General features: G+C 60.8%; 115 protein-coding genes (2 of these 115 cut by a window edge). 50 read left to right on the top strand and 65 right to left on the bottom strand.

What is annotated here, in order from left to right; genetic code table 11:
* Positions 1–1,405 carry the 3' portion of a murein biosynthesis integral membrane protein MurJ gene (gene murJ / locus ACXADQ_RS08975; protein ID WP_475319176.1) on the top strand. It extends 137 nt beyond the left edge of the window, so 1,405 of the gene's 1,542 nt are visible here — the last part of the coding sequence; its start codon lies beyond the left edge, outside the window; its stop codon occupies positions 1,403–1,405.
* Between the two features lies 1 nt (position 1,406).
* On the opposite strand, the gene ACXADQ_RS08970 is transcribed toward murJ, so the two are convergent.
* On the bottom strand, positions 1,407–2,090 hold the full coding sequence (locus ACXADQ_RS08970) for a rhomboid family intramembrane serine protease (protein ID WP_475319173.1): 684 nt from the start codon (positions 2,088–2,090) through the stop codon (positions 1,407–1,409).
* 73 nt (positions 2,091–2,163) lie between these two features.
* Here ACXADQ_RS08970 and trpS point away from each other — a divergent pair, with 73 nt between their 5' ends.
* Positions 2,164–3,210, top strand: a complete 1,047-nt coding sequence (gene trpS / locus ACXADQ_RS08965; RefSeq protein WP_475319170.1) for a tryptophan--tRNA ligase — start codon at positions 2,164–2,166, stop codon at positions 3,208–3,210.
* A 45-nt stretch (positions 3,211–3,255) separates the two neighbouring features.
* Here the strand turns inward: trpS and ACXADQ_RS08960 are convergent, their stop codons facing one another.
* A complete protein-coding gene (locus tag ACXADQ_RS08960) occupies positions 3,256–3,678 on the bottom strand; it encodes a hypothetical protein (protein WP_475319169.1) in 423 nt (140 codons plus the stop codon).
* A gap of 131 nt (positions 3,679–3,809) precedes the next feature.
* Here ACXADQ_RS08960 and ACXADQ_RS08955 point away from each other — a divergent pair, with 131 nt between their 5' ends.
* A complete protein-coding gene (locus ACXADQ_RS08955; protein ID WP_475319167.1) occupies positions 3,810–4,673 on the top strand; it encodes a branched-chain amino acid aminotransferase in 864 nt (287 codons plus the stop codon).
* A gap of 9 nt (positions 4,674–4,682) precedes the next feature.
* Here ACXADQ_RS08955 and ACXADQ_RS08950 read toward each other — a convergent pair whose 3' ends face one another.
* Positions 4,683–5,120, bottom strand: a complete 438-nt coding sequence (locus ACXADQ_RS08950) for a low molecular weight protein-tyrosine-phosphatase (RefSeq protein ID WP_475319165.1) — start codon at positions 5,118–5,120, stop codon at positions 4,683–4,685.
* A 42-nt stretch (positions 5,121–5,162) separates the two neighbouring features.
* Between ACXADQ_RS08950 and ACXADQ_RS08945 the strand changes: the two genes are divergently transcribed.
* Positions 5,163–5,855, top strand: a complete 693-nt coding sequence (locus ACXADQ_RS08945) for an NAD-dependent deacylase (RefSeq protein ID WP_475319163.1) — start codon at positions 5,163–5,165, stop codon at positions 5,853–5,855.
* Between the two features lie 88 nt (positions 5,856–5,943).
* On the opposite strand, the gene ACXADQ_RS08940 is transcribed toward ACXADQ_RS08945, so the two are convergent.
* From ACXADQ_RS08940 to meaB, 4 genes are all read right to left on the bottom strand, one after another.
* Positions 5,944–6,483, bottom strand: a complete 540-nt coding sequence (locus ACXADQ_RS08940) for a copper chaperone PCu(A)C (protein ID WP_475319161.1) — start codon at positions 6,481–6,483, stop codon at positions 5,944–5,946.
* Between the two features lie 43 nt (positions 6,484–6,526).
* A complete protein-coding gene (locus ACXADQ_RS08935) occupies positions 6,527–6,865 on the bottom strand; it encodes a hypothetical protein (protein WP_475319158.1) in 339 nt (112 codons plus the stop codon).
* Between the two features lie 143 nt (positions 6,866–7,008).
* A complete protein-coding gene (gene rpmB, locus ACXADQ_RS08930; protein WP_475319156.1) occupies positions 7,009–7,296 on the bottom strand; it encodes a 50S ribosomal protein L28 in 288 nt (95 codons plus the stop codon).
* 141 nt (positions 7,297–7,437) lie between these two features.
* Positions 7,438–8,418: a methylmalonyl Co-A mutase-associated GTPase MeaB gene (meaB, locus tag ACXADQ_RS08925; protein ID WP_475319155.1), complete on the bottom strand. Its 981-nt coding sequence runs from the start codon at positions 8,416–8,418 to the stop codon at positions 7,438–7,440.
* 111 nt (positions 8,419–8,529) lie between these two features.
* Here meaB and hrpB point away from each other — a divergent pair, with 111 nt between their 5' ends.
* Both hrpB and ACXADQ_RS08915 read left to right on the top strand, forming a co-directional pair.
* Positions 8,530–10,980: an ATP-dependent helicase HrpB gene (gene hrpB / locus ACXADQ_RS08920; protein ID WP_475319151.1), complete on the top strand. Its 2,451-nt coding sequence runs from the start codon at positions 8,530–8,532 to the stop codon at positions 10,978–10,980.
* Positions 10,981–11,089: 109 nt separating this feature from the next.
* Positions 11,090–11,545 carry an NUDIX hydrolase gene (locus ACXADQ_RS08915; RefSeq protein WP_475319147.1) on the top strand — a complete coding sequence of 152 codons (456 nt, stop codon included), beginning with the start codon at positions 11,090–11,092 and terminating at the stop codon, positions 11,543–11,545.
* Between the two features lie 104 nt (positions 11,546–11,649).
* Here the strand turns inward: ACXADQ_RS08915 and ACXADQ_RS08910 are convergent, their stop codons facing one another.
* Positions 11,650–12,246, bottom strand: a complete 597-nt coding sequence (locus tag ACXADQ_RS08910; RefSeq protein ID WP_475319146.1) for a GcrA family cell cycle regulator — start codon at positions 12,244–12,246, stop codon at positions 11,650–11,652.
* Between the two features lie 154 nt (positions 12,247–12,400).
* Here ACXADQ_RS08910 and ACXADQ_RS08905 point away from each other — a divergent pair, with 154 nt between their 5' ends.
* The 4 genes from ACXADQ_RS08905 to ACXADQ_RS08890 all read left to right on the top strand — a co-directional run bounded on the left by ACXADQ_RS08905 (position 12,401) and on the right by ACXADQ_RS08890 (position 16,175).
* A complete protein-coding gene (locus tag ACXADQ_RS08905; protein ID WP_475319144.1) occupies positions 12,401–13,204 on the top strand; it encodes an ABC transporter permease in 804 nt (267 codons plus the stop codon).
* A gap of 246 nt (positions 13,205–13,450) precedes the next feature.
* Positions 13,451–14,668, top strand: coding sequence for an acetylornithine transaminase (locus tag ACXADQ_RS08900; RefSeq protein WP_475319142.1), 1,218 nt, complete (start codon positions 13,451–13,453; stop codon positions 14,666–14,668).
* Between the two features lie 19 nt (positions 14,669–14,687).
* Positions 14,688–15,614, top strand: coding sequence for an ornithine carbamoyltransferase (gene argF / locus ACXADQ_RS08895; RefSeq protein WP_475319139.1), 927 nt, complete (start codon positions 14,688–14,690; stop codon positions 15,612–15,614).
* 93 nt (positions 15,615–15,707) lie between these two features.
* The gene (locus ACXADQ_RS08890; RefSeq protein ID WP_475319135.1) at positions 15,708–16,175 is read left to right on the top strand and encodes a transglycosylase SLT domain-containing protein; all 468 of its coding nucleotides are present in this window, start codon (positions 15,708–15,710) and stop codon (positions 16,173–16,175) included.
* Here ACXADQ_RS08890 and ACXADQ_RS08885 read toward each other — a convergent pair whose 3' ends face one another.
* Both ACXADQ_RS08885 and ACXADQ_RS08880 read right to left on the bottom strand, forming a co-directional pair.
* The gene (locus ACXADQ_RS08885; protein ID WP_475319131.1) at positions 16,176–18,092 is read right to left on the bottom strand and encodes an AsmA family protein; all 1,917 of its coding nucleotides are present in this window, start codon (positions 18,090–18,092) and stop codon (positions 16,176–16,178) included.
* 102 nt (positions 18,093–18,194) lie between these two features.
* Complete coding sequence (locus ACXADQ_RS08880) at positions 18,195–19,817, bottom strand: hypothetical protein (RefSeq protein WP_475319124.1); 1,623 nt, start codon at positions 19,815–19,817, stop codon at positions 18,195–18,197.
* Positions 19,818–19,904: 87 nt separating this feature from the next.
* On the opposite strand from ACXADQ_RS08880, the gene rimO reads away from it, so the two are divergent.
* The 6 genes from rimO (at position 19,905) to ACXADQ_RS08850 (ending at position 25,366) form a co-directional block, all read left to right on the top strand.
* Positions 19,905–21,272, top strand: coding sequence for a 30S ribosomal protein S12 methylthiotransferase RimO (rimO, locus tag ACXADQ_RS08875; RefSeq protein ID WP_475319119.1), 1,368 nt, complete (start codon positions 19,905–19,907; stop codon positions 21,270–21,272).
* Between the two features lie 150 nt (positions 21,273–21,422).
* Entirely contained in the window at positions 21,423–22,298 is an 876-nt protein-coding gene (locus ACXADQ_RS08870) for a TIGR01459 family HAD-type hydrolase (RefSeq protein WP_475319114.1), read from the top strand.
* Between the two features lie 101 nt (positions 22,299–22,399).
* Positions 22,400–22,843: a MaoC family dehydratase gene (locus ACXADQ_RS08865; protein WP_475319109.1), complete on the top strand. Its 444-nt coding sequence runs from the start codon at positions 22,400–22,402 to the stop codon at positions 22,841–22,843.
* A 92-nt stretch (positions 22,844–22,935) separates the two neighbouring features.
* Entirely contained in the window at positions 22,936–23,874 is a 939-nt protein-coding gene (locus ACXADQ_RS08860; RefSeq protein WP_475326060.1) for a bifunctional riboflavin kinase/FAD synthetase, read from the top strand.
* A complete protein-coding gene (locus ACXADQ_RS08855; protein WP_475319103.1) occupies positions 23,871–24,323 on the top strand; it encodes a YcgN family cysteine cluster protein in 453 nt (150 codons plus the stop codon). Before ACXADQ_RS08860 ends, ACXADQ_RS08855 begins: the two co-directional genes overlap by 4 nt.
* Positions 24,323–25,366, top strand: a complete 1,044-nt coding sequence (locus tag ACXADQ_RS08850) for a threonine aldolase family protein (protein ID WP_475319097.1) — start codon at positions 24,323–24,325, stop codon at positions 25,364–25,366. The genes ACXADQ_RS08855 and ACXADQ_RS08850 overlap by 1 nt, the downstream gene beginning before the upstream one ends.
* Here the strand turns inward: ACXADQ_RS08850 and ACXADQ_RS08845 are convergent, their stop codons facing one another.
* A complete protein-coding gene (locus ACXADQ_RS08845) occupies positions 25,367–25,966 on the bottom strand; it encodes a DsbA family protein (protein ID WP_475319094.1) in 600 nt (199 codons plus the stop codon).
* A gap of 105 nt (positions 25,967–26,071) precedes the next feature.
* Between ACXADQ_RS08845 and ACXADQ_RS08840 the strand changes: the two genes are divergently transcribed.
* A complete protein-coding gene (locus tag ACXADQ_RS08840; RefSeq protein WP_475319089.1) occupies positions 26,072–27,088 on the top strand; it encodes a ribose-phosphate pyrophosphokinase in 1,017 nt (338 codons plus the stop codon).
* A 30-nt stretch (positions 27,089–27,118) separates the two neighbouring features.
* On the opposite strand, the gene ACXADQ_RS08835 is transcribed toward ACXADQ_RS08840, so the two are convergent.
* The 7 genes from ACXADQ_RS08835 to ACXADQ_RS08805 form a co-directional block, all read right to left on the bottom strand.
* A complete protein-coding gene (locus tag ACXADQ_RS08835) occupies positions 27,119–27,466 on the bottom strand; it encodes an H-type lectin domain-containing protein (protein ID WP_475319084.1) in 348 nt (115 codons plus the stop codon).
* A 121-nt stretch (positions 27,467–27,587) separates the two neighbouring features.
* Positions 27,588–28,025 (bottom strand): F0F1 ATP synthase subunit epsilon, encoded by a 438-nt coding sequence (locus tag ACXADQ_RS08830; RefSeq protein ID WP_475319079.1) that lies wholly within the window; start codon positions 28,023–28,025, stop codon positions 27,588–27,590.
* 11 nt (positions 28,026–28,036) lie between these two features.
* Positions 28,037–29,461 (bottom strand): F0F1 ATP synthase subunit beta, encoded by a 1,425-nt coding sequence (atpD, locus tag ACXADQ_RS08825; RefSeq protein WP_475319074.1) that lies wholly within the window; start codon positions 29,459–29,461, stop codon positions 28,037–28,039.
* 16 nt (positions 29,462–29,477) lie between these two features.
* On the bottom strand, positions 29,478–30,353 hold the full coding sequence (locus tag ACXADQ_RS08820; protein WP_475319072.1) for a F0F1 ATP synthase subunit gamma: 876 nt from the start codon (positions 30,351–30,353) through the stop codon (positions 29,478–29,480).
* 14 nt (positions 30,354–30,367) lie between these two features.
* Positions 30,368–31,906, bottom strand: a complete 1,539-nt coding sequence (gene atpA, locus ACXADQ_RS08815) for a F0F1 ATP synthase subunit alpha (protein WP_475319070.1) — start codon at positions 31,904–31,906, stop codon at positions 30,368–30,370.
* Positions 31,907–32,467 carry a F0F1 ATP synthase subunit delta gene (locus ACXADQ_RS08810; RefSeq protein WP_475326059.1) on the bottom strand — a complete coding sequence of 187 codons (561 nt, stop codon included), beginning with the start codon at positions 32,465–32,467 and terminating at the stop codon, positions 31,907–31,909. It abuts the gene before it with no gap.
* Positions 32,468–32,879: 412 nt separating this feature from the next.
* The gene (locus ACXADQ_RS08805) at positions 32,880–33,620 is read right to left on the bottom strand and encodes a class I SAM-dependent methyltransferase (RefSeq protein ID WP_475319068.1); all 741 of its coding nucleotides are present in this window, start codon (positions 33,618–33,620) and stop codon (positions 32,880–32,882) included.
* Between the two features lie 60 nt (positions 33,621–33,680).
* Between ACXADQ_RS08805 and gloB the strand changes: the two genes are divergently transcribed.
* The 3 genes from gloB to ACXADQ_RS08790 all read left to right on the top strand — a co-directional run bounded on the left by gloB (position 33,681) and on the right by ACXADQ_RS08790 (position 37,904).
* Positions 33,681–34,448 (top strand): hydroxyacylglutathione hydrolase, encoded by a 768-nt coding sequence (gloB, locus tag ACXADQ_RS08800; RefSeq protein WP_475319065.1) that lies wholly within the window; start codon positions 33,681–33,683, stop codon positions 34,446–34,448.
* A gap of 160 nt (positions 34,449–34,608) precedes the next feature.
* A complete protein-coding gene (gene clpA / locus ACXADQ_RS08795; RefSeq protein WP_475319062.1) occupies positions 34,609–36,942 on the top strand; it encodes an ATP-dependent Clp protease ATP-binding subunit ClpA in 2,334 nt (777 codons plus the stop codon).
* 68 nt (positions 36,943–37,010) lie between these two features.
* Complete coding sequence (locus ACXADQ_RS08790; protein WP_475319059.1) at positions 37,011–37,904, top strand: M23 family metallopeptidase; 894 nt, start codon at positions 37,011–37,013, stop codon at positions 37,902–37,904.
* Here the strand turns inward: ACXADQ_RS08790 and ACXADQ_RS08785 are convergent, their stop codons facing one another.
* The 3 genes from ACXADQ_RS08785 to ACXADQ_RS08775 form a co-directional block, all read right to left on the bottom strand.
* Entirely contained in the window at positions 37,905–39,938 is a 2,034-nt protein-coding gene (locus ACXADQ_RS08785; RefSeq protein ID WP_475319056.1) for a peptidoglycan -binding protein, read from the bottom strand. It abuts the gene before it with no gap.
* 2 nt (positions 39,939–39,940) lie between these two features.
* The gene (locus ACXADQ_RS08780; RefSeq protein WP_475319053.1) at positions 39,941–41,125 is read right to left on the bottom strand and encodes a biopolymer transporter ExbB; all 1,185 of its coding nucleotides are present in this window, start codon (positions 41,123–41,125) and stop codon (positions 39,941–39,943) included.
* A 68-nt stretch (positions 41,126–41,193) separates the two neighbouring features.
* Positions 41,194–41,724, bottom strand: coding sequence for a gamma-glutamylcyclotransferase (locus ACXADQ_RS08775; protein WP_475319049.1), 531 nt, complete (start codon positions 41,722–41,724; stop codon positions 41,194–41,196).
* Positions 41,725–41,791: 67 nt separating this feature from the next.
* Here ACXADQ_RS08775 and ACXADQ_RS08770 point away from each other — a divergent pair, with 67 nt between their 5' ends.
* Positions 41,792–42,793 carry a DUF2125 domain-containing protein gene (locus ACXADQ_RS08770; RefSeq protein WP_475319046.1) on the top strand — a complete coding sequence of 334 codons (1,002 nt, stop codon included), beginning with the start codon at positions 41,792–41,794 and terminating at the stop codon, positions 42,791–42,793.
* Here the strand turns inward: ACXADQ_RS08770 and ACXADQ_RS08765 are convergent, their stop codons facing one another.
* From ACXADQ_RS08765 to ACXADQ_RS08750, 4 genes are all read right to left on the bottom strand, one after another.
* Positions 42,794–43,588, bottom strand: coding sequence for an extensin-like domain-containing protein (locus ACXADQ_RS08765; RefSeq protein ID WP_475319041.1), 795 nt, complete (start codon positions 43,586–43,588; stop codon positions 42,794–42,796).
* A complete protein-coding gene (locus tag ACXADQ_RS08760) occupies positions 43,585–44,445 on the bottom strand; it encodes a prephenate/arogenate dehydrogenase family protein (RefSeq protein WP_475326058.1) in 861 nt (286 codons plus the stop codon). The genes ACXADQ_RS08765 and ACXADQ_RS08760 overlap by 4 nt, the downstream gene beginning before the upstream one ends.
* A gap of 53 nt (positions 44,446–44,498) precedes the next feature.
* Positions 44,499–45,584 carry a histidinol-phosphate transaminase gene (gene hisC, locus ACXADQ_RS08755; protein WP_475319036.1) on the bottom strand — a complete coding sequence of 362 codons (1,086 nt, stop codon included), beginning with the start codon at positions 45,582–45,584 and terminating at the stop codon, positions 44,499–44,501.
* Between the two features lie 101 nt (positions 45,585–45,685).
* Positions 45,686–46,216, bottom strand: a complete 531-nt coding sequence (locus ACXADQ_RS08750; RefSeq protein WP_475319030.1) for a TIGR00645 family protein — start codon at positions 46,214–46,216, stop codon at positions 45,686–45,688.
* A 165-nt stretch (positions 46,217–46,381) separates the two neighbouring features.
* Between ACXADQ_RS08750 and ACXADQ_RS08745 the strand changes: the two genes are divergently transcribed.
* On the top strand, positions 46,382–46,936 hold the full coding sequence (locus ACXADQ_RS08745; RefSeq protein ID WP_475319027.1) for a tetratricopeptide repeat protein: 555 nt from the start codon (positions 46,382–46,384) through the stop codon (positions 46,934–46,936).
* Positions 46,937–47,036: 100 nt separating this feature from the next.
* Here the strand turns inward: ACXADQ_RS08745 and ACXADQ_RS08740 are convergent, their stop codons facing one another.
* From ACXADQ_RS08740 to ACXADQ_RS08720, 5 genes are all read right to left on the bottom strand, one after another.
* Positions 47,037–48,047: a YeiH family protein gene (locus ACXADQ_RS08740; protein ID WP_475319021.1), complete on the bottom strand. Its 1,011-nt coding sequence runs from the start codon at positions 48,045–48,047 to the stop codon at positions 47,037–47,039.
* Positions 48,044–48,298 carry a hypothetical protein gene (locus ACXADQ_RS08735; protein WP_475319014.1) on the bottom strand — a complete coding sequence of 85 codons (255 nt, stop codon included), beginning with the start codon at positions 48,296–48,298 and terminating at the stop codon, positions 48,044–48,046. The genes ACXADQ_RS08740 and ACXADQ_RS08735 overlap by 4 nt, the downstream gene beginning before the upstream one ends.
* A 1,108-nt stretch (positions 48,299–49,406) precedes the next feature.
* Positions 49,407–50,027: a 30S ribosomal protein S4 gene (gene rpsD, locus ACXADQ_RS08730; protein WP_475319007.1), complete on the bottom strand. Its 621-nt coding sequence runs from the start codon at positions 50,025–50,027 to the stop codon at positions 49,407–49,409.
* Between the two features lie 195 nt (positions 50,028–50,222).
* Positions 50,223–51,287 carry a Hint domain-containing protein gene (locus tag ACXADQ_RS08725; protein ID WP_475319001.1) on the bottom strand — a complete coding sequence of 355 codons (1,065 nt, stop codon included), beginning with the start codon at positions 51,285–51,287 and terminating at the stop codon, positions 50,223–50,225.
* Between the two features lie 111 nt (positions 51,288–51,398).
* Entirely contained in the window at positions 51,399–52,634 is a 1,236-nt protein-coding gene (locus ACXADQ_RS08720; protein ID WP_475318998.1) for a diaminopropionate ammonia-lyase, read from the bottom strand.
* 394 nt (positions 52,635–53,028) lie between these two features.
* On the opposite strand from ACXADQ_RS08720, the gene nirB reads away from it, so the two are divergent.
* Complete coding sequence (gene nirB, locus ACXADQ_RS08715; RefSeq protein ID WP_475318995.1) at positions 53,029–55,476, top strand: nitrite reductase large subunit NirB; 2,448 nt, start codon at positions 53,029–53,031, stop codon at positions 55,474–55,476.
* Entirely contained in the window at positions 55,473–55,793 is a 321-nt protein-coding gene (gene nirD, locus ACXADQ_RS08710) for a nitrite reductase small subunit NirD (protein ID WP_475318991.1), read from the top strand. Before nirB ends, nirD begins: the two co-directional genes overlap by 4 nt.
* A 27-nt stretch (positions 55,794–55,820) precedes the next feature.
* Here the strand turns inward: nirD and hpaR are convergent, their stop codons facing one another.
* A complete protein-coding gene (gene hpaR, locus ACXADQ_RS08705; protein WP_475318986.1) occupies positions 55,821–56,276 on the bottom strand; it encodes a homoprotocatechuate degradation operon regulator HpaR in 456 nt (151 codons plus the stop codon).
* A 100-nt stretch (positions 56,277–56,376) separates the two neighbouring features.
* Between hpaR and ACXADQ_RS08700 the strand changes: the two genes are divergently transcribed.
* The 8 genes from ACXADQ_RS08700 (at position 56,377) to ACXADQ_RS08665 (ending at position 64,677) form a co-directional block, all read left to right on the top strand.
* On the top strand, positions 56,377–56,760 hold the full coding sequence (locus tag ACXADQ_RS08700) for a 5-carboxymethyl-2-hydroxymuconate Delta-isomerase (RefSeq protein WP_475318980.1): 384 nt from the start codon (positions 56,377–56,379) through the stop codon (positions 56,758–56,760).
* A 3-nt stretch (positions 56,761–56,763) separates the two neighbouring features.
* The gene (gene hpaE / locus ACXADQ_RS08695) at positions 56,764–58,275 is read left to right on the top strand and encodes a 5-carboxymethyl-2-hydroxymuconate semialdehyde dehydrogenase (protein ID WP_475318972.1); all 1,512 of its coding nucleotides are present in this window, start codon (positions 56,764–56,766) and stop codon (positions 58,273–58,275) included.
* A gap of 44 nt (positions 58,276–58,319) precedes the next feature.
* A complete protein-coding gene (gene hpaD / locus ACXADQ_RS08690) occupies positions 58,320–59,174 on the top strand; it encodes a 3,4-dihydroxyphenylacetate 2,3-dioxygenase (RefSeq protein ID WP_475318968.1) in 855 nt (284 codons plus the stop codon).
* Between the two features lie 27 nt (positions 59,175–59,201).
* Positions 59,202–60,182, top strand: coding sequence for a 3,4-dihydroxyphenylacetate 2,3-dioxygenase (gene hpaD / locus ACXADQ_RS08685; RefSeq protein ID WP_475318960.1), 981 nt, complete (start codon positions 59,202–59,204; stop codon positions 60,180–60,182).
* A gap of 23 nt (positions 60,183–60,205) precedes the next feature.
* Positions 60,206–61,063 (top strand): fumarylacetoacetate hydrolase family protein, encoded by an 858-nt coding sequence (locus tag ACXADQ_RS08680; RefSeq protein WP_475318954.1) that lies wholly within the window; start codon positions 60,206–60,208, stop codon positions 61,061–61,063.
* Complete coding sequence (gene hpaH / locus ACXADQ_RS08675) at positions 61,060–61,860, top strand: 2-oxo-hept-4-ene-1,7-dioate hydratase (RefSeq protein WP_475318949.1); 801 nt, start codon at positions 61,060–61,062, stop codon at positions 61,858–61,860. The genes ACXADQ_RS08680 and hpaH overlap by 4 nt, the downstream gene beginning before the upstream one ends.
* Positions 61,861–61,917: 57 nt before the next feature.
* Positions 61,918–63,318 (top strand): FAD-binding oxidoreductase, encoded by a 1,401-nt coding sequence (locus ACXADQ_RS08670; RefSeq protein ID WP_475318944.1) that lies wholly within the window; start codon positions 61,918–61,920, stop codon positions 63,316–63,318.
* Between the two features lie 75 nt (positions 63,319–63,393).
* Positions 63,394–64,677, top strand: coding sequence for a flavin-dependent oxidoreductase (locus tag ACXADQ_RS08665; RefSeq protein WP_475318937.1), 1,284 nt, complete (start codon positions 63,394–63,396; stop codon positions 64,675–64,677).
* A 3-nt stretch (positions 64,678–64,680) separates the two neighbouring features.
* Here ACXADQ_RS08665 and hemC read toward each other — a convergent pair whose 3' ends face one another.
* Entirely contained in the window at positions 64,681–65,637 is a 957-nt protein-coding gene (gene hemC, locus ACXADQ_RS08660; protein ID WP_475318932.1) for a hydroxymethylbilane synthase, read from the bottom strand.
* Positions 65,638–65,736: 99 nt separating this feature from the next.
* On the opposite strand from hemC, the gene hemE reads away from it, so the two are divergent.
* The gene (gene hemE, locus ACXADQ_RS08655; protein WP_475318925.1) at positions 65,737–66,771 is read left to right on the top strand and encodes a uroporphyrinogen decarboxylase; all 1,035 of its coding nucleotides are present in this window, start codon (positions 65,737–65,739) and stop codon (positions 66,769–66,771) included.
* A gap of 193 nt (positions 66,772–66,964) precedes the next feature.
* On the opposite strand, the gene hemF is transcribed toward hemE, so the two are convergent.
* The 4 genes from hemF to clpS form a co-directional block, all read right to left on the bottom strand.
* A complete protein-coding gene (gene hemF / locus ACXADQ_RS08650; protein WP_475318920.1) occupies positions 66,965–67,858 on the bottom strand; it encodes an oxygen-dependent coproporphyrinogen oxidase in 894 nt (297 codons plus the stop codon).
* Between the two features lie 74 nt (positions 67,859–67,932).
* Complete coding sequence (locus ACXADQ_RS08645; protein ID WP_475318917.1) at positions 67,933–68,733, bottom strand: SDR family NAD(P)-dependent oxidoreductase; 801 nt, start codon at positions 68,731–68,733, stop codon at positions 67,933–67,935.
* 38 nt (positions 68,734–68,771) lie between these two features.
* Positions 68,772–69,746: a class I SAM-dependent methyltransferase gene (locus ACXADQ_RS08640; protein ID WP_475318913.1), complete on the bottom strand. Its 975-nt coding sequence runs from the start codon at positions 69,744–69,746 to the stop codon at positions 68,772–68,774.
* A 29-nt stretch (positions 69,747–69,775) separates the two neighbouring features.
* Positions 69,776–70,093, bottom strand: coding sequence for an ATP-dependent Clp protease adapter ClpS (clpS, locus tag ACXADQ_RS08635; protein ID WP_475318910.1), 318 nt, complete (start codon positions 70,091–70,093; stop codon positions 69,776–69,778).
* Positions 70,094–70,223: 130 nt separating this feature from the next.
* Between clpS and ACXADQ_RS08630 the strand changes: the two genes are divergently transcribed.
* Both ACXADQ_RS08630 and ACXADQ_RS08625 read left to right on the top strand, forming a co-directional pair.
* Entirely contained in the window at positions 70,224–70,922 is a 699-nt protein-coding gene (locus tag ACXADQ_RS08630; RefSeq protein WP_475326057.1) for an HAD family hydrolase, read from the top strand.
* A 280-nt stretch (positions 70,923–71,202) separates the two neighbouring features.
* Positions 71,203–72,582, top strand: coding sequence for a D-alanyl-D-alanine carboxypeptidase family protein (locus ACXADQ_RS08625; RefSeq protein ID WP_475318907.1), 1,380 nt, complete (start codon positions 71,203–71,205; stop codon positions 72,580–72,582).
* Between the two features lie 62 nt (positions 72,583–72,644).
* Here ACXADQ_RS08625 and ccoS read toward each other — a convergent pair whose 3' ends face one another.
* From ccoS to ACXADQ_RS08600, 5 genes are all read right to left on the bottom strand, one after another.
* Positions 72,645–72,803: a cbb3-type cytochrome oxidase assembly protein CcoS gene (gene ccoS / locus ACXADQ_RS08620; protein WP_475318902.1), complete on the bottom strand. Its 159-nt coding sequence runs from the start codon at positions 72,801–72,803 to the stop codon at positions 72,645–72,647.
* Between the two features lie 6 nt (positions 72,804–72,809).
* A complete protein-coding gene (locus tag ACXADQ_RS08615) occupies positions 72,810–74,996 on the bottom strand; it encodes a heavy metal translocating P-type ATPase (RefSeq protein ID WP_475318898.1) in 2,187 nt (728 codons plus the stop codon).
* 10 nt (positions 74,997–75,006) lie between these two features.
* On the bottom strand, positions 75,007–75,462 hold the full coding sequence (locus ACXADQ_RS08610) for a FixH family protein (RefSeq protein WP_475318893.1): 456 nt from the start codon (positions 75,460–75,462) through the stop codon (positions 75,007–75,009).
* The gene (gene ccoG, locus ACXADQ_RS08605) at positions 75,462–76,898 is read right to left on the bottom strand and encodes a cytochrome c oxidase accessory protein CcoG (protein WP_475318891.1); all 1,437 of its coding nucleotides are present in this window, start codon (positions 76,896–76,898) and stop codon (positions 75,462–75,464) included. The genes ACXADQ_RS08610 and ccoG overlap by 1 nt, the downstream gene beginning before the upstream one ends.
* 87 nt (positions 76,899–76,985) lie before the next feature.
* Positions 76,986–77,864 carry a LysR family transcriptional regulator gene (locus ACXADQ_RS08600; RefSeq protein WP_475318888.1) on the bottom strand — a complete coding sequence of 293 codons (879 nt, stop codon included), beginning with the start codon at positions 77,862–77,864 and terminating at the stop codon, positions 76,986–76,988.
* A 411-nt stretch (positions 77,865–78,275) separates the two neighbouring features.
* Between ACXADQ_RS08600 and ACXADQ_RS08595 the strand changes: the two genes are divergently transcribed.
* Positions 78,276–78,905: a DUF2270 domain-containing protein gene (locus ACXADQ_RS08595; RefSeq protein WP_475326056.1), complete on the top strand. Its 630-nt coding sequence runs from the start codon at positions 78,276–78,278 to the stop codon at positions 78,903–78,905.
* Between the two features lie 122 nt (positions 78,906–79,027).
* Here the strand turns inward: ACXADQ_RS08595 and ccoP are convergent, their stop codons facing one another.
* From ccoP to ccoN, 4 genes are read right to left on the bottom strand one after another with little or no spacing between them, the layout of a single operon-like run.
* Positions 79,028–79,900: a cytochrome-c oxidase, cbb3-type subunit III gene (gene ccoP / locus ACXADQ_RS08590; protein ID WP_475318884.1), complete on the bottom strand. Its 873-nt coding sequence runs from the start codon at positions 79,898–79,900 to the stop codon at positions 79,028–79,030.
* 3 nt (positions 79,901–79,903) lie between these two features.
* On the bottom strand, positions 79,904–80,095 hold the full coding sequence (locus ACXADQ_RS08585; RefSeq protein WP_475318878.1) for a cbb3-type cytochrome c oxidase subunit 3: 192 nt from the start codon (positions 80,093–80,095) through the stop codon (positions 79,904–79,906).
* A gap of 14 nt (positions 80,096–80,109) precedes the next feature.
* A complete protein-coding gene (ccoO, locus tag ACXADQ_RS08580; protein WP_475318873.1) occupies positions 80,110–80,838 on the bottom strand; it encodes a cytochrome-c oxidase, cbb3-type subunit II in 729 nt (242 codons plus the stop codon).
* 16 nt (positions 80,839–80,854) lie between these two features.
* Positions 80,855–82,456 (bottom strand): cytochrome-c oxidase, cbb3-type subunit I, encoded by a 1,602-nt coding sequence (gene ccoN, locus ACXADQ_RS08575; RefSeq protein ID WP_475318870.1) that lies wholly within the window; start codon positions 82,454–82,456, stop codon positions 80,855–80,857.
* A gap of 201 nt (positions 82,457–82,657) precedes the next feature.
* Between ccoN and ACXADQ_RS08570 the strand changes: the two genes are divergently transcribed.
* Positions 82,658–83,497, top strand: coding sequence for a universal stress protein (locus ACXADQ_RS08570; RefSeq protein WP_475318865.1), 840 nt, complete (start codon positions 82,658–82,660; stop codon positions 83,495–83,497).
* Between the two features lie 54 nt (positions 83,498–83,551).
* Here the strand turns inward: ACXADQ_RS08570 and fnrL are convergent, their stop codons facing one another.
* Positions 83,552–84,298, bottom strand: a complete 747-nt coding sequence (gene fnrL / locus ACXADQ_RS08565) for a transcriptional regulator FnrL (RefSeq protein ID WP_475326055.1) — start codon at positions 84,296–84,298, stop codon at positions 83,552–83,554.
* A 69-nt stretch (positions 84,299–84,367) separates the two neighbouring features.
* On the opposite strand from fnrL, the gene hemN reads away from it, so the two are divergent.
* Positions 84,368–85,723: an oxygen-independent coproporphyrinogen III oxidase gene (hemN, locus tag ACXADQ_RS08560; protein WP_475318859.1), complete on the top strand. Its 1,356-nt coding sequence runs from the start codon at positions 84,368–84,370 to the stop codon at positions 85,721–85,723.
* A gap of 75 nt (positions 85,724–85,798) precedes the next feature.
* Here hemN and era read toward each other — a convergent pair whose 3' ends face one another.
* From era to folK, 11 genes are all read right to left on the bottom strand, one after another.
* A complete protein-coding gene (gene era / locus ACXADQ_RS08555; RefSeq protein ID WP_475318853.1) occupies positions 85,799–86,704 on the bottom strand; it encodes a GTPase Era in 906 nt (301 codons plus the stop codon).
* A gap of 54 nt (positions 86,705–86,758) precedes the next feature.
* Positions 86,759–87,625: a DMT family transporter gene (locus tag ACXADQ_RS08550; RefSeq protein WP_475318848.1), complete on the bottom strand. Its 867-nt coding sequence runs from the start codon at positions 87,623–87,625 to the stop codon at positions 86,759–86,761.
* A gap of 3 nt (positions 87,626–87,628) precedes the next feature.
* The gene (gene rnc / locus ACXADQ_RS08545; protein ID WP_475318845.1) at positions 87,629–88,318 is read right to left on the bottom strand and encodes a ribonuclease III; all 690 of its coding nucleotides are present in this window, start codon (positions 88,316–88,318) and stop codon (positions 87,629–87,631) included.
* Entirely contained in the window at positions 88,315–89,145 is an 831-nt protein-coding gene (gene lepB / locus ACXADQ_RS08540; RefSeq protein ID WP_475318842.1) for a signal peptidase I, read from the bottom strand. Before lepB ends, rnc begins: the two co-directional genes overlap by 4 nt.
* A 70-nt stretch (positions 89,146–89,215) precedes the next feature.
* Positions 89,216–89,617 (bottom strand): holo-ACP synthase, encoded by a 402-nt coding sequence (gene acpS / locus ACXADQ_RS08535; RefSeq protein ID WP_475318836.1) that lies wholly within the window; start codon positions 89,615–89,617, stop codon positions 89,216–89,218.
* Between the two features lie 2 nt (positions 89,618–89,619).
* Positions 89,620–90,036, bottom strand: a complete 417-nt coding sequence (locus ACXADQ_RS08530) for an ABZJ_00895 family protein (protein WP_475318830.1) — start codon at positions 90,034–90,036, stop codon at positions 89,620–89,622.
* Positions 90,033–90,794, bottom strand: a complete 762-nt coding sequence (locus ACXADQ_RS08525) for a pyridoxine 5'-phosphate synthase (RefSeq protein ID WP_475318827.1) — start codon at positions 90,792–90,794, stop codon at positions 90,033–90,035. Before ACXADQ_RS08525 ends, ACXADQ_RS08530 begins: the two co-directional genes overlap by 4 nt.
* 44 nt (positions 90,795–90,838) lie before the next feature.
* A complete protein-coding gene (locus ACXADQ_RS08520; RefSeq protein WP_475318822.1) occupies positions 90,839–91,501 on the bottom strand; it encodes a DUF2062 domain-containing protein in 663 nt (220 codons plus the stop codon).
* Positions 91,502–91,516: 15 nt separating this feature from the next.
* Positions 91,517–93,649: a RelA/SpoT family protein gene (locus ACXADQ_RS08515; RefSeq protein ID WP_475318816.1), complete on the bottom strand. Its 2,133-nt coding sequence runs from the start codon at positions 93,647–93,649 to the stop codon at positions 91,517–91,519.
* 30 nt (positions 93,650–93,679) lie between these two features.
* Positions 93,680–94,039 carry a DNA-directed RNA polymerase subunit omega gene (gene rpoZ / locus ACXADQ_RS08510; protein ID WP_420568549.1) on the bottom strand — a complete coding sequence of 120 codons (360 nt, stop codon included), beginning with the start codon at positions 94,037–94,039 and terminating at the stop codon, positions 93,680–93,682.
* Between the two features lie 77 nt (positions 94,040–94,116).
* Complete coding sequence (gene folK, locus ACXADQ_RS08505) at positions 94,117–94,686, bottom strand: 2-amino-4-hydroxy-6-hydroxymethyldihydropteridine diphosphokinase (RefSeq protein ID WP_475318809.1); 570 nt, start codon at positions 94,684–94,686, stop codon at positions 94,117–94,119.
* Between the two features lie 137 nt (positions 94,687–94,823).
* Here folK and ACXADQ_RS08500 point away from each other — a divergent pair, with 137 nt between their 5' ends.
* Positions 94,824–95,390, top strand: coding sequence for a LabA-like NYN domain-containing protein (locus ACXADQ_RS08500; protein WP_475318802.1), 567 nt, complete (start codon positions 94,824–94,826; stop codon positions 95,388–95,390).
* Between the two features lie 59 nt (positions 95,391–95,449).
* Here ACXADQ_RS08500 and ACXADQ_RS08495 read toward each other — a convergent pair whose 3' ends face one another.
* Positions 95,450–95,878: a c-type cytochrome gene (locus ACXADQ_RS08495; RefSeq protein WP_475318798.1), complete on the bottom strand. Its 429-nt coding sequence runs from the start codon at positions 95,876–95,878 to the stop codon at positions 95,450–95,452.
* Positions 95,879–96,027: 149 nt separating this feature from the next.
* Between ACXADQ_RS08495 and ispH the strand changes: the two genes are divergently transcribed.
* From ispH to ACXADQ_RS08470, 5 genes are read left to right on the top strand one after another with little or no spacing between them, the layout of a single operon-like run.
* Positions 96,028–96,978 (top strand): 4-hydroxy-3-methylbut-2-enyl diphosphate reductase, encoded by a 951-nt coding sequence (gene ispH / locus ACXADQ_RS08490; protein ID WP_475318791.1) that lies wholly within the window; start codon positions 96,028–96,030, stop codon positions 96,976–96,978.
* A gap of 7 nt (positions 96,979–96,985) precedes the next feature.
* The gene (locus ACXADQ_RS08485) at positions 96,986–97,600 is read left to right on the top strand and encodes a LysE family translocator (RefSeq protein WP_475318785.1); all 615 of its coding nucleotides are present in this window, start codon (positions 96,986–96,988) and stop codon (positions 97,598–97,600) included.
* Positions 97,597–98,190: a class I SAM-dependent DNA methyltransferase gene (locus ACXADQ_RS08480; RefSeq protein WP_475318780.1), complete on the top strand. Its 594-nt coding sequence runs from the start codon at positions 97,597–97,599 to the stop codon at positions 98,188–98,190. The genes ACXADQ_RS08485 and ACXADQ_RS08480 overlap by 4 nt, the downstream gene beginning before the upstream one ends.
* On the top strand, positions 98,183–98,647 hold the full coding sequence (gene rnhA, locus ACXADQ_RS08475) for a ribonuclease HI (RefSeq protein WP_475318772.1): 465 nt from the start codon (positions 98,183–98,185) through the stop codon (positions 98,645–98,647). The genes ACXADQ_RS08480 and rnhA overlap by 8 nt, the downstream gene beginning before the upstream one ends.
* Entirely contained in the window at positions 98,647–99,270 is a 624-nt protein-coding gene (locus ACXADQ_RS08470; protein ID WP_475318766.1) for a trimeric intracellular cation channel family protein, read from the top strand. The genes rnhA and ACXADQ_RS08470 overlap by 1 nt, the downstream gene beginning before the upstream one ends.
* Before the next feature lies 1 nt (position 99,271).
* On the opposite strand, the gene ACXADQ_RS08465 is transcribed toward ACXADQ_RS08470, so the two are convergent.
* Genes ACXADQ_RS08465 through def (ACXADQ_RS08445) form a run of 5 tightly spaced genes read right to left on the bottom strand, consistent with a single transcriptional unit; the run spans position 99,272 to position 101,740 of the window.
* Entirely contained in the window at positions 99,272–99,508 is a 237-nt protein-coding gene (locus ACXADQ_RS08465; protein WP_475318761.1) for a GlsB/YeaQ/YmgE family stress response membrane protein, read from the bottom strand.
* A 9-nt stretch (positions 99,509–99,517) separates the two neighbouring features.
* A complete protein-coding gene (locus ACXADQ_RS08460; RefSeq protein ID WP_475318755.1) occupies positions 99,518–99,754 on the bottom strand; it encodes a hypothetical protein in 237 nt (78 codons plus the stop codon).
* Positions 99,755–99,767: 13 nt separating this feature from the next.
* Complete coding sequence (fmt, locus tag ACXADQ_RS08455; protein WP_475318752.1) at positions 99,768–100,673, bottom strand: methionyl-tRNA formyltransferase; 906 nt, start codon at positions 100,671–100,673, stop codon at positions 99,768–99,770.
* A gap of 57 nt (positions 100,674–100,730) precedes the next feature.
* Entirely contained in the window at positions 100,731–101,225 is a 495-nt protein-coding gene (def, locus tag ACXADQ_RS08450) for a peptide deformylase (protein ID WP_475318745.1), read from the bottom strand.
* Entirely contained in the window at positions 101,222–101,740 is a 519-nt protein-coding gene (gene def, locus ACXADQ_RS08445; protein WP_475326054.1) for a peptide deformylase, read from the bottom strand. Before def (ACXADQ_RS08445) ends, def (ACXADQ_RS08450) begins: the two co-directional genes overlap by 4 nt.
* A 256-nt stretch (positions 101,741–101,996) precedes the next feature.
* Between def (ACXADQ_RS08445) and ACXADQ_RS08440 the strand changes: the two genes are divergently transcribed.
* Complete coding sequence (locus tag ACXADQ_RS08440) at positions 101,997–103,166, top strand: MalY/PatB family protein (RefSeq protein WP_475318741.1); 1,170 nt, start codon at positions 101,997–101,999, stop codon at positions 103,164–103,166.
* Positions 103,167–103,189: 23 nt separating this feature from the next.
* Here ACXADQ_RS08440 and ACXADQ_RS08435 read toward each other — a convergent pair whose 3' ends face one another.
* Positions 103,190–103,555, bottom strand: a complete 366-nt coding sequence (locus tag ACXADQ_RS08435) for a hypothetical protein (RefSeq protein ID WP_475318735.1) — start codon at positions 103,553–103,555, stop codon at positions 103,190–103,192.
* A 255-nt stretch (positions 103,556–103,810) separates the two neighbouring features.
* On the opposite strand from ACXADQ_RS08435, the gene ACXADQ_RS08430 reads away from it, so the two are divergent.
* The 5 genes from ACXADQ_RS08430 (at position 103,811) to ACXADQ_RS08410 (ending at position 108,485) form a co-directional block, all read left to right on the top strand.
* A complete protein-coding gene (locus ACXADQ_RS08430) occupies positions 103,811–104,788 on the top strand; it encodes a glutathione S-transferase family protein (RefSeq protein ID WP_475318729.1) in 978 nt (325 codons plus the stop codon).
* Between the two features lie 67 nt (positions 104,789–104,855).
* Complete coding sequence (locus ACXADQ_RS08425) at positions 104,856–105,794, top strand: threonine-phosphate decarboxylase (protein WP_475318727.1); 939 nt, start codon at positions 104,856–104,858, stop codon at positions 105,792–105,794.
* The gene (gene cbiB / locus ACXADQ_RS08420; protein WP_475318724.1) at positions 105,791–106,699 is read left to right on the top strand and encodes an adenosylcobinamide-phosphate synthase CbiB; all 909 of its coding nucleotides are present in this window, start codon (positions 105,791–105,793) and stop codon (positions 106,697–106,699) included. The genes ACXADQ_RS08425 and cbiB overlap by 4 nt, the downstream gene beginning before the upstream one ends.
* Positions 106,700–106,758: 59 nt before the next feature.
* A complete protein-coding gene (locus ACXADQ_RS08415) occupies positions 106,759–107,940 on the top strand; it encodes a lytic murein transglycosylase (protein ID WP_475318720.1) in 1,182 nt (393 codons plus the stop codon).
* Entirely contained in the window at positions 107,940–108,485 is a 546-nt protein-coding gene (locus ACXADQ_RS08410; RefSeq protein ID WP_475318714.1) for a hypothetical protein, read from the top strand. Before ACXADQ_RS08415 ends, ACXADQ_RS08410 begins: the two co-directional genes overlap by 1 nt.
* 63 nt (positions 108,486–108,548) lie before the next feature.
* Here the strand turns inward: ACXADQ_RS08410 and smc are convergent, their stop codons facing one another.
* Positions 108,549–111,947, bottom strand: the 3' portion of a protein-coding gene (smc, locus tag ACXADQ_RS08405) for a chromosome segregation protein SMC (RefSeq protein WP_475318711.1). It continues 57 nt past the right edge of the window; the window shows 3,399 of its 3,456 coding nt (coding positions 58–3,456); its start codon lies beyond the right edge, outside the window; its stop codon occupies positions 108,549–108,551.

The raw sequence follows: 111,947 nt of genomic DNA, 5'->3' as shown, positions 1-111,947 counted from the left end.
CGCCTTTCGCCTGCCCAACATGTTCCGCCGCTTCTTTGCCGAAGGGGCGTTCAACATGGCGTTCATCCCGATATTTTCGAAGAAGCTGGAGGGCAAGGAGGATGCCGAGGGTTTCGCCGCGCAGGCCTTTGCCGGGTTGGCCTCGATCCTGATAGGGCTGACGCTGGCCGCCCAATTGGCGATGCCGTGGCTGATATACGGGCTGGCCTCGGGGTTTGCAGGGCAGGAACAGTTTGATCTGTCGGTTGAATTCGGGCGGATCGCCTTTCCCTATATCCTGTTCATTTCACTGGCCGCGCTGCTGTCGGGCATTCTGAACTCACTGGGCCGGTTCGCCGCCGCCGCCGCCGCGCCGGTGCTGCTAAACGTGTTGCTGGTCAGTGTGATGGTGATCGCGGCCCTGACGGGCGGAGATATCGCCCGCGCGCTGATCTGGACCATCCCCGTGGCCGGTGTGGCACAACTGGCGCTGGTCTGGATCGCGGCCCGTCGGGCTGGTTTCAAAATGCGGCTGGAACGCCCGCGCCTGACCCCCGATATGCGCCGCCTGATCAAGGTCGCCATCCCCGCCGCCCTGGCCGGGGGCGTGGTGCAAGTCAACTTGCTGGTCGGCCAACAGGTCGCCAGCTATTTCGACCGCGCTGTGGGCTGGCTTTATGCGGCGGACCGGCTGTACCAGCTGCCGCTGGGCGTGGTTGGGATCGCCATTGGTGTGGTGCTGCTGCCGGACCTGTCGCGCCGTTTGAAGGCCGAGGATCACGACGGCGCCCGAAACGCCCTGTCCCGCGCGGCCGAGGTTTCCCTGGCTCTGACCATCCCCGCCGCAGTCGCATTGATCGTGATCCCGTTGCCGCTGGTCTCGGTCCTGTTTGAACGCGGCGCGACGACGGCTGATGACAGCGCCGCCATTGCAATGGCCGTGGCCGTCTACGGGTTGGGCCTGCCCGCCTTTGTGATCCAGAAAATCCTGCAACCGCTGTTTTTCGCCCGCGAGGACACCCGCCGCCCGTTCCACTATGCGGTGGTTGCCATGGTGATCAATGCGGGTGTCGCGATCGGGCTGGCCCCGGTGCTGGGCTGGATCGCTGCGGCCATCGCGACCACAATCGCGGGCTGGGGCATGGTCGCGCTGCTGGCCTTCGGCTCTCGTCCCTTTGGCGAGGTCGCCCGGTTCGACGACCGGTTCCGCGCGCGCATCTGGCGGATCGTGATCGCTGCGCTGGCCATGGGGGCGTGCCTGTGGGGCGCGATGGCGCTGCTGATGCCGTTCCTGGGGATGGCAGGCGTGCGCTATGCGGCATTGGCCGCCCTGATCGCCGTGGGGATCGTCAGCTATTTCGGCATCGGCCAGCTGATCGGCGCCTTCCGCCTGTCCGAGTTCAAATCAGCCCTGAAACGCGGCTGACCTAGCGGTGGCGCATCTTGTCGCGCAACCGTTGCCAGCCACCAGGGCTAAGCACAAAGGACGCCACGAACCCGATCACGAACCCCGTCCCATCCGCAATCCAATCGGGCGGGCCATCGAACACGGCACCAAAAAACAGCTGCAGGGCCATGAGGACCCCGATCAGACGGAACGCCTGCAACTGACTGGCGCCCGTGTGTCCCGCATGGACCCAAAGAATAAAGCTATAGGCTCCGATCAGCGCATAAACGCCCGGAAACGCTCCAACCAGTGGCACCTGGCTGTCCACCACTAGCCCATAAATCAACGCCCCGCCGATCACGCCCAACAGGAACACCAGCAACGTGTTCACCTGGCTAAAGATCCGCCCCACCATGTTGCCCAAGGCCAGCAGCATCACTCCGGCAAACAGCGCGTGCATGAATGTCCCGTGTACAAAGGCATAGCTGACAAAGCGCAGCATATGTTCAGTCGGCCATTGCCCGTTTTGCAGCATCCACTGGAAAATCGGAGCCGAAAAGGCATAGGTCTGCACAGCCTCTAACCGCCAGCCCACGGCCTCGGGTCCGCCCACCAGGCCGCGCGCGCCCAGGGAAAATACCAGCTCGATCCCCATCATCACCAGGAATAGGGCCACGATCACGGGCGGTAGCGTGTTGAAAGGCGAGTTATTGGGGCTGCTCATCGGCGCTCTCCTTGACGGGGCTTTGGGGCATGGGTAAGCCACCCGCACGAATAAATCCAGACGGAGATACACCATGTCGGATGCGGTCCAAACGCAATCCACCCCGAACGCCGGTTTCAAACCGCGCGTCTTTTCGGGAATCCAGCCCTCGGGTGGGCTGACCCTTGGCAACTATTTGGGCGCCCTGAAGCGCTTTGTCGACAAGCAGGCAGACGGGATTGAAACCGTGTACTGCGTGGTCGATATGCACGCCATCACCGTCTGGCAAGACCCCCAAGCGCTGCGCAATCAGACCCGCGAATTGGCCGCTGGCTTTATTGCCTCGGGGATCGATCCGGAACAATCCATCCTGTTCAACCAGTCTCAGGTGGTCGAGCACGCTCAGCTGGCGTGGATCTTCAACACCGTGGCACGCATGGGCTGGATGCAGCGCATGACCCAGTGGAAGGACAAGGCGGGCAAGAACGCGCAGAACGCCTCGCTTGGCCTGTTTGCGTATCCGGCGCTGATGGCGGCCGACATTCTGCTGTATCACGCCACCGAGGTCCCGGTGGGCGAAGATCAGAAACAGCACGTGGAGCTGACCCGCGATATCGCGACCAAGTTCAACCACGACTATAAGACCGATTTCTTCCCCATCCCCGAACCGGTGATCGAAGGCGCGGCCACGCGGGTGATGTCGCTGCGGGATGGCACCAAGAAGATGTCGAAATCCGATCCCTCGGACGCCAGCCGGATCAACATGACTGATGACGCCGATGCCATCGCGAAAAAGATCCGCAAGGCCAAGACCGACCCCGAGGCGTTGCCCTCGGAAGCCAAGGGTCTTGAGGATCGTCCCGATGCCCGCAACCTGGTGAACATCTTTGCCGCCCTGTCTGATCAGAGCGTCGATCAGGTGCTGGCCGATGTGGGCGGCAAGCAGTTCTCGGAATTCAAACCGATGCTGTCCGAACTGGCCGTTGAAAAACTGGCCCCGATCTCGGGCGAGATGCAGCGCCTGATGCAGGACCCGGCCGAGATAGACCGCATCCTGGGCCGTGGGGCCGAGCGCGCCCGCGCTATCGCCGCACCGATCCTCGCGCAGACCTACGACATCGTCGGCATGATCCGCAGCTAAACATCTGCGCCCCGCGTCTTCATGATGCGGGGCGCCCCTTGGGCCCTAGTCCGCATAGGTCCCGTGCCATTCCCGGTTTCCGAAAATATCGAACATCTCTTTGCGGGGCACAAAGTGAATGCGCGTGCCCTTGTCGGACGTGCGCACGGTGTAGCACCGCAGATCCTCGGGCGGCTCGCCCTCGCCAAACCACGAACAATAGCGGTTCCCTTTGATCCACCAGCGGCCCTTTTTGGGATAGGTCTTGTAATCCACCAACAGCGGGCGCGAATGATACACCGTGGTCCCGTCCGCCGCCCAGGTCTGGTGTTCGGGCACCATGCTGTCGGGGCGCGTCCAGTCCTCGGTGCTGGCTGGCAGGTCATAGACCACCTTGCGCCCCTCCAGCATCACCTGGATCGGGTGGCGATCATCACTGGACATGCACGCGCTTGCCAAAAGGGGGATCAAGAGGATCAAAAAACGCATTGGCAATCCTTTCGTTCTGAATAGGCTCAGCATTCACTGCGCAGCTATCGCCGGTCAAGCCAAACCCCGTCAAACTACGGTATCGACCCTACCGTGCCGGGACCGTAGCCTGCGCCCAAAGGAGCACGTCAATGGCACTCAGCAACAACATCCGCACCTATTTCAAAGGCACCTGGCATCAGGGCGATTTGCCGGTGATGAATGCTGCGGATCATGGATCGTGGCTGGGCAGCAACGTGTTTGATGGCGCGCGTTTTTTTGACGGGCTGACCCCGGATCTGGAGGCCCACTGCGCGCGTGTGAACCGTTCCGCCGAGGCATTGATGATCACCCCGACGGTTTCAACCCAGGACATGGTCGAGATCGTGCATGACGGCCTGCGCGGATTTACCAAGGGCGAGGCCGTCTATATCCGTCCGATGTATTGGGCGATCGAGGGCGATTCCTCGGCCATTGCGCCCAAACCTGATCTGACGGGCTTTGCCATCTCGCTGGAAGCGATCCCCATGGCCCCGCCCGAAACCGCGACCACGCTGACCCGCACCCGGTTTCGCCGCCCGGTGATGGAGGACGCGGTGTGCAACGCCAAGGCCGGATGTCTATACCCCAACAATGCCCGGATGGTCGCCGAGGCCCGCGCCAAGGGCTTTGGCAATGCGCTGGTCGCCGACGCGATGGGCAATGTCGCCGAAAGCGCCACCGCGAACGTGTTCATGGTCAAGGACGGCGAGGTTTTCACCCCCATCGCCAATGGCACCTTCCTGGCGGGGATCACCCGTGCGCGCCATATCAAGAACCTGCGCGCCGATGGCTATTCCGTGCACGAAACCGTCCTGAGCTTTGAGGATTTTAACAGCGCGGACGAGGTCTTTTTGTCGGGCAATATGAATAAGGTCACACCCGTAACGGCCTTTGATGACACGCAATACGAGATCGGCCCGATCACCCGCCGCACGCGCGAACTGTACTGGGACTGGGCCCATTCAGACGCCTGAAGCCAGGGATCAAAGCTGCGCGATCATCCCACGCGCAGCATCCTCGATCAGATCAAGCACACCATCGAAATCCCGGGTGTAATAGGGGTCCGGCACCTCGGACGCCCCCCAGCCCTCGGCATATTCGGCGAACAGTGTCACCGGCGTGTCGTTGCCCTTGGGTCGCAAGGCTTCGATCCGGTCCTGGTTCGAATGATCCATCGCCACGATCAGGTCGAACTCGGCAAAGTCCTGGCTGCGAAACTGACGCGCGCGCAAGGGTGACAGATCAAACCCACGGGCTTTGGCCGCTGTTTGCATGGGGCCATAGGGGGCCTCGCCGACATGCCAATCTGACGTGCCCGCACTGTCCAGCTCCAGATCGGGGGAAAACTGGCGCACAACGCCCTCGGCCGCAGGCGAACGGCAGATATTTCCAAGACATACGAACAGGATGCGGGTGGTCATGGGGCTCTCCTTCGGTGCAGGATACTAGGCGAAGGAGCAAGCATGGAAAAGATCGTTATCCTGACCGGCGCAGGGATTTCCGCCGAAAGCGGACTGGGCACATTTCGCGACGAAGACGGCCTGTGGGCCCGGCACCGGATCGAGGACGTCGCCACCCCGGAAGGCTTTGCGCGCAACCCCGCGCTGGTACACGATTTCTATAACGCGCGACGCGAGCAGGCCGCCAAGGCCCAGCCGAACGCAGCCCATACGGCGCTGGCGCGGCTGGAACGGGATCACAGGGCAGAGGTCCTGATCATCACGCAAAACGTTGATGGCCTGCACGAAGCCGCTGGCTCAAACAACGTCCTTCACATGCATGGTACCCTGGCCGGAGCACTCTGCGCAGCCTGCGGCCACCGATGGGACGCGCCCCTGCGGATGGAACCGGGCCATCCCTGCCCCGCCTGCACCGCACCCGCCGCACGGCCCGACGTGGTCTGGTTCGGTGAAATGCCCTACTTCATGGATGAAATCTGGGATCACCTGCGCCAGGCCGATATCTTCGCCGCCATCGGCACCTCGGGCAATGTCTACCCGGCCGCAGCCTTCGGACAAGACGCAAACCGCGCCGGAGCCCATACTGTCGAACTGAACCTGGAACCTTCAGCGACCGTGTCAGACTTCGCAGAAACCCACTTCGGACAAGCCACGCAGATCGTCCCAGCCTGGGTCGAAACCATACTCAACGGCTGAAACAGGCCCCAAAGCCGGCCCATCGGGACCGGCTTTGACGCTTCGACGACGGCGGGGCACAGCCCCGCACAAGGAGAAGCGTTCCCCCTTAATTCGACATTTTCTTTTCGCCATGTTTCATATGGCCCATGTTGCCATGGTCCATTTTGCCATGCTCCATCTTCCCATGACCCATTTTACCGTGCATCGGCTTGCGGTTCAGGTCGACAGGCACGTCAATCTCGACAGCCCCAGCCTTTTCAAACTGCAAGGTCACGTGGACGATGTCGCCGTCCTTCAGCGGCTCTTTCAGCCCCAGGAACATCACGTGATGGCCACCACGTTTCATCTCGATCGTGCCGGATTCGGGCAGCATAAACCCCTCTTCAACGTGAAGCATGCGCATCACGCCATTGCTGTCTTCCTTGTGGGTATGCAATTCGACCTTTTCGGCAATATCCGAGGCCGCGCCAACCAGATGGTCGGCCTGACCCGAGTGATTCTCGATGATCATAAAGGCCGCCCCCGAGCTGGACATCATCGCGGACACGCGGGCGTAGGGGTCTTTGACCATGATGCCCTCGGCGAAGGCAGGCATAGCAACGGCAACAGCGGCGGCTGCCGCGAACAGGGTGGTTTTGAACGACATGTCTCGTCCTCTCGTCTTTGTCTGAAATATTGGAAATTAGAGTTCAGACGTAGACAGGCGGCCCCCGGGCCACGGCAGGGACAGTCTGCCCAGGATCTGCGAAACCACCTTGATCAAGGCGCAGCGCAACAGCGCGGCCCACGGGACGCAAAACTTGGGGCGACGCATCGCCAAGCGCATCGAAAAAGGAAAACGCGCAGTCGGGGCAGATGTGAGGTTGACCAACCGGCTGGCCATTTTCATCCACCAGTACCGAAATTGGACCGGTTCCGGTACACAGGACAATCTGGCCAGAGGCAGATGGCGTACCGCGCGCGATCGCCATGGACTGGCCGGTAAAGGCCAGCATGACAGCAAGCAAAATGCCGATATATGCGCGCACGGGAGTCGTCATCCTATGGGCAGATATAGGCGCAGGACCCGGGCGATGAAAAGCGACAAAAACGCCCATACCCACCGGGCACAAAGCCAAACAGCCCCGCCGCGATTGCGACAGGGCCGTTCAAACTTGTCCGAGAGGAAGGCTTAGGCCGAGGCCTGGGCTTTCGCGATCTCTTTTTTGACTTTCAGCGCGTTGGCCGACAGTTCGTCGTCTTTGGCTTTTGCCAGGAACGCGTCCAGACCACCACGGTGATCAACCGAGCGCAGGGCAGCGGCCGAGATGCGCAGCTTTACGCCACGACCCAGAGCTTCCGATTGCAGGGTGACGTCGTTCAGGTTCGGCAGAAACCGGCGACGGGTTCTGTTTTTGGCGTGGCTGACATTGTTGCCAGACATCGGGCCTTTACCGGTCAGTTCGCAGCGGCGCGACATGGCTGTATCCTCGTCTCATCAACGGGGCATTCGGCGCCCCTACAACATAAACGGACGCCGCAAAGGCAGCGCCCTAAATTCCGTTCGGGGTGATTAGGCGGAATCACCCGGCGCGTCAAGGGGGGTATCGGTGGAAACCTTCTATCCCTGCTGCATCAAGCCCAACAGTTCGGCCGCAGCGGCAGAGGGCGTGGTATTCCCCGTGGCCACCTGGTGCCCCAACTGATCCATCATGCCCTTGATCGGCTCGCGTTCCAGACGCGCCAGCAGGCCTTGGCGGACTTCCTCTCCGAACCAGTATTCGGCCTGTGCAGCCCGGCGGCCAGCGAAATGTCCTGCCTCGCGGCGCCAATCCGTCAGGGTGGTCATTTCCTGCCAGGCCTTCGCCAGGCCGTCCTCTTCCAGCGCCGAAACGGTCATCGCCTTGGGGAAATCCTGGGGGTCCTGAGGCCGTTTGCGCAACAGGCGCAAGGCCCCGGCATAATCGGCGCAGGTCCGCATCGCGGCGGGCTTCAGATCGCCATCGGCCTTGTTGACCAGAATGATGTCGGCCATTTCCATGATGCCCCGTTTGACGCCCTGCAATTCATCGCCCCCCGCCGGGGCCAGCAGCAGGATGAACAGGTCCGACATTTCTGCGACAACGGTTTCGGATTGGCCAACCCCCACGGTTTCGATCAACACCACGTCAAAGCCTGCCGCCTCGCACAGGGCCACAGCCTCGCGGGTGCGCCGAGCCACGCCGCCCAGATGCGACTGGCTGGGTGAAGGGCGGATAAAGGCGTTTCGTTCGCGGCTTAGGCGCTCCATCCGGGTTTTATCGCCCAAGATGGACCCACCCGAACGGGTCGAGGACGGATCAACCGCCAAAACGGCCACTTTCAGCCCCTGCCCCGTCAGCATCATCCCGAAGCTTTCGATAAAGGTGGACTTGCCAACACCCGGCGTGCCCGACAGGCCGACACGAATGGCCTGTTTGTCGGTCTTTCGGCTTAGCACCTCGATCAACTGCGCGGCCTGGTCCCGGTGATCGGGACGGCTGCTTTCGACCAGGGTGATGGCCCGCGCCAGCGAACGGCGGTCCCCTGCGATGATCTTGTCACTCAGCTGTTCAATATCCATGGCGCCGTCCCGATCATACCGTCCCGATTATTCGGGCGTCTTCATGCCTTGCCCGGCCACGTGTTGTCCAGCCCTCTTGCCGTCGCAGTCCCCATCCCGGATAAGCGAGGCATGGAGACCCAACTACCCATCCGCGAGGCCCTGCCTGATCTGATCTCTGCCCTGCGCGACGCAGGCCGCGCGGTGCTGCAAGCGCCCCCCGGTGCGGGCAAGACAACGGTGGTGCCCCTGGCGATGCTGGACGCCGGGCTGACCGATGGAAAAATCCTGATGCTGGAACCGCGCCGTCTGGCCGCCCGCGCCGCAGCCGAGCGCATGGCCGCGACCTTGGGTGAAAAACCCGGCCAGACTGTCGGCTATCGCGTCCGCGGCGAGGCGAAGACCAGCAAAGCCACCCGAATCGAGGTCGTGACCGAGGGCATCCTGACCCGCATGATCCAGTCCGATCCTGAACTGTCCGGCATCGGCGCGGTGCTGTTCGATGAATTCCATGAGCGCTCTCTGAACGCAGATCTGGGGCTGGCGCTGTGCCTGGAAATCGCCGAGGCCCTGCGCGACGATCTGATTCTGCTGGCTATGTCCGCCACCTTGGACGCGGGGCCTGTGGCGGTGCTGATGGGCGACGTGCCGGTGATCACCTCGCAAGGGCGCAGTTTCCCCGTCACGGTGACCCATCTGGATCGCCCGCTGGATAAACGCACCCGGCTGGAAAACGCCACCGCCGATCTGGTTGCCCAAGCCGTCGGCGAAACCGAGGGCGGCGTTCTGGTTTTCCTTCCCGGCGAGGGCGAGATTCGCCGCACCGAGGCTTTGCTGAAATCCCGCCTGCCCAAAGAGTGTCAGATCCGCCCCCTGTTTGGCGCCATGGACTTTGCGGCCCAGCGCGCTGCAATTCAGCCCGCGCAATCGGGGCGCAAGGTGGTGCTGGCGACCTCGATCGCGGAAACCTCGTTGACCATTCAGGACATCCGCGTGGTGGTGGATGCCGGGCGCGCGCGGCGGGCGCGGTTCGATCCGGGCAGCGGCATGTCGCGCCTTGTCACCGAACGCGTCACCCGCGCCGAGGCCACCCAGCGCACCGGCCGCGCCGGCCGTGTCGCCGAAGGCACCTGCTATCGCCTGTGGACCAAGGGCGAGGAAGGCGCGTTGCTGGCCTATCCCCCCGCCGAGATCGAGGCCGCCGATCTGGCCGGTCTGGCGCTGGAGCTGGCCGTTTGGGGCGCCGATCCCACCGACCTGCCCTTTCTGACCCCACCCAATCCCGGTGTGTATGCCGAGGCTCAGGCCTTGCTGGTGATGCTGGGCGCGCTGAACGACAAGGGCCGCATCACCGATCATGGCAAGGCACTGTCCAAGCTGCCCCTGCATCCGCGTCTGGCACATATGCTGACGGTTGCTGGCCCGCAGGCGGCGATGTTGGCCGCGCTGTTGGGGGATCGTGATCCCTTGCCGTTTTCAGCCCCGGTGGACTTGTCACTGCGGCTCGAGGCTTTGAATGACCCCCGCCGCTATGCCGAAAACCGGCCCCATCCGGCCAATCGCGGTGCCGTCGAACGCATCCGCTCCGAGGCCAAGCGGCTGCGCGGCCAAACCCGCGGCGATCACGCGCCGCTGGGACCTGCCGAAATGGCCGCCCTTGCCTATCCGGATCGGGTCGGTCTGCGCCGAAAGGGGGACACGCCGCGCTTTGTTCTGTCCGGTGGCAAAGGTGCCATTCTGGATGACAACGACCCCTTGGCCGGAACCCGCCTGATCGTGGTCACCGATACCGATGGCAACCCGCGCGAGGCCAAAATTCGCCAAGCCATCCAGATCACCGAAAGCGAGCTGCGCAACCTGTTCGCCGACCAGATCCACTGGCGCGACATCTGTGAATGGTCCAAGCGAGACCGCCGGGTCGTCGCTCGCAAACGCGAGATGCTGGGCGCCGTGACCCTGGATGACCGCATCTGGAAGGACGCCCCGCCCGAGGCCATGGCTCTGGCGATGCTGGACGGGGTCCGGGATCTGGGGATCGTTCTGTCAGACGCCGCCAAACGCTTTGTCGCCAGGGTACTTTTGGTGCGCGACGCGGGCCAGGACCTGCCCGACATGTCCCCTGATGCGTTGATGCAATCGATTGACGAATGGCTGCTGCCGCATCTGACTGGTGTAAAAACTGCGGACGGATGGAAAAAATTTGACCTGCTGCCGGCCCTGCGCGGCATGCTGGACTGGAACCAGATGCAGGCTGTGGATCAGGCCGCCCCAGCGCATTTCACCACCCCCCTGGGCCGGAAAATCCCGATTGATTACAGCGGGGAAACGCCCGAAATCAGCCTGCGCTTACAAGAAATGTTCGGCCAGACCACGCATCCGACCGTAGGACGCCAGCCCTTAAGGGTGACGCTTCTGTCGCCTGCGGGACGCCCCGTTCAAACGACGATGGATATCCCGGGGTTCTGGGCCAGCTCCTATGCGGATGTGCGCAAGGACATGCGCGGCCGGTACCCCAAGCACCCTTGGCCCGAGGACCCCACACAGGCCGACCCCACCCTAAGGGCCAAGCGCCGGCAGCGTTGAAATTTCCCCGCGAAACACCATTTTTGCGCGAATTCAGCAAAATTTTGCAATTGTGTTACGATGTGTATATACACAGCGGCCAACCAAGCGAAGAACCGAGCAGAGATACATGCCGAACAAATCCGCCAAAAACTGGGTCGCGACCCAGCCCAACGTGACGCAAGCGCGCCAGCCTCAGGTGGCCGCGCTGTGTCTGCGCGGGACGGGCGATGATCTGCGCGTGTTGATGATCACCTCGCGCGGGACGGGCCGTTGGATCATTCCCAAGGGCTGGCCGATCCCCGGGAAAACGGGCGCTCAGGCCGCGATGACCGAAGCCTGGGAAGAAGCCGGGGTCAAAAAGGCCAAGGTAAACCCTGACCCCATCGGCAGCTATGACTATGACAAAGACACCGACGACGGCGGCGTTATCCCAATCGAGGCCCATGTCTATGTGCTGACAGTCGAAAAGCTGGTCGATGACTTCCCCGAGGCAGACGAGCGCAAACGCAAATGGATGCGCCCCGCCCGCGCGGCAAAACTGGTGGCCGAGCCCAAATTGCAGAAAATCCTGCGCAAACTGTAAGACGCGAAAAACCGCTTTGCGGTAGCTGCGGCACCTTCACCGGCTAGGCGGAACGAAAAAACCCCGCGGCAGGCGCGGGGTTTTGTATTGGAACCGTTCGGGCCTTAGCGGCGGCGGTCGCGGCGGTTGGACATCGGCTGGAAGGCCACGCCCACATGCGCCTCGCAATAGGGTTTTCCTTGTTGCACGGGCAGGCCGCAGAACCAGAAATCATCGGTGGCCGGATCACCCACGGGCCATTTGCACGTCCGCTCGGTCAGTTCCAGAAGGGTCAGCCTCTTGGCCTTCTTTTCCACCTCGTTCACCTTGGCCAGCGCCTCGGGGCTGATTTCATTGGCCGAGGGTTGGGGCGGCAGCGGCTGACCGGCCGGGATAATCTGCTTGCGGATCGGGGTCACGTTGGCAGGGCGTTCAGCCGCAGCAGGGGCCGGTTCCGGCGCGGGGGCCGGTTTCGCAGCCGGCTTGGGCGCGGGCTTGGCCTCGGCTGCGGGCTTGGCTGCCGGTTTCGCGGCAGGCTTGGCTTTGGTCTCGGCCTTGGCCGACCCCCCCCCGCCCGAGCGATTGGACAGGCCCAGACGATGCACCTTGCCAATGACCGCGTTGCGGGTCACGCCGCCCAGCTCTTTGGCGATCTGGCTGGCCGACTGGCCCTCGCCCCACATTTTCTTCAGAAGTTCGACGCGTTCATCGGTCCAGGACATTCGGTTTCCTTACCATAAAAAGCGGCCCCGCTTGCGCGCGCCGCCTCTGTACTTTTTTGATCTGCTCCTATTTTAGTGATCCGCGCCTGAGTTACAAGGCGTGGAATCATCAGGGCCGACGCGCCCGACACAAAAACAAGGGCACAGCAGCACCATGGAAGACAGTTTGCAGATGGGCACCCGCCGCTTTGGGCACGTGAACTGGTTGGGCTTTTACACGCTGATCCGGCGCGAGGTGCTGCAATTCACCGTGGTCTGGACGCAAACCCTGCTGGCCCCGCTGGCGACGGCGGCGCTGTTCCTGATGATCTTTTCCATCGCGATCGGCACACAACGCGGCGAGGTCATGGGCGTACCGTTCACCCATTTCATCGCGCCGGGTATCCTGATGATGACGGTGATCCAGAACGCCTTTGCCAATACCTCGTCCTCGCTGGTGATCTCGAAGGTGCAGGGCAATATCGTGGACACGCTGATGCCTCCGCTGTCTCCCCTGGAATTGGTGCTGGGCTATCTGATCGGCGGTATTGCGCGCGGATTGTGTGTGGCGCTGGCAATCGGGCTGGGGCTGACACTGGTGCTGGGCCTGCCGATCGCGCATCCGCTGTGGGCGCTGATCTTTGTGGTTCTGGGCGCAGGAATGCTGGGCGGGATTGGCATCCTGGCCGGAGTATTCGCGAACAAGTTCGATCAGATGGCGGCGATCACCAATTTCATCGTGACTCCGTTGGCGTTTTTGTCGGGGACGTTTTACTCGGTGCAGGCGCTGCCCCCCAGCATCCAGACGCTGACCCACTTCAACCCGATCTTCTATCTGATCGACGGCGTGCGTTTTGGGGTGCTGGGTGTCTCGGACAGTTCGCCCTGGTTGGGATTGGCCGTGGCCGGAGGCTTCACCTGCGCGGTGACCTTTGTGGCCTGGCTGATGTTCAAGACCGGGTATCGGCTCAAGGCCTGACAACCGCCCAGAACCGCAGGAACGGGCGCAAAACAGAAAATTCTTTGCAATCCGGCGCGGCTAAGATATGTCGCCCGCATGATCAAACGCGCACATATCTCCTCAATTCGACGCCGACGTACCCACGTCTGACGTCCCGCAGCCTTTGATCCGCCGCCAATTGCGGCCCAAACCCCTAAAATCGTTGACACCCCGTCCTGTGAATGCAACCTCAGGATTTCTCTTTGGAACAAGGATGATCCACCTATGATCCCGTCTGTCCTGCCGACCTATAACCGTGCGCCTCTTCAGTTCGTGAAGGGCGAAGGCTCGTGGCTGATCGAGGCAGACGGCCGACGTTTTCTGGATCTGGGCGCGGGCATCGCCGTGAACGCCCTGGGCCATGCACACCCCGCGCTGGTCGAGGCCCTGACCACCCAGGCTCAGAACCTGTGGCACGTGTCCAACCTGTATGAAATTCCCCAGCAGCAGAAGCTGGCCGATCAATTGGTCGAACACAGCTTTGCCGATACGGTGTTCTTCACCAACTCGGGCACCGAAAGCTGCGAGCTGGCCGTGAAAATGGCCCGGAAATACTGGTTCGAAAAGGGCCAGCCCGAAAAGGTTGAAATCCTCACCTTTGACGGTTCCTTCCACGGTCGGTCCTCGGCCGGAATCGCGGCGGCGGGTGGCGAAAAGATGACCAAGGGGTTCGGCCCGCTTCTGCCCGGCTTTGTCCATCTGACCTTTGGCGACATGGACGGTGTGACCAACGCGATCACCGACAAAACCGCCGCCATCCTGATTGAGCCCGTGCAGGGCGAAGGCGGCATCCGCCCCGTCCCTGACGCGGAAATGAAGGCGCTGCGCCAGATCTGCGACGACAACAACCTGCTGCTGATCCTGGACGAAGTTCAATGCGGTGTTGGCCGGACCGGTAAGCTGTTTGCCCATGAATGGGCGGGGATCACCCCTGACATCATGATGGTCGCCAAGGGCATTGGCGGAGGTTTCCCTCTGGGCGCGGTGCTGGCCACACAAGAGGCCGCCAGCGGCATGACCGCCGGCACCCACGGGTCGACCTATGGCGGCAACCCGCTGGCCTGCGCCGTGGGCAGCGCGGTGATGACCGCCGTCACCGCGCCCGACTTCCTGGACACCGTCCGTACCCGCGCGGGTCAGCTGCGCCAATCGCTCGAAGGCCTCGTCGCCGCGCATCCTGATGTGTTTGACAGCGTCCGCGGCACCGGTCTGATGCTGGGGATCAAATGCAAGGTCCCCAATATGGACATGGTCAATGCGGGCTATGACAACGAGGTCATCACCATCCCCGCGGGCGACAATGTAATCCGTCTGCTGCCCGCCCTGACCATCACCGAAGACGACGTGAGCGAAGCGGTCGCCCGGCTGGATGCAGTCTGCGGCTCAACTGGATTCCTGACCCCATTCAACCGGCCGGCCGCTCCCTTGCGCGGACAGGCCTGATACCGAAAAGATAACCGACATGAACCACTTTCTTGATATCCACACCACCGACCCCACTGAATTGCGGGGCATGATTGATGCCGCGAAATCCATGAAAGACGCGCGCAACGGGCGCCCGAAAGGTGCGCCCGACGATGAGCAGCCGCTCAAGGATCAAATGGTTGCGCTGATCTTTGAAAAACCCTCGACCCGGACGCGCGTGTCCTTTGATGTCGGCGTGCGCCAGATGGGGGGGCAGACCATGGTTCTGTCCGGCACCGATATGCAGCTGGGCCATGGCGAAACCATCGCCGACACCGCCCGTGTGCTGTCGCGCTATGTCGATCTGATCATGATCCGCACGTTCGAGGAACAGACCCTGCAGGAAATGGCTGAATATGCCAGTGTGCCGGTCATCAATGGCCTGACCAACCGCACCCACCCCTGCCAGATCATGGCTGACATCCTGACCTTCGAAGAGCATCGCGGCCCCATTGCGGGCAAGAAGGTCGTCTGGTGTGGCGATGGCAACAACGTGTTCGCCAGCTTTGCCCATGCTGCGGGTCAATTCGGATTTGACCTGACCTTTACCGGTCCGCAGACGCTGGATCCCGAAATGGTGTTTGTCCAAGAGGCCCGTGCCAAGGGCTCGAACGTGGAAATCGTGCGTGACCCGGTCGAGGCCGTGACCGGTGCCGACCTGGTTGTCACCGACACCTGGGTCAGCATGCATGACCCTCAATCCGCGCGCGAACGGCGCCACAATCAACTGCGTCCCTACCAGGTGAACGAAGCGCTGATGGGCCATGCCAAGGAGGATGCCCTGTTCATGCATTGCCTGCCCGCGCATCGCGATGAAGAGGCGACCAGCGCCATCATGGACGGCCCGCATTCGGTGATTTTTGACGAAGCAGAAAACCGCCTGCATGCGCAGAAAGCCGTTATGCGCTGGTGCCTGGGCGTGTAACCTGAAGGTGGTTGGGGGCGCTGCCCCCGCCCCTGCGGGGCTCCCCCGGGGTATTTTCACCAAGAAAAAGCCCGAACGGGCGTGAGAGGATCGATGCAGCGGCGCGTGTTTTTGGTATCAGGATTGGCTTTGGTTGTGGCTGGCTGCGGCGGGCGGCGCAAGCGGCGCCGTGCTGCGAGATCGGAGCCGGATCTTTATCCCAACGAGACCCCGGAATTGCGGCGATTGATCAACCAGTATGCGGATCTTTATGAGGTTCCGCGCAGCCTGGTGCATCGCGTGGTGCAACGCGAAAGCATGTATCGGCCCGGCGCGCGCAACGGGCCGTACTATGGCCTGATGCAGATTTTGCCGCAGACCGCGCGGACAATGGGGTATCGTGGCCCGGATGCGGGGTTGTTGGATGCGCGCACCAATCTGACCTATGCGGTGAAATATCTGCGCGGGGCCTGGTTGCTGTCCTATGGGGACGAGGCAACCGCGGTACAATGGTATGCGCGCGGCTACTATTACGAGGCCAAGCGGCGCGGCATGCTGAAAGAGACCGGATTGCGCAGCTGATTACTCGAGTATTTTCAGCAGCTTGTCTTTGACCTCTTCTTCCAGCTTGCGTTTGATGGCGTCTTCGGCGCTTTCTCCGTCTTTCTTGTCCAGCCCCAGGCGGTCTTTGACCTCGTCTTCCAGCTTTTCTTTGGCTTTTTTCTTTTCTTCCTGAAAGTTCAGATCGATAGCTTTTTCCATGTCCGGCCGGATCCGGGGGCTGGCCCAGGGGCCTTTGATACTGACGGGAATGGCCAGGCCCTTGCCGCCATTGATCGAGTTGATCTTGGGGGTGAACAGGTAGTCCAGATCCCGCGCCCCCAGGCCAATCCGTCCCTCGCCATTGGCGCTGAGCGCTGGCAGTTTCATCAGCAGGTCGGGATTGTTGAGGTTGCCTTTGTCCATGGTGAAGCTGGCCGTCAGGCTGTCAAACACCGTGGTGCCCCCGGTTCCCACACCCGAGCGCATCAGCTTGTCCAGGTCGATGCCCTGGATGGTGCCGCGCCCCATGGTCAGGCTGCCTTTGCCGGACAGGGAATTCATAATCGCGTGCAGGCTGTTGCCGATGCCCAGATACTCGACCGAGGCGTCCGCGTCACCGGTGAAGCGGCTGATCCCTGCCATATCAGTCAGCAGGGTTTGCATATCCAGCCCCTTGGCCGACAGCGCGCCCCCTACAGACAGGCCCGAGCGGTTATTGGCCACCACGCGCCCTGTGATCGAGCCTCCATAGCCAGCCAGTTGCCGCAGCTGTGCGACGGCACGGGCGCGGTCGATGGTGATGCGGGCGCTGGTGGTCCCGAAGCTTAGGCCGGCGACGCTGAGGGCGTTGGCATCAAAGGCGATCTCGCCATCCAGCAGGGCCAAGGCACTGGCATCGATTGGCGCTTTCGACCATCCCTCGGTTGGCGCGCTGCTGGCAGAGCCGCCGCCGCTGTCCAACCCTTTCAGATCCAGGTGATCGGTTGCGATCCGGGCCGTCAGCACCGGGGTGGATTTTGCCAGGTTCAGATCCATCTCGCCTCGCAAAACGTTCTGATCCAGCGTGGCTGTCAATCCGCGAACCGAAAGCATCTGGGCCTCGGTCAAAGTCAGATCGGCGCCAAGCGTCACGCTGCGGCCCAAGCCTTTGGGCAGGGCGCCGGTCTCGACGCCAAGTGCGGCCAGGAACGCCGCCGTATCAGAGAGATCGACGCTGACCGTCCCCTGAAATTGCGGTTGCGAGGCCCCGCGCCCGTCAAACCCGATCTTGCCCCCATTGGCCGACAGCTCGGCGCGGATCGGGGTCACGGTGCCTTCTAGCAGGTCGGCCAGATTGCCGAAATTTCCCATCACGCGCAGCGGCGTCGCGCCATAGGTTGCGGACAGATCAAAATCAGCCTGACCGTCATATTCGGGCCAGCGCAGATCAACCGTGACAGCGCGCGCCGACAGGTCCGTGCCCGCGCCATAATCCACATAGCGCAGTTGGCCATCCCGGATCAGCGCCCGGTCCAAAGACAGGGCCAACGCGTTCGAGCTGCCTTGTGGCTGGCCCGAGGCAGCAACGCCGGACACCCCGGTATCCCAATTGACACGACCATCCTTGGCGCGTTCCAACAGGATTTCCGGCGCGATGGCTTCCAGCCCGGTGATGCGGACTTCACCCGAAAACAGCGACATCAGGTCAACACCGACCTTCAGGCCCTCGGCCTGCATCAGCGGGCCCTGGTCAGACCAATCGGCATTGGCAATCGTGATCGGCCCCGTCGAAACGCCCAGCACAGGGTAATAGCTGACCTTGGTTTCGCCAGATAGCACGACCGCGCGCCCGGTTTGGGCCTTTAGCTGATCGACCGCCACCTGCGCGATCCGATCCCCGGGCAAAAGCAACAGGCCCACCACTGCGACCAGCAGCAGAACCACGAAAAACCCGACCAGCCTGACAAGAAACCGCATCTCTTTGCCTCCGATGCTTTTTTGTCCAGCCTACGCAAGCCACGCCCCGCTGCCAATGACCAGTTGAACAAACCTGCGTGACGGGCCAAGTCCCGCCGGGCGCTACTCTTTGCGGCCGATCAGTCCGGTCAAGACGGCAGCCCCGACAGCGGTGATGATCCAGCCCGCCAGCTGGATAGGCATCCGCGCCCAATAGGCGATGGTCCCCAAGGTGCCATAGGCCTTGCTGGGCGCCCAGGTGGTTTCCTGGCCCAAGGCATCCAGCGGCACGAACAGATCCAAGGCATAGAGGCCCGCGCTGAAGCTTTCGTAATCCTGCCCGGCCGGGGTGCCCTGCCACGCCACCGCCGGACGCACCTCGGTCAGCCCGGCGAAATACGGCCCGGCGACCTCTAGCCATCCGGTCGAGGTCAAGATGACGTCGGAATTGGGCACCATTTGTCCCGCGCGATAGGCTGCCCCGTACAGGACAAAGGCCGCAGTCCAAATCGACACAAACCAGATCAGGGCGCGAAAGGGTTGATGCCCATAGCCGAATATCCACTTGAACAAAAAGTTCCAGATCTGACGCAGCCACATGTGAACCGATCCAAAGGCCGCACGGGCCGATCCATCCAGCCGTCCAAAGGCCCGCATCTGTTCCGCAGCGCGCAGCCGATCCTCGCGCGCGGCCAGAACCCGCGCAGCGCCCGAGCGATTGCCCTGAGCTTCCAGCACCTTGGCCAGATGGGTGTAGGGCTGCGGATCAAATCCAACAGCATCCCGTGTCAGCCAACGCTGCGCGCGCAAGGCCTGCGCCATATCGTCTGGCAAAGGAAGTTCAACCTTGCGCGCCAGCCAATCCAACCGATCCTGAACGCCCATATTGCTGTGGATCTGGGAGTAGGAGAAACCCGACAAGTGAAGCGTTTTCACCTTCTTCCAGGCATCGGCTTTATCCTCCAGCTTCTCCACCTTGGCGCTTGTCAGGTCCAAGACCGGGATTTCTGACTGAATATCACGCCAGAAAAAGCCGCCCTCGATCTTGGCAAAGTCCAGGTCAAGCGTTCCCTCAATCCGCGCATTCTCGACCACGAAACCTCCAGAAATCTGCGCCCCGGCAAAGTCCATCAACCCCGTCGCCTGTAACCCGTCTCGCAAAAACACATCCGCCCCGACCCGCACTCCGTTGCAGTCCAGCGCCGTTTTGTCTCCCCCATCAAAGCGTCCATCGCTGCAATCGAACAGTCCACCAATATCCGCCCCCAAAAGGTTGACCATCCCCGTGGCGTGAAATCCCTCTCGCAAGAAAAGGTCCTTTTTGGTTTTCAACCGATGCAGATCCAGGCCTTCAGCCAATCGGCTTCCCGGCAGGTACAATGCGCCCAATTCAGCGTCCAGAAAGGACACAGGGTTTTCGAACAGACAGTCCAAAAGCATGATGTCCAGCGAACTGACGCTGCCCTCGCAATCTAAGGCTCCATCGATCCATGCGCCAGCCAGCTTCACCCCTTTGGTATGGGGGCGGGCGCCATCCGGGCTGTCGCACCCGCCCTCGATCAAATACCGGATCAACGCGGGGCGCACCCGGCGGTCAGGATCGCGTGTATCCTTGGGGCAATCCTCTTTCCCCGGCAGATAGGCGACGCGGCCCAGCGTGCATTCATTCAGCAGGTCCTGTTCCAGCGCCGACCAGTCCTGATCGCCTTTGACCTGTTCAATCGTCAATCTTTGGGTTGTTGTCATCGCAGCCTCCACATCCTTAGATATGGTCACGCTGGCGTGATCGCGCAACACCCTTCCCCCGGGCGCGCGCATTCTGTAAGAGGCCCCATGACCCAGAATCCACCCAACCTTCGCCCCGACCTCGCGCCGCGTGCGCTGCTTCGGGATACCCCGCGTGCCGGCCAGCCGACGATTGGAATGGTCTCGCTTGGATGCCCCAAGGCATTGGTCGACAGCGAACGCATCCTGACGCGTTTGCGCGCCGAAGGATATGGCATCAGCCCCGACTATTCCGGCGCAGACGCGGTGATCGTGAACACTTGCGGATTTCTGGACTCGGCCAAGGCGGAATTGCTGGAGGCCATCGGCGAAGCCCTGAACGAAAACGGCAAGGTCATCGTCACCGGCTGCCTGGGCGCCGAGCCCGAATACATCACCGGCGTGCACCCCAAGGTTCTGGCCGTCACCGGCCCGCATCAATATGAACAGGTGCTGGACGCCGTACATGGCGCCGTGCCGCCCGACCCTGACCCGTTCGTTGACCTGCTGCCCGCTAGCGGTGTGAAACTGACCCCGCGCCACTACAGCTATCTGAAGATTTCGGAAGGGTGCAATCACAGCTGCAAATTCTGCATCATCCCCGACATGCGCGGGAAACTGGCCAGCCGCCCGATGAAGGCCGTGCTGCGCGAGGCGGAAAAGCTGGTTGAAAGCGGCGTGCGCGAGTTGCTGGTCATCAGCCAGGACACCAGCGCCTATGGCACCGATTGGAAAGACCGCGACAGCAAGTTTCCCTTCCTTGATCTGGCGCGAGAGCTGGGTGAATTGAACGTCTGGACCCGCCTGCACTATGTCTATCCCTACCCGCATGTGCGCGAGGTCATCCCGCTGATGGCGGAGGGCAAGATCCTGCCCTATCTGGACATTCCATTCCAACATGCGCACCCCGAAACGCTGAAACGTATGGCCCGCCCGGCGGCTGCCGAAAAGACGCTGGACCGCATCCGCGACTGGCGCGACATCTGCCCCGACATCACACTGCGCTCGACCTTCATCGTCGGCTACCCGGGGGAAACCGAAGAGGAATTTCAGACCCTTCTGGACTGGATGGACGAGGCGCAGCTGGATCGCGTCGGCTGCTTTCAATACGAAAACGTCGAAGGGGCGCGCTCGAACGCTTTGCCCGATCATGTCCCGGACGAGGTCAAACAGGATCGCTGGGATCGGTTCATGCAAAAAGCGCAGGCGATTTCCGAGGCGAAACTGGCCGCCAAGGTGGGTCAGGTCATGGACGTCATCGTGGATGATATCGATGACGATGGCATCGCCACCTGCCGCACCAAATCCGACGCGCCCGAGATCGACGGGAACCTGTTCATCGACGACGGCACAGAGGCGCTGAATGTTGGAGACATCGTCACGGTCGAGGTCGACGAGGCCAGCGATTATGACTTGTGGGGCTGTTTGGCGCGCTGATCCCGCATATAGCTGCCTGGGGACAGGCGGTGACGTTGGGACGCCTTCGGCGAGAGTATTTTCGGAGCAAAGAAAGCGGATTTGTGCTGCGGTGTCATCGGGGTGTGTTAGACAGGCGGCAGAATTGCATTGCCAGCCCTGAGAGCCCCTATGACCCAGATTATTTCTTCGCTGTCCCAGATTTCCAGCCGTTATGACGCCCTGTTCGTCGATCTTTGGGGCTGTGTGCATGACGGGGTTCAGGCCTTGCCGGATGCGGTGGCCGCCCTGCAAGAGTATCGCCGCAAGGGTGGGATCGTGGTGTTGGTGACGAATTCGCCCAAACCGCGCGCCGGGGTCGAGGTTCAGTTGCAAAAGTTCGGCGTGGCCGAGGATGCCTGGGACACGATCGCCACCTCGGGGGACAGCGCGCGCTCGGCCATGTTTCGGGGGGCCGTTGGACAAAAGCTGTTCTTTATGGGGGAATGGGACCGGGACGAGGAGTTTTTCACCCCGCTGAAACTGCTGGAGGATCCGCTGGACGTCCAATTGGTTGAATTGGACCAGGCCGAGGGCATCGTCTGTTGTGGCCCGTTTGATCCGATGGCAGATCCGGCGGATCTGCGGCCCGAACTGCTGTATGCCAAGACCAAGGGGATGAAGCTGCTCTGCGCCAACCCCGATATCGTGGTGGATCGCGGCGAGGTGCGGGAATGGTGTGCGGGTGCGGTTGCGCGGCTGTACACGGAAATGGGCGGAGAGAGCCTGTATTTCGGCAAGCCCCACCCGCCGATCTATGATCTGGCGCGTCGCCGTTTGTATGCTTTGGGGCATGACATTCCCGATACTCAGATTCTGGCCATCGGTGACGGGGCGCAGACCGACATCAAGGGGGCCATGGGCGAGGACATCAATTCTTTGTTCATTAGCGGTGGACTGGCCCGTGCAGATACCAAAACGTCGCACCAACCCGATCCAGAGGCCCTAAATGCCTATCTGCAAAGGGAAATGTCGATGCCAACCTATACCATTGGACAACTCCGCTAGATCAAATAAGACTTGATTTTCTGCGGCTGCAAAGTAATAAAGTTCCAACATGAGGGCCTGTTGCGCTCAAAAATTACTCACCGAACCAAACGGAGGGTCGGATGTTGGACAATTTGCCTCGTGGAACGATCTGTATCGAAGATATCGAAATGGGGATGACTCGCCATGTGCGTAAGGTCGTCACCGATGAAGATATCGAGATGTTCGCCAAGGTCTCGACGGACCATAACCCGGTGCATCTGGACGAAGAATACGCCAAGGACACCATGTTTCATGGCCGTATCGCCCACGGGATGCTGACGGCCGGATTGATCTCGGCGGTGATTGGTGAACAGCTGCCGGGACATGGCACGATCTATATGGGCCAGAGCCTGAAATTCCTGGCCCCGGTGCGCCCTGGCGACATGGTAACGGCCGAGGTCGAGGTGATCGACATCGAGCATAAAAAACGCCGGGTGCGGCTGGACTGCCGGTGCCTCGTGAATGGCAAAAAGGTGCTGGTGGGCGAGGCAACCGTGCTGGCCCCGTCGCGTAAATTCGACTAATCGCCTGACAGGGCAAAAATTGACGCGCCGCAAGGCAAGGATGCGGCGCTTCATTGCTTGCGCATTCGGCGAATGGCCGCTACGCCTTCGCCATGCGTATCATCCGTGACCATACCTATGTGAACGAAGCGGACCGCGGGGCCTCGGTTGCGATTGGCAACTTCGATGGCGTCCACGTGGGCCATCAGGCTGTGATCGAACTGGCCCGCAAGGCTGGCCAGGCCATTGGCGCGCCTCTGGGCGTCATGACCTTTGAACCGCATCCACGTCAGTATTTCGCCCCGGATGCTCCGGCCTTTCGTTTGATGAGCCGCGAGGCCAAGGCCCACCGGCTGGAGAAGCTGGGCGTCGAACGTCTGTACGAGCTGAACTTCAACGCTGCCCTGTCCGGCCTGACGCCCGAGGATTTCGCGCAAAAGGTCATCAAGGACGGTCTGGGCCTGAAGCACGTGATCGTGGGGGCGGATTTCTGCTTTGGCCGCGGCCGCAAGGGCACAACCGAAGATCTGAAACGGTTTGGCGCGCAGATGGGCTTTGGCGTGACAGTGGTCGAACTGATCGAGGGCGAGACCGGCGAAGTGTCCTCGACCGCGATCCGGCAAGCGCTGAGCGATGGTCGCCCGCGCGATGCTGCTGCGATGCTGGGCCATTGGCACCGGATCGAAGGCGAAGTGATCGGCGGTGACCAGCGTGGCCGTGAAATGGGCTATCCCACAACCAACATGTCCATCGACGGGTTGCACCAGCCCAAGCTGGGCGTTTACGCCGTTCTGGTCGACGTGTTGGAAGGCCCGCATAAGGGCAGCTATCAGGGCGCTGCCTCGATTGGGGTGCGTCCGACCTTCAACGGGGACACACCGAATCTGGAAACCTATATCTTTGACTTTACCGGGGATTTGTATGGCACGCCTTTGTCCATCGGTCTGGTCGAATATCTGCGCCCAGAGATGAAGTTCGACAGCCTGGACAGTCTAATCGCCCAGATGGACAAGGATTGTGAGCAGTCACGCGTTATTCTGAGCAAGCTATGACTTGCCTGCGCGCGCGTTTCTGGGAAAACTACCCGCTCAAGGACCTCAGCCGCGACGAATGGGAGGCCCTGTGCGACGGGTGCGGCAAATGCTGCCTGAACAAACTGGAAGACGCCGACACAGGCGAGGTTGTGCTGACCCGCGTGGCCTGCCGTTTGTTGGATGACGAGACCTGCCAGTGCACGCAATATGACATCCGGCACCAGTTCGTGCCCGAATGCATCGTGCTGAAACCCGGGAATATCGACAAGAACCTGTATTGGATGCCCGAAACCTGCGCCTACAAGCTCTTGTGGACGGGGAAAAAGCTGTATGATTGGCATCCGCTGATCTCGGGCGATGCGGACAGCGTTCACCGGGCCGGAGTCTCGGTGCAGGGAATGACGGTGCCTGAATTCGAGATCGACGAAGACGACTGGGAAAACCATCTGATCGAGGAGCCCCGCTGATGTTTTTTGCCTCTGATAATGCGGGCCCGGCGCACCCGAAGGTGATGCAGGCCGTGGCGGACGCAAATCAGGGCTATGCGATGGGGTACGGCGCGGACGCACAAATGGCCGAGGTTCAGCAACGTCTGCGGGATCTGTTTGATGCCCCCGACGCCGCCGTCTATCTGGTGGGCACTGGCACCGCCGCGAACGCACTGGCGCTGGCCACCTTGGGCGAACCCTGGCAAACCGTGTTCTGCGCCCCCACCGCCCATATCCACGAAGACGAATGCAACGCGCCCGAGTTTTACTCGGCCGGGGCCAAGCTGACCCTTGTCGGCCGGGACGATAAAATCACACCCGACACCTTGCGCACCGCGATACTGGCCGAGGAAACACGCGGCGTTCATGGACCGCAGCGCGGGCCGGTTTCGCTGACACAGGTCACCGAACGCGGTCAGGTCTATAGCCTGGAAGAGCTCCTGGCGCTGACGTCCGTGGCGCAAGAATTCGGCCTGCCCGCCTATATGGACGGTGCGCGCTTTGCGAACGCGGTTGCGGCCCTGGGCTGCTCGCCCGCCGACATGACGTGGAAGGCAGGTATTGATGCGGTCAGCTTTGGCGGCACGAAGAATGGCTGTTTGGGCGTCGAAGCGGTGATTTTCTTTGACCCGGCCAAGGCCTGGGAATTCGAGCTGCGCCGCAAGCGCGGGGCGCATCTGTTTTCCAAGCACCGCTATCTGTCGGCGCAGATGCTCGGGTATTTGGCCGATGATCTGTGGCGCGACATGGCCGATGCTGCGAACGCGGCCTGCGCGCGTCTGGGGACCGGTCTGGCACAAGCCGAGGGCGTGCAACTGCTGTACCCGCCTCAGGCCAACATGATCTTTGCCGATATGCCGCGCCGCCTGCACCAACGCCTGCAGGACGCAGGCGCGGTGTATTACATCACGCGCGGCACGCTGGAGGGCGACGACCCAGACGAACCCCTGACCGGACGTTTTGTTTGTGACTGGTCGATCCAGGACACCCAGATCGACGCGTTCCTGGAACTGCTGGCCTAGCTACAGCTTGCCTGCCAGATGCAGATCCAGATCGGCCAGGCTGTCCTGGCCCCAGAACTTTTGCCCGCTATCAACCACATAGAAGGGCGAGCCAAACACGCCCGCGCTCACCGCATCCTCGAGGTTGCGGGCATAGGTTTCGGCCCCGGTCAGCAAACCGCTGTCCGTCAGGCCCGGATCAAACCCAGCGTCTTCCAGACAGGCCTTGAGAACCGCGTCGTCCGAAATGTCCTTTTCTTCGGCCCAGGTTGCGCGCAGCACCGCCTGCACCAGTTTACCGACATCTCCGCCCCCGGCCGCCTGCGCCGCGATGATCGCATAGGACGAAGGCGCCGCGTTCACCGGCCAATGCGCTGGTTGAAGATGAAACGTCATTCCCAGCCGTTTGGCCGTGCGGGGCAGCACCTGAGCGCGATACTCGTTGCGCGAGGGATGGCGCTGCCCTTGGGGCAAACCGCCTGTCCGGGGAAAGGCCGCCATGATGTCAAAAGGCCGATAGATCACGCTGGCGCCATGTTTTTCGGCGATTTCTTCCATCCGGTTCCCGGCCAGGTAGGAATAGGGTGACAGCGTCGTAAAAAAGTAGTCGATGTGCGGCATTTCTGCCCCTCCCTCATGCGCATAGCTTTGCCTGACCGTAGTGGGATGCTATGCGGTGTCAACGACACGAATTTGTCATATCGACCACTCTGGGGAACTGCTGCCATGCCCACTCTGAACGAACCCAAGCTGATCTCAGGCAATGCCAACCTGCCCTTGGCCAAATCCATCGCCCGTCGCATGTCGATCCATCGCGGGATGAACATCGGCCTGGTGGATGCCCGCGTCGAGCGGTTCAACGACCAGGAAATCTTTGTCGAGGTGTACGAGAACGTCCGCGGGGAGGACATGTTCATCGTGCAGCCGACCTCGCGCCCGGCGAATGACAACCTGATGGAATTGCTGATCATGTCGGATGCGCTGCGCCGCTCGTCGGCGGCTCGTATCACCGCTGTGATCCCTTATTTCGGCTATGCCCGTCAGGACCGCCGCACCAAGGCCCGCACGCCCATCAGTGCCAAGCTGGTTGCCAACATGCTGGTCGAAGCCGGCATCGAACGGATCCTGACACTGGACCTTCACGCCGCGCAGATCCAGGGCTTCTTCGATATTCCCGTGGACAACCTCTATGCCTCGCCGATCTTTGCGCTGGACATCCAGACGCAGTTCGAAGGCTCGATGGAAGACGTGATGGTCGTGTCCCCCGACGTTGGCGGCGTGGCACGTGCCCGCGAGCTGGCCAAACGGATCAACGCCCCGCTGTCGATCGTCGACAAGCGTCGTGAAAAGCCCGGCGAAGTCGCCGAGATGACCGTGATCGGGAACGTCCAGGGCAAGAAATGTATAATCGTGGACGATATGTGCGACACTGCCGGCACTCTGTGCAAGGCTGCCGAAATCCTGCTGGAACATGGCGCGACCGAGGTTCACTCGTATATCTCGCACGGTGTTTTGTCTGGCCCCGCGGTCGAGCGGATCACCAACTCGGTGATGAAATCGCTGGTCATCACTGATTCGATCCAGCCCACTCCGGCGGTTCAGGCCACCCCGAACATCCGCATCCTGCCCACCGCGCCGATGTTTGCGCAGGCTATCCTGAACATCTGGAACGGCACCTCGGTGTCGTCGCTGTTCGAAACGGATACGCTGGAACCGATCTACGAAGGTCAGTTCAAAAGCTAAGCTTTCGGGGCCGCGCCTTTTGGGGCGGCCCTAAACCTCCCACATGTCGTCATCCACCACGGTGCCAATGGCCATCCAACTGGCCCGAGCCCGTGCAACGCGCGTGTTCCCCCAGGTGCGAAAGACAACTTCAAAGCCCTTGGCCGTGATATTGTCCACGTCCACATCCCCCCGCATGTTCGTCGAATAATCGACATCCCATAAGGACAAGGCGCAATGGACGCTGGGGGGGGCCGCAAAGGCCCGTTCAAAAACAATGCTGATCCGGCGCTCGCGTGTCCCCTCTCCGGTCCACATTTCGCCCCCATCCTCGAAGTCCTGGAACAGGTCGGCATTGCCTTGGGCCACGGCGACGTGACCCGCTTTTAGTATTTTCATGGCGATAGTCTGCCCGCTTTGTGTGCGGGACCCATACTGACGCGCTAACCCTAGGTAAGGCAAGGAAAAAGGCCCCGGAGCAATCCGAGGCCTTTCCAATGATTTAGTCAGAACGCCCTGATCACAGGTTCGCGGCGTTCGGGTCCAGACCGATATGCGTGCCCATAGCCACCATGTCGGCCAGCAGCTTGGCTGCGTCATCGACCGGACCAGGTTCGTTTTTGAACACTTCTTTCGCCTGAGCCAGCGCATCCGAGGCTGCCTTGAGCATCTCGTTGAGATGCTCTTGGGTCAGTTCGGCACGCGGCACTGCGCGCTCGGCCAGAACGGAAATGCCGTCAGCGGTGATTTCGGCGAAACCGCCGGTCACAACATATTCAGCCTCGCCTTCCGGGCCCGAGATCCGCAGCACACCAGGGCGCAGGGTGGTGATGGTCGGAGCATGGTTGGCCATGGCCGTCATGTCCCCGTCCGCACCCGGGATCTGGACCTGCTCAACCACCAGCGAAGCAAGGCTCCGCTCGGGGCTGACCAGATCGAATTGAACAGTATCAGCCATCTTGGCCCTCCTTAGGCCGCTTCGGCCGCCATTTTCTCGGCTTTAGCGATCACTTCATCGATGCCGCCAACCATGTAGAAGGCGCCTTCGGGCAGGTGATCGTATTCGCCAGCCACAACGGCTTTGAACGACGAGATCGTGTCTTCCAGCGGAACCTGAACACCGTCCGAGCCGGTGAACACTTTCGCAACGTCAAACGGCTGCGACAGGAAACGCTGGATCTTACGAGCACGGGCAACGGTCAGTTTGTCTTCTTCCGACAGTTCGTCCATGCCAAGGATCGCGATGATGTCTTGCAGCGACTTGTAACGCTGCAGGATACCCTGAACCTCGAAGGCCACGTTGTAGTGCTCTTCACCAACAACCGACGGGTCCATCAGACGCGACGAGGAGTCCAGCGGGTCCACAGCCGGGTAGATACCCAGTTCCGAAATCGCACGCGACAGAACGGTGGTTGCGTCCAAGTGAGCAAAGGTGGTTGCAGGCGCGGGGTCGGTAAGGTCATCCGCGGGAACATACACAGCCTGGATCGAGGTGATCGAGCCGTTCTTGGTCGAGGTAATACGTTCCTGCATCGCACCCATGTCGGTGGCCAGCGTCGGCTGGTAACCCACGGCCGAAGGAATACGACCCAGAAGCGCCGACACCTCGGAACCTGCCTGAGTGAAGCGGAAGATGTTGTCCACGAAGAACAGAACGTCGGTACCGGACTGGTCACGGAACTGTTCTGCCAGGGTCAGACCGGTCAGAGCAACACGGGCACGTGCACCCGGAGGCTCGTTCATCTGGCCGTAAACCAGAGCAACCTGCGATTCTTCCAGGTTGTCGGGCTTAATCACGTTGGATTCGATCATTTCCCAGTACAGGTCGTTCCCTTCACGGGTCCGCTCACCAACACCTGCGAACACCGAGAAACCCGAGTGCACTTTTGCGATGTTGTTGATCAGTTCCATGATCAGAACGGTTTTGCCCACGCCGGCGCCGCCGAACAGACCAATTTTACCACCCTTCGAGTAGGGCGCCAGCAGGTCGATAACCTTGATGCCGGTCACCAGGATTTCCGACTCGGTCGACTGTTCGTCGAAATCGGGTGCGGGCTGGTGGATGGCGCGGGTTTCGGTTGCTTCAACCGGGCCTTTTTCGTCAACGGGCTCGCCCACGACGTTCAGGATACGGCCCAGGGTGGCGTTACCAACGGGCACCGAGATGGGTGCGCCGGTGTCAACGACTTCCTGACCGCGAACCAGACCTTCGGTTGCGTCCATTGCGATGGTACGAACGGTGTTTTCGCCAAGGTGCTGGGCTACTTCCAGAACCAGTTTCTTACCATTGTTGTCGGTGTCCAGTGCGTTGAGGATTTCCGGCAGGGCGTCCTCGAACTGCACGTCCACAACGGCGCCGATCACCTGAGTGATTTTGCCTTTTGCGTTTGCCATGTTTCGTCTCCGGTTCTTAGAGCGCTTCAGCGCCCGAGATGATTTCAATAAGCTCGTTGGTGATCACAGCCTGACGCGAGCGGTTATACTCGATGGTCAGTTTGTCGATCATCTCGCCCGCGTTGCGCGTTGCGTTGTCCATTGCGGACATCCGTGCACCCTGCTCGGATGCTGCGTTTTCCAGAAGCGCAGCAAAGATCTGGGTGGCAACACCACGCGGCAGCAGGTCGGCCAGGATGGCCTCTTCATCCGGCTCGTAGTCGTAGAGGGTCGCAGCTGCGTCAGCCTCGGCCTCTTCGAATTTGGCAGGAATGATCTGCTGCGCGGTCGGGATCTGGCTGATCACCGACTGGAAGCGGTTGAAGAAAATCGTGGCCACGTCGAATTCGCCCGCATCAAAGCGGCTCAGAAGGTCGCGCGCGACATCCTGTGCGTTGGCGTAGCCAATGTTTTTCACCTCGGACAGATCCACGTGGCTGACGAACAAATCGCCCAGATCACGTTTCAGCTGTTCACGGCCTTTTTTGCCGACGGTCAGAATTTTCACCGTCTTGCCCTGCGCGATCAGCTCTTCAGCTTTCGCGCGGGCCAGTTTTACGATCGAGCTGTTGAAGCCACCGCACAGACCACGTTCTGCAGTCATGACGACCAGCAGTTGAACTTGGTCGGCACCGGTGCCGCTCAGCAGCTTGGGGGCGCTGTCAGATCCGCCAACCGAAGCAGCCAGCCCACCCAGAACGCTGTTGAAACGTTCTGTGTAGGGACGCGAGGCTTCGGCAGCATCCTGCGCGCGGCGAAGTTTCGCCGCGGCAACCATCTGCATGGCCTTGGTGATCTTACGAGTGTTTTTCACACTCTCGATCCGGGTTTTAAGGTCCTTAAGACTCGGCATTGCCTCGTCCCCCCTTAAGCGAAGTCAGCTGCGAATTCGTCCAGCGCGGCTTTGACTTTGTCGGCTGCTTCGCCTTTGATCTTCGGATCTTCGGTGGTGATCCACTCCAGCAGATCGGCGTGCTTGCCACGCAGGTGACCCAGCAGACCGGCCTCGAAGCGACCCACGTCTTTGACGTCGACCTTGTCCAGGTAACCGTTCACGCCAGCAAAGATGATGCAGACGATTTCGGCGTTGGTCAGCGGCGAGTACTGAGGCTGTTTCATCAGCTCGGTCAGACGGGCACCACGGTTCAGCAGCTGCTGGGTGGCGGCGTCCAGGTCGGAACCGAACTGAGCGAATGCGGCCATCTCACGGTACTGAGCCAGCGACAGTTTCACCGGACCAGCAACCGAGGACATCGCCTTGGTCTGAGCCGACGAACCCACACGCGAAACCGACAGACCGGTGTTCACAGCAGGACGGATACCTTGGTAGAACAGCTCGGTTTCCAGGAAGATCTGGCCGTCGGTGATCGAGATCACGTTGGTCGGAATAAACGCCGAAACGTCGCCGCCCTGGGTTTCAATGATCGGCAGAGCGGTCAGCGAACCGGCACCGAAATCTTCGTTCAGCTTGGCCGAACGCTCCAGCAGGCGGGAGTGCAGATAGAAAACGTCACCGGGGTAAGCTTCACGGCCCGGCGGGCGACGCAGCAGCAGCGACATCTGACGATAGGCCACAGCCTGTTTGGACAGGTCATCATAGATGATCAGCGCGTGGCGGCCGTTGTCACGGAAGAACTCGGCCATTGCGGTTGCGGCGTAGGGCGCCAGGAACTGCAGCGGTGCGGGATCGGACGCGGTTGCAGCAACCACGATCGAGTATTCCATCGCGCCGGTTTCTTCCAGCTTCTTCACCAGCTGAGCAACGGTCGAACGCTTCTGACCAACTGCGACGTAGACGCAGTACAGTTTCTTGCTTTCGTCGTCGCCGGCGGCGTCGTTGTACGATTTCTGGTTCAGGATCGCGTCCAGAGCAACGGCGGTTTTACCGGTCTGACGGTCACCAATGATCAGCTCACGCTGGCCACGGCCGATCGGGATCATCGCGTCAACCGATTTCAGGCCGGTTGCCATCGGCTCGTGCACCGATTTACGCGGGATGATGCCGGGGGCTTTCACGTCGGCGATGCCGCGCTCGGCGCCAGCAATGGGGCCTTTGCCGTCCAGGGGGTTGCCCAGGCCGTCAACAACGCGACCCAGCAGACCTTCGCCAACCGGCACGTCCACGATCGAGTTGGTGCGCTTAACGGTGTCACCTTCTTTAATGTCACGGTCCGAACCGAAGATCACAACACCAACGTTGTCAGCTTCCAGGTTCAGCGCCATGCCCATGATGCCACCGGGGAATTCGACCATTTCACCGGCCTGCACATTGTCCAGGCCATAGACACGGGCAATACCGTCACCGACGGAGAGCACGCGGCCAACCTCGGCCACTTCGGCTTCTTGACCGAAGTTCTTGATCTGGTCCTTCAGGATCGCAGAAATCTCTGCAGCTTGGATACCCATTTATCCGACCTCTTTCATTGCATTCTGGAGGGAGTTGAGCTTGGAGCGGATCGACGTGTCGATCATCTTCGAGCCCACTTTAACGACGAGACCGCCGATGAGATCTTCATCAACGGTCGCATTGATCTTCACGTCTTTGCCGACGCGTGCGGCCAGGGTCTTGGCCAGTTTTTCCGATTGCGCCTTGGTCAGCGCTTTCGCGCTTGCGACCTCGGCGGTCACTTCGCCTTTTTCGTCGGCGATCAGCGCGGACAGTTCGGCAAGCAGCGCAGGCAGCACGAACAGACGGCGTTTTTCCGCCATAACGGCCAGACCGTTGGTCATGACCGGCATCAAACCCATTGTCTTTGCAAGCGCCGCGATGGCTTTGCTCTGATCAGTGCGCGACAGAACCGGCGACGAAATCAGCGCGTTCAGATCGGCGCTTTCGCTCAATGCGGTGGCAAGGCTGTTAACATTTACCTCAAGTTTCTCAAGAGAGCCCCTCTCTTTCGAAATCTCGAAAATTGCGGTGGCATAGCGCGAGGCAATGCCAGAGGAAATCGAAGCTGGTTCGGACACGTCCACCCTTCCGACTATTAAGGCCCCGTCCGAAATATCCTGGATTCCGAGCCGAGGACGTTTGGACCTTTGATTTGCGTCAAAGTATCAAAATCGGCGTGGGTGTAGCAGAGCATTCCTCACCTAGCAAGCTGCCAGAACAACGCGGTATGCAATTGAATACCGTTGTATTTCAGTTACTTAAGCAAAGTGCGACGGTTTGAACCGGTTTTTTACCCGCATTTTTTTCGATCTGGCGGTTGTTTTCAGCCCATTCGATGCACACTGCTGCCAACTCGTTATCGCTATCAAGCAATCAGGCACCGTGTGACGTGACGGAATCCGCCGGGTTTTGACGCGTTTTGACCGCCCAACCCGTCGTATACCGACGGGATTCGGTGCCTCTGGCAATGGCGCATGGATCAGCGCTGGATCAGGCCGGTTCGGTTGCGGGGCTGGGGTTCAGCACTGTCAGCGGGCGGCGCACGGCCTCTTGCAGGCCCGGGCCCAGCGGCGCATGCACCCGTTTGGAAACCTCGACCATGATCACCCCGCCTGAAACCACAACCGACATCGACGCGCCCATTTTTTCCCAGAGCTCTCCGGTCTTGCGCCAAAACCGTCTTGGCGAGGGTGGTTGGTACAATGTCGAGGCGTGACGTTCGGGCATGAAGTGATGCAGTTTCAACTGCGTTTCCAGCTGCCCCAACGTGTAGGGGCGGCCAAATCCAAAGGGAGTCTTATCGCTGCGCGACCAAAGCCCAGCCCGGTTGGGGACGATGAACATCGCCTTGCCCCCGGGGCCCAGCACGCGCCAGCATTCGTCCAGCAAAGCGGTGGGCTGCTCGCTTGTTTCCAGCCCATGCATCACGATCAACCGGTCCACATGGCCGGTCTCGATCGGCCATTGGGTTTCTTCACACAGAACAGACAGATTCGGCATCCCGGCAGGCCAAGGCATCACCCCTTGCGGTCCGGGCATCAGTCCCGTTACGCGCCGGGCCTCTTTCAGATAGGGGCGCAGCAAGGGCACGGCAAAGCCAAATCCCACAACGGTCTGCCCCGTGGCCTCGGGCCATAGATGCAGCAGTTCGTTGCGCACCGCCTTTTGCGCCGCACGTCCCAACGTGGAGCGATAATAGAAATTACGCAGGTCCTGTACATCAAGATGCATTGCGGCCAGCCCTGTGATCTGTACTCTGGACCAACCATAGCGATCAGCAAAGGAAACACCATGCCTGTCGAACTTGTGACAATCCCGTGCCTTTCGGATAACTACTCTTTTCTGATCCATGATGCAGAAACGGGCGAAACTGCGGTGATCGACGTGCCCGAAGCTGCCCCGATCAAGGCTGCTTTGGAACAGCGCGGTTGGGTCTTGTCGCATGTGTTTCTAACGCATCACCACTGGGACCATATCGACGGATTGCCTGAACTGGCCAAAGATCACCCCGCCGCCGTATTTGGCGCGGCCGCGGATGCGCACCGCCTGCCGTCTCTGGATCAGGAACTGAGCGATGGCGACACCTTTCAGTTCGGCGGTGAAACCGTCCATGTGATGGATGTTTCCGGGCACACCAACGGGCACATCGCGTTTCACATGCCCGACAGCAAGCTGTTGTTCACCGCCGACAGCCTGATGGCCCTGGGATGTGGGCGCCTGTTCGAAGGCACCCCGGATCAGATGTTTGACAGCCTGTCCAAGATGGCCGCGCTGGACCCTGCAACCACCGTTTGCTCGGGGCATGAATACACCGCCAGCAATGGGAAATTCGCGCTGACCGTTGACCCCGACAATGCGCAGCTTATCTCTCGGGTAGAGGCCGTCGCAAAGGCGCGCGCAGCTGATCAGCCCACGGTGCCGTCGGTTCTGGCCGAGGAACTGGCGACCAACCCATTCCTGCGCGGGCACACCCCCGGCGTTCAGAAAGCGGTCGATATGGTCGGTGCGGATGCTGCGCTGGTCTTTGCCGAAGTGCGTAAGCGGAAGGACAATTTTTAAGGGAAATCACGCCCAGACAGCCAGCAGCGCCGCCTTTTGTGAAGCAAAAAAGACAGAAAAGACTTGAAGCCGGGCGGTTATCGACCAAACTTTAAACTTATGAGGCCATGGTTGGTTCAGCGACCCCGCAGACTGACCCAGATCAGGAAGGAGCACTCAGTTGCCTTCATTCTCGAACACACTTGAACAGGCGATCCACGCGGCACTGGCGCTGGCCAATGCCCGCAAACACGAATTCGCAACGCTGGAACACCTTTTGCTGGCCTTGATCGAGGAGCCCGACGCGCTGCGCGTGTTGCAGGCGTGCTCGGTCGATACCGAAGAATTGCGCACCACATTGGTTGAATTCATCGACGAAGACCTGTCGAACCTTGTCACAGACATCGACGGATCCGAGGCCGTGCCGACCGCCGCCTTCCAGCGCGTGATCCAACGCGCCGCGATCCATGTGCAATCGTCCGGACGGACCGAAGTCACCGGCGCCAACGTGCTGGTCGCGATCTTTGCCGAACGCGAATCCAATGCGGCCTATTTCCTGCAAGAACAGGACATGACCCGGTATGATGCGGTGAATTTCATCGCCCATGGCGTGGCCAAGAACCCTGCCTTTGGCGAATCCCGCCCGATCACTGGCGCCACTGACGAGGAAGAGGCGCAAAGCACGCCCCCCGGTGGTCAGGACACGGTGGATCAGAAAGAATCCGCGCTGGGGAAATACTGCGTGGACCTGAACGCCAAGGCCGACAAGGGCGATGTGGACCCGCTGATTGGCCGCGACTCCGAAGTCGAGCGCTGCATTCAGGTGCTGTGCCGCCGTCGCAAGAACAATCCTCTGCTGGTCGGTGACCCCGGCGTCGGCAAAACTGCCATCGCCGAGGGCCTGGCCCGCAAAATCGTGCAGGGCGAAACGCCCGAGGTTCTGGCCTCGACCACGATCTATTCCCTGGATATGGGCGCGCTGCTGGCCGGCACACGCTATCGCGGCGATTTCGAAGAGCGCCTGAAAGCCGTGGTGACCGAACTTGAGGACCATCCCGACGCGGTGCTGTTTATCGACGAGATTCACACCGTGATTGGTGCGGGCGCGACCTCGGGCGGGGCCATGGATGCCTCGAACCTGCTGAAACCCGCACTTCAGGGCGGCAAGCTGCGTTGCATGGGCTCGACCACCTACAAGGAATTCCGTCAGCATTTCGAAAAGGACCGCGCCCTAAGCCGCCGGTTCCAGAAAATCGATGTCATGGAGCCCTCGGTCGAGGACGCGGTGAAAATCCTTAAGGGTCTGAAACCCTATTTCGAGGAACACCACAGCGTCCGCTATACCGCAGATGCGATCAAAACCGCCGTCGAACTGGCCGCGCGCTACATCAATGACCGCAAATTACCGGACAAGGCGATTGACGTCATTGACGAAGCGGGCGCAGCCCAGCATCTGGTCGCGGAATCCAAACGTCGCAAGACCATTGGCGCTAAAGAGATCGAGGCCGTCGTGGCCAAGATTGCCCGCATCCCACCCAAGAATGTCAGCAAGGACGATGCCGAGGTTCTGAAGGACCTGGAAAAATCCCTGAAACGCGTGGTGTTCGGCCAGGACAACGCGATCGAGGCCCTGTCCAGCGCCATCAAGCTGGCCCGCGCGGGCCTGCGCGAGCCCGAAAAACCCATCGGCAACTACCTGTTCGCCGGCCCCACCGGCGTGGGCAAGACCGAGGTTGCCAAACAGCTGGCCGATACACTTGGTGTTGAACTGCTGCGCTTCGACATGTCCGAATACATGGAAAAACACGCCGTCAGCCGCCTGATCGGCGCGCCTCCGGGCTATGTCGGGTTTGATCAGGGTGGCCTGCTGACCGATGGCGTCGATCAGCATCCTCATTGCGTGCTGCTGTTGGATGAAATCGAAAAAGCGCACCCCGATGTCTATAACATCCTGTTGCAGGTGATGGACCACGGCAGCCTGACCGATCACAACGGCCGCACCGTCGATTTCCGCAACGTGGTGCTGATCATGACCTCGAACGCGGGCGCGGCTGAACAGGCCAAGGCCGCCATCGGATTCGGTCGTGACCGGCGTGAAGGCGAAGACACCGCCGCGATTGAACGGACGTTTACGCCTGAATTCCGCAACCGTCTGGATGCTGTGATCAGCTTTGCGCCGCTGCCCAAAGAGGTGATCCTGCAGGTGGTCGAGAAGTTCGTGCTGCAGCTCGAAGCTCAGCTGATGGATCGCAACGTTCACATCGAACTGACCCGTCCGGCTGCCGAATGGTTGGCCGATAAAGGCTATGATTCCAAAATGGGGGCGCGTCCGCTGGGCCGCGTGATCCAGGAAAACATCAAGAAACCATTGGCCGAGGAACTGCTGTTCGGCAAGCTGGCCAAAGGCGGTGTGGTCAAGGTCGGCGTCAAAGACGGCGAGATCGAGCTCAGGATCGACGGACCGGCGCAAAAACGCCTGTCCGGGGACAAGCCCCCCTTGCTCACCGCAGAATAATGCGTCTTGCGGCCGCGATTGCCGCGTTCTGCTCCCTCGCGACGCCCACCGTCGCGGGGGAGTTCGTTTTGCGCCAACCGATTGACTGCGTTCTGGGCGAGACCTGCCATATTCAGCAATATGTCGACCGCGATCCCGGGCCTGATGCACAGGATTTCACCTGCGGGACGCTCAGTTATGACGGGCACAAGGGCACGGATTTCGGCCTGCCCTCGTTGGCGGCCATGCGCGACGGCGTCAACGTGGTGGCCGCAGCGGCGGGCGTGGTCAGCGGTATGCGCGATGGTATGCCCGATTCCGGCTATAGCGAAAAAACGGCCGCTCAGGTGGACGGACGCGAATGCGGCAATGGGGTTGTGATCAAGCACGACAGCGGTTGGCAGACCCAATATTGCCATATGAAACGCAACTCGGTCCGGGTCCGTAGCGGCGACAAAGTCGAAGCGGGCACGGTGCTGGGCCAGGTGGGTTTGTCCGGCAAAACCCAGTTCCCTCATATCCACCTGTCCGTACGCCGAAATGGTCTGGTGGTCGACCCGTTTGCCCCAAAGGCTCAGCCCGCCTGTGATCGCAAAAGCCAGGGCCTGTGGGCGTCGCCTCTCGACTACGCCCCGACCGGCATTTTGAACGCAGGCTTCACCACCCGGATTCCCAGTTTTGCCGAGGTCAAGGATGGTCCGCCGGCCAGAGTGTTCTCGCCAATGGACGAGGCCCTGGTGCTTTGGGTCTATGCCTTTGGCGCGCGTCCCGGGGATCAGCTGCGCCTGTCCATTCAAGGCCCCACCGGACCGTTTCTGAATCAGGATGTGGTGCTAACGAAAACACAGGCCCAGTATTTCAGGGCTGTCGGGAAACGCCGCCCGACGGGTGGGTTTCAAAGGGGTCGCTATACTGGTCAGATCAGCCTGATGCGCAAAGACCAGCAGGTGGACCGTCACCAAATCGACCTTCTTGTAGAGTGACTATTTCTCGGTCAGCTTCAGCTCGATCCGACGGTTTTGCGCCCGTGCCTCGGCGGTGTCGTCCAGGTTCACGGGTTGGTACTGACCAAAACCGTTTGCGCTCAGCCGGTTGGGTGGCAACCCGAGGAAGTTCACCATATAGCGCACCACTGACAGGGCGCGCGCCTGGCTAAGTTCCCAGTTATCCGCGAACTCGCCCAGCCCGGACAGGGGCACGTTGTCTGTGTGCCCATCCACCCGGATCACCCAGTCAATTTCGGCCGGAATATCATCCGAGATTCGACGCAAAATGCGCGCCACCTTGGCAATTTCGCCCTGGCCTTCACGGGACAAATCCGCACTGCCGGGCTGAAACAGCACTTCGGACGAGAACACGAAACGGTCGCCGACGATGCGAATGCCCTCTTGCGCGCCCAGAACATCACGCAGGCGGCCAAAGAAATCACTCCGGTACTTCTCCAGATCCTGTTTCTCGGCCTCCAGCGCCTTTTTCTCTTCTTCCAACCGGATGCGCTCGGCCTCTTCCAACTGGCGGCGCTTGCGTTCCTCGGCAGCCGCCCGCGCCAAAGCCGCATTCAGGTCCGAGCCCAGGGATTCCAGCTGAACCCGCGCAGCCGCGTCACGCTGTTCATAGTCATCCAGCAGGGCCTGCAAACTGCCCAGTTGCGTGCGCAACGCCGCGACCTGTTGGTTCAACAGCGCCTGCGCGCGCTGTGCCTCGGTCGAAATTTCCTTTTCATCCGCCAGCGCGGTTTGCGCGGCCGCCAGCAAGGCCGCCTGCCGTTCAGCATCGGTCAATCGCGCCTCGGCAGCCTGTTGCGCGGCCAGTTTTTCCGCCAAAGCGCGGGCCAGAGTGTTCTGTGTTTCGGCCATATCAGCCCGCAGTCGAGCATTGTCCGTACGCGCCGCTGTCAAGTCCGCCTCGAGCGTGATCTTGGCAGCAAGCGCCTCGGCCAGGCGGGTTTCCAGGTCGTTTCGCGCGGCTGCGGATTTACCGGCCTCGGCGGCCAATCGCGCCTCGGCCTCGGACAATTTCACACGCAACGCGTCCAGCTCTGTCTGACCCGCCTGCGCATCCGACAGCGCAGCCGCCAACTGAGCCTCGAGGTTTTTCAGACGCGTCTGCGTCGCTACGCTGTCGGCCTGTGCGTCAGACAATTGCGTTTTGGTCTGTTCCTGGGCCAGCAACGCGGCCGCCAATTGCGCTGTCAGATCCTCGCCCGCCGCCTGCGCGGCCGCCAGCAAGGTCAGCGTCTCCTCGGCCTTTTTCCGCTGCTCTTCCAACGCCAGTGTCATCGCTGTCAGTTCGGCATCCGCATTCTTCAGCCGCTCGCGCAGCGCCTCGGCTGCGGCGGCTTCGGCCAGTCGCGTCGCCTCTTCTTCGCTCAGTTGGGTTTCCAAATCCGCAAGCCGCGCTGTCAGCGCCGTATTCTGAGCCCCCGCATCCGCGTTTTCTGCCCTCAGATCCGCGATCAGCGCCTCGAGTGCCTCGCGGCGCGCAGCCGCCAATCGCGCGGCCTCGACACCCGCGTCAATCTCGTTTCGTGCTTGTGCCAGGGCCAGTTGCAGCGCGGCCCGCTCGTCCAGCAAGGTGGATTTTTCGTCCTCAAGCGTCGCAACCGCCGTCAAGGCGCTGTCGCGTTGCGACAACAGCGCAGTCACCTGAGCCTCGAAATCCGTGATCTGGCGCGCTTGGGCATCACGTTCAGCGGTCAACGAGGCGATCATTGCAAGTTGCTGCTGAGATTGCGCGCGCTCGTCGGCCAGTGTCGCATTCAGCTGGCCCAACTCGGTGTCCAAGGCGGCGCTGCGATCCCGTTCAAGCCCCAATGCCTCGGCCAATGCAGCGATTTCGGTCGACAGGGCATCCAGTCGCGTTTCTTGCCCAGTGATCGTTTCGCGCAGCACCGACTGCACCACCATGAAAATGGTCAGCACAAACATCAGCACCAGCAAAAGACCGGTCATCGCGTCCACAAAACCGGGCCAGATCGAGCCCTGAAACCTGTGACCAGTGCGACGTGATAGGGCCATGATCAGCCCCCTTGCTGCCCGTCAGGCTGCTGTTGTTTCTTTTGGCGGCGGCGCAGAACCTGGGTCAGGGCCGCGATATCCGTGCGCAGCTCGGCCATGGTTTCCTGCCGGCCGGCGCTGATTTCTTCCAGAATCCGCAGCAATTGCACGTCGATGGATCGCAGGCGCATGCGGCTTTCTGGGTCCATTCCGTCGGCCCCCTGCTCGGTCAGAATCTCGATCAATCGGTCCTGCGAGTTAGCCATCTTGGTCATTGCGTCATTTGCGCGCGCGGTGCCCGCCATCCGATCCGTCAGCCGCTCGATCGAGGTCGCCAGGCTGGCCAGGTTCGCATCCAGATGGGCACGATTGGCCTCGGACTGGGTAAACATTTCGCGCATGGAATTGATCTGCTGGCTCATGTGATCCAACACGATGGCCACGGGCGATCCGTCTGTACCTTCGCCCTCGCCGCTGGAAAATCCGACGCGGGTGATGGTGGACAGCCATTCCTCTAGTTCGCGATAGAACCGGTTCTGGCCGTGACCGGCGAACAGTTCCAGCAGGCCCACGACCAAGGATCCCGCCAGTCCCAACAGCGACGAGCCAAAGGCGACCCCCATCCCCGACAGCTGTGCATCCAGGCCGCTCATCAAGCGACCAAAGACATCCACACCGGCCTCTCCCTCTTGCGGGGCCAGTCCGCGGATCGTGTCGACCAGCGCAGGCACGGTCGTGGCCAAGCCATAGAACGTTCCCAAAAGACCAAGGAAAATCAGCAGGTTGACGATATAACGAGTGATTTCGCGGGCTTCATCCACGCGCGTGGCGACCGAATCCAGAATAGAGCGGGTCGACGAGGCACTGATCTGCATTCGGGCCCCACGTGTGCGCAGCAAAGCCGCCAATGGCGCCAGCAGACGTGGCGCATTCAGGCCGGACATGTCCTCGTGATCGCGGGCGAAACTTTCAATCCAGCGGACCGAGTTAAACAGCTGCGCCACCTGCCAGAAACAGGCGATCACCCCCACCAAAAAGACAAACATGATGAAGCCGTTCAGATAGGGGTTGGCTTCGAACACCGGCAAAATGCTGGGCAAGGCCAGGAACACCACGAAAGATGTCAGTCCCAGCACCAGAATCATCAACATGATCTGGCGGAACGGTTGCGAAAATTGCGGCTCGGCCTCGAGGTCTGGCTGCTCCATATCGGACAGCTCCTGACGCTGTTTTAATTGACGCGACTGTACGATTAACACGCTTTCAAGCCAAGAGTTTATGCGATGATCTCACGCACTCGTGCCGTCAACCAGTCCAGTTCGTGATCACGGATACCCAACTCGGTCAAATGATCGGCAGTGTTAAACAGATATTCGGTGTTCGGGCCACGGCCTCCATGGGCATGCGCGATGATGTTGGCCTGCTCTTCCAGCGGCAGGCCCCCGCAATACTGCACGTGGCCCGGATCAATCACATAGGTCAGCGCGGTCACGCTGCGCCCGTCACGAAGGTGGACCTCGTGTTCGACCTCCAGATAGGCCGAGGACACCAGCTCGCGTTCGCGCAGATCGGCCAGAACCTGTTTTTCGTCATGCGGATGAACGGCCAAGGCCAAGCCATGACAGGCCGCATCCTGCGCGCGGTCCAACGCCAGCACCAGCCCGGGATTTTCCTCGGTCCCGCGATGGTGGATCGAGCGCATACAGAAGCTGCGGTGATAGCCGGGCAGATGTGCCAACTGGCTGTCCGCCACGTCAAACCCCGGATTCCACAGCAAAGAGCCATAGCCGAAAACCCACATCGTCATGTCACTGGTCCTTTCTTTCGCCCCCCTGTAAACACCACTGCGAACGCACTGAAAAGGGCCTGCGGAAATGAAACGTCTGCTGTTTGTGATTGTACTGCTGGCCTGTATCTGGGCCGGGTTCTGGCTGTCGGCCTCTACCGGGTTGAAATCGGCCTTCGAAACCTGGTTCGAGGATCGTCGTGCCCAGGGCTGGGTGGCCGAATATTCTGACCTCAGCGTCAAAGGCTTTCCCAACCGGGTTGATACGCATTTCAGCGATCTGCAACTGGCCGATCCGCGCACCGGCTGGGCGTGGGAGGCTCCGTTCTTCCAACTGCTGGCGCTCAGCTATCGTCCCAATCACGTGATCGCCGTCTGGCCGAACGAACAACTGTTGGCCACGCCGACGCAGAAAATCGACATCACCAGTAATTCGCTGAAGGCCAGCGTCGTGCTGGATGCGGGTACACGCCTGCCGCTGAACCGCGCCAATCTGGTGGCCGAGACGCTGACGCTGCAAACTCGGGATCAGCAGGCAACCACGATGACTGCCCTGCGCGCGGCCATTCAACAGGACGAGGGCGCCCCACAAACCTATCGCTTTGCGGTCGAGGCCGAGGATTTCGCCCCGCCCATGAGCGTACGCGGCCTGATTGGTGCCTCCGATGCCCTGCCCCGCACCTTTTCGGCGTTGCGCGCGCAGTTCCGCGTGGGTTTTGACGCCCCCTGGGATCTGGACGCGATCGAGCGCCAACGCCCCCAACCCACCCATCTGGACCTGACCTTGGCCGAGGCCCGTTGGGGCAATCTGGAAATCTGGCTGGCCGGTCAGGCAGATGTCGACGAAAGCGGCACGATGACTGGCAAGTTCACCATTAAGCTGCGCAATTGGCGCGATATCCTGCGGATGGCTGTGAACTCGGGTCAGATCCCACAGGGGCTGGGCGATCAGATGGAAAAAGGTCTGGGGCTGCTGTCGCAAATGGCTGGCAATCCGAACACCCTGGATGTACCGCTGGATCTGCGCCGGGGGATCGCGTTCCTTGGCCCAATCCCGGTCGGCTCGGTCCCGCCGCTGGTTTTGCGCTGATCAGCGGCAGTAATTCCCGTTGCGATAGCGCGCCGTATCAAAGTGGAAATGATCCCGGTGAAACCGATCCGATTCCGGCCCCAGAACCGTGCCGAACGGACCGCAGGCGGATTTGTGCATCTTTTTCAGCATCCGGCCCTTTTTGCCAGATTTCCAGTCGCGCAGGACCGAGATATCAGACCCGTCCTCTAGCGCGACCACGCCGATGTCGATGGCATGGCCCTTACCATGCTCGGATATCTTCGCCCCTTTCTGGCTGTTGCGGGTCCGACAGGCATAGCTGGCAAAGACCTTCAGCTCGCTGACTCCGCCACCATAGCGACCAACCGCAGGCTTCAGCCCCCGGTCCACCCATGTTTTCAAGGCCTTAGCCGTCACACAATCGACCAGCGCAGGTTGCTTCAGCGAAATGCCCGAGACAGAACTGACGCGCACCGCGTCCTTGATTCCGCAGCCCGAGATTTTGCCGGGCACCCGGCCCACGCGTTCGCCAATGATGTCCCGCGTTCCGCAAAGAGCCCCGCGTTTTCCGGTGGTCTTTTTCGCAACCTTCGCGGATCGGCGCGCCAGCCCTTTGGGCCGGACCTTTGGCCGCAAAGAGCGCCCCAGCCCCGGTTCATCCTCGACGGTCGGCGTGACGCCAATCACCTCGGGAGAAATCGGTAGGATCACGCTTGGGTCAACCTCTCCGCGCGCAACAGGGCGCAATGACACGCTGGGCGCGTTCGCCAATGACGCCGATCCCAAGCACGCCCAAAACAGGGCCATGCAGGTCAGCGTCCGAAGGGCTGTCATGCAGGAGTTTGCGCGCGGCCGAAATCCGGGGCCTCGGTGTCCTGACCGGCCTCGATGATGCCACGCCGAATGGCGCGGGTCCGCGTGAAATAGTCGTGCAGCTGCTCGCCGTCACCGGTGCGAATGGCACGTTGCAGGGCGAACAGTTCTTCGGTGAAGCGGCCCAGAATTTCCAGGGTCGCCTCTTTGTTGGTCAGGAAAACATCGCGCCACATTGTCGGGTCTGATGCCGCAATACGGGTGAAGTCCCGGAAACCTGCGGCCGAGAACTTGATGACCTCGGAATCCGTCACGCGGTGCAGATCGTCAGCCACGCCCACCATCGTATAGGCGATCAGGTGCGGAATATGGCTGACCACAGCGCATACGATATCGTGGTGTTGCACGTCCATGCGCTCGCAATTGGCACCCAGATCGTGCCAGAAATCCTCCAGCGCCTTGGTCGCGGTTTCGCCTGCGCCATTGGGCACGATCAGACACCAGCGATTGTCGAACAGGGTCGCGAACCCGGATTCGGGGCCGGAATGCTCGGTCCCGGCCATGGGGTGCGCGGGCACGAAATGCACGCCCTCAGGGATATGCGGGGCCACGGCCTCGATCACCGATTTCTTGACCGAGCCAACATCCGAAACCGTCGCCCCAGGTTTCAGATGCGGGGCGATATCAGCCATCACGGCGCCCATTGCACCGACGGGCACACACAGAACGATCAGATCGGCGTCCTGCACGGCCTCGACCGCGCTGTCGCAGACGCGATCACACAGACCGATCCGGCGGGCAGTATCGCGGGTTTCCTGCGACCGCGCGAAACCCGTCACCTCGCCGTCGAACTCGGCCCGTTTCAGCGCCCAGAACATGGACGAGGCGATCAGACCCAGCCCGATCAGCGCAACGCGTTTGTAAGGGGTCTTCACGATGCACCCCCTTTGAATTGCCCGATGGCATGGGCCACCCGGCGGCACGAGGGTTCATCCCCGATGGTGATCCGCAAGCAGTTCGGCAGGCCATATCCGCCCACCTTTCGCACGATAAGACCCTGAGATTTCAGGTATTCATCGCAGGCGCTGGCCTCGGCCTCGTCTTTGAAACGGGCCAGGATGAAATTGGTGTCGGACGGATCAGACGGAACGCCATGCGCGTCCAACGCCTCGGCCAGCCAGCTGCGCAGACGGGCGTTATCGGACCGGCATTTTTCCGTGTAGGCGGTATCGCGCACCGCAGCCTCGGCCGCGGCCAGCTGGGTGTTGGACAGGTTAAACGGCTGGCGCACGCGGTTCAGCACGTCGATGATCGCGCGCGGCGCATAGCCCCAACCGATCCGCAAGCCGCCCAAGCCATAGATCTTGGAGAACGTCCGGGTCATGATCACGTTCTCGCGGGTTTCCGCCAGCTTGGCGCCGCCGTCATAGCCCTCGACAAACTCGGCATAGGCGCCGTCCAGCACCAGCAACGCGCCCTCGGGCAGGCCATCGGCCAACCGCGCACATTCGTCCAGATCAATCATCGTGCCGGTCGGGTTGGCCGGGTTGGCGATGAACACGATCCGGGTTTTGTCGGTACAGGCGGCCAGAATGGCGTCTACGTCCACGACGCGTTCGTTTTCGGGCACCTTCACCGGGGTCGCACCGGCCGCATGGGCCAGGATCGGGTACATGGAAAACCCGTGCTCGGTATAGATCACCTCGTCACCAGGGCCAGAAAAGCTCTGGGCGATGAACTGCAACACCTCGTCCGAGCCGACACCGCAAATAACATTGTCCGCATCAACGCCGTGGATTTCGCCAATGGCGGCGCGCAATTCGGCGTGATCGGTGGACGGGTAACGGTGCAATTCGAACGACGCACGACGCAGCGCCTCGACCGAGGCCGGGCTGGGCCCATAGGGGTTTTCGTTCGAGCTGAGCTTGACCACATCGCTCACGCCATCGACATGGCTGGCACCGCCGACATACAGGGCGATTTCCATTATGCCGGGTTGGGGCGTGATCTTGGTCATGAGCGTGTCTCCTTCGGACCTTCCTTACAAAGCCCAAAGAGGCAAGGAAAGGTCGAAACCAGAGATTTGAACGCTTGTGTGACGCGAAGGACGCGCGCCGCTCAGCGCTTTTTGGTCTGCGCGGCCAGCCAGTCCATCGCGGCCATCAACACGCCCGAGCCCACGAACACCATGTGGATCACCACCAACCAATACAGCGCCTGTTCGTCCAGCGGCTTGTCGGACTTGCCGATTTCCATGAATTGTTTCAGCAGATGGATGGCCGAAATCGCCACGATCGAGGCGATCAGCTTCATTTTCAGCCCGCCGAAATCCACGGTGCCCATCCAGCTGGGCCGATCGCCACCATCATCAATGTCCAGTTTCGAGACAAAGTTTTCGTAGCCCGAGAACAGCACGATCAGCAGCAGGTTCGCGGCCAGTGACAGGTCGATCAGCGTCAGCACGACCAGAATGGCCTTGTCGGCGGTCATGGTCAGAACCTGCGGCGCGTAATAGACCAGCTCGCGGCAGAACACGATGGTCAGCATCCCCAGGGACACGACCAGCCCCAGATACATTGGCGCCATCAACCAACGCGAGGCAAACAGCCCCTGTTCGAATTTCCGTTCCAGCGCGGGTTTCTCGGCCATGTCAGCTCTCCTGTCCTGTCGCAAAGGCGGTTTAGGCGATGCTGCACCGCCGCGCAATGCGGCACAGAGGGCCAGTCGGCGGAAATTTAGGACAGTCGTACGACCTTGGTCGCGGTGATTGTCAGCAGAGCAGTTGGTATCGTTTTGCGTACGGAGGATCCTGAAATGCGTGTCACAAGCCTTTTTCTGTTTGCTCTTCTTGCCAGCGGGGGTGCGCATGCAGATCAGACGCCCCCGGTCGAAGACGAGCACGGCATTTTGAACCCACAAGACACCGGACGCGAAATGCTGACCCGAAAGATCGAGATGGGTGTGATCAACTCGGTCACCTGTTCGCTTGGCATCAACACCACCAAGAATGACGATTTCGTTCTGGCCCGCAAACTGACGCGCCGCTGCGCCGAGGCAGGCTATACCAAGGCGATGACCTGGCTAAGCCAGTTGGAAAACAACGGGCTGGGGGGCGAATACAATCCCGATGCCTCGGCCGAATGGGACCGCCGCGCCGCCGAGGCAGGCGACCCCGTGGGCCGCTTCAACCACGGTCTGAACCTGATGCGCGGCCATGGGATCTCGCAAAACGAGGAACTTGGCCGCAGCTTTGTCGATCAGGCCGCGCGCGACGGGCTAGAGATCGCCCAGCGTCTGCAGAACGCGGGCTATGATCTGGACGAGGTCACCCCCGACGCCGACAATTGGAAATACGCGCCGATGTTCTAAGCGCGGGAATTGCCTTTTTCGCTGTCACAAAGCTGCGAAGTATCCCGCGTCGGTGGCTTGCGACGCGGCTGGGGGGATGGCTTTTCAACGGAGACTGAACTCAGCTGGTCTGCACTGACAAAAGCACAAGAACCCAGACCGCGATGAATATTGTTTCCAAACACAAAACCGCGACTGGCAGCCTGCCGAACTCTATGACCTCCTTAATAGAGGTCTTCATTCCAACCGCGACAATCGCGCTGAGCAACGCCCAACGCGACAGCGCTGTGGCGACGGAAGTGAGGCCGTCCCAGATCACACCCGTGGAGTTCAACAGCATGATCGCAAAGAACGCGCTGACAAACCACGGCAAGATCGAAGGTCGATCTGAGGCTTTCTCGTGCTCATGGGTCAGATTGCGCACGAACATGCTGGCGACAAGGATCACCGGGGCCAAAAGGGCGACGCGCACAAGTTTGACGGTGGTCGAAACCTCGCCGGTCGCTTCGGATATGGAAAAACCCGCACCGACAACTTGAGCGACGTCATGGATCGTCGCCCCAAGAAATACACCGCTTTCCAGGGTGCTCAGACCCAAACGATCTGCCAGGATTGGATACAGGATCATGGCGACCGTCGATAGGATCGTGACACAGACAACAGTAAAGGCCAGCTGGGTTTCGTGCTTGTCGTCCTTTGGCAGAAGCGAAGCGATGGCCATGGCCGCCGATGCCCCGCAGATGGCCACCGAACCCGCGGTGAGAAACGCAAAGCTGCCAGGAAATCGCAGGAATTTTCCCAGCAAAAGGCCAAACCCGATTGTTGCGAAGACGCCCGAAATCACCACCGCCAGATTGAATACTCCGAGCGACACGATCAGATCGGTGCTAATCCGAAAGCCCAACAGGGCAACGCCGATCCGCAGCAGAGTTCTGGCGGAAAACGCAATGCCCGCCTCGGTGCGCGGCTCGCTGGATAGGAAGTTCAATGAAATGCCAAACAGCAGCGCCATCAGCATGGCTGGCGCGCCATAGTGATCAGAAACGAACCGGGCCGCCAGGGCCGCAATCGCCACGATGATCAGGCCAGGGGCCAACTGCTCTGCCTTGTCCCGTGTGGCCGCTAGTTTCATTGATCAAAACTTTCGAGCTTGTGGATGATGATTTGCGAGCGGATGATGTCCAACACGCCCGCCGTTTCGTGTTTGCCCAAAGACTGTGTCACCCACTGCCCTGTAGCGCTGACGATGGCTAGGCCGTGCCCCTTCTGGCTGTTTTTGCCCCGCAAGTTGCTGAGAAAGCCTGCGCTTTCCTTCGGCGCGAGAAAGTACTCGGACAGCGGAATGGTACTCGGGGTGATTTCTGGCTCGGTCATGTCGTTCATTGGCGGGGCTCTGACGAGAGGTGGCGCGCAATTCGGCATTCTCTGGCAGCAGCGCGCCATGGTCAACCTCCACCTGAGAGATGCAGGCACCCGAGCGAAACCCCTCCGTCTGGGTGGTCAGGTATGGGGCGCTTCGCCAGGCATCGGTGGCCCCATGGCATCCTGCACGGTCAGATAGGCCAGCTATGATCTGGACGAGGCCAACCAGACGCCGACAATTGGAAATACGCAGCGATGTTCTAAGCGCCGGAATAGCGCGTCGATCTGCAAAAGCGACTCAAGCAACGCTGCACCCGCGTAATGCGTCAGGATGCTACTTAGTATTCTATCCAGATTGATTGCTCTTGAAAACAAAGGGGAATACCTGAACAATTTCGACGACAAGTCAATGCAATTTTAGAGGTAATTAGTATGAACTTTGCTATAAGAACCGTTTTGCTTACGTTGATGGTGAGTTGCTCCGCAATCTGGGCTGAAAGCGCCAATGCTCAGTCACCAACCGACTGTTTTTATGACGGCAAACCCTTCTCCAAAAGTGCCGTTATCATTCGCGATGGAATTAAAATGCAATGTGAAAGTGGCGCGTGGGCTTCAGCTGGAGATGTCCGGTGCGCATATCAAGAAAACCATTATAGCGAAGGGGCGGTGATATCGCCCGTAGGTAAGAATACATTGGTTTGCCGCTCCGGAAACTGGAAACAGGCCCCTTGCCTGACGCGCAGAGTGGGACGTACTCCTGCCAAGTTGGTTTCTAAGGCCAAACCGAACAACTGGACGGTCTGTTTGCAATACGACAAGTCGCACGATGGCCCTGATGCAGGTTCCGTTCGAATTACGGTGCGTGGATTGTCGGATGCCCCGAGTACTCCACATCGGTTTGAAGAAACAATCCTTGGTATCAGCCAGACTGGCAGCAACCCAACCAAGTCTTGTGTAGTCGTTGGCGTCCGCCCAGATGAGGTTTTGAGCGCTGTCCAGTCTTCGGGATCAACCGAAGGACGATCCATAAGCTTCTGCGCTTTCTAAACCTGCACCGCTCGATGACGTTATGCAAAAAACCCGGCCGCGGGGGCCGGGTTTTCCTGAATTTCGTCTGGATCGGCGAAGATTAGTTCTTCGCGTAGAATTCCACGACCAGGTTCGGTTCCATCATCACCGGGTAGGGCACGTCCGACAGGCCGGGGGTGCGCACGAAGGTGGCTTTCATCTTCGAGTGGTCGGCGTCGATGTAATCGGGCACGTCACGCTCGGGCAGTTGCACGGCTTCCAGCAGGACGGCCAGTTGCTTGGACTTGTCACGAACTTCGACAACGTCGCCTTCTTTGACGCGGTAGGACGCGATGTTCACGCGCTTGCCGTTCACCAGGACGTGGCCGTGGTTCACGAACTGACGGGCCGCGAAAACGGTAGGCACGAACTTGGCGCGGTAGACAACGGCGTCCAGGCGGCGCTCCAGCAGGCCGATCAGGTTTTCACCGGTATCGCCTTTGACACGCTCGGCTTCGCCGTAGATGCGACGGAACTGTTTCTCGGTCAGGTCACCGTAGTAGCCTTTCAGCTTCTGCTTGGCACGCAGCTGGGTGCCGAAATCGGACAGCTTGCCCTTGCGGCGCTGACCGTGCTGGCCGGGGCCATATTCACGACGGTTGACGGGGGATTTGGGGCGGCCCCAAATGTTTTCGCCCATGCGGCGATCAATCTTGTACTTGGCAGCAGTTCTTTTTGTCATCTGCTGATCTCCTTCAATGTAAAGCATTGCAGCGTGATCCGAAAACCGGTTCCCACTTTTCGGACTGCAATCGCGGGTTCGAAGGGCGTTGTCCTCTCGCCGGATTTTGCCGACGTGACAGGCATCCCCTTGCGGGGGCCACCAACACCAATGAAGCCGCGCTTATAGACGAAGGTTTGGAGGAGTCAACAGCCCTTAGGCCAGCTCGTGCGTCAGGATTGCTGCCTCGGACCGATTCAGGGTTCGACGCGCGTAATCGCCATAGCCCGTGGGGTCATCCACCACATCTGGTCGCGCCTTGCCCAGTCGCAACCGATCGCTGTCTTCCAACGCGTCGAAATGGGCGCTGGCGGGGTGGAAGCTTTCGGTATCCACCCCGTTGGCGCGCACCACGTGGTGATGCGGCAGAAGGATGTGAATATAGGTGACCTCGCGCAGGCCCATATCCACGTTGACGGAATGACCATTCACCAGATCGCGCGCGGCAACCAGCACCTCGGGCGTGTTGAACAGCGCGCGGGCGGCATCCCCGCGCAGCAATAGGCGGTGATCTGGCGAGACCAGCAGTTCCTGATCAGGGCGATCTAGCCCAAAGGCCCCGGGCCGCACCCGAATGGGCCGCAAATAGGGCATCGCGAACAGGCGCGCGCCCGTCATGCGACGTTGACCGATCCACTGGATTTGCTGCGCCCCGCTGTCCAGGGTTTGTACCATGTCGCCTTCGCGCAGGTCCTGAACCAAACGCGGCCCCGAGGGCGTGTCGATCTTTGTTCCAGGTGTAAAACAGATGACACCGCGGCGCGTGTCTGCGACCTCGGCCCCGCCATCGGTGCGCAGCGCGGCATGCACGATCCACAGCTCGCGTTTCTGCGGCGGCACGTCCCCGACGAACATCGCCAAAGGCGCCCCGCCGGTTTCAGGGTCGATCAGCGTCACAGTATAGGATTTCTGGCCATCGGTGACGATGAAATAGCGGTCCCGCAAGGGGGCCTCGTCATCCTGTTGTACCTTCTTGCGCTTGTCCGAAAGCGCCACGCCAATCAGCCGCGACACCATGCGTGCCGCGCTTCGGCGAAGGTTTTCCTCTCCGTCCGCATTTTCCAGTCGCAATAGGTCGTTGCGGCCATCTACGCGCAGCGCGTCCCCGTGCCATGACCAAGCGGCGCCAACCACAAGATTCGTCAAAGGGGCGGCCCGCAAGCCGTCTAGTTCTGTTTGCGACCAAGAAATGACGAACGTGCCCAGATAGCCCGTTCTCATTGCCCGTATGCCTGCCATTTATTTTTTTATTGGCACCACCCATAGCAGAATCCGCACAGCCTGACTAGACCGTTTGCGGCGGAAATCTATCCGGATTCCAATGAATTGTAGCTATTCCGCCGCGCGAACCTGCGCCCCGCTGCGGCCTACCAACTTGGCATACAACGCAGGGTCGGTGTCGCCTTCGGTCCCAAACAGCAACACGCGTGCCTCGCCAGTCAGCTGCAACAGTTGCTCGGCCTTTGAAACCGACAGCGCCGCGCGCAGGCCGACCAGCCCGGCAACGGCGGATTCTCCGGCAACGATGGGTGTCTCGTTTCCGGCATCGGCCAGGTCGCGCATGGCCTGAACCGCCGCAGCATCCGTCACGGCGATGGCCGCATCTGCGTGATCTTTCAGGATTTCCCAGGCCAGCGCGGAAATTTCACCACAGGCCAACCCCGCCATCAGCGTGTCCAGATCGCCCTCGACAGCAGTCGGAGCGCCTGCGTGAAAGGTTTCCAGCCAACAGGCCGATTGATCCGGGTCGCACAACACAATCATCGGGCGCGCATTCCCCCAACGACGCTTGGCCAGCGCAGTCACAGCCGCCGCCATGCCACCCACTCCGGTTTGCAAAAAGATATGGGTCGGAGGCTGATCCAGCGCGTCAAACGCCTCGGCGGCCATGACCTCGTATCCCTGCATCACATCGCGCGGAACATCCATGTAGCCCGGATAGGACGTGTCCGAGACCACGAACCATCCCTCGGACGAGGCCGTTTCCTGCGCCTCGCGGACACTGTCATCATAGTTGCCCTCGCATCGGCGCACCTCGGCGCCATAGGCCTCGATCGCGGTTTTGCGGGCCTCGGACACCCCGGCATGAATAAAGATCACACAGCGCGCGCCGAACGTTTGCGCGCCCCACGCGACCGAGCGCCCATGATTGCCGTCTGTCGCACAGCACACCGTCAGACCCGCCGCCAGTTCCGGGTGCGCCCCTGAGGTTACCTCGGCCATCGAGACCGCGCGCCCCAAGGCCTGCGACATCTGCCCCTGCAACAGGCGCGCCACCGCATAGGCCCCGCCCAGCGCCTTGAAACTGCCCAGACCGAACCGACCGCCCTCGTCTTTATAATGCAACGCGGCGATCCCCAGATCCTCCGCCATGGCCGACAGGCTGATCAGGGGCGTTGGTGCAAACCCCGGCCAACCCTGAATGGTCTGGCGCGCGGTGCTCAGCGCGGCCTCATTCAGGATGGCATCCTGCGCATCCGTCCATGGGGCGGCCAGATTTGCACTGGTGTTCATGCACAGCTCGAACGCCGCATCTGTTCCGGTTCCGTATTTGACAGTATCAGCCATGGCGCACCCCTTTTGCACCTACGCTATCGCAACTTGAGCCCGCCGCCATACCTCAATCGCGACACTCAGGCGGCAGATGACGTCGCCGCCGAGCAAATAGAATCACCGCGCCGAGGGTTTGCGCATTTTCTGCCAGCCGGTTGCGGTTTCGCCCAAATTTTCGGCAGCCGCAGAAGATTCCCCTTCCCTGCCGTTGAATTTATTGCTGCGCCGCAGCGGTAAACCCTTGCATTTCGCCCTGCGCCGCTTAGTAACATTGGCCTAATGAACCGGCCACAATGGCGTGGCCTTGCCAATTTTCGATCCCCGTGCGGATCTTCGCGGCAATGGCGCTGCAACTTCGATCACCAAGAACAACGAGCCCAAGCGGCTCATGTGACGATGGAGCGCCACAATGACCAAACAACGTCTTGTTATTATCGGCAATGGTATGGCCCCGGGCCGGATGCTGGAGCATCTTTTTGACCTGACCGATCAATACGAAGTCACCATTTTCAACGCCGAGCCGCGCGTGAACTATGACCGCATCATGCTGTCCCCGGTTCTGTCGGGCGAGAAGGGCTTTGACGATATCGTCATCCATGATGACGCCTGGTACGCCGAACATGGCATCACCCTGCACAAGGGCCAGAAGGTCACGCAGATCGACCGCGCAGCCAAGACTGTCACCTCGGAAGGCGGCGTAACCGAAGCCTACGACAAACTGGTGATCGCCACCGGGTCCTCGCCCTTTATCATCCCCGTACCGGGCAAGGATCTGCCCGGCGTTCTGGCCTACCGCGATCTGGACGATGTGGACGGGATGCTGGAGGCCTCGGACAAGGGCGGGCGCGCCGTTGTCATCGGGGGTGGCCTGCTGGGTCTGGAAGCCGCCGCAGGCCTGAAGGCGCGCGGCATGGAGGTGACGGTCATTCACCTGATGCCCACTCTGATGGAGCGTCAGCTGGACCCCGCCGCCGGCTACCTGCTGCAGCGCGAGCTGGAATTGCGCGGGATCGAGGTTCTGTGCGAAGCCAACACCAAGCAAATCCTGGGCTCCGACAAGGTTGAGGGCGTAGAGCTGGCCGATGGCACCGTGATCGACGCCTCGCTGGTGGTTATGGCCGTGGGCATCCGCCCCAGCACCCAACTGGCCACCGATGCGGGCCTGGAGGTCAACCGGGGCATCGTGACCACCGCGTCGATGCAAACCTCGGATGCTGATATCTACTCGGTCGGGGAATGTGTCGAGGTCGGCGGCATGGTCTATGGCCTGGTCGCACCTCTGTACCAGATGGCCCGTGTGGCCGCCGCGCATCTGGCTGGCCCCTCCGAAGACGCGTTCAAACACGCTGAAACCCCGACCAAGCTGAAGGTCACGGGCTGTGATCTCTACTCCGTGGGTGATTTCGCCGAAGGTCCCGACCGCGAGGATATCGTCCTGCGCGATGCCAACCGGGGCACGTACAAGCGGGTGATCCTGCAAGACAACAAGGTGATCGGCGCCGTTCTGTATGGCGAGGTTGCCGACGGTGCCTGGTATAACGAACTGCTGAAATCCGGCGAAGACATCGACGAGATGCGCGAAACGCTGATCTTTGGTCAGGCCTATCAGGGCGGCGCTGCGGCCGATCCGCTGGCCGCGCTGGCCAACCTGTCCGATGATGCGGAAATCTGCGGCTGTAATGGTATCTCTAAGGGTCAGATCATGACCGCGATCAAGGATCAGGGCCTGACCACCCTGGCCGAGGTGCGCGCCGTGACCAAGGCCAGCGCCTCGTGCGGGACCTGTACCGGTCTGGTTGAGGGCGTGATGGGCCTGGCCCTGGGCGACGATTTCGTCCTGCCCGAGGCCGAGGGCATGTGCCCCTGCACCACCCACACGCATGGCGATGTGCGCCGCCTGATCAAGGCCAAAGAGCTGAAATCCATCCCCGAGGTCATGCAAGAGCTGGAATGGTCCACGCCTGAGGGCTGCGCCAAGTGCCGCCCCGCGCTGAACTACTATCTGGTGGCGGATTGGCCCGGTGAATATGTGGATGACCAGCAGTCGCGCTTCATCAACGAACGCGTCCACGCCAACATCCAGAAAGACGGCACCTACTCGGTCGTGCCGCGTATGTTCGGCGGTCTGACCACCCCGGACGAGCTGCGCGCCATCGCGGATGTGGCCGACAAGTTCGACATCCCCACCGTCAAGGTCACAGGTGGCCAGCGGATCGACCTGCTGGGCGTCAAGAAAGAAGACCTGGTCCCCGTCTGGAAGGATTTGAACGATGCGGGCATGATCTCGGGCGCGGCCTATGCCAAGGGCCTGCGGACGGTGAAAACCTGCGTGGGCACGGACTGGTGCCGCTTTGGCACGCAGGACTCGACAGGTTTGGGCGTGAAGCTAGAGAAAATCCTGTGGGGTTCGTGGTCGCCTGCGAAACTGAAACTGGCCGTCACCGGCTGCCCGCGCAACTGCGCCGAGGCCACCTGCAAAGACATCGGCGTCATCTGTGTCGATAGCGGCTATCAGATCGTCTATGGCGGCGCGGCAGGTCTGCATATCCAAGGCACTACCGATCTGGGCACCGTGAAAACCGAAGAAGAGTGCATCGAGACGATCTGTGCACTGACACAGTATTATCGCGAAACAGGCTTCTATCTGGAACGCATCTACAAATGGGCCGACCGCGTGGGCTATGACCACATCAAGGACGTCATCTATGACGACCTGGAGCAGCGTCAGGCCTATTACGAACGCTTCGTTTACAGCCAGCAATTCGCGCAGGTTGATCCCTGGGCCGAACGCGTGGCCGGTGCCGAAGCGCATGAATTCTCTCCGATGGCAGATATCAAACTGGAGGCCGCAGAATGAACGTCCAAGCACAACAATGGGTCTCGGTTGGCGAACTGTCCGACATCCCGCGCCAAGGCGCCCGCTGCGTGAAAAACGGCGACATGACCATCGCCATCTTTCGCACCAGTGATGACCGTGTTTTCGCGCTCGAAGATAAATGCCCGCACAAGAACGGCCCGCTAAGCCAGGGCATCGTGCATGATGGCTGTGTCACCTGCCCGCTGCACAACTGGGTGATTTCGCTGGAAACCGGCGAGGCCCAGGGCGCGGACGATGGCCAGACGGCCAGCTTCCCCGTCAAACTGGACGGGCAGACGGTTCTGTTGGGACTGTAATCAGAATGGGCCCTTCGGGGCCCATTTTTAGCGGTCTTCCAACCGCTCTAAAGCGTCCAACTCGTTCAGCAAATCCAGCAGCGCGTCCAGTTTGTCCTGACCAAAGCTGTCCTGAAGCCAAGCGTTCAGGCGCTTGCTTTCCTGCATATTGTCGGAAATCAGCTGCCGTCCGGTGCCCGAAATCGTGACCAACTGCTTGCGCCGATCCGTGGGATGGGGTTCGCGCGAGATCAGCCCTTTGCTTTCCAGCGTTTGCAATATCCGCGTCAGCGAAGGCAGCAGCAGGCAGGAGCGCTCGGCAATTTCGGTCGGGTCCAGCGTCCCGCCCTCGTTCAGAACCCGCAGCACGCGCCATTGCTGCTCGGTCACCCCGACATCCGCCAACATCGCCCGGATGGGCCCCATGACCTTTTCCCGTGCCCGCAACAAAGCAATGGGCAACGAGCGATTCGTTTCGGGTGGCGTATGTCTTTCTGCTTCCATGTCCCTTTTCTGCCTGCGTTTTTTGCGACTGGCAATACGGGGGCTTGACGCAGGCCCTCCATTTGCTTAACATGTTAATGACCAAGCGTAGGGAGGCATCATGGCGCATTTCATCATTGATTATTCCGCCAATCTGGAGGACGCGATCGACTGGCCCGCATTCTGCGATCTGCTGCGCACCGAGGCGATCGCGACCGGTGTGTTCCCTTTGGCGGGCATCCGCGTGCGTGCCTTTGCGGCCAACCATGTCAGCATTGCCGACGGGGACCCCAAACACGGCTATATCGACATCAGCGTCCGCCTGCGCGAAGGCCGTTCGCTGGACGCGCGCAAGACCGCAACCACCGCGCTGTTCGCTGCGGCTGAACGCTTTCTCGATCCCATCATGAAAACCCGCTCCCTGGCGCTGTCCATGGAGATGCGGGACATCGACGCCGAGCTGGCGCCCAAAACGGGCACCATCCGCGACCATCTGAAAGGCTGACCCATGTCTGATCTGCAAACCAATATCGAAAAACTGAACGGCTATCTGGCGCAATTCAAAGACACAGGCGTTCTGAACCGGATCGGTGGCCAGGACCTGCCCGCCAACAGCGGCAAGACCTTCGAAAACCATTCGCCCGTGGATGATAGCTTTATCTGCAACGTGGTGAAATCGGACGAAACCGACATTGACGCCGCGGCCAAAGCAGCGCGTGATGCCTTTCCGGCCTGGCGCGACATGCCCGCCGCCGAGCGCAAGAAAATCCTGCACAAAATCGCCGAAGGGATCGAGGCTCGCGCCGAGGAAATCGCCCTGTGCGAATGTTTCGACACCGGTCAGGCGCTGCGTTTTATGTCCAAGGCGGCGCTGCGCGGGGCGGCGAACTTCAAGTTCTTCGCGGACAAAGCGCCCAGCGCGCGGGACGGCCAGAACCTGCCCTCGCCCACGCTGATGAACATCACCACCCGCACCCCCATCGGCCCGATCGGCGTGATCACCCCCTGGAATACGCCCTTTATGCTGTCCACGTGGAAAATCGCTCCGGCGCTGGCGGCGGGCTGTACCGTGGTCCATAAACCGGCCGAGTTCAGCCCCGTCACCGCACGTATCCTGATGGAAATCGCCGAAGAGGCCGGCCTGCCCGCCGGTGTCTGGAACCCGGTCAACGGCTTTGGCGAGGACGCAGGCCGCGCCCTGACCGAACACCCCGACATCAAGGCCATCGCCTTTGTGGGCGAATCCAAGACCGGCTCGATGATCATGAAACAGGGGGCTGATACGCTCAAGCGCGTCCATTTCGAACTGGGCGGCAAAAACCCCGTCATCGTGTTTGACGACGCCGATCTGGACCGCGCACTGGATGCTGCGATCTTCATGATTTACTCGCTGAATGGCGAGCGCTGCACCTCGTCCAGCCGCCTGCTGGTGCAATCCACCATCGCGGGTGAGTTCATTGAAAAGCTGACCGCGCGGGTGAACAACATCAAGGTCGGCCACCCGCTGGATCCGAAAACCGAGGTCGGCCCGCTGATCCACAAGACCCATTTCGACAAGGTGTGCAGCTATTTCGACATCGCCAAACAGGACGGCGCGACCATCGCCGCCGGTGGCGAGGCGCTGGATCAGCCCGGCTGCTATGTGAAACCAACGCTGTTCACCGGCGCGCAAAATGACATGCGCATCGCCCAAGAGGAAATCTTTGGCCCGGTTCTAACGGCCATTCCTTTCGACACCGAAGAGGATGCGCTGCACATCGCCAATGATGTGGAATACGGGCTGACGGGCTATGTCTGGACGAATGACCTGACCCGCGCGCTGCGCTTTACAGACAAGCTGGAGGCCGGGATGATCTGGGTGAACAGCGAAAACGTCCGCCACCTGCCCACGCCCTTTGGTGGGGTCAAAGCCAGCGGTATCGGCCGTGACGGCGGGGACTGGTCGTTCGAGTTCTACATGGAGCAAAAACACATCGGCCTGGCCATCGGCCAACACAAAATCCCTCAACTGGGCGCCTAAGGCCCACAGGAAACGCGCGAAAGTTTCTACGGAGGAGACATACCATGGGTGAAATCGTACTCGCCGCCAAAATGACCCACGTTCCGACGCTGCAAATGTCGGAACAAGAGGGCCCGATCAAAGGCAAGCGTCAGGCCGCCATTGACGGGCATCTGGAAATCGCACGCCGCGCCAAAGAGCTGGGCGCAGACACGGTTGTGATCTGCGACACGCATTGGCTGGTCAATGCGGGGTTCCACATCAACGCCAATGACAAGTTCGAAGGGCTGCTGACCTCGTCCGAGTTCCCGCAGTTCATCCGCGACATGCCCTATTCGCATCGCGGCAACCCCGAACTGGGCGATGCCATCGCCGAAAAGGCCACCGAACTGGGCGTCTATACCCTGGCGCACCATCTGGACAGCCTGGACCTGGAATATGGCACGCTGGTCCCCATGAGCTTCATGAGCCGCGTGCATGACATGAAGGTCGTGTCGGTCGCAGCGTTCTGCACCGTGCATGATCACGATGAAAGCCGCATCATCGGCGAGGCCATCCGCGCCGCAGTCGAGGCCAGCGACAGCAAGGTCCTGCTGGTCGCCAGTGGCAGCCTGAGCCATAAAATCTGGTCGAACAAGGAATACGCCCCCAACAACGGGACGTTCACCATCAGCTCGGAATTCAACCGTCAGGTCGATCTGCGCGTGATGGAGATGTGGAAGAACGGCGAACATGCGACCTTCCTCAAGATGCTGGGCGACTATGCTGAACTGTGCTGCGGCGAAGGTTCGATGCATGACACCGCCATGCTGTACGGTGCGCTGGGTTGGGACAAGTACGACCAGAAATGCGAGGTCGTGACCGAGTATTTCCCCAGCTCTGGCACCGGCCAGACCAACGTGATTTTCCCGGTCCCATAGGACCGACGCGACGACAGGAGACCCCTTATGCCCGTTCCCGCCCCGAACCTTTATCCGGCGTTCAATATCGTGCGCCTCAGCCATGTTGAACTGATCGTCACCGATCTGGCCGCCAGCCGTGCGTTCTATGTGGACACGCTGGGCCTGCAAGTCACTGACGAGGACGACAGCACCATCTATCTGCGCGCCATGGAAGAGCGCGGTCACCACTGCATGGTGCTGAAAAAGGGCGATACGCCTTCGGTCAGTTACCTGTCCTACAAGGTGTTTTCCGAAGAGGATCTGGACAAAGCGGCCGAGTGGTTCGCGGCCAAAAATCTGCCCGTGGAGTGGGTCGAGCGCCCCTATCAAGGCCGCACGATGCGCACCACCGACCTGTTTGGCGCGCCGATGGAGTTCTATTTCAAAATGGACCGCCTGGCGCCGATCCATCAGGAATACAAGCTGTATAACGGCGTGAAACCCCTGCGGATCGACCACTTCAACTGCTACAGCCCAAACGTGGACGAAAGCGTCGCATTCTATAACGAGCTGGGCTTCCGCGTCACCGAATACACCGAGGACGACGAAAGCAAGAACCTGTGGGCCGCCTGGATGCACCGCAAGGGCGGCATCCACGACATCGCCTTTACCAACGGCAAGGGCCCGCGCCTGCACCACACCGCATTCTGGGTGCCCACACCGCTGAACATCATCGACCTGCTGGATCTGATGAGCACCACAGGCTATCTGGACAACATCGAACGCGGGCCGGGGCGGCACGGGATCTCGAACGCGTTCTTCCTGTATATCCTGGATCCTGACGGCCACCGGATCGAGATTTATTGCTCGGATTATCAAACGGTTGACCCCGATCTGGAACCCATCAAGTGGGATCTGAAGGACCCGCAGCGCCAGACCTTGTGGGGCGCGCCCGCGCCGCGTTCGTGGTTTGAACATGGCAGTGTTTTCGAAAACGTCGAGCTGCAAGACAGCAAGATGAAAGCCCAGCCCATCATCGCCCCCTGACCCGCTTTAAGAAAGTGAACAGCATGAAATTCGCAACTGTATCGACAGAGAATGGCCAGCTATATGGCGCGGTGATTGACGGGGGCTTTGTGGCTTTGTCGGGGGATTTCCCCGAATGGCCCACCCTGCGCGAGGTGATCGCCGCGGACGGTCTGCGCACCCTGACCAAAGCCGCCGAAGGACGCGCGGTGACGCATCCCGAGGGGACGTTTGAATATGACATCCCGATCCCCTCGCCCGAAAAAATCCTGTGCGTGGGGGTGAACTTCCCGGACCGGAATGCGGAATACAAGGATGGCTCTAGCCAGCCCAAGCACATGTCGCTGTTCCCGCGCTTTCCACGCAGTTTCACCGGCCATGGCCGCCCGCTGGTGCGCCCGCCGGAAAACCATACGCTGGATTACGAAGGCGAGGTGGTGATCGTCATCGGCAAGGGCGGTCGTCGGATCAAACCCGAGGACGCCTATGACCACATCGCCGCCCTGACCCTGTGCAACGAGGGCACGATCCGCGACTGGGTGCGTCATGCGAAATTCAACGTGACGCAAGGCAAGAACTGGGACAGCTCGGGCGCGATTGGCCCGTGGCTGGTGCCCTTCACCAACCCGAAACAGCTGGATGACGCGCGCATCATCACCCGCGTCAATGGCGAGGTGCGTCAGGACGATATGCTGTCGCGCATGATGTTCCCCATCCGTGAAGAGATCGCCTATATCAGCACCTTCACCACGCTGGTGCCGGGCGATGTGATCGTGACCGGCACCCCCACCGGCGCGGGCGCGCGGTTTGATCCGCCGAAATACCTGGTCCCCGGCGACGTCGTAGAAATCGAGGTCGACGGCATCGGCATCCTGCGCAACTCCGTGGAGGACGAGGCGTGACCCCTGACCAGCACGTCGAAGCTGCCGAGGCCCTGTGGCGGGCCGAACAGACCGGCCAGCAGATCGGGCTTTTGTCGCTGAAATATCCGGGCATGACCATGGATGATGCCTATGCCGTTCAGGCCGCTCTGATCGCGCGTCGCAAGGCCGTGGGGCGTCAGGTGATCGGCTGGAAAATCGGACTGACCTCGAAGGCGATGCAATCGGCGCTGAACATCGACATCCCCGACAGCGGCGTGTTGATGGATGATATGGCCTTTGTGAACGGAGGCGTCGTGCCCAAGGGGCGGTTTATTCAGCCCAGGATTGAGGCCGAGATCGCCTTTGTCATGAAATCGCCTTTGGCCGGGGCCCATATTACCGCCGAGGACGTGATCGCCGCGACTGACTATGTCACGCCGTCCCTGGAGATCCTGGACACCCGGATATTGCGCGCCGATCCCACAACGGGAAAAACCCGGATCATCACCGACACGATCAGCGACAACGCCGCCAATGCCGGCATCGTTCTGGGCGACGAGAAACACGCCATTGACGCGCAGGATTTGCGTTGGGTCGGCGCGATCGTGTCCAAGAACGGCGAGGTCGAGGAAACCGGCCTGGGCGCGGGTGTGCTGAATGATCCGGTACAGGGCATTGTGTGGCTGGCGCGCCGGATGGACCAATACGGTCAGCGGATCGAGGCCGGGCAGGTGATCTTGTCAGGCAGCTTCATCCGCCCGGTCGAAGCGCCGTCGGGCGCGGTGATCGAAGCGGACTTCGGACCATTCGGCGGCGTATCTATTGCCTTTGCCTGACCCCTTGCCTTTGACCATGCCAATCGGCATCAAGAACGGGGAACACGGGAGAGAGCGATGCTGGAACAGCTGAAACAGATTGTTGGTGCACCCTATGTGCTGACGGGCGAGGATACCGCGAAATGGTCGCGCGATTGGATCGGGAAATACCAGTCCAACCCGCTGGCCGTCGTGCGTCCTGCCGACACAGCACAAGTGTCTGCCGTGGTAAAGCTGGCCAACCAGACCGGCACGCCTGTCGTGCCGATCTCGGGGAACACTGGGCTGGCGGGTGGCGGTTCGGCGGACGGTTCGATCATGCTGTCGCTGGACCGGATGAATGCCATTCGCGAGGTCCGTGCGTCCTCTCGTATCGCGATTGTCGAGGCCGGCGCCATTCTGGCCGACGTCCACAACGCTGCAGAAGAACAAGACCTGATCTTTCCACTGACCTTTGGCGCCAAGGGCTCGGCCATGATCGGGGGCGTTCTGGCCACCAATGCGGGCGGGTCCAACGTGCTGCGCTATGGCAATACCCGCGATCTGGTGCTGGGGGTCGAGGCCGTGCTGCCCACTGGCGAGGTCATGGAAATCATGAGCGAGTTGCACAAAGATAACTCGGGCTACAACCTCAAACACCTGCTGATCGGCGCCGAGGGCACGCTGGGCATCATCACCGCTGCGGTGCTGAAGCTGTCTCCGCGCCCCAAGGCCTATGCGACCGCCATGGTGGCCGCGCCCGATTTGCCCGCTGCGCTGGACCTGTTGAACCGCCTGCAAGAAGCCACAGGCGGCTGTGTCGAGGCGTATGAATACATGCCCCGCCACCATATTGAGATCCACAAAGAGATCAGCCCCAACGCCCGCGAACCCTTTGACGAGGCCTATGACGTCAACATTCTGGTCGAGGTCGGCGCCACCGCCCCACGCGATGCAACGCCGGAACCCGATGGCTCGGTCCCGGTGACCACCTATCTGGAAAACGTTCTGGGCGAGATGTTCGAAGAAGGTGCCGTTCTGGATGCGGTGGTGGCGCAGAATGATACCCAGCGTCAGGAAATGTGGGAACGGCGCGAAGCCGCGGCCGAGATCGCCATGTCGCGCAGTCCGATCATCAGCAATGACATCGCGCTGCCGCTGGATAAGGTCGCGACGTTTCTGGAAATCATGGAAACCCGCCTGCCCGACATTGACGCTGGTGCCCGCCCGATCATCGTGGCGCATTTGGGCGATGGGAACATCCATTACACGGTCTGGCCCGGCTCGCAGGACCCGGACCAGCACGATGCGATCATGGAAGCCGTCGAAGACGAAGTGCTGAAACTTGGGGGCAGTTTTTCGGCGGAACACGGGATCGGGCTGTCCAAGCTGCCCTCGATGCGGCGGCGCAAGAACCCGGTCGCGCTGGCCGCGATGAAGGCCATCAAGGCCGCGCTGGACCCGAATAACATCCTGAATCCGGGGAAACTGCTGCCCTAGGGGGCCACCGCCCTCTTGGCGCGGATAGTTATGTAGGGTAACAACCCTGCCAGATTGAAGACCCCGGAGGACCCCATGCCCACCCCTCATGTCCTGATCGCCGGAGGCGGCATCGGCGGCCTGTCCATGGCCTTGACCCTGCAACAGATCGGTGTGCCCTGCACCGTGTTCGAAAGCGTCCGCGAGCTGAAACCGCTGGGTGTGGGCATCAACCTGCAACCCAACGCCGTGCGCGAGCTGTACGACCTGGGGATTGGCGCAGATGATCTGGATACTGTTGGTGTCCCGGCCAAGGAATGGGCGCTGGTCGGTCTGAACGGCAACGATATCTACGCCGAACCGCGCGGCGAGCTGGCCGGCTATAACTGGCCGCAATACGCCGTGCACCGGGGCGAATTCCACATGCTGCTGTACCGCAAATTCGTCGAACGCGCGGGCGCTGATGCTGTGCGTCTTGGCGCTCAGGTCACGGGGTACGAGCAAGACGCAGACGGGGTCACGGCGATCATCCGCCACGCGGATGGCACCGAAAGCCGCGAGACCGGGACGATCCTGATCGGGGCGGATGGCATCCATTCGAACATCCGCGCGCAAATGCACCCTGATCAGCCCCCCATTCATTGGGGCGGCGCCGTAATGTGGCGTGGGACCACGCGGGCGAAGCCTTCGCGCACCGGGTCCTCGTTTCTGGGGCTGGGCACGCATAAACACCGGATGGTGATCTATCCGATCTCGCATCCTGATCCCGACACCGGCGAGGCCGAGATCAACTGGATCGCCGAGGTAACCTATGATGATCCCTCGGCCCACGAAAACACCGGTTGGTTCCGCCAGGTTCAGATCGACGATTTCGCCCATCATTTCGATGGCTGGACCTATGATTGGCTGGATGTGCCCGCGCTGATCCGCGGGGCCTCGGTCGCGTATGAAAACCCGATGATCGACCGCGACCCGATCCCCACCTGGCAGGACGGCAAGGTCGTTCTGATGGGTGATGCGGCCCACGCGATGTACCCTACGGGGTCGAATGGAGCCTCGCAGGCGGTGATCGATGCGCGCACCCTGGCCGCTGAGATGTTGGAGCATGGCGTCACCGAACAGGCGCTGGCCAGCTATGACGCGGCCCTGTGCGGCCCCGTGTCCGAGCTGATCCTGCGCAACCGCGGCGCGGGCCCGTTTGGCCTGCTGAACATGGTGGATGATCGTTGTGGCGGTGAGTTCGACAATATCGACGACGTCATCCCCGCCGACGAACGCGCCGAGTTCATGGCCAAGTACAAGGCCGCCGCCGGTTTCGCGATTGAAAAGCTGAACAATGCCCCCCGCACCATCGCCGAAGGGGCCAAGGTAAAGTCCTAACCCCTAGCGCCAGCTAAAGAAATCGGGGCCCGCCTGTGCCAACATGTCCTTGGCCATGGCGCGGCCCAGCTCGGCCCCGTCCTCGACCGGGCAGGTGCGATCATCCGCGATCACCTCGGATCCGTCCGGGCGCAGCACCTCGCCGCGCAGACGCAGAGTGCCTCCGTCCAATTCGGCCAGACCGGCAATCGGCGTTTCACAAGAGCCATCCAGCGCCTCAAGAAACGCGCGTTCTGCGGCCAAACGTTGACCCGTGACGCCATCATGGATCGCCTCTAGCAGGCCAGCGGTGTTGCTGTCATCCATCCGGCGTTCAATCCCGATCGCGCCTTGCGCCACCGCGGGCAGCATTTCGTCCGGATCAATGGCCGAACGCGCCACATCGGCCATGCCCAACCGGTTCAGACCCGCCATCGCGAGGAAGGTCGCATCGGCCACCCCGTCCTGCAATTTTTTCATCCGGGTCTGCACGTTGCCACGGAACTCGACCACCTTCAGATGCGGGAAACGGTGCAACAGCTGCGCCCGACGACGCAGCGAAGACGAGCCCAGCTCGGCCCCTTCCGGCAGATCGGCCAGCGTCGCGGCGGTTAGCGACACAAAGGCATCGCGCACGTCCTCACGCGGCAGATAGCAATCCAGCACCAGCCCCTCGGGTTGCAGCACCGGCATGTCCTTCATCGAATGCACGGCGATATCGATCCCGCCTTTCAGCATGGATTGTTCAATCTCACGCGTGAACAAGCCCTTGCCACCCAGCGTCTTCAACGGCTGATCCGCATCAATCAAACGCTGGTTGTCGCCGGTGGTGTGAATGACCACGATTTCGAACGCCTCGGGCGGCAGTTCAAACGCCCGCGCCAACCGATCCCGGGTCTCATGCGCCTGCGCCAGGGCAAGCGGCGATCCACGGGTTCCGATCTTCAGGGGCGAGGCGGGGCTGGGCATCGTAAGTGTCATGCGCCAAGCCTTAGTCGCGGCAGGTTGTCCTGACAAGCACCCGATGCTTGACATCTTGTCGCCATAAGGGGACGAACCATTGGAACGAAAGGAAATCCGATGGCCGAACAGAAAAAGATCCTTCGCGCGCTGGCAGGCGAGACGCTGGACACCCCTCCGATCTGGATGATGCGTCAGGCGGGGCGGTACCTGCCCGAATACCGCGCCACGCGTGCGCAGGCCGGGGATTTCCTGTCGCTGTGTTATAATAGCGAACTGGCCGCCGAGGTGACGCTGCAACCGATCCGCCGCTATGGGTTTGACGCGGCCATCCTCTTCGCCGACATCCTGCTGCTGCCCCAGGCTTTGGGCGCCGATCTGTGGTTCGTCACCGGCGAAGGCCCGCGCCTGTCCACCACCACGACCGAAGCCGAACTGGCCGCATTAAAAGACAAAGACGCGATCCACGAGGTGCTGAACCCCATCTACGAGACAGTGAAAATCCTGTCCTCGGAACTGCCCAAGGAAACCACGCTGATCGGGTTCGCCGGCGCGCCCTGGACCGTCGCCACCTATATGATCGCCGGGCGCGGCACCAAGGACCAAGGCCCCGCCCATGCGCTAAAGGCCGAAAACCGCGCCGTGTTCGAGGGCATCCTGGACCTGCTTACCGAGGGCACCATCGAATATCTCAGCAAACAGATCGAGGCGGGCGCCGAGGTGGTCAAACTGTTCGACAGCTGGGCCGGATCGCTGAAAGGCGAGGATTTCAACCGCTACGCCCTGGCCCCCGCGAAAAAAATCATCGCCGCCCTGAAAGAACGCCACCCCGACACGCCCGTCATAGCTTTCCCCCGCGAGGCCGGAGAGAACTATATCGGATTTGCCAAGGCAACCGGCGCAGATTGCGTGGCCGTGGACAACTCGGTCAGCGCTGAATGGGTGGCCCAGAACGTGCAGGTCGATGGTTGCGTCCAAGGCAACCTGGCCTCGTCGCACATGGTCACGGGCGGTCAGGCGCTGGTGGACGAAACCCGCCGCATCGTCAAAGCCCTGTCAAACGGCCCACATATTTTCAACCTGGGCCACGGGATCACCCCTGATGCAGACCCCGAAAATGTGCAGCTTATGATCGACACAGTCAGAAACGGCTAACCCATTGATCCAGAGGAGCAGGCCATTCGGCCTGCACAGGTCTGGCCCTTCGGGCAGATGGGGGGATATCCCCCCATACCCCCTTGGCACGTGATCTAAATGGCACCCAAACCTCTAACCTCGCGCCAATCCCGAGGTTTTTCCCGAAGGGAAAAGCCGAGATATCCTGTGCGCGCTTGCGCGCCCCTTTAGGTCACACCCATTTTGCCAAGGGTGGCAGGCTCATGAGGACCGCATTTGCGTCATGGCCAGTTTCCAGGCCAAACTTGGTCCCCCGGTCGTACACAAGGTTATATTCGGCATAAAGCCCACGATGCACCAACTGGGTGTCCTTGTCGGCCTCTGTCCACGGCGTATCCCGGCGTTTTTCCGTCACGGGAACAAAGGCGGGCAGGAAGGCGCGACCGACGTCCTGAATAAAGGCGAAATCGGCCTCCCAATCCCCCGAGTTGTGATCATCCAGGAAGATACCGCCGACGCCGCGGGCACGGCCGCGATGCGGCACATAGAAATACTCGTCTGCCCAGTCTTTGAAGCGCGGATAAAATCCCGCATCATGCCGATCGCAATGCTCTTTTTGAACGGCGTGAAAGTGGGCTGTGTCCTCGTCGTATTCGATGCAGGGGTTCAGGTCCGAGCCGCCGCCAAACCACCAGGCGTGCGGGGTCCAGAACATGCGGGTGTTCATATGCACCGCCGGTGTGTGCGGGTTTTGCATATGGGCAACCAGGCTGATGCCGCTGGCCCAGAAACGCGGGTCATCCTTCATGCCGGGGATGCCTTTGCGCGCGGCCATGGCGGCTTGGGCGCGCTCGCCCAGTTCGCCATACACAGTCGAGACATTGACCCCGACCTTTTCGAACACGCGGCCGCCACGCATCACGCTCATCAATCCGCCACCTGCGTCGCTGCCGTCCTCTGAGGCACGCTTGGTCTCGGTCACCTCGAACCGGCCCGCGGGTTGGTCGGCGAACGGTCCGGTGCTCTGGCTGTCTTCCAAGGCTTCGAAGCTGGCGACGATTTCGTCGCGCAGGCTGCGGAACCATGCGCTGGCGCGGGCTTTCTGGTCGGCGAATGTGTCGGTCATCTGAGGTCCCTGTCTGGCTTTTCCCCAGACCTAGCAGGCGCGACCCCGTTAGACCACAGGGACCGGGCGCGACATCAATGCGCGGGGGCCGAAACCGGGTCGATCAGCGTTCTGCCACCATCCAGCGTCAGCACCTGACCCGTCATGAAGGCCGAAGCCTCGGACGCCAGATACTGCGCCGAGTGGATCAGCTCGGTGGGCGATGCGATCCGGTGCATCGGAGTGTGACGTTCGATGTCGTTGCGAAAATCCGCGTTGTCCTTCAACTGATCCTTGAGGCTGTGCGACATGACCGAGCCAAAGGCCAGCCCGTTCACACGAATGCGGTGGGGCGCCAATGCCACGGCCAAAGAGCGCGTCATCTGGTCCAACGCTGCCGTCGAGACCGAATAGGCCAGCAGGTCGGGATTGGTGCGACGTCCAGCGATACAGGACAGGTTCACAATGGACCCGGCGGCGCCCTCTTCCTGGTCTTTGGACTGCTTGATCATCCGCTTGGCGACCATCTGGGACAGGCGCAGCGCGTTCAGCAAGTTCTGTTGCAACAGCATTTCAACCGCATCGTCATCGGCGTTCAGCGGGTCCACAGCCACCACCTGACGCGAGGCATTGATCAGGATATCAACGCTGTCAAACGCGTCCAGTGTCGCCGACAGCAGGTTCGCCTGCGTCAGCCGCTCGCGCAGATCCCCGGCAAAATAGCGATAGGGGTTGGTCTCGTCGTTTTCGCCGAACTGGTTGACCAGCCCATCTTCGTCCCGATCCGCGAACATCACATTGGCACCCTTGTCCACGAAATGGCGACCGATGGCCAACCCAATCCCGTTGGCGCCACCGGTAACGATGGCGGTTTTTCCGGCAAGTGAGAATGTCATGAAGACCTCCTGATTCCCTGCGATGAGCCTAGCGAGCCTTAGCACCGCTGACGAGTGGGCCGCGTTGCGTGCAGGATTTTGAACCGTTTGTCGCCGCCGATTTCGTCGACTTGGGTGAAAAGCGCGGCAAGTGCCGCCTCGTAGGGCAGTTGCCGGTTGGCGACAAGCCAAAGCTGACCATTGGGCGCCAGACTAGCCGCCGCTGTTGCAATGAAGGCGCGGCCCAGGTCTGGCTCGGCCGCGCGACCGACGTGGAACGGCGGGTTCATGATCACCGCATCCAGACGAGCCGGCGCGGTCCAGCGCGTGGCATCCGCCCAGTGGAAACTGGCTCGCGCATCCGTCACGTTTTCGCGGGCGCAGTCCAGCGCAGAATGTTCAGCCTCGACCAGGTGCATTTCCTTGATGGCGGGATGGTCCGCCAAAACAGAGGCCGAAAGGTATCCCCAACCCGTCCCCAGATCGGCGATCTTACCGGACAGCTTTTCAGGCAAGTGTTGGATCAGCAACGCCGAGGCCGGATCAATTCCGTCGGCGGAAAACACACCGGGACGGGTCACAAAGCCCTGCACCCGCGCGGGCTGCGCCTGCCAATCGCTGAAATCCGAGGTCGGGGCAAACCAGAACAGCTTGCCGTGGGCCTTGGAAATCGTGCCTTGAATGGCCTCACGCTTTTTCAGCTCTTTCAGGACAAATTCAATACCATCCGTTTTCTGCCCATCCACGATCACCAGGGGCGCGGTTGCAACCTGTGCAATCATCGCGCGGGCCAACGCCTTGGCGCGCGGCAAAATGACCATCGCGGCTGCGGCCTCGACCGGCTGGGTCTGACACTGAAACCCGCGCGCGGTGAAGGCATCCACATCCGGCTTGAACCCGCTGACCAGCACCAACCGATCCTTGGGCAGGTCAGACAAATCCATGTCCGCGCGCGGACCATAGACGGCGATCGTGCCTGTGGAAGGCAGCGCTAATCCGGCCTCAAGCGCCAGGGACAAACGGGAATGTGTCATGTGTCAGGACAGAAAGACCGGGCGGGCGGTCATTCTTTCTCCATCGTGCATTGCAACGGATGCTGGTGACGGCGGGCGAAATCCATCACCTGTGTCACCTTGGTCTCGGCGATTTCGTGGCTAAAGACGCCAACCACGGCCAGGCCCTTTTTGTGGACGGTCAGCATGATTTCAAACGCCTGCGCGTGGGACATGCCAAAGAATCGCTCCAGCACATGCACCACGAATTCCATCGGCGTGTAGTCGTCATTCAACAACATCACCTTATACAGCGGCGGGCGCTTGGTTTTCGGGCGTGTTTTCAGGGCGACAGCGGGGTCGCCGCCATCAAACTCATCTTCCGACATTGTCACAGTCCACTGTGCCATCATCCAAACTCGTCCGGTTTGACCAATCATACTTTGAAGGGTCTATATAACCTCTGTGCGCCACAAGGAAAGAGGGCGAACCGGTGACAAGGAGATAAGGTTGCCCAAACTGACCACCATTGGCTTTGATGCGGATGACACGCTTTGGCACAACGAGCGTTTTTTCCGCATGACCCAGGACCGATTCGCAGACCTGCTGCGCGAGTATTGCGAGCCTGATCATTTGATGGAACGGTTACTAGAAGCTGAAAAACGTAATATTTCTCATTACGGCTTTGGCATCAAAGGCTTTGTTTTGTCGATGATCGAAACCGCGCTGGATGTAACCGAAGAACGCGTTCCTGGCCATGTGATCCGTGCGCTGGTCGACGCAGGGCAGGACATGCTGCAACATCCAATCGAGCTGTTGCCACACGCGCAACGCGCCGTCGAGGCCGTTGCCGAAACCCATCGCGTGTTGTTGATCACCAAGGGCGATCTTTTGGATCAGGAACGCAAGCTGGCGCAATCCGGGCTGGGCGAGCTGTTCGACGGGGTCGAAATCGTCTCGGACAAGACGCGCCCAGTCTATGAGGGGATTTTTCACAGACACGGACATGGGGCGAGCGCCGGCATGATGATCGGCAATTCGATGAAGTCTGATGTTGTGCCCATGGTGCAGGCGGGCGGCTGGGGCGTGCACGTGCCGCACGGCCTGGAATGGGAGATCGAAAAGGCCGATCCACCGAAAAATGCGGCTCAATTCGTGCAGCTTGACGATCTCAGCGGGCTGCGCGCCATCGTGGATCGGATCGAGCACAAAACCTGACCCTCGCATCGGCTGAATTTGGCCGACAAAATTCGCCAAATCAGCCCCTTGGGGTCGCGCCCCTGACAGCCGCAATATCTTGGATATCCGCGTGACGCGAATGGCCAAATCGTTAGAAATGAATACTTTATTCGCTGAAATTGATGTGCTAGCGTTGCATTAATAATCAAGATGCCGACTGAAAAATCAGCGGCGCGAGGCAGAAAAGGCAGTGTCCGTGGAACATCGGCATGTACAGCTGACCCTTATGGGTCTGCTCTCCATTCTATTGGTGGGATTGATGAGTCTCGCGCCCATGGGCGCGCGCGCGGCGCCTTATGCGGCAATGGTGATGGATGCACGCACTGGCAAAGTGCTGCATGCTTCGAACGCCGATACGCGTCTGCATCCGGCCTCTCTGACCAAAATGATGACCCTGTACATCGCCTTCGAAGCGGTGGAGCGCGGCGAGATTTCGCTGGATACGATGGTCAAAGTCTCGCGCAATGCCGCTGCCGAGCCCCCTTCGGAACTGGGGCTGGCTGCGGGGCAACGGATCAAGCTGCGCTATCTGATCCGGGCGGCTGCGATCAAATCCGCGAATGATGCGGCGACGGCGATTGGCGAGGCGATCTCGGGGTCCGAAGCAGCCTTTGCCCGCCGTATGAACCGCACGGCCAAGTCGATGGGAATGACCCGCACCACCTTCAAGAACGCGCATGGCCTGACCCGCGATGGCCACCTGTCCACCGCGCGCGATATGACGATCCTGGGGCGGCATGTGCTGTATGACTACCCCCAATATTACAACCTGTTCAGCCGCCGCTCGACACATGCCGGGCTGCGCACGGTCAAGAACACCAACCGGAAATTCCTGAACGCCTATCGCGGGGCCGATGGGATCAAAACCGGGTATACACGCGCCGCCGGGTTCAATCTGGTGGCCTCGGCCGAGCGCGGCAACGAGCGTATCATCGCCACTGTCTTTGGAGGTCGTTCAACCGCGACCCGCAACGCCAAGGTGGCCGAGCTGCTGGATCTGGGCTTCCGCCGTGCCCCCAGCCGCGCCACGGTTCGCAAACCCTCGCGTCCTGCCTATGTGGGCAATACCGCACCCAAGGGCGCTGCGGGCAAAACCATTCGACTGGTCACCGCCGTTAAGAAAAGCCTGCGCCCCAAGATGCGGCCGGGCACCCAGCCCCCCGTTTTGGTCGCGGTCAAGGATGACATCAGCGACGTGCTGAAGGAAACCATCGGCAAAGAGACCGCCCCCGCCGCTGTCCCCAAGACCATGCCGGCGAACAAATCCGTCAAGCCGCGCCAGCGCCCCGAGGACCTGCTGTTGGCTAGCACGGGCGAACCCACCGCCGTCGACGAGCTGGTGGCCGAGGTCATCGCCGAAGAGCAACGCCGCGAGGTCGTTACCCGTCTGTCCACCTCGGGCGGGCGCCATTGGGGCATCAATGTGGGGCGCTATCCCAGCCGGTATGCCGCCGAAAAGGTGCTGGTGAAAACTGCCCTGGCCGAGATGGCCACGCTGGACGGCAGCCTGCGCAAAGTGGTGAATCGCAAAGGCGGGTTTGATGCGAATTTCATGGGTCTGACCCGCGAAAGCGCCGATCTGGCCTGCCGCCGCCTGCAAGCACGGCAAGTCACTTGTTTCATGATCGGGCCGGGCTGATCCCTCGCCTGCCTCGAAACGCAAAAGGCCACCCTTATGGGTGGCCTTTTTGTTTGCGCGGATCACGGTTTGGGGCGGTCGTCCCATTCGTTTGACAGGATGCGCTGGCTGTTGCCCTCGGGGTCGTCATATTGGTCCGAGCGCACCGTGTAGACAAACGCCAGCAGCCCCACGCCGCCCATGACGATCGAGATCGGGATCAGGTAAGACAGGACTTCCATGGCGGGTTACCTCAGGCGCAATGCGTTCAACGACACTGTAATGGAACTTGTGGACATGGCCAAGGCCGCCACAAGCGGGGTAGCCAGGCCAATAATTGCAATCGGCACGGCAATCACGTTGTACAGCGTTGCGATCTGGAAATTCTCGCGGATGCGTTTGGTGGCTGACTGCGCCGTTTCCAGCGCATCGGCAATCGGGGACAGATCTCCGCCCAGCAGCACGATATCCGAGGCCACCCGCGCCGCATCCAGTGCCGACGCCGGGGAAATCGAGACATCCGCCGCTGCCAGCGCCGCCGTGTCATTCAGCCCATCGCCGACCATCAGCACATGCTTGCCCTGCTTGGAGAGGTGCTGAATACGGGCGGCCTTGTCAGCGGGCAGCGCCTCGGCCATCCAGTGCTGAATGCCCAGACGGTTGGCCAGATCCTCGACCGCGCGGGTGGCATCGCCCGAGATCAGGATGACCTCTTTGTCCGCATCAATCAGCGCGCGCACGGCCTCTTCGGCCCCATCCCGCAAGCGGTCGGTAAAGGTGAAGGCTTGCGGTGTCTCACCAGCCACGGACAACCAGGCCGAGGTCGTCTCGGTCGAGGTGGCCCCGACCCAGGCCGCACGGCCCAGACGGACGCGCTGCCCCATCCACAGGCCCTCGGTGCCATAACCCGGGACCTCGGTGATCTGATCAACACGGGCGGGTTTCACACCAGCCTCGCGCGCCGCACGGGTCAGCGATTGCGACAGCGGATGCGAAGACCCCTCGGCCAAGGCCAGCGCAATCTCGAGATCACGGGTGGAATGATCACCCAGATTGGTCAGCTCGGGCGTGCCTGCGGTCAGGGTGCCGGTTTTGTCGAAGACAACGGTATCGACCTTGGCCAGACGCTCCAGCGCGGTGGAATGCTTGATCAGCATCCCCTTGCGGAACAGCCGCCCCGAGGCCGCAGTGGTCACGGCCGGAACCGCCAAACCCAGCGCACAGGGGCAGGTGATGATCAAAACGGCAGCAGCAATGTTCAGCGCGGTGCGCACGTCCCACGTATACAGCCACCAGCCCACAAAGCTAAGCGCCGACAGGATGTGCACGCCGGGGGCATAGAGCTTGGCAGCACTATCCGCCAACGATGTATAGCGCGAACGGCCCGATTCAGCGATCGCCACCAGATCGGCCATTTGATGCAACGAGGTATCCTTGCCCACAGCCGTCGCACGGATGATCAGCGGGCCGGTCAGGTTCACCTCGCCCGCAGAAACGCCCTGCCCCGGCTGCGCCAGAACCGGCAGAGTTTCCCCGGTCAACAACGAACGATCCACCTCGGACGTGCCCTCGGTGACATCACCGTCCACAGGCATCCGCCCACCGGGACGCACTAGAATCAGATCGCCGACCGATACTTCGGACACCGGCACCTGCACCTCTTCTCCGTCACGGATCAGGATGGCGCGGGGGACCTCAAGCGCGGCCAGTTCTTCGGCGGCGGATCGGGCAATCGCGCGGGTCCGGTAATCCAGATACCGCCCAGCCAGCAGGAAAAACGTCAGCGTCAGCGCGGCGTCAAAATAGGCATGGTGGCCCGAAAGCGAGGTTTCCCACAGCGACGTGACCAGCGCCAACACGATGGCCAGCACGATCGGCACGTCCATATTCAGGCGCTGGTGCTTCAGCGCGCCCCAGGCGCTTTTAAAAAATGGCACACCCGAGAACGCAATGGTCGGCAGCGTTATCGCCGCCGAAATCCAGTGGAACATATCCCGCGTGGCGTCCGCGGCCCCGGCCCAGACGGACACGGACAGCAGCATCACGTTCATCGAGGCAAAGCCCGCCACTGCCAGCCGCATCAGCAGATCGCGACCCGTTTTGTCGGTCTGTGTGGCGCTCAGCGCGCCTGCGTCCAGCTCGTGCGCCTCGTACCCGACACGCTCCAGCACGCCGATCAGATCCTCGGGCATCACATCTGCATCCGCCTCGACCTGGACGCGTTTCAGCGTCAGGTTCACGCGAGCCGATTGGACACCCGGGGCCTTGGCCAGCGCGCTTTCGACGGTCGAGATACAGGCCGCACAATGCACCGCCGGAACCGACAACGCGATCCGGGCCTCCTGAGGCGCGTCCAGTTCAGCCAAAGCCTCGGAGGCCGGAGCCGCAGCGCAGGCCGGACAAGCTGACGGGGTTGGGCGCATTGTGGCGGTCATGGGAAAGCCCTTATTTAACGTGCAAAATCACGCGTTGAACGAATTCAGTTCCGTCCTCGGCGATGGCCTTCATGCGGATGTTCCAGTTGCCATCCGCCAGGTCGATCTGCGCGACATGGGCCTGACCGTTGAAGGTAAACGCGGGCTCGACATCCTCGGCGATCGAGGTGGCGCGCCCCACAATCGCGTGCAGCTCTTTGGGGACGACCGGCGTGCCATTCTCGTCATTGATGTTCAGGTACAGCGTGCCCTTCAGATGCACCGCGGTGACGGTCCAGCCCAGGGCCTCTTGCGCGGCCTTGCGCTCGTTGAACTCTTGGCTGGCCACATACGAGTTTTTCACCTCAAGACCCGGGAACGTGCTGACGGCGCTAAAGGCCATGTACACATTGACCGCAATGATCAGCCCAAAGGCGGCGGCGAAGCCCAGAAAGACGTGCCGACCGGTGATCTGACGCTCTGTCATCAGTTTTTCCTTCCGTGGAATACGGTGTCCTTATACGCGCGATCACCGTTCGAGTTGTCCTCGACCCAAATCCGCAGATCCACACGTTCGCTTTCTGCCGGGGTCGTCCCTTTGGGAGCCATAACATAGACCCGCTGCAACTTCATCGAGTCCGCAGGCACCGTAACCGACGCGTAGGGCGTGCCTTCGAGTTTGATATACAGTGAGGGATCCCCTTTGACCGACAGCTTGAACGGGCGGTCCTCGCCATGCTTGTTGCGCAGGCGCACATCATACGTGTTGCGAATGGTGCCATCCGACAATGTCACATAAGTCGGGTTGCGCACCGGGGCGACCGTCAGGTCAATCTCTGTCCGCATGAACAGGGCGACGACCAAGGCCACACCCACCAGCGACCACAGCGAGGTATACAGAATGGTGCGCGGGCGGAAAATGTGCTTCCAAACCGATTTGGGCGGATTGCCGGCGCGCTCGGCAGCCTCGTCCGTCAGGGCCATATAGTCGATCAGACCGCGCGGTTTGCCCACCTTGTCCATGATCTCGTCACAGGCGTCGATACACAGGGCGCAGGTGATGCATTCCAACTGCTGGCCATCGCGAATGTCGATCCCCACCGGGCAAACGTTCACACAGGCCATACAGTCGATGCAATCGCCCAGATTCTCGGCGCCCTCTTTTTTGCGGTGTTTGCCGCGCGGCTCGCCCCGCCAGCTGCGATAGCCCACCACCAACGAGTCTTCGTCCAGCATCGCGGCCTGAATACGCGGCCAGGGGCAGGCATAGATACAAATCTGCTCGCGCGCGAAGCCCCCAAAAAAGAAAGTCGTCAGCGTCAGCACCAGAATAGTCGAATAGGCGATCGGGTGCGCGCTCATGGTGAACAGGTCCACCAACAGCGTTGGCGCGTCGGTGAAATAGAACACCCATGCGCCGCCTGTCGCCAATGCGATCAATAGCCAGACCACCCATTTGGTGACGCGCAGGCGGGCCTTGCGGAAATCCAGCTTTTTCTGACGGTGCAGTCGCAACCGGGCGTTCCGGTCGCCCTCAATCCAGCGTTCCACCAGAATAAAAAGGTCCGTCCACACGGTCTGAGGGCAGGCATAGCCACACCAAACGCGCCCAAGCGCCGAGGTAAACAGGAACAAGCCCAGCCCCGCCATCACCAAAAGGCCGGCAACAAAGTAAAACTCGTGCGGCCAGATCTCGATCATGAAGAAGAAGAAACGGCGGTTGGCCAAGTCAACCAGTACCGCCTGATCCGACAAGGCCGGACCACGGTCCCAACGAATCCAAGGGGTTAGATAGTAGATCCCCAGTGTGACCGCCATGATCCACCATTTCAGATTGCGGAACTTTCCGCTCACACGGCGCGGAAATACGGGCTCGCGGGCGGCATACAGGCTCGGCGGGGTTTCGGGTTCGGTTTGCGACACGGAATCACTCCGTTAATTGGCTACGGGTCGCGCTGTTTTCCCAGTCTTATGCCTCTGCGGCTTTGACCTGCATCAAATCTGCATCTTTCATTCATCTATTTGTGAAAACGTCTTGGCCTGACGCCGGATCCAACGCGCAAATACGCGCAACGCCGCACGTTTAGGCCCCGGGCGCGTCACCAGGTAATAGCCTTTGCCCTGCTTATCCTGATGAAGCACGCGCAGACGACCAGAATTGATCTCGGGCAGCACAATCGCACGGGCAACAACCGCCGCTGCCTGCCCTGTTCGCGCGGCCTCGATCACCATGTTTCCGGGCAAAGAGGTAATGCCCGCCCGTGCCTCTGGCCCGACCCCATGCGCGGCCAGGTAATCCGTCGCTTCGTTCGTGCCCAGTTCCTGAACCCAGGGCATTCGATTGAGGGTATCTGGCGTGACCGGCCCAGCCCCGATCAGTTCGGGCGCGGCAACGACCACAATGGGCGACGGGACAATCAGATCCGTTTCCAGACCGGGCTGATGGCCATCGCAATACCGTAGCGCAGCATCAATACCCCCCGGTTCCAGCGTCTGAATCTCGGCCGTGGGGTTGATCATCAGATCGACGTTTGGGTGATGTATCCGGAAATCCGCCAACCGAGGCAGCAGCCAATTGCTGGCAAATGACGACGTGGCCGAAATCCTGAGCGGACGGTCCTCTTCTTGCCGGGTCATTTCCGTGATGGCCGCTTCTATCTGACCAAATCCCTGCTCCAAGGCCCGCGCCAGACCAAGCCCCTGGGGGGTGAACTGCACCCGCCGGCCAGAACGATCCAACAAGGGCAGCCCCAGATGCGACTCGAGCGTTTTGATCTGCTGACTGACAGCGGCATGGCTGACATTCAACGCCTCGCCCGCCAGAGCCATCGTTCCGGTCTGATACAGCGCCAAAAAGGCCCGCAACGCGTTCAGAGGAGGGAAACGCATCCAATCCATTTGTTAGATTATCTTACCTATAAGAATATTTTCCGATCTGATGAAAGCGCACCAACCTCATTAAAACAAGGGCTATCTTTCCAATACAGGAGACACCCCATGCTTTCAATCTATGCGAATTCTTTCATGATTGCCACCCGCACTGACCCGTTTCATACCTCCCAAACACCCGCCCCGCGCCGCGACCAGTTTCGGGGTGTTCCGACTCGGGCGCGAAAAAAATCTCTGTGGCACCTGCTTAGATTTTGACGCCCACGATCCCCCCGTGCATAGTTTTCCCCGGAGCAGGAGACATCGGGCCATTCGCCCGAAAACAAGACGACACGGGGGGAATACGTGACCCAATCCGCGGCCAAACTGGCCCATGACGACACCGAACGCACCTCACTGACAAATTCCGAAGTGACCGCAATCGCGCACCTTTACCGGGGCGAGGTCTATCGCAGCACGATCTGGCGCACACGACTGGACACGACGACCAACTGGGCCGTGGTGACGCTGGGGGTGGCATTGTCCATCTCATTTGCATCGCCCGACGCCTCGCCCTTGCCATTGGTCCTGGTCGGGGTGCTGATCATCTTTTTCCTGATGCAAGAGGCCCGACGCTATCGATATTTCAACGTCTGGCGGGCGCGCGCGCGGTGGATGGAGACGCATTTCTATGCGCCCATGCTGTATGACGGCGATCTGCACATGGAAGAAAACTGGCAGAAAACGCTGTCCGAAGACTATATGCACCCCAAGTATCACGTCAGCATGATGACCGCGATCGGGCGACGCATCCGGCGCAATTATCTGTGGATTCTGGTGATTCAATCGCTGGCCTTCGCGGGCAAGCTGGCGGTGCATCCCACACCGGTCGAATCAATCGATCAAGCCTTTCGCCGCGCAGATGTCGGCCCCCTACCCGGCGAGGTGATCGTTCTTTTTGGCATCCTGTACATGGTCAGCTGGGCAGGAATTGCGCTCTGGAGCGACCAAAACGACAAAAAACGTGCACGCGGACGCGGCACGGATAGTTCAATGGGTTGATTTTCGGGACAGGTGCCTAAATTAATTGGCACCGGCCTTCCAGGAAACGCGCGAACAGGACGGAAGGGCCGGTGCCGAACCCAGGGACGCGGGAAACGCCCCTAGGTGTTCTTTGTGCGAGGTTACTCGCCGCCGCCCAGCTGGTGGACGTACGCGGAAACCGCGCGGATCTGTGCCTCGGTCAGACGGGTGTTCCAGTTGGGCATCACGCCATAGCGCGAGTTGGTCACCGTGTCTTTGATAGCGTCGTAGCTACCACCATACAGCCAGATAGCATCAGACAGATTCGGTGCACCTTGATCTCGATCACCTGAGCCATCTTCTGCGTGGCAAGATGCACATTCATCTTCGAATACGGTGGCGCCAGCGGCAACCATTGACGCATCCATCGGCTCGCCCGACAGCGACATGACGTAGTTCACGACCTGATCAATCTGTTCGGGCTCCAGCAATTCGTCTGCACCGAAGGCAGGCATTTCCGACAGGCGGGCCTCTTCTTCGGGGTCATCCTCGTTGCGGATACCGTGGGTGATGGTGAAGTGGATATCCTCGATGGAACCACCCCACAGCCAGTCGTCGTCCAGCAGGCTGGGATAGCCAACCGCACCAGCCGCACCGGAACCGTGACACTGGGCGCACCAGGTCTTGAACACAGCGGCACCGGCGGAAACGGCATAGCCGTTCAGCTCGGCGTCATCCGCGATCGAGGCCAGCTCGACCGACGCCAGTCGATCATTGATCGGACCCAGTTTTTCGTTATTGGCTGCGATATCAGCCGCAACGTTGCCACGGGTCGACCAGCCCAGGACACCCGCAGTTGCGCTGCTGATGCCCGGCCATGCCGGATAGGCAATGGTGTAGATCACACCCCAGAAGATACAGGCGTAGAAGGTCCACAGCCACCAACGCGGCAGGGGGTTATTGAGTTCTTCAATCCCGTCCCATTCGTGGCCCGTCGTGCCCACATCTTTGGTTTCATTTGGTTTCTTAGCCATGTCTCACGCCTCCTTGGCGTCACCGCCGCGGGCGGCGGGTTTGTCTTCGTGCCGGAAGGGGATGTCGGCGACGTCGCTGTAGACCTTCGAGGAACCGGGACGGAAGGCGAAGACCACCACCCCGATAAAGAAGGCAAACAGAGCCATCAGCATCCAGCTGTCCGCGAACTCACGCAGGAAAGAATAGGTTTCCATATTGGGTCCCTCCTTTACCGGCTTGCGTCCGGGGTGAAGGTCGAGAAATCAACCAACGTGCCCAGCATCTGAAGATAGGCGACCAGAGCATCAGCTTCGGAAATTCCGGGCTGACCGTCGAAGTTGCGCACTTGCACGTTCTCGCCGTAGCGCTCTAGCAGGCCATCGTAATCGCTGTCCGGATCAGCCTGAGCGGTAAAGTCCGCCTGGGCGCTGGCCAGCATTTCCTCGGTGTAAGGCACACCAACGAACGAGTTCACCTTCATGCTGTCGCCAATGTACTTGCCATCGATCAGCTTGTTCTCGAGGAAGCCATATTTCGGCATCACGGATTCAGGCACAACCGATTGCGGATCGCGCAGGTGGTCGACGTGCCACTCGTCCGAGTAGCGGCCGCCCACACGGGCCAGATCAGGACCGGTCCGTTTCGACCCCCATTGGAAGGGGTGGTCGTACTGCGATTCAGCCGCCAGCGAGTAGTGGCCATACCGTTCAACCTCGTCCCGCATCGGACGGATCATCTGGCTGTGGCAGACATAGCACCCTTCGCGGATGTAAATGTCACGACCAGCCAGCTCCAGCGGGGTGTAGGGGCGCATGCCCTCTACATCCTCGATGGTGTTTTCCAGCCAGAACAGCGGTGCGATTTGCACGATGCCGCCGATAGTGACCACAAGGAAGGCAAAGATCGTCAGAAGCGTTACGTTCTTCTCGAGGATCGCGTGTTTATCAAGAATTGCCATTGTCTATGGTCCCTTCTTATTCGGCCGGGACAGCAGAGTTGTCAGCTTCAACAGCCGGGCTCCGCTTGATGGTCATGAACAGGTTGTAGCACATGATGACCGCACCCAGCAGGAACAGGATCCCGCCCGTGCCGCGCACCACGTACATCGGCAGTTTCGCAGCAACGGTGTCAGCGAACGAGTTCACCAGGAAGCCGTTTGCATCCACTTCACGCCACATCAGGCCTTCCATGATGCCGGTCACCCACATGGATGCGGCGTACAGGATGATGCCGATGGTCGCGAGCCAGAAGTGCCAGGACACCAGGCTCAGGCTGTACAGGCGTTCCTTGTTCCACAGTTTGGGAACCAGGAAGTACAGAGCACCAAAGGTGATCATGCCGTTCCAACCCAGCGCGCCCGAGTGCACGTGACCGATGGTCCAGTCAGTGTAGTGGCTCAGCGAGTTCACTGCGCGGATCGACATCATCGGACCTTCGAAGGTCGACATGCCGTAGAAGCCAACCGAAATCACCATCATACGGATGATCGGATCGGTGCGCAGCTTGTCCCAAGCACCCGACAGGGTCATCAGGCCGTTGATCATGCCACCCCAGCTGGGCATCCACAGCACAACCGAGAACACCATGCCCAGGGTCGAGGCCCAGTCAGGCAGCGCGGTGTAGTGCAGGTGGTGCGGACCAGCCCAGATATAGATGAAGATCAGCGCCCAGAAGTGGATGATCGACAGCTTGTACGAGTAAACCGGACGTTCAGCCTGTTTCGGTACAAAGTAATACATCATGCCCAGGAAGCCCGATGTCAGGAAGAAGCCCACAGCGTTGTGGCCGTACCACCACTGGGTCATGGCGTCTTGGACACCAGCAAAGACCTGGATGGATTTCGAACCGAAGACCGAGACCGGGATCGACAGGTTGTTCACCACGTGCAGCATGGCCACGGTGATGATGAACGACAGGAAGAACCAGTTTGCCACGTAGATGTGCGGCTCTTTCCGTTTGACGATCGTGCCCAGGAAGACGGCCAGATATGCCAGCCAGACGATGGTCAGCCACCAGTCAACGTACCATTCGGGTTCTGCGTATTCCTTGCCCTGGGTTGCCCCCAGGATATAGCCGGTTGCGGCCAGAACGATCACCAGCTGGTACCCCCAGAACACGAACCAGGCCAGGTTGCCGCCCCAAAGGCGCGCCGCCGAAGTACGCTGAACAACGTAGAACGAAGTCGCGATCAAAGCGTTGCCACCAAAGGCAAAAATCACTGCGGAGGTGTGCAGCGGGCGCAGTTTGCCAAAGTTCAGATACCCTTGGGCCCAATCGAAATTGAGCATCGGGAATGCCAACTGAAATGCGATGAATGTCCCTGCCAGGAAGCCAACGACCCCCCACAAGGCGGTTGCGATGACGCCGTAGCGGACGACACCGTCTAGATATTCGTTTTGTGGTGCGGGTTTGGCGTCCTCGCCAGTGTTCCGCAGCACATACAGGAACGTGACACCGGCGGCCAAGGCCACGGTTATCGCGTTCACCAAGTATGCCACGTCACGCGCATAGTTGGCCGCGATCAGCGCCAGCAGCGCGATCAGACCAAGCGCGATCAGCTTGATGTAATTTACCATTTTGCGTCCCTTCGTCTCTGACCTGCACAATTCGTATGCCGCACAGGCGGTTCCAGACTGGGCGTTTAATGCGGTTCGCGCCCCCGTCTTGCCTTGATCTGTGTCAAAACTCGGGCGGGCATTCTTTGACCCGTGTCAAAGTGCCCACGAAAACCGCGCACTAGGGTCATGTCAGAGCGGGCAAATGGATTGGAGTGTCTCATGGCCTATAAAAGTCTTTTCACGGTTCTGACGGATTCCGACTTCGTAGAACCTGTTTTGGAACAAAGCGTTGCGATCGCCGCAGCGCATGATGCGCATCTGGACGTGCTGTGCCTGGGGGTCGATCGGACCCAGGCCGGGTACTATTACTCGGGTGCGAATGCGATGGTGTTGCAGGAAACGATCTCGCGGGCACAAGACGAAGCCCAAGAGGTCGAGAATATGGCCAAAGCCTATCTGGCCAAGACCGAAATTCGCTGGGGTACGGATGGAGGCGTGGCACAGATGGCCGACCTCAGCCGGCATGTGTCTGCGCATGCCCGGTTTTCGGATATGGTGATCCTGCCCCAGCCCTATGGCGAAAACCACGGCGCCGAGATGGAGCCCGTGCTGGAGGCCTCGCTGTTCGATGGAAAGGTCCCGGTGCTGACGATCCCGGATGGCAAACCGCCGATGAGCAAGGCCAAGACCATCTCGATCGCCTGGAACGAAAGCAACGAATTGCTGGCCGCTGTGCGCGCCGCGATGCCCTATTTGCAAGCGGCCGATGCCGTTCATGTGGTCGTGATTGACCCGCCAACGCATGGCCCCAACCGGTCAGACCCGGGCGGGCTGTTGTCGCAATACCTGGCACGTCAGGGTGTGCGTGCCGAAATCGACGTGCTGGCCAAAACCATGCCGCGCGTCTCGGACGTGTTGCTGCGTCACGCGGCCGACACCAAGACGGATCTGGTGGTGATGGGCGCCTATGGCCATTCGCGGTTCCGCGAGGCCATTCTGGGCGGGGCGACCCGCTATATGCTGGAGCAGACCGAACTGCCGGTGCTGATGGCGCACTAAATGAAAGGGGACGCCGCGTGGCGTCCCCAATTCCCCAAGGGCCTTGTCTGCGAGTCAGGCGAACATCCCGCCATCGCTGTCATCCCCCGCCTCGTCCATCAAGCGACCCAGGTCCGGCACGGTCACATGGCGCTTGCCTTCGAGGATGATCACACCATCCCGTTTCAGCGCAGAAATCTGACGCGAGACGGTCTCGAGCGTCAAACCCAGGTAATCAGCCATCGCTTCGCGGGTCAGCGGCAGATCAAACACAACCTTGCCTTCGGCCGCCTTCAAATGCAGCGACGCATCCCGGCGCGCGATGATCGACAACAGCGAGGCAATCTTCTCGCGCGCGGTTTTCCGTCCCAGCACAAGCATCCATTCCCGCGCGGCATCCAGTTCGTCCAGGGTCATTTCCAGAAGGCGCTGCGCAATATGGGGCGTTTGCTCCATCATCTGTTCAAACGGCTTCTTGCGGAAACAGCACATGACCAAATCCGTCGTGGCAACAACATCATAGGCCGCCCCATCGCGCCCCGGGCGCCCGACAAAATCACTGGGCAGCAGCAGGCCGACCATCTGGGTGCGCCCGTCCTCCATGGTCTGGGTCAGCGTCGCGATCCCTGAAACCACCGAGCCTACAAAATCCATCTTGTCCCCGGACCAGATCACCGTCTGACCCGCTTCAAAGCTGCGATAGTATTTGATCTCTTCCAGCTGCACCAATTCATCGGTGTCACACCGCGCGCATACAGCTTTGTGACGAATCGGGCATTCACCACAATGATGATTGCGGGCTAAGGTGTCTTCCTGCAGCATGAGTCGAACCGTTTCGCGCTTGATCTGGGTCAATGTTGACCCTTCCTGTTTCCACTAGAGGCTAGGCCTATGGAAACGAAAACGCAACTTGCAAAACTGGGGCTGTTTGACGCGAAGGTACCTCGTTACACGAGTTACCCAACGGCGCCGCATTTCTCGAATAATGTCTCAGGGTCCGATTTTTCTAATTGGATCAAAGAGATAAATCCCGGGTCAGATATATCCCTCTATCTGCATGTGCCTTTTTGTCGCCGTCTGTGCTGGTTCTGCGCCTGCCGGACACAAGGCACGCAATCCGAAGCCCCGGTTCGCGCCTATGTGGAAACGCTGAAATCAGAATTGGAAATTTTCAAACGCGACCTGCCCGAGGGTGTGACTCTCAACAGGTTGCATTGGGGTGGGGGCACGCCCACGCTGCTGTCTGCGGAAATGATGACCGACCTGGCCGAAGCGGTGCACGATGTGGCGCCCTTTGCACAGAATTATGAATTCTCGGTTGAAATCGACCCCAACGAGATCGACGACACCCGTCTCAGCGCCCTGGCCGCCGCCGGGATGAACCGCGCGTCGATCGGTGTGCAGGATTTTGACCCGGATATTCAGCAAACCATCGGCCGCCTGCAAAGCTTTGATGTCACCCGGGACGCGATCGAGGCGATCCGCGGCCATGGTGTCTATAGCCTGAACGCGGACATCCTGTTCGGCCTGCCCAACCAATCCAAAGAGCGCATCACCGAAAGCGTGCAAAAACTGCTGTCGCTGAACCCGGACCGGGTGGCGCTGTATGGCTATGCACATGTGCCCTGGATGGCCAAACGCCAGCAAATGATCCCGTCAGATGCGCTGCCCACCCCCGAGGAGCGGCTGGAACTGTTCGAAACCGCCCGGCGCCTGTTCGTCTGGGACAATTACGCGGAAATCGGCATCGACCATTTCGCCACGCAGTCCGACGGGCTGACCATCGCCCAGAAAATCGGCAAGCTGCGCCGAAATTTCCAAGGCTATACCGACGATACCTCGGACGTTCTGGTCGGTATCGGCGCCTCGTCCATTTCGCGCTTCCCGCAGGGATACGCGCAAAATGCCCCCAGCACCGGCGCACATACTGCCGCAATTCGCGACGGGCACTATTCGACAGCGCGCGGACACGCCTTCAGCAACCAAGACCGCCTGCGCTCTCGCATCATCGAAATGCTGATGTGCGACTTTGCCACCAATGATGCCGAGATACGGGACAGCTTTGGCCTGTCTCAGGACCAGCTGAACGCCCTGTATGCCCCCGCGCGGGCCGAGTTCGCCTCGATGCTGGAACACAACAGCAAGGGGCTCTACATCCCGGTCGAGGCCCGTCCCCTGACCCGAATGATCGCGCGCGCCTTCGATGTGTATGACCTCAGCAAAGCCGGGCACTCATCCGCCATTTAAGGTGCGCCCGGGCGCCTGCTTTTTCTTGGCAAAAATACCCAAATCCGACAGCTGTTTCAGACGCTGACGTCTTGTTCAGGCGTTCCCGTCCCGAAAATCCAGGCCCATTTCTGAATAGCGCTCGGCCTCTTCTTGCCAGTTCTCGCGCACTTTTACCTGCAAGAACAGATGGATGCGGCGGCCCAGAAATTCTTCCAGCTCGGCGCGCGCGGCTTGACTGACGGCCTTGATGGTCTCGCCTCGTTTGCCCAGAACGATGCCTTTGTGCCCGTCCCGCTGTACATAGATTATCTGATCGACCCGGGCCGAGCCATCCTTGCGCTCTTCCCATTTCTCGGTTTCGACCGTCATCTGATACGGCAATTCCTGATGCAGGCGCAGGGTCAGTTTCTCGCGTGTCATTTCAGCGGCGATCATGCGCATGGGCAGGTCGGCAATCTGGTCCTCGGGATATAACCACGGGCCCTCGGGCAGTTCACCCGCCAACCATTTGCGCAGATCCTCGACCCCATGGCCTTTTTCGGCCGAGATCATAAAGGTCTGCACAAAGTTGAACCGCGCGTTCAGATCCTGGGACAGCGCCAGCAGATCCTCGGCCTTGACCCGGTCGATTTTGTTGATGGCCAGAGCGATGCGACGCTCGCCCAGATCGGCCAGGCCCTCCAGAATACGTTCAACGCCTTCGGTGACACCGCGATGCGCCTCGATCAGCAACACGATAACATCCGCATCCGCCGCCCCGCCCCAGGCTGCGGCCACCATCGCGCGATCCAGTCGGCGGCGCGGGCGGAACAGGCCTGGCGTGTCCACGAACACGATCTGGCTGTCGCCCTCCATCGCGACACCGCGAATACGCGCGCGTGTCGTCTGCACCTTGTGCGTCACGATCGAGACCTTCGCCCCCACCATCCGGTTGGTCAGCGTGGACTTGCCAGCGTTCGGCTCTCCGATCAGGGCCACAAAGCCCGCGCGCGTGGTCATGGGTATCTCTCCTTGGATCAAGGTCAGCGGCATAGCGCAATTCGCCCGGGGCTGCTAGCCCGCTTTGCTTTGACGGCGCAGGGAATACAGCCCACTTGCCACGATCACAGCCCCGCCCAGCAGCGTCAAGTTGTCGGGGCGCTCTTCGAACACCACAACGGCCAGAATCAGCGCGAAAACCAACCGCGTATAGCGAAAGGGCGCGACAAATCCGATTTCGCCCATCCGCATGGCCCGCGTCAGGGCGCCATATGCCAGCACGCCAAACAACGCTGTTCCAACCAATCGCACCAGAGCCTGGGGCGGCGGAACAGCCAGCGGGGTCTCTGTTGCGAGGGACAGAACCACTCCGGCCAACGCCACCACGGCAAAGCCCAGCGTGCCCAATTGTGCCGTGGACATGCTGGGCGGGCTGGCCCGTGTGGCCAGATCGCGCCCGGCAAAGCCAATCATGCCGAGCACCGCAAAGATCGAATAGGGTTCGAAACTGGCTGGGGTCGGGCGCAGGATCAGCAACACCCCGATGAACCCCAGGATCATCGCGCCCCAACGGCGCCATCCGACCGATTCCCCGAACACAAACACCGCGCCCAAAGCGACAACCAAAGGCGTCGCCTGCAAGATCGACGAGGTACTGGCCAGCGGGGTCAGCGCCAGCGACAAGGCAAAGAACAAACGCCCGCCAAGTTCGAAGACCGAGCGCAAAATCAATGAGCGTGTCAGGATGGCCGGGTGCCAGATCGGCTCGCGCTGGGTCAACGATAGCGCCGCAAAAAAGATCATACCGAAGACGCCAAACAGCACCAATGCCTGTCCGGCCGGATAGATCTGGCTGGCGGATTTATACAGCATGTCCTCGACGGCAAAAGCGGCCATGGCCAGCACCATGAACCCCGCCCCGCGAAGATTGTCGCGCTCCAAAGCCTAGCTTCCGTCCGCTGACAACAGAGCCAGCAATTCCTTGGCCGCGGCCTGTTCGGCCTGACGTTTGGAATTGGCTGTGGCCTCGGCCTGCTGACCCGATTGCAGCGTCACAGAAACCGTGAACACCGGCGCATGATCGGGGCCACTACGGTGCTTTTCCAGGTATTTCGGAGGCTGCTGGCCGCGCGCCTGGGCCCATTCCTGCAAACTGGTCTTGGCGTCACGGGCGTCAGCCTTGACCGTGTCCACGCGCTGCCCCCACAGGCGCAGCACCAGGTCTTTGGCGGTTTCAAACCCGGCGTCCAGATAGACAGCGGCGATCACCGCCTCCATCGCGTCGCCCAGCAACGCCTGTTTGCGGCGCCCCCCCGACATCATCTCGGATCGGCCCAAACGCAGCACCGCGCCCAGATCGATCTGACGGGCGACATCGACGCAGGCCTCTTTGCGGACCAGTGTGTTGAATTGCGGTGCCAGCTTGCCTTCGGAGGCGGATTTATCACGCGCCAGCAAGGCCTCGGCCATCACAAGGCCCAGAACGCGGTCACCTAGAAATTCCAGTCGCTGATTGTCTTGCCGAGTGGGCGAGGACACGGACGAATGGGTCAATGCGCGCACCAGCAGCTCGGGCCGCGCAAAGCTGTGCCCAATCCGGCCTTCAAAGGCCTTTAACTCTGCCGAGAGCTTCACTCGATCCCCACAAGGAAGCGATCACCACGCCATGTCCAGAAGGCGAACAGCGAGCGACCCGCCGACGAGAACATGATGCGATCCGCGCGACCGATCAGGTTTTCCAGAGGCACGAAACCTACACCGCCCACGGTCTGAGGTACGCGGCTGTCGGTCGAGTTATCCCGGTTGTCCCCAAGGAAGAAATAGTGGCCAGCCGGCACCGTGTAGATCCCGGTATGGTCCGATTGCTGATCGGTGATGTTCAGGATCGAATGCTCCACCCCGTTGGGCAGCGTTTCGATCTGGCGCGATTTTTGGCAGGTGCCGCCGGTGCCCACGGGGCCGTTCTCACAGCGCGGGCGCAGACGTTGCGGGCCCTGGGCATCCGCGACCTCTTCGAATACGCCGCCGTCACGCACCTCGACCGCCTTGCCGTTCAGGTGCAAACGCCCATTGCGCATCTGGACCACATCCCCGGGCAGACCGATCAGGCGTTTCACATAGTCAGCGCCCGTAACGGGATGGCGGAACACGATAACATCCCCACGTTCAGGTTCCCCCCCAAGGAAGCGCTTGTTGTCCCCATCCAGGAAACCACAAATGTCCTTGGCGTCGATATCCAGCCCAAACGTGCGGATGCTGGGGCACGAGGCGTAAGAATAGCCATAGACCATCTTGTTCACGAACAGGAAATCCCCGATCAGCAACGTGTCCTTCATCGACCCGGACGGAATCCAGAACGGTTGGAAAAACACGGTGCGGAAAACGCCGGCAATCAGCAGCGCATAGACAATGGTTTTGATGGTCTCGACCAGACCACTGTCTTTCTTTTCCTTCTTCGCCATCGGGGCAAACTCCTGAAAATCTGTTGCTGGCTACATGCGGGGCTGCGCCATAGGTGTCAAGACATGGGTCTTATGTCAGGGGACGCGCCTCGATCACCACAAAGGCCTGTGCCCAGGGGTGATCATCGGTCAGGGTAACGTGAATGATGGCCTCGTGGCCTGGCGGGGTCATTTCTTTCAACCGCTCCGACGCCCACCCCGTGACCTCCATCACCGGCTGGCCCGTGCGCAGGTTGCTGACGGCCATGTCTTTCCAGCTGATGCCCATGCGCAGACCGGTTCCAAGCGCTTTCGAGCACGCCTCTTTCGCGGCCCAGCGTTTGGCGTAGGTGCCCGCCACGTCCTTGCGCCGTTCGGCCTTGCGCTGTTCGGTTTCGGTGAACACACGGTTGCGAAACCTGTCTCCGAACCGGTCCAGCGTGCCGGCAATGCGGTCGATATTGGCCAGATCTGTGCCGATGCCCAGGATCATGGTTAGCGCCCGTTCAGCCCCGATTTCGCCCCCAGCCCCAAAAAGAAGCGGGTCACCAGAAAGGCCAGCAAAGCCTGCAAGACCACGGCCCCCAACAAAAGCCCCGCCCCCATCGGCTGAGCCATCATCGCGCGCAGCTGAGGAATGACAAAGGTCATCACAACGCTGAAAATCATGGTGATCGCCAACACAATAAGCGCGGCCGTACGGGCGAATTTCCACATCTCGCCGCTTTCGGGCAAACGCCCCAGGCGGCGGGCAAATCTGTTGCCCTCGATCATCGCAGCGAACAGAGGCGGCAGAATCACCATGCCCCCGTTGGATATGTCGAAATCAAAGATCTGCAGCACCAGCAGCGACAGGAACCACAGCCCAACACTGACGCCGACAAAGACAATGACATAACGGGTAATGTTCATGAGTTTTCTCCTGCGCGGGCCATGTCCATCAGGCGGCGCATTTCTTGGATGGCTGGGGTCAGGCCTCGGAAAATGGATTCGCCGATGATGAAATGGCCGATGTTCAGCTCCATCACCTCTGGGAAGGCCGCGATGGGCGCAACGGTGTCGTAGGTCAGGCCGTGGCCCGCATGGACCTCCAGCCCCAGAGAATGCCCATAGGCCGACATGTCGCGCAGCGCGTCCAGTTCGGCGTCGCGGTCATCGAAACGCCCTTCGGCATGGGCATCACAATAGGCCCCTGTATGCAATTCGATCACCTGCGCCCCGATACGCGCGGCGGCTTCGATCTGTTTATTGTCGGCGGCAATGAAGATCGAAACGCGGCACCCGGCCTCACGCAAGGGCGCAATGAAATGCGCCAGTCGGTTTTCTTCGCGCGCGACTTCCAGACCGCCTTCGGTAGTGCGCTCTTCGCGTTTCTCGGGGACGATACAAACCGCATGCGGTTTGTGCCGCAGCGCGATTTTCTGCATTTCATCGGTCGCGGCCATTTCAAAGTTCAGCGGCACCGACAAGACCTCCATCAGACCATCAATATCCGCGTCCGAGATGTGCCGCCGGTCTTCGCGCAGATGCGCAGTGATGCCGTCTGCGCCCGCTTCTTGCGCCAGTTTGGCGGCGCGCAGCGGGTCCGGATACGCCCCACCCCGCGCGTTCCGCACGGTGGCGACATGATCGATATTCACACCCAGACGCAGTTTTCCCAAAGGCTCCATCGCCTTCTCCTTCGCTCTTGCTCGGCTACCCCGTGCGGCAGACCCTAGTCGGGTTTTTTGCCGTCGTCAGCCGCCAGATGCGCTTTTTTCTTCAGGGCTGCAAGTTTTGCCTTCAGCGCGCCTTTGCGACGTTTCTGATAGGCGCGGATCAGGGGAACACTGACGTAATAGGCGATCAGACCGGCAATCAGGCCAGGGATGATTCCACCGATCATGAAGGGAAAGAACACCTCGTCATAAAAGACACGCAGGTTGTGCCATTCAACGTCGTGCCCATTGAACATGGCCAGTGCGTTGTCTTTCAGGTTTTCGCCCGCATCCACGAATTTTTCAGCCAACGAGCGATGGACCTCGTGATCCTCGCGATGGCCGCGCCCCAGCAGGAAATACCCGGTTTTCATGCTGATCACGCCGATCGGCACATAGGTCAGCGGATTGCCAAAGAACGTGCCCAGCAACGCGGCCAGAATATTGCCGCGCACGACAAAGGCCAGCACCCCTGCCACGACAAAATGCATCCCAAAGAACGGTGTGAATGTCGTGAAAACCCCGGCAAAGATGCCGCGTGCGATCTTTTCGGGCGAATCCGGAAGACGGCGCAACCGGTGTTTTACATATTGCGCAGCGCGCCCCCATCCCCCGCGAGGCCAGAAGAATTCGAACACGATCTTCCAGATCGGTCTTCTGTCCCTGCGTTTAAATACCACGGGAGGCGCCCTTTCTTATCCCGAAAACCCACTTAAACGTGCCGGTTCCCGATGGCGACCAACGGCGGCGACGTCGCCCTCCGCTTCGAGCGCTGACATCAAAGAATGCAGATGTTCAGCGTCGCGCAGCTCGACATCCACCACCAGGCGGAAAAAGTCGGGCTTGCGATCCACGAATTGCAGGTCCGAGATATTGGCCTTCTGCTCGCCAATCAATGTGCAAATACGCCCCAGGACCCCAGCATCGTTCCCGATGGTCAAATCCAACGACACCGCATGCACCGGCGGGTGTTGACCGGCATGCCAATGCAGATCAATCCAGCGCTCGGCCTGATCCTCATAGGTGGCCAGAGCCTCGCAATCGATGGCGTGCACCACAACACCGCGGCCGCGATAGGTGATCCCGACGATCCGCTCGCCCGGCAGGGGCTGGCAACAGGGCGCCAGATCAAAGGATTGATCCGCAGACAGGCCCACAACAGCGCGTTCGGGTTCGACGACATCGCCCTCGACCGAGCTGAGTTCGGGATAGACCGCATGGATGACTTCGCGCGCGGTCAGTTCCGCGCTGCCCAGACGCGCCAACAACTCGTCGCGCCCTTCGATCCGCAGATGCCGCGCGGCGGTATCCAGCGCCTTGTCCGTCGATTTCTTGCCCACATGCTCGAAGGCCGAGCGCGCCAGCTCTTTGCCCAATTTGATAAACCGTTCGCGATCCACGGCGCGCAACGCCCGGCGAATCGCGGCTTTGGCCTTGCCGGTGGTCGCGATCTCAAGCCAGGTCCCCTGGGGAGTCTGCCCCTCGGCGGTGATGATTTCCACTGACTGGCCGTTCTTGACCCGCGTCCACAGCGGCACGCGCATCCCGTCCACCTTGGCCCCAACGCAAGCGTTGCCGATCCGGGTGTGAATCGCATAGGCGAAATCAATCGGCGTGGCCCCTTTGGGCAGTTTCACAACCTCGCCCTTGGGGGTGAAGCAGAACACCTTGTCCGAGTACATCTCCAGCTTGACCGCTTCCATGAACTCGTCGTGGTCTTCCTCGGCGCCCATCTGTTCGGTCAGGCTGGCAATCCACTTGGCGGGATCCACGGCAAAGGGGTTCTGCGCACGCACACCGTCACGATACGACCAATGCGCGGCCACACCGGTTTCGGCCACATCATGCATCTGGCGGGTTCGAATCTGTACCTCGACCCGTTTGCCATCCCGCCCGGAAACCGAGGTGTGGATCGACCGGTACCCGTTTGTTTTGGGCTGGCTGATATAATCTTTGAAGCGCCCCGGCACCGCGCGCCAGCGTTGGTGGATCACTCCCAGGGCGCGATAGGCGTCCATTTCAGTGTCGGTGATCACCCGGAACCCATAGATATCGGACAGGCGGCTAAAGCCCATGCCCTTTTCTTCCATCTTGCGCCAGATCGAATAGGGTTTTTTCGCGCGGCCAAACACCTGGGCGGGGATATTCGCCTCTTCCAATTCGTGGCGCATATCGCCGGTGATCCGATGGATCACGTCCCCGGTTTCCTTTTTCAGATGCACAAAGCGGCGCATGATGCTGGCGCGGCCATCGGGGTTCAGCACGCTAAAGGCCAGGTCCTCCAGCTCTTCACGCATCCATTGCATCCCCATGCGCCCGGCCAGCGGGGCAAAGATATCCATGGTCTCGCGCGCTTTTTGCACCTGTTTTTCGGGACGCATCGCGCGGATCGTGCGCATGTTGTGCAGACGGTCAGCCAGCTTGACCAGAATAACCCGCAAGTCCTTGGACATGGCCATGAACAGCTTGCGAAAATTCTCGGCCTGCTTGGTTTCACTGCTCGAGAGCTGCAGGTTGGTCAGCTTGGTGACGCCATCGACCAGATCGGCGACATCGCTGCCGAACATTTTTTCAACGTCCGAGTAGCTGGCCTTGGTGTCTTCGATCGTGTCATGCAGCAGCGCGGTGATGATGGTCGCATCATCCAGGCGCTGTTCGGTCAGAATGGCGGCCACGGACACCGGGTGGCTGAAATAGGGCTCGCCCGAATGGCGGTACTGCCCTTCATGCATCCGCAGGCCAAAATCGTAGGCCTTGCGGAGCAAGTCTTCGTTGGTTTTCGGATTGTAATTGCGGACCAGAGCGATCAGATCATCAACCGCGATCATAAAACCCGCTTTCCGTGGTTCAGGTCAGGCTTAGCCTTGCCCTTGAGCTTCCATCAGCTGACGCAGCAGCATTTCTTCGGACATGTCGTCCGCGGCCGGCTTGTCCTCGGGCTCGCCACCGCCCATCAGCAGGGCCATGTTGTCGTCTTCGGGCATGTCGACCTCGATCTGGGTCTGGTTGCTCTCGATCAGACGCTCGCGCAGTTCGTCGGCCGATTGGGTTTCCTCGGCGATTTCACGCAGGGCAACAACGGGGTTCTTATCGTTGTCACGGTCCACGGTGATCGGGGCACCAGCCGACACTTCACGTGCACGGTGAGCAGCGAGCATTACCAGCTCGAAACGGTTGGGAACCTTGTCTACGCAGTCTTCAACGGTAACGCGGGCCATCGGGCACTCCAATCAGAGGGGTGAGGTGTATGAAAGGCGCTTTCTAGGCTCAAAATAAGGGATTGACAACCCAAATTTCAAATCGGTTTTACCGCCTCTTGTTCACTTTTCGGCAAGGTTTCGCACATTTGTTGCGCAGTCTTTCCCAGCACCGGATGCGTCCAATCCGCGGCCACATCCAGCATCGGCACCAAAACAAAGGCGCGATCCTGAAGGCGCGGATGCGGCAGGATCAGCTGCCCCGGGGCCTCTGACTGTTGTCGATCCAGGGGCAAGTCCAGCCAATGGCGGAACTGCGCGACATCGGGCAAAACCCTTTGTCCATAGGCGATCAGGTCGATATCCACCGTGCGGGCCGCCCAGCGCGATTGGCGTTCACGACCCAGATCGGCCTCGACTTCATGCAGCACGGTCAGCAGGGCCTCTGGCCCCAGATCGCACCTGACCACAGCGGCGGCATTCACATAGTCCGGCCCCGCCCCCGCCGGAAAACAAGGTGTCTGGAAAAAGCGGCTGCTCTTCACGATCTCGACCCCTTTCAGCGCAAGTTTCCCGAGCGCCAGCCGCAACAAATCGCTTGGTCCCTCAGCACCAAGCGACTGATTCGACCCCAGGGCAAGCACGATGACTTGATCGTTTTTCAGCAAGACCCTATCCTTTCGAGCGTAGTAACCCACTTGCTAACTGTTTCTGATAAACTTAATTCTGCTCTTAGTCGCGCCTGTTTTTTTCACTCACACACTCACGGAAGATCGGCGCGCCCTATAAATCGGAAGGGAATTTGATGTTCTATAAAGACGAACGGCTGGCGCTGTTCATCGACGGATCGAATTTATATGCTGCCGCCAAAGCACTTGGCTTTGACATTGATTATAAGTTGCTCCGCCAGGAATTCATGCGTCGCGGAAAACTGCTGAGGGCCTTTTATTACACCGCCCTGCTGGAAAATGACGAATACTCGCCCATCCGACCGCTGGTTGACTGGCTGCACTATAACGGCTTCACCATGGTGACCAAACCGGCCAAGGAATACACCGACAGCCAGGGCCGCCGGAAGGTCAAAGGCAACATGGATATCGAACTGACCGTCGACGCCATGGAACTGGCCCCACGTGTCGACCATATCGTTCTGTTCTCGGGTGATGGGGATTTCCGCCCGCTGGTGGAATTGCTGCAACGTCAGGGTGTCCGGGTCTCGGTCGTCTCGACGATCCGCAGCCAACCGCCGATGATCGCGGATGAACTGCGCCGTCAGGCCGACAACTTCATCGAGCTGGACGAACTGAAAGAAGTCATCGGTCGCCCCCCGCGCGAAGTCCCGATGGATCGCGAAAGCGCCTATACATCGTAAGACCTTGGGGACGGGGTCACGGCCCCGTCAGACCCGTCTGGCGAACAGCAGATTGGGCACTATTGCGCCGCATTCATCATGTTGTGCCTGTCGATGATACGCTTGGGCCAGGTGCTTTTGATAAAAGCCAGAACGGCTAGTATCTCGACATCTGTCAGGATCTCTTCGTACCCCGCCATCCTAGAGCGATACCCATTTCCAACCATGGCCTCGGTCCCATATTTGGTGATCAGAAACAGCTGTTTGTCCGGGTGATGCCAGGTGTGGCCTGTTTCATCATGCGGCGGAGCCGGCAGGTATCCTTCCTCGTCGCGGTCGCGCCAATTTGGCTCTCCTTTCAGATCCGCCCCATGGCAACTGGCGCAGTTTTCGGCATACACATCGCGCCCCAGGTTCACCACGTTCGGATCGGTATACGGGAATATCCCCTCGGCCTGCGCCGCACCGACCCATCCGACAAAGATCACCAAATTGCCTATCGCACGCATGGGCTGCCTCCGTTTTTTGTGCTCCTATCACAAAGTGCACCTTCGCAAACATCAATGGTTGCGGCCTCACAGTTCTGTGTCTGAGCTTGGCGCTGGGGCTGGACCCCGGGCACCCAAGGCCTTACCTGTGTCCCTAACAGGAGGCCCGCATGACGAAATCGCCGCTGACCATCTATCTTGCCGCACCGCGCGGGTTCTGCGCTGGTGTGGATCGCGCAATCAAGATCGTCGAAATGGCGATCCAGAAATGGGGCGCGCCCGTCTATGTCCGTCACGAGATCGTGCATAACAAATTCGTGGTGGACAGCCTGCGCGATCAGGGTGCCGTCTTTGTAGAAGAGCTGGAAGACTGCCCCGATGATCGCCCCGTGATCTTTTCCGCGCATGGCGTGCCGAAATCGGTTCCTGCCGCGGCCGAGACCCGTAACATGATCTGTGTGGATGCGACCTGTCCGCTGGTCAGCAAGGTGCATATCGAGGCCGAGCGCCATTCCCAAAACGGCCTGCAAATCATCATGATCGGCCATGCGGGTCACCCCGAAACCGTCGGCACGATGGGGCAACTGCCGGACGGAGAGGTCCTGTTGGTGGAAACGGTCGAGGACGTCAGCAGCGTTCAGGTGCGCGATCCGGCAAACCTGGCCTTTGTCACGCAGACCACACTGTCGGTGGACGACACGATCGACATCATTGCTGCGCTGAACAACCGGTTTCCCCAGATCGTGGGCCCGCACAAAGAAGACATCTGTTACGCCACAACGAACCGACAGGCAGCGGTGAAGGCGATCGCGCCTCGCTCCGAGGCGCTGCTGGTTGTCGGCGCGCCGAATTCATCGAATTCCCGCCGTCTGGTCGAGGTCGCCTCGCGCAATGGCTGCGACTATGCGCAACTGGTCCAGCGAGCCTCGGACATTGACTGGCGCGCGTTGGGCGAGATCCGCACTTTGGGCATCACGGCTGGGGCTTCGGCCCCCGAGGTGCTGATCAACGAGGTGGTCGATGCCTTCCGGGACCGGTTCGATGTCAAGGTTGAAATTGTCGAAACCGCCCAAGAGAATATCGAGTTCAAAGTTCCCCGCGTTCTGCGCGAACCTGCCTGAGGCCCGCATGATCTCCGCTCAATTCCTGCTGACTGCTTTGGTGGTCGTTCTGGCCCCCGGCACGGGGGTGATCTACACATTGGCCATGGGGCTGGGCCAAGGTCGGCGCGCGGCAATCCTTGCGGCCCTGGGCTGTACCTTGGGCATCGTTCCGGCCATGGCCGCCGCGATCCTGGGGCTGGCGGCGGTCATGCACAGCTCGGCCCTGTTGTTCCAGGCCGTCAAATTCGCGGGCGTGGCCTATTTGCTGTGGCTGGCGTGGCAGGCCCTGCGCAGCGGCGGCGCCCTGTCGATCGATGGCCAGAAATCCCATCAATCCGCCTTGGCCATCGCGCGCCGAGGCATTCTGATCAATACGCTCAATCCCAAGCTATCCATCTTCTTTCTGGCGCTGCTGCCGCCGTTTCTCAGCGGCGATCCGTCCGCGGCCACGCCCGAGATGCTGACGCTGGGCGCAGTCTTTATGGTGATGACATTTGTGGTGTTTGTTCTCTATGGGATCTTCGCGGCAGCCGCGCGTCGATTGATCCTGTCCAGCGACCGCGCGATGCGCTGGATGAGCCGGTCGTTCGCGGCGATCTTTGCCCTGCTAGCCGGGCGCCTGGCCCTGGAACGGGCATGACCCAGGATCCCCAGACCATCCAAGTGTATGACGAACGGGCCGAGGAATATGCCTCGGTCACGGCGAACCATATCGAAACGCCGTTGCTGCACGAGTTCATCCTGGCCTTGCCTGCGGGCGCAGAGGTTCTGGATCTGGGCTGCGGGCCCGGTCTGTTTGCCCAAGCCCTGCACGAACGCGGCCTGCATGTCGACGCGACCGATGCCTCGGCCGAAATGGTGGCCCTGGCCAATCGCCAACCAGATGTCACGGCCCGTCAGGCCAGCTTTGCTGACCTGAACGACCAAGAAAAATACGATGGGGTCTGGGCCAATTTCAGCCTGCTCCATGCGCCCCGCGCGGAGATGCCCGGCCATCTGGCCCGCATTCATGCCGCGCTAAAGCCGGGTGGCGCGTTCCACATGACCGTCAAAACCGGCACCGGCGACAGCCGCGACCGGCTGGGGCGCTACTATACCTATTATCAACCCGACGAGATGCGCAGCCTGCTGGAAACCGCGGGCTTCACCGTCACGAAAATCACCCCTGGACGCGACAAAGGGCTGGACGGGTCCTTGTCAGATTGGATATCCGTAGCCTCCTATGCCTAACCTATTTGCCTATACCGACGGAGCGTGCTCTGGAAATCCCGGCCCCGGTGGCTGGGGCGTTTTGCTGCGCGCCATGGACGGGGATACCGTCGTGAAAGAACGCGAACTTTCAGGCGGCGAGCCCGAGACGACCAACAACCGGATGGAGCTGTTGGCCGCGATCAACGCCCTGGAAACGCTGGCGAAACCGTCTACCATCACCGTGGTGACCGACAGCGCCTATGTGAAAAACGGGGTCACCGGCTGGATTTACGGCTGGAAGCGCAACGGCTGGAAAACCGCCGCCAAGAAGCCCGTGAAAAACGTCGAGCTGTGGCAACGCCTAGACGAAGCCCAAGCCCGCCACGACGTGACCTGGGAATGGGTCAAAGGCCACGCAGGCCACCCCGAAAACGAACGCGCAGACGAGCTGGCCCGCGCAGGCATGGCCCCGTTCAAACCGGCCAAGACAGGCTAATGAGCGCGCTGGCGCTGCTGGATTACGCCTCGGTCGCGGTGTTTGCGCTGACCGGTGCACTGGCAGCCTCGCGCGCGCAGCTAGATCTGGTGGGGTTTGCCTTCATCGCGTGCCTGACGGCTGTGGGCGGCGGCACCCTGCGCGATCTTTTGCTGGACCGGAACCCACTGTTCTGGATCGCGCACCCCACCTATATCGGCGTCGCTGCCGGGGCCGCTCTGCTGGTATTCTTTACCGCGCATCTGTTCGAAAGCCGCTATCGCCTGCTGCTGTGGCTGGACAGTATCGCGCTGGCCGTGGCCGTTCCGGCGGGGGTCAGCCTGGCGCTGAGCCTCAACCAGCCTGCGCCCATCGTGCTGATCATGGGCATGATCACCGGCACCTTCGGCGGATTGATGCGCGATGTGGTCTGCAACGAAGTCCCGCTGGTCCTGAAACAAGGCGAGCTATACGTCACCGCCGCCTTTGCCGGATCCGCCGCCGCACTGATCGCGCAATGGCTGGGCGCGGGCACTCCGATCAGCCTTCTGACCTGTGCGGGCACCACCTGGGCCTTGCGCGCGGGGTCATTGGCGTTCGGCTGGCAATTGCCCGTTTACAAAAGCCGACCGCCGAAACAGTGATCTATTCCTGGATATAGGTTTGCCACAGCCAGATCAGCAGCATCGCGCCCAAAACGGCCCCGATCAGCCCGGCAAAGGCCCCCATCACGCTCAGCAAGAACCGCAGGACCAGCCCACCAATCAACGCCCCGGCGATCCCGATCGCGACGGTGGGAATGATGTCCATTTCCAGCTTCATCAGGCGTGTCGCCAGAAACCCGGCCGCAGCCCCAATGATGACCAACCAGATGACGCTCATGACACTCTCCTATTTTCGATAGCGCGTCGGCACGATGATCAGCGCCCCAATCGAGCTGAGGATCGCATCCACCCCGGCACTGCCAAACCGCAGGCCAAACATGATCCGCACAAAGTAGAACAACAACGCCCCGCCCACGCAAATGATGATCGAGGGCACATAGCCATTGCGCGTGAACCCCGTCCGCTCGGACACATATCCCACGATTCCGGCAATCACGACGGTTCCGATCATGGTGGGAAACATGGCACTCTCCGGGTTACAGACGCGTGCCCTTGGGCAAAGGCATCCCGCGCAGAAATTCCAGAGCATCCTGCGCGCCCTTGCCCGCCCGTTGCAAGCGCAAAAGCTGCACCGCCCCGGTTCCGCAGGCCACGCTCAGCGCCTCGTCCAGAACCTCTCCGGGGTGCCCAGCGCCTTCGGCCAAACGCGACGCCAACAATTTCACCCGCACACCGTCGACCTCGATAAAGGCGCCAGGAAAGGGCGACAGGCCGCGAATCTTGCGGTCAACCTCTTCGGCAGAGACGGACCAATCCACAGCCGCCTCGGCCTTGTCGATCTTATGCGCATAGGTCACGCCTTCATCGGGTTGCACCTCGGGTGTCAGGTCCGGCAACCGCGCCAGCGCCTCGACGATCAGATCGGCCCCCATCACCGACAAACGGTCATGCAAACCCGCCGTCACCTCCTCCGCCCCAATCGGGGTGGCCCGACGCAACAGAACAGGCCCGGTATCCAGCCCAGCCTCCATCTGCATGATACAAACCCCGGTTTCGTGATCCCCTGCCATGATCGCCCGATGGATCGGCGCCGCCCCACGCCAGCGCGGCAACAGACTGGCATGAATGTTCAAACACCCCTCCCGTGGCGCGTCCAAAATCGCCTGTGGCAACAGCAACCCATAGGCCACAACAACGGCCACATCTGCCTTCAAAGCGGCAAACTCTGCCTGCTCCTCAGACCCTTTCAAGGACACCGGATGACGCACATCCAACCCCAACTCCAGCGCGCGCGCATGCACTGGCGTTGGGCGCTCTTTCTTCCCGCGCCCCGCCCGGCGCGGCGGCTGACAATAGACAGCAGCGATCTCATGCCCGGCCCTAACCAAAGCCTCCAAGACCGGCACCGAGAACTCCGGCGTTCCCATGAAAACAACTCGCATCCGGTCGCCTTTCTTTGCTCTTCAAATACTCCCGCCGGAGGCATCCCCGGCCAAGCCTCAGCGCAGTTTTCGCGCTTTGCGGATCAACATATCCCGCTTCATTTTGGACAGGTGGTCAAAATACATCTTGCCAGCCAGATGGTCGATCTGGTGCTGAACGCTCGTGGCCCAGAGGCCGACAAAGTCACGCTCTTCCATCTCGCCCGTCTCGTTCAAGAACCGCACCGTCACCGCGCGCGGTCGTTCGATCTTGGCCGACACACCCGGCAGATTGGGGCTGGCTTCCTCGTGCGGGCGCAGCTGAACGCTGGCGTGCAACACCTCGGGGTTGGCCATGCGCACGACCTGCCCGCGCGCCTCCGAGGCATCCACGACCGCCAAGCGCTGCATCACACCGATTTGCACAGCCGCCAGACCAACGCCCGGCAGGGCCTCCATCGTGTCGATCATATCGTTCCAGATCGCACGCGTATCATCGGTAATTTCGGCCACATCTGCAGCCACCATACGCAACCGTTTGTCCGGCCAGGGAAGACAGACCCGAGCCGTCACGCGCGCGCCCGCTCGCGCTTCAGCTTTTGCATCTTGCGCGTGATCATCTGGCGCTTGAGCGGCTTCAGATAATCAATGAACAGCTTGCCATTCAGGTGGTCGATCTCGTGCTGCACACAGGTCGCCCACAGCCCGCCGAAATCCTCGGTCTGCTCGTTCCCGTTCATGTCCATCCAGCGCACCGAGACATCGGCAGGCCGCGTGACCTCGGCATATTGATCGGGGATGGACAGGCAGCCCTCTTCGTAGACATTGGTGTCGTCCGAAGAGGCGATGATCTCGGGGTTGAACATGATCAGCGGGCGGGGCGTTTCACCCTCTTCCTTGACGCAATCGAGCACAATCAGGCGGTGCATCTTCCCGATCTGCGGCGCCGCCAATCCAATGCCCGGCGCATCATACATGGTTTCCAGCATGTCGTCGGCCAGGGTGCGCAGCTCATCCGACAGATCGGCAACAGGATCGCAGACTTTCTTGAGCCGAGGGTCGGGATGGATCAGGATCGGATATTTCATGAGGGGCATTTATGATATGGCCAAGCCCCGCGCAATGGGCCAAAGTTTCGCGCAGGCAGGCGAGTCCGACAGTGGATCGGATCATAATTCCGTTTTTTCGACATTGTTGGTAAATTCTACCCTAATTTTGCAACTATGTAGAATTTACTTTCATTTTCTAAAGTAATATTAGAACAATCACCCAACCCAGGCGACACCTTGTCTCTTGGTTGAATATCTGTCTAGGGTCCAAATCAGACCACCAAGGAGACCGCACATGAATTTCGACGAGATCATCAACCGCTTTGGCAGCCATTCTGTCAAATGGGACATGATGGAGAAACTCTATGGCGTTCCCGCAGCCGAGGGCATCCCGATGTGGGTGGCCGATATGGATTTTCCCGCCCCTCAATGCGTTCAGGACGCGGTGCAGCGCCTGCACGACCACGGGATCTATGGCTATTACGGGGATGACAGCAGCTATCGCGCGGCGATCTGCTGGTGGATGGAGAACCGCCACGGCTGGGAGGTGGACCCCAACGCCATCTTTACCACGCATGGTTTGGTTAACGGCACCGCGATGTGTGTTGAAACCTTTACCCAGCCGGGCGACGGCGTGGTTCTGATGACGCCGGTCTATCACGCCTTTGCCAAGGTCATTCGCGCCAATGGTCGCCGGGTGATCGAATGCGATCTGCGCAACAATGATGGCCGCTATGAAATGGATTTCGAGGCCTGGGACGAACAGATGGATGGCTCGGCCAGGATGCTGGTTCTGTGCTCGCCCCATAACCCGGGCGGGCGTGTCTGGACCCGCGAAGAGCTGCAAGGTGTCGCGGATTTCGCCAAGCGCCACGACCTGATCCTTGTGTCGGACGAGATCCACCATGATCTGGTCTTTTCTGGTGCAAAACACATCCCGATGGCCCATATCGACGGTATTCAGGACCGGCTGATCATGATGACGGCCACCACGAAAACCTTCAACATTGCGGGCAGCCATTCGGGCAACGTGATCATTCAGGACCCGGTGCTGCGCCAAAAATTCGCCAACCGGATGATGGGGCTGGGCTTGTCGCCCAACGCCTTTGGTCTGCACATGGCCGAGGCCGCCTATTCGCCCGACGGGGCCGCTTGGGTGGATCAGCTGGTCGCCTATCTGGAGGGGAACAAACAGCTGTTCGATGCGGCAATCAACGCCATTCCGGGCCTGAAATCCATGCCGCTGGAGGCCACCTATCTGGCCTGGGTCGACTTTTCCGGAACCGGGATGAGCCGCGCAGAATTCACCAAACGGGTCGAACAGGGTGCCAGGATCGCGGTGAACCATGGGCCGACCTTTGGCTCGGGCGGCGAGGATTTCCTGCAATTCAACCTGGCCACGCCTCGCCCGCTGGTGGAGCAAGCGATCGAGCGGATGCAGGCCGCGTTTTCAGATTTGCAATAAAGCCAAAGCAGGCAAAGTCAGCGCTAAATCCCGGTGCTGTCTTTGCTTTCCAGCAATCCGGCGGTCTGCGGCTCTTCGACGGCGAAATCAACAGGCGGAACATCGTGGATGGCCGTCAGACGTTTGAACTCAAAAATCATCTGATCGTTTTCCTGTTCCGAGGCGACGATCAGGCACTGATACAGGTGAAAGCCCCGGTCATAGATATCGACGAAGCCGCGCAGTTTGGGCGCGTCCTCGGCATCCAGGGCAAAGCCCGTGTCCCAGAACCGCAGAATGCGGAAGGTCTGGCCGTCGGCCTCGACCAGCAGACGTGACGATCGTTTCTGGCTGCGCTTACGAGCGGCATCCAGCCCGGCCTGAACCTCTTTGGACAAGAACGTAGACATCTTGGCTTCCCCTTCCAGATACCTAAAGAATGGCGCAAACAGGCGCGCCGTCAAGCGCGGCTTTCGCGGCGGCGCAGCATGACCACAAACCCCTTGCAATCAAGGGCGCGCAACATTCTTACGCAACCAAGCCCTTGGAAATTTAGCAAAATCACTGATTCTCTCGCCTGTGCAGCAATGCACCGTCACTGCGCGCCCACGGGCTATTCGGGGTGCGACCTATGTCCTATATCAGCAAGCAAAGGAGACACGCATATGGGCCAGCTTGTAGACGGAAAATGGGAAACCACGTGGTATGACACCAGCAAAACAGGTGGCAAATTTGTGCGCTCTGTCACCAGTTTTCGCAACTGGATCACCCCGGATGGCGCGCCCGGCCCCACCGGCACAGGCGGGTTCAAGGCCGAAAGCGGGCGCTATCATTTGTATGTTTCGCACGCCTGCCCCTGGGCCCATCGCACGCTGATCTTTCGCGCGCTGAAGGGTTTGACCGACCATATCAGCGTCTCGGTCGTGCATCCGGACATGCTCGAGGACGGATGGACCTTTGGTACAGATTTCCCCGGGGCCACCGGCGACACCTTGTTTGGATTGCCCTTTCTGCGCGATATCTACACCCGCGCACAGCCCGATATTTCGGGTCGCGTCACGGTGCCCGTGCTGTGGGACAAGCAGCAAAACACCATCGTGTCCAACGAAAGCGCTGAGATCATCCGAATGCTCAACAGCGCCTTTGACGGCATCACCAAGAATTCGCTGGATTTCTGGCCCCAGCCTCTGCGCGATCGGATCGAGGATTTCAACACGCGCATCTATGACACGGTGAATAACGGCGTCTACAAAAGCGGTTTTGCCAGCACGCAAGCCGCCTATGACGCGGCGGTCGGCCCGCTGTTTGACAGTTTGGAATGGCTCGAGGACTATCTGACCACCAACCGCTATCTTCTGGGCGATCAGATCACCGAGGCCGACTGGCGCCTGTTCACCACATTGATCCGCTTTGATCCGGTGTATCACCTGCATTTCAAATGCAACCGAAAGCGGCTGATCGATTTCCCCAACCTCTGGGCGTTTACGCGTGAACTGTATCAATGGCCCGGCGTGGCCGAGGTCACCAATCTGGATCACATCGTGCGCCACTATCACTACAGCCACGACTCGATCAATCCGCATCGGATCATCCCGATCAACCCCGTGCTGGACCACTGGGCGCCTCACAACCGGGATCAATAGCTGAACGCGCTTGTGTTTCTCACCGGAATCCGGGCATTCAGCGCTCAGGAACCTGGCAGAGGCAAACATGAGCGACACACCCCGAGACCATGGCGGAGGACTCGACGCAGCGGCACAGCAATATGGCGGCGTGCGCAGCGATTGGATCGACCTGTCGACGGGGATCAACCCGGTGCCCTACCCGATCGGGAATTTGCCCGCTGACGCCTGGACGGCTTTGCCGGATGCACGGGCGTTCGACGCCCTGGAACAGGCCGCGCGCCGGTTTTGGAATATTCCCGACAGGGCTGCGGTTCTGGCCGCGCCCGGCGCCTCGTCGTTGATTGCCCGCATCCCGCTTCTGCGCCCGGCCGGACAGGTCGATATCCCGCAACCAACCTATAACGAGCACTGGGCCGCCTTCGAGCAGGCCGGCTGGACCTCGGGCGCAACCGCAGCCACGGCCCGCGTTTTGGTGCACCCCAACAATCCGACTGGCACCTGGTATGACCGCGATACGTTGAACGCCCCCCTGACGATCATCGACGAAAGCTTTGGCGACGTGTCGCCCGACCGTTCCTTGATCGCCGAAACCGTCAATCCCGGACGCATTGTTCTGAAAAGCTTTGGCAAGTTCTGGGGGCTGGCCGGGCTGCGTTTGGGCTTTGCCATTGGCCTGCCCGAGGATATCAACCTGCTGAAATCCGCGCTTGGCCCCTGGCAAGTGTCCGGCCCCGCGCTGGCCATTGGGACACAAGCCCTGACAGATCCCGACTGGGCCATCACCACCCGGCGCAGGTTGGCCAAGGACGCCGACAAGCTGGACGAAATGATGCACGCCGCCGGCGCACAGCTGCGTGGTGGCACCTCGCTTTTCCGGCTCTATCACGTCGATAGCGCGTCCAGTTGGCAAGCCCGCATGGCACGGCATCACATCTGGACCCGCATCTTCCCTTATTCCGACCATTTCTTGCGCCTGGGTCTGCCAGCCCCCGGCGATTGGTCCCGGCTGGAGGCCGCCCTGTGACCCTGTTTTTCGCGATGCTGTTGGATGCCCTGCTGGGCGAGCCGAAATGGCTGTGGAACCGTGTGCCCCATCCCGCCGTTCTGATGGGTCGGGCCATCGGCTGGGCCGACAAGTCGTTCAACGCCGGCAATGAGCGCAAGCTGAAGGGCATCGCCACAATGGCCGTGCTGGCAATCGGAGCGCTGGCCTTGGGCTGGGCGCTTTCTTGTCTTGGGCCCGTGGTCGAGATCCTGATCGCTGCCATTCTGCTGGCGCAGAGATCGCTGGTACAGCATGTACAAGCCGTCGGCGATGCGCTGCGTCTGTCGCTGGGCGAAGCACGCCGTGCCGTGGCGATGATTGTCGGGCGCGACACTGCGCAGATGGATGCCCCCGCCGTCAGCCGTGCCGCCATCGAATCCGCCGCCGAGAACCTGTCGGATGGGGTGATCGCCCCTGCCTTTTGGTTCCTGATCGCCGGATTGCCCGGCCTGCTGTTGTATAAGGTCACCAATACCGCAGACAGTATGATCGGATACAAGACGCCCCGCCACCAGTCCTTTGGCTGGGCCGCGGCCCGGTTTGACGACCTGCTGAACCTGATCCCGGCGCGTTTGACGGCCGTCTTGATCGCGCTCGGCCATCACGGTCTGAACGATTGGCATCTGATCCGCGCCGAGGCCAAGCGGCACCGCTCTGTGAACGCTGGTTGGCCCGAGGCCGCCATGGCCCGTGCCCTGAACGTCGCCCTCTCCGGGCCGCGCTCCTATGGCGGGCATATGCGCGATTTCGCTTGGGTCCATCCGCACGGCTCGCGCAATCCCGGCCCCGATGCCATCGACGCCGCTGTCTCCGCCCTGTGGAGAACCTGGGCCATCGCCTGGATCGGGGCGCTACTGATCGGCCTGATCCTACGGTTTTTCTGACTTTCGCAGGGGGCGTGTGGCCTGATAGGCTTGGGCAAAATCATTTACCCGAGGCCCCCATGCGTTTCATTTCGTCAGTTTCCTTCTCTCTTGCCGCGCTTGCCCTGTCTGCGACCGCTGCGCTTGCTGCCCCGTGCGGCGGTAATTTCTCCAACTTCGTCAAAGATTTGCGCGCCGAGGCGACCGCCAAAGGCCACGATGCGCAGACCGCAAAACGCTTCTTTGCCAATGTGCGCCAGGATCCAAAAGTCCTGAAGGCGGACCGCGCCCAGGGTGTTTTTCAGCTGGATTTCACCACATTCGCGCGTCGCCTGATCTCGGCGGATCGTATGAAACGCGGGCAGTCAAACGCCCGCAAATACGATGCCGTTTTCAATCGGGTTGAGCGCGACTTTGGCGTCAGCCGTGGCGTGTTACTGGCCTTTTGGGCCTTCGAGACTGACTACGGCGCCTTTCAGGGGGATTTCAACACGCTGAACGCATTGGTCACCCTGGCCCATGATTGCCGCCGCCCCGAGCTGTTCCGCCCACAGGTCTTTGCCGCGTTGAAGCTGTACGAGAACGGGGACTTCGACCCGGCCCGCACTACCGGCGCCTGGGCTGGTGAAATTGGCATGGTGCAGATGTTGCCTCAGGACATTCTGGACAATGGCGTGGATGGCGATGGCGATGGGCATGTCCGCCTGAAATCTTCGGCCCCGGACGCGCTGATGTCGGGCGGCAAAATGCTCAGCCATCTGGGGTGGACCAAGGGCCAGCCCTGGCTGCAAGAGGTCACCGTCCCCAATCGCATGGATTGGTCGAAATCCGGCATCCACACCACTCTGCCTCTGTCAGAATGGGAAAAGATGGGCGTACGCCCCCGGACGGGCGATTGGCACGCAAATTTGCCCGCCAGCCTGATCTTGCCCCAGGGACACAAAGGCCCCGCCTTCATCGCCTACCCCAATTTTCACGTTTTTTTCGAATGGAACCAAAGCTTTACCTACGTTCTGACCGCCGGATATTTCGCCACCCGCCTGACCGGAGCCCCGGTATTTGACGCAGGTCGCCCCGATCCGGGCCTCAGCGGCGCGCAAATGAAACAGCTCCAGCGCAAGCTGGCCAATCGTGGCCATGATGTCGGGAAAATCGACGGCATCCTGGGCGCAGGCACCCGCAAAGCCGTCCAGGCTGAACAAAAACGCCTGGGCTTGCCTGCTGACGCATGGCCCACCGCCACATTGCTGGGAAAACTGTGATGCAGGCCACCACCGCCCAACTGCGCGCCGCTATGGCGCACGTGCTGGCCGCCCCCAAGGACGAGGCACCGATCGAAATGCTGTGCCGCCGCCCGGGCTTCGGGGAACGCGAAATCGTGTCCGAGCTTGAGCTCACCATCGCTCAAGGCATCCCCGGCGAGCGCTGGCAAACCACCCCATGGATGCGCCTGGCCGATGGCAGTCCCGATCCGCGCATCCAGGTTTCGATCCTGCCAACACGTGTGATGCAAGCCGTGTGGCTGGACCGCAATAGCCAACCCCATCCCGGCGACCCCATCGTGGCAGACCTGGATTGCTCCTACGGCAACCTCCCCGTCGGCAGCCTGCTCCAGGCGGGCACCGCCATCCTCGAGGTATCCGACGTCTTCAACGATGCCTGTATCAAATGGAAACAGCGCTACGGCACCCCGGCCAAAGACTGGATCACCGATCGCGAGAACGTCCATCTGCGTCTGCGCGGCCTGCTGTGCAAAATTGTCCAGGATGGCACGGTCACAGCCAAAGACCGACTTCTCAAACTCTAGCCAATAAGGGACGGTGGGCGGGGCGATGTTGCCAAAGGCAACGAGCGTCGTCCCACAGGCCCCTTACGCCACCAATTGTTCGGCCTTTTTCAGATCCACGCTCACCAACTGGCTGACCCCCTGCTCCTGCATGGTCACACCAAACAAACGATCCATCCGCGCCATGGTTACCGCATGGTGGGTGATGATCAGGAAACGTGTCTCGGTGCGGCGGCACATCTCGTCCAGCAAATCACAGAACCGCGTCACGTTGGCATCATCCAACGGCGCGTCCACCTCGTCCAGCACACAGATGGGCGCTGGATTGGCCAGGAACACCGCAAAAATCAGCGCCAACGCCGTTAGCGTTTGCTCTCCCCCGGACAACAGCGACAGAGTCGACAACTTCTTACCCGGTGGCTGACACATGATCTCCAACCCGGCTTCCAGCGGATCATCGCTTTCCACCAGCACCAGGTTCGCCTCTCCCCCGCCAAACAGATGGCGGAACAGCGTGCTGAAATTGCTGTTCACCTGTTCGAACGCCGTTAACAGACGCTCGCGTCCTTCCCGGTTCAAACTCGAGATCCCGGCGCGCAACGCCTTGATCGCCTCTTCCAGATCCGCCTTTTCTGACAACAGGTTCCCATGTTCCTCGCGGACTTCCTTGGCATCCTCTTCAGCGCGCAGGTTCACAGCGCCCAAGGCATCGCGCTGACGCTTCAGCCGGTTCACATCCGCTTCGATTTGGTCCGAGGCCGGCATTTTCTCGGGGTCGGCATCCAGCGCTTCAAGCAGTTTCTGCGGGCTCGTCTCCTGCTCTTCCCTGATCCGCTCGGCGGCTGCGGTCACGGTCTCGCGCGCCGCATCGGCCCGCGCTTCGGACCGGGCGCGCGCCTCACGGGCTTCGCTTGCGGCCCGTTCGGCATCCCGCTCGGCCTGTTCAGCGGCGCGCGCATCGGTCTCTGCAACCGCCAATTTGTCCGCCGCCGCCTTGCGCCGCTCTTCGGCCGCGTCAATCGCTTCGCCCAGTTCCTCGCGCTGAATGGCAATTTCTTCGGGGGCAGCATTCGCCTCCAGCAATTCCTCTTCCGAGGAAGCCTTGCGCTCTTCCAATTCTGCGCTGCGGGTCGAGGCCGTTTCCAACCGGTGCCGCCAGCCGCTCAGTTCTTTGGTCACTTCTTGCGAGCGGCGCAGGCGCGCATCGCCTTCGCGACGCAATTCATCATGGGCGGACCGGCGCGACATCATGGTGATCCGCGCCGCTTCGACCGTCATTTTCACGTCTTCGACCGAGGCACGCGCGGCCTCCAGATCATCCAGATCCGCAACGGCTGCTTCAGCCTCGCTGACCTGCGCGCGCGCGGCCATGGCATCCTCTTCATGGCGCTCAACCGCCAGACCCGTCGATTCCAATTTGGATTCGGCCAGGTTACGATCGGCTTCGGCCCGGCTCAACTTGCGATTTGCCTCGTTCACCAACCGGTCCGCATCCCGGCGCGCTTGGCGGGCGGCCTGATCTGCGTGGGTCAGTTCGGTCAGCCGTTCGCTGAGGGACTCGTGCGCCTGACGCGCCGCATCCGCCCGGGCCGTTGCGCGCTCCATCTGCTGTTTCAACTCTTCCAGACGGTTCAACTGCTGCAATCGCAGCGCCGCGGCCGAGGGCGCGTCCTCGGCCCAGGCGCGATACCCGTCCCAGCGCCACAAATCGCCCTCTAGGCTGACCAGACGCTGACCGGGCAACAATTGAGGCTGAAGGCGCGCCGCCTCTTCTGATCCGACCAACCCGATCTGAGACATGCGCCGCGCCAACACGTCAGGCACAGACACGTGCCGCGACAAAGGCGTGATCCCAGCTGGCAGCGCAGGCGGCGAGTCATAGTCGGCAAGCACCGTCCATCCAGACGGACCATCTTCGTCCACTTCTGGGGCGCGCAGATCATCCGCCAGCGCGGCGCCCAACGCCTTTTCAAATCCCTGCTCGACTTGCAAGCGGTCCATGATCTGACCACCTTCGGCCGTGTCCCGTTGTAGCAGCTTGGCCAGGGCCGTCACCTCGGCGCGCAGGGCGTTCAACTCGCCCTCGGCCTCCGAACGCTCGGCCCGAACATCGGCCTCGCGCGCCTGCGTCTCTTCGCGCGCGGCTTCGGCCTCCATCAGGGTTTCTTCGGCATGGGCGACGGTTTCAACCGCAATCGCCTCCTGCTCTTGCGCCGCCTCGAATTCGATCACAGCGTTTTCCAGGGTCAGCTGCGCCGATGCGACGGTTTCCTTGGCCTTCGCGGCCTCGGCCTCGGCCCGACCCAACAGTTTGCGATTGTCATCCAGCAAACGATGCGCCGATTGATGCTTGGCCGCCAGACGCGCCACGTCTTCAGTGCGCTCGGCCAGATCCGCCTCGCGATCCTGCAACACGCTGGCCGCTTCGCGCGAGACCTCGGCTGCATCGTTCAGTTTTTCGGCCTGACCCTCGCCGGCCTTCTGCAGCTCGCGCGCTTCCCATTCCAGGCGTTCGATCATCTCGCCTGCATCTCGGTTTAGCCCGGCTTCGCGTTCGATATCGCGGCTCAGCTGAAGGATACGGTTGCGTAGGGTTTCAATGGTCTGGATCGCGCGGGTTTCCTGATCACCCAAGGCATCCCGCTGCACCTGCAAGCGCTGCAAAATCGCCGAGGCAATCGCCTCTTCCTCGCGCAAGGGCGGCAGTGCATCGTCTTTTTCCACCCGCAGTTTCGCGGCTTGGCGTGCACTCCCCTCGGCCTGAGCAGCCAGGGTCGTGCGTTCGCGCAGCTCTTCGTCGGCAACCGAGCGGGCCTCGTCCGCCTCGCGCCAACGGCGATACAGCAGCAGGCCTTCGGCCTTGCGCAGATCCTCGCCAATCGCGCGATACCGAGCAGCCTGACGGGCCTGCCGATCCAATTGTGACAGTTGATGCGCCAGCTGTTCGACCACGTCATCCACACGGGCCAGGTTTTGTTCGGCGCCTTTCAGCTTCAGCTCGGCCTCGTGACGGCGCTGATACAGGCCCGAAATCCCTGCGGCCTCTTCCAGGATACGGCGGCGGTTCTTGGGTTTGGCGTTGATCAATTCGCTGATCTGCCCCTGACGCACCAGCGCCGGGGAATGCGCCCCGGTCGAGGCATCGGCGAACAGCATTTGCACGTCGCGCGCGCGCACGTCCTTGGTGTTGACCTTATAGGCACTGCCGATGTCCCGCGTGATCCGCCGCACGATTTCCAGCTGATCGTCATCGTTAAATCCGGCGGGGGCCAGACGGTCAGCGTTATCAATGATCAACGAGACTTCGGCGAAATTCCGGGCCGGGCGCGAGGCCGCCCCGGCAAAGATGACGTCCTCCATCCCGCCGCCGCGCATCGCTTTGGGACGGTTTTCCCCCATGACCCAGCGCAGCGCCTCCAGCAGGTTGGATTTCCCGCACCCATTGGGCCCGACAACGCCGGTCAGCCCGTCTTTGATCAGCAG

The organism is Thalassovita sp. ABM4_323, from assembly GCF_056158665.1.
The sequence above is the reverse complement of the archived record's forward strand: the minus strand, read 5'-3'. Positions and strand labels throughout refer to the sequence as shown.

What these genes read in the sequence shown, in the direction of transcription:
- hemE (WP_475318925.1), top strand. Translation starts at nt 65,737, where the DNA reads ATGGCCGAACAGAAAAAGATCCTTCGCGCGCTGGCAGGCGAGACGCTG.
- hpaD (WP_475318968.1), top strand. Translation starts at nt 58,320, where the DNA reads ATGGGTGAAATCGTACTCGCCGCCAAAATGACCCACGTTCCGACGCTG.
- ACXADQ_RS08905 (WP_475319144.1), top strand. Translation starts at nt 12,401, where the DNA reads ATGGAAGACAGTTTGCAGATGGGCACCCGCCGCTTTGGGCACGTGAAC.
- ACXADQ_RS08960 (WP_475319169.1), bottom strand. Translation starts at nt 3,678, where the DNA reads ATGCGTTTTTTGATCCTCTTGATCCCCCTTTTGGCAAGCGCGTGCATG.
- lepB (WP_475318842.1), bottom strand. Translation starts at nt 89,145, where the DNA reads ATGGCGAAGAAGGAAAAGAAAGACAGTGGTCTGGTCGAGACCATCAAA.
- ACXADQ_RS08495 (WP_475318798.1), bottom strand. Translation starts at nt 95,878, where the DNA reads ATGCGTGCGATAGGCAATTTGGTGATCTTTGTCGGATGGGTCGGTGCG.
- ACXADQ_RS08645 (WP_475318917.1), bottom strand. Translation starts at nt 68,733, where the DNA reads ATGACATTCTCACTTGCCGGAAAAACCGCCATCGTTACCGGTGGCGCC.
- ACXADQ_RS08885 (WP_475319131.1), bottom strand. Translation starts at nt 18,092, where the DNA reads ATGCGGTTTCTTGTCAGGCTGGTCGGGTTTTTCGTGGTTCTGCTGCTG.
- ACXADQ_RS08525 (WP_475318827.1), bottom strand. Translation starts at nt 90,794, where the DNA reads ATGGAGCCTTTGGGAAAACTGCGTCTGGGTGTGAATATCGATCATGTC.
- ACXADQ_RS08860 (WP_475326060.1), top strand. Translation starts at nt 22,936, where the DNA reads ATGCGTATCATCCGTGACCATACCTATGTGAACGAAGCGGACCGCGGG.
- hemN (WP_475318859.1), top strand. Translation starts at nt 84,368, where the DNA reads ATGGAAACGAAAACGCAACTTGCAAAACTGGGGCTGTTTGACGCGAAG.
- ACXADQ_RS08725 (WP_475319001.1), bottom strand. Translation starts at nt 51,287, where the DNA reads ATGAGAACGGGCTATCTGGGCACGTTCGTCATTTCTTGGTCGCAAACA.
- ACXADQ_RS08770 (WP_475319046.1), top strand. Translation starts at nt 41,792, where the DNA reads ATGAAACGTCTGCTGTTTGTGATTGTACTGCTGGCCTGTATCTGGGCC.
- atpA (WP_475319070.1), bottom strand. Translation starts at nt 31,906, where the DNA reads ATGGGTATCCAAGCTGCAGAGATTTCTGCGATCCTGAAGGACCAGATC.
- rpmB (WP_475319156.1), bottom strand. Translation starts at nt 7,296, where the DNA reads ATGTCGCGCCGCTGCGAACTGACCGGTAAAGGCCCGATGTCTGGCAAC.
- era (WP_475318853.1), bottom strand. Translation starts at nt 86,704, where the DNA reads ATGACCACGCGCGCGGGCTTTGTGGCCCTGATCGGAGAGCCGAACGCT.
- ACXADQ_RS08665 (WP_475318937.1), top strand. Translation starts at nt 63,394, where the DNA reads ATGCCCACCCCTCATGTCCTGATCGCCGGAGGCGGCATCGGCGGCCTG.
- nirD (WP_475318991.1), top strand. Translation starts at nt 55,473, where the DNA reads ATGAACGTCCAAGCACAACAATGGGTCTCGGTTGGCGAACTGTCCGAC.
- ACXADQ_RS08440 (WP_475318741.1), top strand. Translation starts at nt 101,997, where the DNA reads ATGAATTTCGACGAGATCATCAACCGCTTTGGCAGCCATTCTGTCAAA.
- ACXADQ_RS08950 (WP_475319165.1), bottom strand. Translation starts at nt 5,120, where the DNA reads ATGACCACCCGCATCCTGTTCGTATGTCTTGGAAATATCTGCCGTTCG.
- rimO (WP_475319119.1), top strand. Translation starts at nt 19,905, where the DNA reads ATGACCCAGAATCCACCCAACCTTCGCCCCGACCTCGCGCCGCGTGCG.
- fnrL (WP_475326055.1), bottom strand. Translation starts at nt 84,298, where the DNA reads ATGCTGCAGGAAGACACCTTAGCCCGCAATCATCATTGTGGTGAATGC.
- ACXADQ_RS08430 (WP_475318729.1), top strand. Translation starts at nt 103,811, where the DNA reads ATGGGCCAGCTTGTAGACGGAAAATGGGAAACCACGTGGTATGACACC.
- ACXADQ_RS08585 (WP_475318878.1), bottom strand. Translation starts at nt 80,095, where the DNA reads ATGGAAACCTATTCTTTCCTGCGTGAGTTCGCGGACAGCTGGATGCTG.
- hrpB (WP_475319151.1), top strand. Translation starts at nt 8,530, where the DNA reads ATGGAGACCCAACTACCCATCCGCGAGGCCCTGCCTGATCTGATCTCT.
- ACXADQ_RS08570 (WP_475318865.1), top strand. Translation starts at nt 82,658, where the DNA reads ATGGCCTATAAAAGTCTTTTCACGGTTCTGACGGATTCCGACTTCGTA.
- acpS (WP_475318836.1), bottom strand. Translation starts at nt 89,617, where the DNA reads ATGATCCTGGGCATCGGCACAGATCTGGCCAATATCGACCGCATTGCC.
- ACXADQ_RS08425 (WP_475318727.1), top strand. Translation starts at nt 104,856, where the DNA reads ATGAGCGACACACCCCGAGACCATGGCGGAGGACTCGACGCAGCGGCA.
- ACXADQ_RS08480 (WP_475318780.1), top strand. Translation starts at nt 97,597, where the DNA reads ATGACCCAGGATCCCCAGACCATCCAAGTGTATGACGAACGGGCCGAG.
- ACXADQ_RS08600 (WP_475318888.1), bottom strand. Translation starts at nt 77,864, where the DNA reads ATGCGTTTCCCTCCTCTGAACGCGTTGCGGGCCTTTTTGGCGCTGTAT.
- hemC (WP_475318932.1), bottom strand. Translation starts at nt 65,637, where the DNA reads ATGACACTTACGATGCCCAGCCCCGCCTCGCCCCTGAAGATCGGAACC.
- ACXADQ_RS08530 (WP_475318830.1), bottom strand. Translation starts at nt 90,036, where the DNA reads ATGAACATTACCCGTTATGTCATTGTCTTTGTCGGCGTCAGTGTTGGG.
- ACXADQ_RS08830 (WP_475319079.1), bottom strand. Translation starts at nt 28,025, where the DNA reads ATGGCTGATACTGTTCAATTCGATCTGGTCAGCCCCGAGCGGAGCCTT.
- hemF (WP_475318920.1), bottom strand. Translation starts at nt 67,858, where the DNA reads ATGACCGACACATTCGCCGACCAGAAAGCCCGCGCCAGCGCATGGTTC.
- ACXADQ_RS08760 (WP_475326058.1), bottom strand. Translation starts at nt 44,445, where the DNA reads ATGTTCTGGGCGCTGAAACGGGCCGAGTTCGACGGCGAGGTGACGGGT.
- ACXADQ_RS08500 (WP_475318802.1), top strand. Translation starts at nt 94,824, where the DNA reads ATGTTCTATAAAGACGAACGGCTGGCGCTGTTCATCGACGGATCGAAT.
- ACXADQ_RS08890 (WP_475319135.1), top strand. Translation starts at nt 15,708, where the DNA reads ATGCAGCGGCGCGTGTTTTTGGTATCAGGATTGGCTTTGGTTGTGGCT.
- ACXADQ_RS08805 (WP_475319068.1), bottom strand. Translation starts at nt 33,620, where the DNA reads ATGCATCTTGATGTACAGGACCTGCGTAATTTCTATTATCGCTCCACG.
- argF (WP_475319139.1), top strand. Translation starts at nt 14,688, where the DNA reads ATGAACCACTTTCTTGATATCCACACCACCGACCCCACTGAATTGCGG.
- ACXADQ_RS08765 (WP_475319041.1), bottom strand. Translation starts at nt 43,588, where the DNA reads ATGACAGCCCTTCGGACGCTGACCTGCATGGCCCTGTTTTGGGCGTGC.
- fmt (WP_475318752.1), bottom strand. Translation starts at nt 100,673, where the DNA reads ATGCGAGTTGTTTTCATGGGAACGCCGGAGTTCTCGGTGCCGGTCTTG.
- ACXADQ_RS08900 (WP_475319142.1), top strand. Translation starts at nt 13,451, where the DNA reads ATGATCCCGTCTGTCCTGCCGACCTATAACCGTGCGCCTCTTCAGTTC.
- rpsD (WP_475319007.1), bottom strand. Translation starts at nt 50,027, where the DNA reads ATGACAAAAAGAACTGCTGCCAAGTACAAGATTGATCGCCGCATGGGC.
- ACXADQ_RS08955 (WP_475319167.1), top strand. Translation starts at nt 3,810, where the DNA reads ATGGCACTCAGCAACAACATCCGCACCTATTTCAAAGGCACCTGGCAT.
- ACXADQ_RS08515 (WP_475318816.1), bottom strand. Translation starts at nt 93,649, where the DNA reads ATGATCGCGGTTGATGATCTGATCGCTCTGGTCCGCAATTACAATCCG.
- rpoZ (WP_420568549.1), bottom strand. Translation starts at nt 94,039, where the DNA reads ATGGCCCGCGTTACCGTTGAAGACTGCGTAGACAAGGTTCCCAACCGT.
- ACXADQ_RS08640 (WP_475318913.1), bottom strand. Translation starts at nt 69,746, where the DNA reads ATGACACATTCCCGTTTGTCCCTGGCGCTTGAGGCCGGATTAGCGCTG.
- ACXADQ_RS08855 (WP_475319103.1), top strand. Translation starts at nt 23,871, where the DNA reads ATGACTTGCCTGCGCGCGCGTTTCTGGGAAAACTACCCGCTCAAGGAC.
- ACXADQ_RS08680 (WP_475318954.1), top strand. Translation starts at nt 60,206, where the DNA reads ATGAAATTCGCAACTGTATCGACAGAGAATGGCCAGCTATATGGCGCG.
- ACXADQ_RS08670 (WP_475318944.1), top strand. Translation starts at nt 61,918, where the DNA reads ATGCTGGAACAGCTGAAACAGATTGTTGGTGCACCCTATGTGCTGACG.
- ACXADQ_RS08625 (WP_475318907.1), top strand. Translation starts at nt 71,203, where the DNA reads ATGAGTCTCGCGCCCATGGGCGCGCGCGCGGCGCCTTATGCGGCAATG.
- ACXADQ_RS08940 (WP_475319161.1), bottom strand. Translation starts at nt 6,483, where the DNA reads ATGTCGTTCAAAACCACCCTGTTCGCGGCAGCCGCCGCTGTTGCCGTT.
- ACXADQ_RS08720 (WP_475318998.1), bottom strand. Translation starts at nt 52,634, where the DNA reads ATGGCTGATACTGTCAAATACGGAACCGGAACAGATGCGGCGTTCGAG.
- ACXADQ_RS08880 (WP_475319124.1), bottom strand. Translation starts at nt 19,817, where the DNA reads ATGACAACAACCCAAAGATTGACGATTGAACAGGTCAAAGGCGATCAG.
- trpS (WP_475319170.1), top strand. Translation starts at nt 2,164, where the DNA reads ATGTCGGATGCGGTCCAAACGCAATCCACCCCGAACGCCGGTTTCAAA.
- hisC (WP_475319036.1), bottom strand. Translation starts at nt 45,584, where the DNA reads ATGACCAAGATCACGCCCCAACCCGGCATAATGGAAATCGCCCTGTAT.
- ACXADQ_RS08485 (WP_475318785.1), top strand. Translation starts at nt 96,986, where the DNA reads ATGATCTCCGCTCAATTCCTGCTGACTGCTTTGGTGGTCGTTCTGGCC.
- ACXADQ_RS08745 (WP_475319027.1), top strand. Translation starts at nt 46,382, where the DNA reads ATGCGTGTCACAAGCCTTTTTCTGTTTGCTCTTCTTGCCAGCGGGGGT.
- ACXADQ_RS08460 (WP_475318755.1), bottom strand. Translation starts at nt 99,754, where the DNA reads ATGTTTCCCACCATGATCGGAACCGTCGTGATTGCCGGAATCGTGGGA.
- hpaD (WP_475318960.1), top strand. Translation starts at nt 59,202, where the DNA reads ATGCCCGTTCCCGCCCCGAACCTTTATCCGGCGTTCAATATCGTGCGC.
- ccoS (WP_475318902.1), bottom strand. Translation starts at nt 72,803, where the DNA reads ATGGAAGTCCTGTCTTACCTGATCCCGATCTCGATCGTCATGGGCGGC.
- ACXADQ_RS08945 (WP_475319163.1), top strand. Translation starts at nt 5,163, where the DNA reads ATGGAAAAGATCGTTATCCTGACCGGCGCAGGGATTTCCGCCGAAAGC.
- def (WP_475326054.1), bottom strand. Translation starts at nt 101,740, where the DNA reads ATGAAATATCCGATCCTGATCCATCCCGACCCTCGGCTCAAGAAAGTC.
- ACXADQ_RS08740 (WP_475319021.1), bottom strand. Translation starts at nt 48,047, where the DNA reads ATGAAACTAGCGGCCACACGGGACAAGGCAGAGCAGTTGGCCCCTGGC.
- ccoO (WP_475318873.1), bottom strand. Translation starts at nt 80,838, where the DNA reads ATGGCAATTCTTGATAAACACGCGATCCTCGAGAAGAACGTAACGCTT.
- meaB (WP_475319155.1), bottom strand. Translation starts at nt 8,418, where the DNA reads ATGGATATTGAACAGCTGAGTGACAAGATCATCGCAGGGGACCGCCGT.
- ACXADQ_RS08870 (WP_475319114.1), top strand. Translation starts at nt 21,423, where the DNA reads ATGACCCAGATTATTTCTTCGCTGTCCCAGATTTCCAGCCGTTATGAC.
- ccoP (WP_475318884.1), bottom strand. Translation starts at nt 79,900, where the DNA reads ATGGCTAAGAAACCAAATGAAACCAAAGATGTGGGCACGACGGGCCAC.
- hpaE (WP_475318972.1), top strand. Translation starts at nt 56,764, where the DNA reads ATGTCTGATCTGCAAACCAATATCGAAAAACTGAACGGCTATCTGGCG.
- ACXADQ_RS08865 (WP_475319109.1), top strand. Translation starts at nt 22,400, where the DNA reads ATGTTGGACAATTTGCCTCGTGGAACGATCTGTATCGAAGATATCGAA.
- ACXADQ_RS08415 (WP_475318720.1), top strand. Translation starts at nt 106,759, where the DNA reads ATGCGTTTCATTTCGTCAGTTTCCTTCTCTCTTGCCGCGCTTGCCCTG.
- ACXADQ_RS08970 (WP_475319173.1), bottom strand. Translation starts at nt 2,090, where the DNA reads ATGAGCAGCCCCAATAACTCGCCTTTCAACACGCTACCGCCCGTGATC.
- ACXADQ_RS08915 (WP_475319147.1), top strand. Translation starts at nt 11,090, where the DNA reads ATGCCGAACAAATCCGCCAAAAACTGGGTCGCGACCCAGCCCAACGTG.
- clpS (WP_475318910.1), bottom strand. Translation starts at nt 70,093, where the DNA reads ATGTCGGAAGATGAGTTTGATGGCGGCGACCCCGCTGTCGCCCTGAAA.
- atpD (WP_475319074.1), bottom strand. Translation starts at nt 29,461, where the DNA reads ATGGCAAACGCAAAAGGCAAAATCACTCAGGTGATCGGCGCCGTTGTG.
- ACXADQ_RS08835 (WP_475319084.1), bottom strand. Translation starts at nt 27,466, where the DNA reads ATGAAAATACTAAAAGCGGGTCACGTCGCCGTGGCCCAAGGCAATGCC.
- gloB (WP_475319065.1), top strand. Translation starts at nt 33,681, where the DNA reads ATGCCTGTCGAACTTGTGACAATCCCGTGCCTTTCGGATAACTACTCT.
- ACXADQ_RS08820 (WP_475319072.1), bottom strand. Translation starts at nt 30,353, where the DNA reads ATGCCGAGTCTTAAGGACCTTAAAACCCGGATCGAGAGTGTGAAAAAC.
- ACXADQ_RS08750 (WP_475319030.1), bottom strand. Translation starts at nt 46,216, where the DNA reads ATGGCCGAGAAACCCGCGCTGGAACGGAAATTCGAACAGGGGCTGTTT.
- ACXADQ_RS08840 (WP_475319089.1), top strand. Translation starts at nt 26,072, where the DNA reads ATGCCCACTCTGAACGAACCCAAGCTGATCTCAGGCAATGCCAACCTG.
- ccoN (WP_475318870.1), bottom strand. Translation starts at nt 82,456, where the DNA reads ATGGTAAATTACATCAAGCTGATCGCGCTTGGTCTGATCGCGCTGCTG.
- ACXADQ_RS08700 (WP_475318980.1), top strand. Translation starts at nt 56,377, where the DNA reads ATGGCGCATTTCATCATTGATTATTCCGCCAATCTGGAGGACGCGATC.
- ACXADQ_RS08735 (WP_475319014.1), bottom strand. Translation starts at nt 48,298, where the DNA reads ATGAACGACATGACCGAGCCAGAAATCACCCCGAGTACCATTCCGCTG.
- ACXADQ_RS08465 (WP_475318761.1), bottom strand. Translation starts at nt 99,508, where the DNA reads ATGAGCGTCATCTGGTTGGTCATCATTGGGGCTGCGGCCGGGTTTCTG.
- ACXADQ_RS08410 (WP_475318714.1), top strand. Translation starts at nt 107,940, where the DNA reads ATGCAGGCCACCACCGCCCAACTGCGCGCCGCTATGGCGCACGTGCTG.
- ACXADQ_RS08615 (WP_475318898.1), bottom strand. Translation starts at nt 74,996, where the DNA reads ATGACCGCCACAATGCGCCCAACCCCGTCAGCTTGTCCGGCCTGCGCT.
- ACXADQ_RS08780 (WP_475319053.1), bottom strand. Translation starts at nt 41,125, where the DNA reads ATGGAGCAGCCAGACCTCGAGGCCGAGCCGCAATTTTCGCAACCGTTC.
- ACXADQ_RS08850 (WP_475319097.1), top strand. Translation starts at nt 24,323, where the DNA reads ATGTTTTTTGCCTCTGATAATGCGGGCCCGGCGCACCCGAAGGTGATG.
- hpaR (WP_475318986.1), bottom strand. Translation starts at nt 56,276, where the DNA reads ATGGAAGCAGAAAGACATACGCCACCCGAAACGAATCGCTCGTTGCCC.
- ACXADQ_RS08775 (WP_475319049.1), bottom strand. Translation starts at nt 41,724, where the DNA reads ATGACGATGTGGGTTTTCGGCTATGGCTCTTTGCTGTGGAATCCGGGG.
- ACXADQ_RS08910 (WP_475319146.1), bottom strand. Translation starts at nt 12,246, where the DNA reads ATGTCCTGGACCGATGAACGCGTCGAACTTCTGAAGAAAATGTGGGGC.
- ACXADQ_RS08435 (WP_475318735.1), bottom strand. Translation starts at nt 103,555, where the DNA reads ATGTCTACGTTCTTGTCCAAAGAGGTTCAGGCCGGGCTGGATGCCGCT.
- rnhA (WP_475318772.1), top strand. Translation starts at nt 98,183, where the DNA reads ATGCCTAACCTATTTGCCTATACCGACGGAGCGTGCTCTGGAAATCCC.
- ispH (WP_475318791.1), top strand. Translation starts at nt 96,028, where the DNA reads ATGACGAAATCGCCGCTGACCATCTATCTTGCCGCACCGCGCGGGTTC.
- nirB (WP_475318995.1), top strand. Translation starts at nt 53,029, where the DNA reads ATGACCAAACAACGTCTTGTTATTATCGGCAATGGTATGGCCCCGGGC.
- ACXADQ_RS08845 (WP_475319094.1), bottom strand. Translation starts at nt 25,966, where the DNA reads ATGCCGCACATCGACTACTTTTTTACGACGCTGTCACCCTATTCCTAC.
- ACXADQ_RS08470 (WP_475318766.1), top strand. Translation starts at nt 98,647, where the DNA reads ATGAGCGCGCTGGCGCTGCTGGATTACGCCTCGGTCGCGGTGTTTGCG.
- ACXADQ_RS08785 (WP_475319056.1), bottom strand. Translation starts at nt 39,938, where the DNA reads ATGGCCCTATCACGTCGCACTGGTCACAGGTTTCAGGGCTCGATCTGG.
- ACXADQ_RS08610 (WP_475318893.1), bottom strand. Translation starts at nt 75,462, where the DNA reads ATGACAGAGCGTCAGATCACCGGTCGGCACGTCTTTCTGGGCTTCGCC.